The 111,114-nt window shown below is 67.0% G+C and carries 111 protein-coding genes (2 of these 111 cut by a window edge); 56 read left to right on the plus strand and 55 right to left on the minus strand.

From position 1 onward, the window contains the following. Nucleotides 1–240 carry the end of a TetR/AcrR family transcriptional regulator gene (locus tag SGRAN_RS16300; RefSeq protein WP_067185445.1) on the plus strand. 414 nt of this gene lie to the left of the window's left edge, so 240 of the gene's 654 nt are visible here — the last part of the coding sequence; its start codon lies off the left edge, out of view; it ends in the stop codon at nucleotides 238–240. Nucleotides 241–244: 4 nt separating this feature from the next. Here SGRAN_RS16300 and SGRAN_RS16305 read toward each other — a convergent pair whose 3' ends face one another. From SGRAN_RS16305 to SGRAN_RS16340, 8 genes are all read right to left on the minus strand, one after another. Next, nucleotides 245–652 carry a nuclear transport factor 2 family protein gene (locus tag SGRAN_RS16305; protein ID WP_067185447.1) on the minus strand — a complete coding sequence of 136 codons (408 nt, stop codon included), beginning with the start codon at nucleotides 650–652 and terminating at the stop codon, nucleotides 245–247. Continuing rightward, entirely contained in the window at nucleotides 645–1,754 is a 1,110-nt protein-coding gene (gene ribB / locus SGRAN_RS16310; RefSeq protein ID WP_237233544.1) for a 3,4-dihydroxy-2-butanone-4-phosphate synthase, read from the minus strand. The genes SGRAN_RS16305 and ribB overlap by 8 nt, the downstream gene beginning before the upstream one ends. A gap of 4 nt (nucleotides 1,755–1,758) precedes the next feature. Then, on the minus strand, nucleotides 1,759–2,259 hold the full coding sequence (locus tag SGRAN_RS16315; protein ID WP_067185451.1) for a flavin reductase family protein: 501 nt from the start codon (nucleotides 2,257–2,259) through the stop codon (nucleotides 1,759–1,761). A gap of 11 nt (nucleotides 2,260–2,270) precedes the next feature. Continuing rightward, nucleotides 2,271–3,041, minus strand: coding sequence for an enoyl-CoA hydratase/isomerase family protein (locus SGRAN_RS16320; RefSeq protein WP_067185452.1), 771 nt, complete (start codon nucleotides 3,039–3,041; stop codon nucleotides 2,271–2,273). A 1-nt stretch (nucleotide 3,042) separates the two neighbouring features. After that, entirely contained in the window at nucleotides 3,043–3,903 is an 861-nt protein-coding gene (locus SGRAN_RS16325) for an enoyl-CoA hydratase-related protein (RefSeq protein WP_067185454.1), read from the minus strand. Continuing rightward, complete coding sequence (locus SGRAN_RS16330) at nucleotides 3,900–4,361, minus strand: nuclear transport factor 2 family protein (RefSeq protein WP_067185456.1); 462 nt, start codon at nucleotides 4,359–4,361, stop codon at nucleotides 3,900–3,902. The genes SGRAN_RS16325 and SGRAN_RS16330 overlap by 4 nt, the downstream gene beginning before the upstream one ends. 66 nt (nucleotides 4,362–4,427) lie before the next feature. Further along, nucleotides 4,428–6,785 (minus strand): TonB-dependent receptor, encoded by a 2,358-nt coding sequence (locus SGRAN_RS16335; RefSeq protein ID WP_067187134.1) that lies wholly within the window; start codon nucleotides 6,783–6,785, stop codon nucleotides 4,428–4,430. A gap of 122 nt (nucleotides 6,786–6,907) precedes the next feature. Next, nucleotides 6,908–7,420, minus strand: a complete 513-nt coding sequence (locus SGRAN_RS16340; RefSeq protein ID WP_234180784.1) for a nuclear transport factor 2 family protein — start codon at nucleotides 7,418–7,420, stop codon at nucleotides 6,908–6,910. 102 nt (nucleotides 7,421–7,522) lie between these two features. Between SGRAN_RS16340 and SGRAN_RS16345 the strand changes: the two genes are divergently transcribed. Next, entirely contained in the window at nucleotides 7,523–8,170 is a 648-nt protein-coding gene (locus SGRAN_RS16345) for a carboxymuconolactone decarboxylase family protein (RefSeq protein WP_067185460.1), read from the plus strand. Here SGRAN_RS16345 and SGRAN_RS16350 read toward each other — a convergent pair whose 3' ends face one another. The 5 genes from SGRAN_RS16350 to SGRAN_RS16370 are packed head-to-tail and all read right to left on the minus strand — an operon-like array spanning nucleotide 8,171 to nucleotide 13,680. Further along, nucleotides 8,171–8,998: an SDR family NAD(P)-dependent oxidoreductase gene (locus SGRAN_RS16350; RefSeq protein ID WP_237233545.1), complete on the minus strand. Its 828-nt coding sequence runs from the start codon at nucleotides 8,996–8,998 to the stop codon at nucleotides 8,171–8,173. It lies immediately after the preceding gene. Continuing rightward, nucleotides 8,983–10,230: a cytochrome P450 gene (locus tag SGRAN_RS16355; protein ID WP_067185461.1), complete on the minus strand. Its 1,248-nt coding sequence runs from the start codon at nucleotides 10,228–10,230 to the stop codon at nucleotides 8,983–8,985. The genes SGRAN_RS16350 and SGRAN_RS16355 overlap by 16 nt, the downstream gene beginning before the upstream one ends. 15 nt (nucleotides 10,231–10,245) lie before the next feature. Continuing rightward, nucleotides 10,246–11,331: a zinc-binding dehydrogenase gene (locus SGRAN_RS16360; RefSeq protein ID WP_067185463.1), complete on the minus strand. Its 1,086-nt coding sequence runs from the start codon at nucleotides 11,329–11,331 to the stop codon at nucleotides 10,246–10,248. Between the two features lie 53 nt (nucleotides 11,332–11,384). Then, nucleotides 11,385–12,485, minus strand: coding sequence for an LLM class flavin-dependent oxidoreductase (locus tag SGRAN_RS16365; RefSeq protein ID WP_234180780.1), 1,101 nt, complete (start codon nucleotides 12,483–12,485; stop codon nucleotides 11,385–11,387). Between the two features lie 40 nt (nucleotides 12,486–12,525). Further along, entirely contained in the window at nucleotides 12,526–13,680 is a 1,155-nt protein-coding gene (locus tag SGRAN_RS16370) for an LLM class flavin-dependent oxidoreductase (RefSeq protein WP_067185465.1), read from the minus strand. A 170-nt stretch (nucleotides 13,681–13,850) separates the two neighbouring features. Here SGRAN_RS16370 and SGRAN_RS16375 point away from each other — a divergent pair, with 170 nt between their 5' ends. Then, a complete protein-coding gene (locus SGRAN_RS16375; RefSeq protein ID WP_067185467.1) occupies nucleotides 13,851–15,479 on the plus strand; it encodes a class I adenylate-forming enzyme family protein in 1,629 nt (542 codons plus the stop codon). 15 nt (nucleotides 15,480–15,494) lie between these two features. Here SGRAN_RS16375 and SGRAN_RS16380 read toward each other — a convergent pair whose 3' ends face one another. The 12 genes from SGRAN_RS16380 to SGRAN_RS16435 form a co-directional block, all read right to left on the minus strand. Continuing rightward, nucleotides 15,495–16,157, minus strand: a complete 663-nt coding sequence (locus SGRAN_RS16380) for a TetR/AcrR family transcriptional regulator (protein WP_067185469.1) — start codon at nucleotides 16,155–16,157, stop codon at nucleotides 15,495–15,497. Between the two features lie 292 nt (nucleotides 16,158–16,449). Further along, nucleotides 16,450–17,619 carry a CaiB/BaiF CoA transferase family protein gene (locus SGRAN_RS16385; protein ID WP_067185471.1) on the minus strand — a complete coding sequence of 390 codons (1,170 nt, stop codon included), beginning with the start codon at nucleotides 17,617–17,619 and terminating at the stop codon, nucleotides 16,450–16,452. Beyond that, nucleotides 17,616–17,927 (minus strand): metal-sulfur cluster assembly factor, encoded by a 312-nt coding sequence (locus SGRAN_RS16390; protein ID WP_067185473.1) that lies wholly within the window; start codon nucleotides 17,925–17,927, stop codon nucleotides 17,616–17,618. Before SGRAN_RS16390 ends, SGRAN_RS16385 begins: the two co-directional genes overlap by 4 nt. Continuing rightward, nucleotides 17,924–18,985: an amidohydrolase family protein gene (locus SGRAN_RS16395; RefSeq protein WP_067185474.1), complete on the minus strand. Its 1,062-nt coding sequence runs from the start codon at nucleotides 18,983–18,985 to the stop codon at nucleotides 17,924–17,926. The genes SGRAN_RS16390 and SGRAN_RS16395 overlap by 4 nt, the downstream gene beginning before the upstream one ends. A gap of 3 nt (nucleotides 18,986–18,988) precedes the next feature. Beyond that, a complete protein-coding gene (locus tag SGRAN_RS16400) occupies nucleotides 18,989–19,789 on the minus strand; it encodes an enoyl-CoA hydratase/isomerase family protein (RefSeq protein ID WP_067185476.1) in 801 nt (266 codons plus the stop codon). A gap of 11 nt (nucleotides 19,790–19,800) precedes the next feature. Beyond that, the gene (locus SGRAN_RS16405) at nucleotides 19,801–20,970 is read right to left on the minus strand and encodes a thiolase family protein (RefSeq protein WP_067185477.1); all 1,170 of its coding nucleotides are present in this window, start codon (nucleotides 20,968–20,970) and stop codon (nucleotides 19,801–19,803) included. Continuing rightward, complete coding sequence (locus SGRAN_RS16410; protein ID WP_067187137.1) at nucleotides 20,967–22,553, minus strand: class I adenylate-forming enzyme family protein; 1,587 nt, start codon at nucleotides 22,551–22,553, stop codon at nucleotides 20,967–20,969. Before SGRAN_RS16410 ends, SGRAN_RS16405 begins: the two co-directional genes overlap by 4 nt. After that, the gene (locus SGRAN_RS16415; protein ID WP_067185479.1) at nucleotides 22,550–22,954 is read right to left on the minus strand and encodes a Zn-ribbon domain-containing OB-fold protein; all 405 of its coding nucleotides are present in this window, start codon (nucleotides 22,952–22,954) and stop codon (nucleotides 22,550–22,552) included. The genes SGRAN_RS16410 and SGRAN_RS16415 overlap by 4 nt, the downstream gene beginning before the upstream one ends. 2 nt (nucleotides 22,955–22,956) lie before the next feature. Beyond that, nucleotides 22,957–24,183 carry a thiolase family protein gene (locus tag SGRAN_RS16420; protein WP_067185480.1) on the minus strand — a complete coding sequence of 409 codons (1,227 nt, stop codon included), beginning with the start codon at nucleotides 24,181–24,183 and terminating at the stop codon, nucleotides 22,957–22,959. 4 nt (nucleotides 24,184–24,187) lie between these two features. Continuing rightward, nucleotides 24,188–24,661, minus strand: a complete 474-nt coding sequence (locus tag SGRAN_RS16425; protein ID WP_067185482.1) for a MaoC/PaaZ C-terminal domain-containing protein — start codon at nucleotides 24,659–24,661, stop codon at nucleotides 24,188–24,190. A gap of 71 nt (nucleotides 24,662–24,732) precedes the next feature. Beyond that, entirely contained in the window at nucleotides 24,733–25,362 is a 630-nt protein-coding gene (locus SGRAN_RS16430; RefSeq protein ID WP_067185483.1) for a TetR/AcrR family transcriptional regulator, read from the minus strand. Further along, nucleotides 25,362–26,507, minus strand: a complete 1,146-nt coding sequence (locus SGRAN_RS16435) for an acyl-CoA dehydrogenase family protein (RefSeq protein WP_067185485.1) — start codon at nucleotides 26,505–26,507, stop codon at nucleotides 25,362–25,364. The genes SGRAN_RS16430 and SGRAN_RS16435 overlap by 1 nt, the downstream gene beginning before the upstream one ends. 101 nt (nucleotides 26,508–26,608) lie before the next feature. Here SGRAN_RS16435 and SGRAN_RS16440 point away from each other — a divergent pair, with 101 nt between their 5' ends. Beyond that, nucleotides 26,609–28,303 (plus strand): class I adenylate-forming enzyme family protein, encoded by a 1,695-nt coding sequence (locus tag SGRAN_RS16440; protein WP_067185487.1) that lies wholly within the window; start codon nucleotides 26,609–26,611, stop codon nucleotides 28,301–28,303. A 50-nt stretch (nucleotides 28,304–28,353) separates the two neighbouring features. Here the strand turns inward: SGRAN_RS16440 and SGRAN_RS16445 are convergent, their stop codons facing one another. Together SGRAN_RS16445 and SGRAN_RS16450 are read right to left on the minus strand one after the other, a co-directional pair. Beyond that, nucleotides 28,354–29,133, minus strand: a complete 780-nt coding sequence (locus tag SGRAN_RS16445; RefSeq protein WP_067185489.1) for an enoyl-CoA hydratase/isomerase family protein — start codon at nucleotides 29,131–29,133, stop codon at nucleotides 28,354–28,356. Nucleotides 29,134–29,184: 51 nt separating this feature from the next. Beyond that, complete coding sequence (locus SGRAN_RS16450) at nucleotides 29,185–29,931, minus strand: glucose 1-dehydrogenase (protein WP_067185491.1); 747 nt, start codon at nucleotides 29,929–29,931, stop codon at nucleotides 29,185–29,187. Between the two features lie 313 nt (nucleotides 29,932–30,244). On the opposite strand from SGRAN_RS16450, the gene SGRAN_RS16455 reads away from it, so the two are divergent. The 5 genes from SGRAN_RS16455 to SGRAN_RS16475 all read left to right on the plus strand — a co-directional run bounded on the left by SGRAN_RS16455 (nucleotide 30,245) and on the right by SGRAN_RS16475 (nucleotide 37,596). Further along, complete coding sequence (locus SGRAN_RS16455; RefSeq protein ID WP_067185493.1) at nucleotides 30,245–32,716, plus strand: TonB-dependent receptor; 2,472 nt, start codon at nucleotides 30,245–30,247, stop codon at nucleotides 32,714–32,716. 107 nt (nucleotides 32,717–32,823) lie between these two features. Continuing rightward, nucleotides 32,824–34,440 (plus strand): spinster family MFS transporter, encoded by a 1,617-nt coding sequence (locus tag SGRAN_RS16460; protein ID WP_067185494.1) that lies wholly within the window; start codon nucleotides 32,824–32,826, stop codon nucleotides 34,438–34,440. Then, the gene (locus SGRAN_RS16465) at nucleotides 34,437–34,865 is read left to right on the plus strand and encodes an acyl-CoA thioesterase (RefSeq protein WP_067185496.1); all 429 of its coding nucleotides are present in this window, start codon (nucleotides 34,437–34,439) and stop codon (nucleotides 34,863–34,865) included. The genes SGRAN_RS16460 and SGRAN_RS16465 overlap by 4 nt, the downstream gene beginning before the upstream one ends. Then, on the plus strand, nucleotides 34,862–36,532 hold the full coding sequence (locus tag SGRAN_RS16470; protein ID WP_082737315.1) for a class I adenylate-forming enzyme family protein: 1,671 nt from the start codon (nucleotides 34,862–34,864) through the stop codon (nucleotides 36,530–36,532). The genes SGRAN_RS16465 and SGRAN_RS16470 overlap by 4 nt, the downstream gene beginning before the upstream one ends. After that, entirely contained in the window at nucleotides 36,517–37,596 is a 1,080-nt protein-coding gene (locus SGRAN_RS16475; protein ID WP_067185498.1) for a zinc-dependent alcohol dehydrogenase, read from the plus strand. The genes SGRAN_RS16470 and SGRAN_RS16475 overlap by 16 nt, the downstream gene beginning before the upstream one ends. 33 nt (nucleotides 37,597–37,629) lie before the next feature. Here SGRAN_RS16475 and SGRAN_RS16480 read toward each other — a convergent pair whose 3' ends face one another. After that, nucleotides 37,630–38,229 carry a TetR/AcrR family transcriptional regulator gene (locus tag SGRAN_RS16480; protein WP_067185499.1) on the minus strand — a complete coding sequence of 200 codons (600 nt, stop codon included), beginning with the start codon at nucleotides 38,227–38,229 and terminating at the stop codon, nucleotides 37,630–37,632. 252 nt (nucleotides 38,230–38,481) lie between these two features. On the opposite strand from SGRAN_RS16480, the gene SGRAN_RS16485 reads away from it, so the two are divergent. From SGRAN_RS16485 to SGRAN_RS16525, 9 genes are all read left to right on the plus strand, one after another. Next, nucleotides 38,482–39,639 carry an aromatic ring-hydroxylating oxygenase subunit alpha gene (locus SGRAN_RS16485; protein ID WP_234180748.1) on the plus strand — a complete coding sequence of 386 codons (1,158 nt, stop codon included), beginning with the start codon at nucleotides 38,482–38,484 and terminating at the stop codon, nucleotides 39,637–39,639. Between the two features lie 22 nt (nucleotides 39,640–39,661). Continuing rightward, complete coding sequence (locus SGRAN_RS16490; RefSeq protein ID WP_067185502.1) at nucleotides 39,662–40,726, plus strand: Gfo/Idh/MocA family protein; 1,065 nt, start codon at nucleotides 39,662–39,664, stop codon at nucleotides 40,724–40,726. 13 nt (nucleotides 40,727–40,739) lie between these two features. Next, complete coding sequence (locus SGRAN_RS16495) at nucleotides 40,740–41,309, plus strand: nuclear transport factor 2 family protein (RefSeq protein ID WP_067185504.1); 570 nt, start codon at nucleotides 40,740–40,742, stop codon at nucleotides 41,307–41,309. A gap of 121 nt (nucleotides 41,310–41,430) precedes the next feature. Beyond that, nucleotides 41,431–42,510, plus strand: a complete 1,080-nt coding sequence (locus SGRAN_RS16500; RefSeq protein WP_067185506.1) for an LLM class flavin-dependent oxidoreductase — start codon at nucleotides 41,431–41,433, stop codon at nucleotides 42,508–42,510. Between the two features lie 92 nt (nucleotides 42,511–42,602). Next, nucleotides 42,603–43,859: a cytochrome P450 gene (locus SGRAN_RS16505; RefSeq protein WP_067185508.1), complete on the plus strand. Its 1,257-nt coding sequence runs from the start codon at nucleotides 42,603–42,605 to the stop codon at nucleotides 43,857–43,859. Between the two features lie 58 nt (nucleotides 43,860–43,917). Then, a complete protein-coding gene (locus SGRAN_RS16510) occupies nucleotides 43,918–44,904 on the plus strand; it encodes an NADPH:quinone oxidoreductase family protein (RefSeq protein ID WP_067185509.1) in 987 nt (328 codons plus the stop codon). Nucleotides 44,905–44,922: 18 nt separating this feature from the next. After that, nucleotides 44,923–45,444, plus strand: coding sequence for a nuclear transport factor 2 family protein (locus tag SGRAN_RS16515; protein WP_067185511.1), 522 nt, complete (start codon nucleotides 44,923–44,925; stop codon nucleotides 45,442–45,444). A 24-nt stretch (nucleotides 45,445–45,468) separates the two neighbouring features. After that, a complete protein-coding gene (locus SGRAN_RS16520) occupies nucleotides 45,469–45,963 on the plus strand; it encodes a VOC family protein (protein WP_067185513.1) in 495 nt (164 codons plus the stop codon). Nucleotides 45,964–45,975: 12 nt separating this feature from the next. After that, complete coding sequence (locus SGRAN_RS16525; protein ID WP_067185515.1) at nucleotides 45,976–46,731, plus strand: alpha/beta hydrolase; 756 nt, start codon at nucleotides 45,976–45,978, stop codon at nucleotides 46,729–46,731. On the opposite strand, the gene SGRAN_RS16530 is transcribed toward SGRAN_RS16525, so the two are convergent. From SGRAN_RS16530 to SGRAN_RS16535, 3 genes are all read right to left on the minus strand, one after another. Next, a complete protein-coding gene (locus tag SGRAN_RS16530; RefSeq protein ID WP_082737316.1) occupies nucleotides 46,718–47,461 on the minus strand; it encodes an SDR family NAD(P)-dependent oxidoreductase in 744 nt (247 codons plus the stop codon). The genes SGRAN_RS16525 and SGRAN_RS16530 overlap by 14 nt on opposite strands. A 75-nt stretch (nucleotides 47,462–47,536) precedes the next feature. Beyond that, nucleotides 47,537–47,827: a type IV toxin-antitoxin system AbiEi family antitoxin domain-containing protein gene (locus tag SGRAN_RS23070; RefSeq protein ID WP_237233546.1), complete on the minus strand. Its 291-nt coding sequence runs from the start codon at nucleotides 47,825–47,827 to the stop codon at nucleotides 47,537–47,539. A 51-nt stretch (nucleotides 47,828–47,878) separates the two neighbouring features. Further along, nucleotides 47,879–48,166 (minus strand): hypothetical protein, encoded by a 288-nt coding sequence (locus SGRAN_RS16535; RefSeq protein ID WP_237233547.1) that lies wholly within the window; start codon nucleotides 48,164–48,166, stop codon nucleotides 47,879–47,881. Nucleotides 48,167–48,588: 422 nt separating this feature from the next. Between SGRAN_RS16535 and SGRAN_RS16540 the strand changes: the two genes are divergently transcribed. The 4 genes from SGRAN_RS16540 to SGRAN_RS16550 are packed head-to-tail and all read left to right on the plus strand — an operon-like array spanning nucleotide 48,589 to nucleotide 49,454. Continuing rightward, complete coding sequence (locus tag SGRAN_RS16540; protein ID WP_067185518.1) at nucleotides 48,589–48,795, plus strand: cold-shock protein; 207 nt, start codon at nucleotides 48,589–48,591, stop codon at nucleotides 48,793–48,795. Nucleotides 48,796–48,798: 3 nt separating this feature from the next. Continuing rightward, nucleotides 48,799–49,056 carry a translation initiation factor IF-1 gene (gene infA, locus SGRAN_RS16545; protein WP_067105436.1) on the plus strand — a complete coding sequence of 86 codons (258 nt, stop codon included), beginning with the start codon at nucleotides 48,799–48,801 and terminating at the stop codon, nucleotides 49,054–49,056. A 25-nt stretch (nucleotides 49,057–49,081) separates the two neighbouring features. Next, complete coding sequence (locus SGRAN_RS22665; protein WP_156482933.1) at nucleotides 49,082–49,222, plus strand: hypothetical protein; 141 nt, start codon at nucleotides 49,082–49,084, stop codon at nucleotides 49,220–49,222. Between the two features lie 22 nt (nucleotides 49,223–49,244). Then, nucleotides 49,245–49,454, plus strand: a complete 210-nt coding sequence (locus SGRAN_RS16550) for a hypothetical protein (RefSeq protein WP_067105437.1) — start codon at nucleotides 49,245–49,247, stop codon at nucleotides 49,452–49,454. Between the two features lie 46 nt (nucleotides 49,455–49,500). Here the strand turns inward: SGRAN_RS16550 and SGRAN_RS16555 are convergent, their stop codons facing one another. The 8 genes from SGRAN_RS16555 to SGRAN_RS16590 form a co-directional block, all read right to left on the minus strand. Continuing rightward, nucleotides 49,501–50,967 (minus strand): NAD-dependent succinate-semialdehyde dehydrogenase, encoded by a 1,467-nt coding sequence (locus SGRAN_RS16555; RefSeq protein WP_067185520.1) that lies wholly within the window; start codon nucleotides 50,965–50,967, stop codon nucleotides 49,501–49,503. Next, nucleotides 50,964–52,244 (minus strand): 4-aminobutyrate--2-oxoglutarate transaminase, encoded by a 1,281-nt coding sequence (gabT, locus tag SGRAN_RS16560; RefSeq protein ID WP_067185522.1) that lies wholly within the window; start codon nucleotides 52,242–52,244, stop codon nucleotides 50,964–50,966. The genes SGRAN_RS16555 and gabT overlap by 4 nt, the downstream gene beginning before the upstream one ends. A gap of 23 nt (nucleotides 52,245–52,267) precedes the next feature. Next, a complete protein-coding gene (locus tag SGRAN_RS16565; protein WP_067185523.1) occupies nucleotides 52,268–53,443 on the minus strand; it encodes an MFS transporter in 1,176 nt (391 codons plus the stop codon). Continuing rightward, a complete protein-coding gene (locus SGRAN_RS16570; RefSeq protein WP_067185525.1) occupies nucleotides 53,434–55,542 on the minus strand; it encodes a serine hydrolase domain-containing protein in 2,109 nt (702 codons plus the stop codon). Before SGRAN_RS16570 ends, SGRAN_RS16565 begins: the two co-directional genes overlap by 10 nt. Continuing rightward, nucleotides 55,539–56,942 carry a tetratricopeptide repeat-containing sulfotransferase family protein gene (locus tag SGRAN_RS16575; protein ID WP_067185527.1) on the minus strand — a complete coding sequence of 468 codons (1,404 nt, stop codon included), beginning with the start codon at nucleotides 56,940–56,942 and terminating at the stop codon, nucleotides 55,539–55,541. The genes SGRAN_RS16570 and SGRAN_RS16575 overlap by 4 nt, the downstream gene beginning before the upstream one ends. Nucleotides 56,943–56,947: 5 nt before the next feature. Then, nucleotides 56,948–59,308, minus strand: a complete 2,361-nt coding sequence (locus SGRAN_RS16580; protein WP_067185529.1) for a TonB-dependent receptor — start codon at nucleotides 59,306–59,308, stop codon at nucleotides 56,948–56,950. After that, complete coding sequence (locus tag SGRAN_RS16585; RefSeq protein WP_082737318.1) at nucleotides 59,305–60,222, minus strand: carbon-nitrogen hydrolase family protein; 918 nt, start codon at nucleotides 60,220–60,222, stop codon at nucleotides 59,305–59,307. The genes SGRAN_RS16580 and SGRAN_RS16585 overlap by 4 nt, the downstream gene beginning before the upstream one ends. Nucleotides 60,223–60,307: 85 nt before the next feature. Continuing rightward, nucleotides 60,308–62,113 carry an aminotransferase-like domain-containing protein gene (locus SGRAN_RS16590; RefSeq protein ID WP_067185531.1) on the minus strand — a complete coding sequence of 602 codons (1,806 nt, stop codon included), beginning with the start codon at nucleotides 62,111–62,113 and terminating at the stop codon, nucleotides 60,308–60,310. 146 nt (nucleotides 62,114–62,259) lie between these two features. On the opposite strand from SGRAN_RS16590, the gene gntA reads away from it, so the two are divergent. The 3 genes from gntA to SGRAN_RS16605 all read left to right on the plus strand — a co-directional run bounded on the left by gntA (nucleotide 62,260) and on the right by SGRAN_RS16605 (nucleotide 65,208). Then, on the plus strand, nucleotides 62,260–62,952 hold the full coding sequence (gene gntA, locus SGRAN_RS16595; protein ID WP_067187139.1) for a guanitoxin biosynthesis heme-dependent pre-guanitoxin N-hydroxylase GntA: 693 nt from the start codon (nucleotides 62,260–62,262) through the stop codon (nucleotides 62,950–62,952). Then, nucleotides 62,949–63,545, plus strand: coding sequence for a DUF1989 domain-containing protein (locus SGRAN_RS16600; RefSeq protein ID WP_067185533.1), 597 nt, complete (start codon nucleotides 62,949–62,951; stop codon nucleotides 63,543–63,545). The genes gntA and SGRAN_RS16600 overlap by 4 nt, the downstream gene beginning before the upstream one ends. 490 nt (nucleotides 63,546–64,035) lie before the next feature. Further along, a complete protein-coding gene (locus SGRAN_RS16605) occupies nucleotides 64,036–65,208 on the plus strand; it encodes a pyridoxal phosphate-dependent aminotransferase (RefSeq protein WP_067185535.1) in 1,173 nt (390 codons plus the stop codon). Nucleotides 65,209–65,225: 17 nt separating this feature from the next. On the opposite strand, the gene hutU is transcribed toward SGRAN_RS16605, so the two are convergent. Genes hutU through hutI form a run of 4 tightly spaced genes read right to left on the minus strand, consistent with a single transcriptional unit; the run spans nucleotide 65,226 to nucleotide 70,445 of the window. After that, the gene (gene hutU / locus SGRAN_RS16610) at nucleotides 65,226–66,890 is read right to left on the minus strand and encodes a urocanate hydratase (protein ID WP_067185537.1); all 1,665 of its coding nucleotides are present in this window, start codon (nucleotides 66,888–66,890) and stop codon (nucleotides 65,226–65,228) included. Then, nucleotides 66,887–67,699: an N-formylglutamate deformylase gene (hutG, locus tag SGRAN_RS16615; protein ID WP_067185539.1), complete on the minus strand. Its 813-nt coding sequence runs from the start codon at nucleotides 67,697–67,699 to the stop codon at nucleotides 66,887–66,889. The genes hutU and hutG overlap by 4 nt, the downstream gene beginning before the upstream one ends. Continuing rightward, nucleotides 67,696–69,225 carry a histidine ammonia-lyase gene (hutH, locus tag SGRAN_RS16620; protein ID WP_067185540.1) on the minus strand — a complete coding sequence of 510 codons (1,530 nt, stop codon included), beginning with the start codon at nucleotides 69,223–69,225 and terminating at the stop codon, nucleotides 67,696–67,698. The genes hutG and hutH overlap by 4 nt, the downstream gene beginning before the upstream one ends. Further along, nucleotides 69,225–70,445 (minus strand): imidazolonepropionase, encoded by a 1,221-nt coding sequence (gene hutI, locus SGRAN_RS16625; RefSeq protein ID WP_067185542.1) that lies wholly within the window; start codon nucleotides 70,443–70,445, stop codon nucleotides 69,225–69,227. Before hutI ends, hutH begins: the two co-directional genes overlap by 1 nt. 52 nt (nucleotides 70,446–70,497) lie before the next feature. On the opposite strand from hutI, the gene SGRAN_RS16630 reads away from it, so the two are divergent. Together SGRAN_RS16630 and SGRAN_RS16635 are read left to right on the plus strand one after the other, a co-directional pair. Then, nucleotides 70,498–71,844 (plus strand): formimidoylglutamate deiminase, encoded by a 1,347-nt coding sequence (locus SGRAN_RS16630; protein WP_067185544.1) that lies wholly within the window; start codon nucleotides 70,498–70,500, stop codon nucleotides 71,842–71,844. Further along, on the plus strand, nucleotides 71,841–72,536 hold the full coding sequence (locus SGRAN_RS16635; protein WP_067185545.1) for a UTRA domain-containing protein: 696 nt from the start codon (nucleotides 71,841–71,843) through the stop codon (nucleotides 72,534–72,536). The genes SGRAN_RS16630 and SGRAN_RS16635 overlap by 4 nt, the downstream gene beginning before the upstream one ends. Here the strand turns inward: SGRAN_RS16635 and SGRAN_RS16640 are convergent, their stop codons facing one another. After that, a complete protein-coding gene (locus SGRAN_RS16640; protein ID WP_067185547.1) occupies nucleotides 72,537–74,477 on the minus strand; it encodes a S9 family peptidase in 1,941 nt (646 codons plus the stop codon). 331 nt (nucleotides 74,478–74,808) lie between these two features. On the opposite strand from SGRAN_RS16640, the gene SGRAN_RS16645 reads away from it, so the two are divergent. The 13 genes from SGRAN_RS16645 to SGRAN_RS16705 all read left to right on the plus strand — a co-directional run bounded on the left by SGRAN_RS16645 (nucleotide 74,809) and on the right by SGRAN_RS16705 (nucleotide 86,607). Next, a complete protein-coding gene (locus SGRAN_RS16645; protein WP_067105454.1) occupies nucleotides 74,809–75,207 on the plus strand; it encodes a hypothetical protein in 399 nt (132 codons plus the stop codon). Between the two features lie 57 nt (nucleotides 75,208–75,264). Next, a complete protein-coding gene (locus SGRAN_RS16650) occupies nucleotides 75,265–76,608 on the plus strand; it encodes a TldD/PmbA family protein (protein ID WP_067185548.1) in 1,344 nt (447 codons plus the stop codon). A gap of 14 nt (nucleotides 76,609–76,622) precedes the next feature. Further along, nucleotides 76,623–77,408: an inositol monophosphatase family protein gene (locus tag SGRAN_RS16655; RefSeq protein WP_067105456.1), complete on the plus strand. Its 786-nt coding sequence runs from the start codon at nucleotides 76,623–76,625 to the stop codon at nucleotides 77,406–77,408. A gap of 210 nt (nucleotides 77,409–77,618) precedes the next feature. Next, on the plus strand, nucleotides 77,619–77,987 hold the full coding sequence (rpsM, locus tag SGRAN_RS16660; protein WP_067105457.1) for a 30S ribosomal protein S13: 369 nt from the start codon (nucleotides 77,619–77,621) through the stop codon (nucleotides 77,985–77,987). Nucleotides 77,988–78,089: 102 nt separating this feature from the next. After that, nucleotides 78,090–78,479 (plus strand): 30S ribosomal protein S11, encoded by a 390-nt coding sequence (gene rpsK / locus SGRAN_RS16665; protein ID WP_003040416.1) that lies wholly within the window; start codon nucleotides 78,090–78,092, stop codon nucleotides 78,477–78,479. Nucleotides 78,480–78,579: 100 nt separating this feature from the next. Beyond that, nucleotides 78,580–79,638, plus strand: coding sequence for a DNA-directed RNA polymerase subunit alpha (locus SGRAN_RS16670; RefSeq protein WP_067105458.1), 1,059 nt, complete (start codon nucleotides 78,580–78,582; stop codon nucleotides 79,636–79,638). A gap of 275 nt (nucleotides 79,639–79,913) precedes the next feature. Continuing rightward, nucleotides 79,914–80,333, plus strand: a complete 420-nt coding sequence (rplQ, locus tag SGRAN_RS16675) for a 50S ribosomal protein L17 (RefSeq protein ID WP_067185550.1) — start codon at nucleotides 79,914–79,916, stop codon at nucleotides 80,331–80,333. 608 nt (nucleotides 80,334–80,941) lie between these two features. Next, nucleotides 80,942–83,086, plus strand: a complete 2,145-nt coding sequence (locus SGRAN_RS16680; protein WP_067185551.1) for a prolyl oligopeptidase family serine peptidase — start codon at nucleotides 80,942–80,944, stop codon at nucleotides 83,084–83,086. Nucleotides 83,087–83,112: 26 nt separating this feature from the next. Further along, nucleotides 83,113–83,601 (plus strand): GAF domain-containing protein, encoded by a 489-nt coding sequence (locus tag SGRAN_RS16685; RefSeq protein WP_067185553.1) that lies wholly within the window; start codon nucleotides 83,113–83,115, stop codon nucleotides 83,599–83,601. A 114-nt stretch (nucleotides 83,602–83,715) separates the two neighbouring features. Further along, a complete protein-coding gene (locus SGRAN_RS16690) occupies nucleotides 83,716–84,558 on the plus strand; it encodes a glycine zipper 2TM domain-containing protein (RefSeq protein WP_067112472.1) in 843 nt (280 codons plus the stop codon). A 127-nt stretch (nucleotides 84,559–84,685) separates the two neighbouring features. After that, complete coding sequence (locus SGRAN_RS16695; RefSeq protein WP_067185554.1) at nucleotides 84,686–85,231, plus strand: hypothetical protein; 546 nt, start codon at nucleotides 84,686–84,688, stop codon at nucleotides 85,229–85,231. 234 nt (nucleotides 85,232–85,465) lie between these two features. Continuing rightward, a complete protein-coding gene (locus SGRAN_RS16700; RefSeq protein WP_067185556.1) occupies nucleotides 85,466–85,999 on the plus strand; it encodes a hypothetical protein in 534 nt (177 codons plus the stop codon). Nucleotides 86,000–86,175: 176 nt separating this feature from the next. Continuing rightward, a complete protein-coding gene (locus tag SGRAN_RS16705) occupies nucleotides 86,176–86,607 on the plus strand; it encodes a PilZ domain-containing protein (protein WP_067185557.1) in 432 nt (143 codons plus the stop codon). An 815-nt stretch (nucleotides 86,608–87,422) separates the two neighbouring features. On the opposite strand, the gene ctrA is transcribed toward SGRAN_RS16705, so the two are convergent. Both ctrA and SGRAN_RS16715 read right to left on the minus strand, forming a co-directional pair. Beyond that, the gene (gene ctrA, locus SGRAN_RS16710) at nucleotides 87,423–88,130 is read right to left on the minus strand and encodes a response regulator transcription factor CtrA (RefSeq protein ID WP_003040277.1); all 708 of its coding nucleotides are present in this window, start codon (nucleotides 88,128–88,130) and stop codon (nucleotides 87,423–87,425) included. A 139-nt stretch (nucleotides 88,131–88,269) separates the two neighbouring features. Continuing rightward, nucleotides 88,270–89,196, minus strand: coding sequence for a LysR family transcriptional regulator (locus SGRAN_RS16715; RefSeq protein ID WP_067185559.1), 927 nt, complete (start codon nucleotides 89,194–89,196; stop codon nucleotides 88,270–88,272). Nucleotides 89,197–89,338: 142 nt separating this feature from the next. Between SGRAN_RS16715 and SGRAN_RS16720 the strand changes: the two genes are divergently transcribed. The 7 genes from SGRAN_RS16720 to SGRAN_RS16750 all read left to right on the plus strand — a co-directional run bounded on the left by SGRAN_RS16720 (nucleotide 89,339) and on the right by SGRAN_RS16750 (nucleotide 93,701). Then, the gene (locus tag SGRAN_RS16720; RefSeq protein ID WP_067185560.1) at nucleotides 89,339–90,046 is read left to right on the plus strand and encodes a pirin family protein; all 708 of its coding nucleotides are present in this window, start codon (nucleotides 89,339–89,341) and stop codon (nucleotides 90,044–90,046) included. A 111-nt stretch (nucleotides 90,047–90,157) separates the two neighbouring features. Continuing rightward, nucleotides 90,158–90,760 (plus strand): NAD(P)H:quinone oxidoreductase, encoded by a 603-nt coding sequence (wrbA, locus tag SGRAN_RS16725; RefSeq protein ID WP_067112453.1) that lies wholly within the window; start codon nucleotides 90,158–90,160, stop codon nucleotides 90,758–90,760. A gap of 4 nt (nucleotides 90,761–90,764) precedes the next feature. Continuing rightward, nucleotides 90,765–91,580: a DODA-type extradiol aromatic ring-opening family dioxygenase gene (locus SGRAN_RS16730; protein WP_067185562.1), complete on the plus strand. Its 816-nt coding sequence runs from the start codon at nucleotides 90,765–90,767 to the stop codon at nucleotides 91,578–91,580. A 47-nt stretch (nucleotides 91,581–91,627) separates the two neighbouring features. Continuing rightward, nucleotides 91,628–92,311, plus strand: coding sequence for an RluA family pseudouridine synthase (locus tag SGRAN_RS16735; RefSeq protein WP_067112447.1), 684 nt, complete (start codon nucleotides 91,628–91,630; stop codon nucleotides 92,309–92,311). Continuing rightward, entirely contained in the window at nucleotides 92,304–92,705 is a 402-nt protein-coding gene (gene arfB, locus SGRAN_RS16740) for an alternative ribosome rescue aminoacyl-tRNA hydrolase ArfB (RefSeq protein ID WP_067112444.1), read from the plus strand. Before SGRAN_RS16735 ends, arfB begins: the two co-directional genes overlap by 8 nt. Before the next feature lie 9 nt (nucleotides 92,706–92,714). Continuing rightward, on the plus strand, nucleotides 92,715–93,299 hold the full coding sequence (locus tag SGRAN_RS16745) for an SOS response-associated peptidase family protein (protein WP_067185564.1): 585 nt from the start codon (nucleotides 92,715–92,717) through the stop codon (nucleotides 93,297–93,299). A gap of 90 nt (nucleotides 93,300–93,389) precedes the next feature. Next, nucleotides 93,390–93,701: a PilZ domain-containing protein gene (locus SGRAN_RS16750; protein ID WP_067185566.1), complete on the plus strand. Its 312-nt coding sequence runs from the start codon at nucleotides 93,390–93,392 to the stop codon at nucleotides 93,699–93,701. A 15-nt stretch (nucleotides 93,702–93,716) separates the two neighbouring features. Here SGRAN_RS16750 and SGRAN_RS16755 read toward each other — a convergent pair whose 3' ends face one another. Further along, nucleotides 93,717–94,142 (minus strand): EVE domain-containing protein, encoded by a 426-nt coding sequence (locus SGRAN_RS16755; RefSeq protein ID WP_067185568.1) that lies wholly within the window; start codon nucleotides 94,140–94,142, stop codon nucleotides 93,717–93,719. A 140-nt stretch (nucleotides 94,143–94,282) separates the two neighbouring features. Between SGRAN_RS16755 and SGRAN_RS16760 the strand changes: the two genes are divergently transcribed. Next, nucleotides 94,283–95,212, plus strand: a complete 930-nt coding sequence (locus SGRAN_RS16760) for an isopenicillin N synthase family dioxygenase (RefSeq protein WP_067185569.1) — start codon at nucleotides 94,283–94,285, stop codon at nucleotides 95,210–95,212. A gap of 288 nt (nucleotides 95,213–95,500) precedes the next feature. Here the strand turns inward: SGRAN_RS16760 and SGRAN_RS16765 are convergent, their stop codons facing one another. Beyond that, on the minus strand, nucleotides 95,501–95,914 hold the full coding sequence (locus SGRAN_RS16765) for a ribose-phosphate pyrophosphokinase (protein WP_067185571.1): 414 nt from the start codon (nucleotides 95,912–95,914) through the stop codon (nucleotides 95,501–95,503). 147 nt (nucleotides 95,915–96,061) lie between these two features. Between SGRAN_RS16765 and SGRAN_RS16770 the strand changes: the two genes are divergently transcribed. The 4 genes from SGRAN_RS16770 (at nucleotide 96,062) to SGRAN_RS16785 (ending at nucleotide 102,684) form a co-directional block, all read left to right on the plus strand. After that, the gene (locus SGRAN_RS16770; protein WP_067185573.1) at nucleotides 96,062–97,474 is read left to right on the plus strand and encodes a M20/M25/M40 family metallo-hydrolase; all 1,413 of its coding nucleotides are present in this window, start codon (nucleotides 96,062–96,064) and stop codon (nucleotides 97,472–97,474) included. An 85-nt stretch (nucleotides 97,475–97,559) separates the two neighbouring features. Beyond that, nucleotides 97,560–98,561 (plus strand): pyridoxamine 5'-phosphate oxidase family protein, encoded by a 1,002-nt coding sequence (locus SGRAN_RS16775; RefSeq protein WP_067185575.1) that lies wholly within the window; start codon nucleotides 97,560–97,562, stop codon nucleotides 98,559–98,561. A 56-nt stretch (nucleotides 98,562–98,617) separates the two neighbouring features. Further along, the gene (parC, locus tag SGRAN_RS16780; RefSeq protein WP_067185577.1) at nucleotides 98,618–100,918 is read left to right on the plus strand and encodes a DNA topoisomerase IV subunit A; all 2,301 of its coding nucleotides are present in this window, start codon (nucleotides 98,618–98,620) and stop codon (nucleotides 100,916–100,918) included. Between the two features lie 89 nt (nucleotides 100,919–101,007). Further along, complete coding sequence (locus tag SGRAN_RS16785; RefSeq protein WP_237233548.1) at nucleotides 101,008–102,684, plus strand: putative bifunctional diguanylate cyclase/phosphodiesterase; 1,677 nt, start codon at nucleotides 101,008–101,010, stop codon at nucleotides 102,682–102,684. On the opposite strand, the gene SGRAN_RS16790 is transcribed toward SGRAN_RS16785, so the two are convergent. The 4 genes from SGRAN_RS16790 to SGRAN_RS16805 all read right to left on the minus strand — a co-directional run bounded on the left by SGRAN_RS16790 (nucleotide 102,648) and on the right by SGRAN_RS16805 (nucleotide 105,658). Next, complete coding sequence (locus SGRAN_RS16790; RefSeq protein WP_067185580.1) at nucleotides 102,648–103,859, minus strand: CCA tRNA nucleotidyltransferase; 1,212 nt, start codon at nucleotides 103,857–103,859, stop codon at nucleotides 102,648–102,650. The two genes, SGRAN_RS16785 and SGRAN_RS16790, sit on opposite strands and share 37 nt — an antisense overlap. Then, nucleotides 103,856–104,446, minus strand: a complete 591-nt coding sequence (locus tag SGRAN_RS16795; RefSeq protein WP_067185582.1) for a CoA pyrophosphatase — start codon at nucleotides 104,444–104,446, stop codon at nucleotides 103,856–103,858. The genes SGRAN_RS16790 and SGRAN_RS16795 overlap by 4 nt, the downstream gene beginning before the upstream one ends. Continuing rightward, a complete protein-coding gene (locus tag SGRAN_RS16800) occupies nucleotides 104,446–105,057 on the minus strand; it encodes a DUF1285 domain-containing protein (protein ID WP_067185584.1) in 612 nt (203 codons plus the stop codon). The genes SGRAN_RS16795 and SGRAN_RS16800 overlap by 1 nt, the downstream gene beginning before the upstream one ends. A 97-nt stretch (nucleotides 105,058–105,154) precedes the next feature. Beyond that, nucleotides 105,155–105,658 (minus strand): GNAT family N-acetyltransferase, encoded by a 504-nt coding sequence (locus SGRAN_RS16805; protein ID WP_067185585.1) that lies wholly within the window; start codon nucleotides 105,656–105,658, stop codon nucleotides 105,155–105,157. A gap of 89 nt (nucleotides 105,659–105,747) precedes the next feature. On the opposite strand from SGRAN_RS16805, the gene SGRAN_RS16810 reads away from it, so the two are divergent. Both SGRAN_RS16810 and SGRAN_RS16815 read left to right on the plus strand, forming a co-directional pair. Continuing rightward, nucleotides 105,748–106,119 (plus strand): dihydroneopterin aldolase, encoded by a 372-nt coding sequence (locus SGRAN_RS16810; RefSeq protein WP_067187140.1) that lies wholly within the window; start codon nucleotides 105,748–105,750, stop codon nucleotides 106,117–106,119. Next, nucleotides 106,116–106,883, plus strand: a complete 768-nt coding sequence (locus tag SGRAN_RS16815) for an SDR family oxidoreductase (RefSeq protein ID WP_067185587.1) — start codon at nucleotides 106,116–106,118, stop codon at nucleotides 106,881–106,883. The genes SGRAN_RS16810 and SGRAN_RS16815 overlap by 4 nt, the downstream gene beginning before the upstream one ends. Nucleotides 106,884–106,916: 33 nt before the next feature. Here the strand turns inward: SGRAN_RS16815 and SGRAN_RS16820 are convergent, their stop codons facing one another. Then, nucleotides 106,917–108,359 (minus strand): NAD-dependent succinate-semialdehyde dehydrogenase, encoded by a 1,443-nt coding sequence (locus SGRAN_RS16820; protein ID WP_067185589.1) that lies wholly within the window; start codon nucleotides 108,357–108,359, stop codon nucleotides 106,917–106,919. Between the two features lie 160 nt (nucleotides 108,360–108,519). Then, on the minus strand, nucleotides 108,520–109,119 hold the full coding sequence (locus tag SGRAN_RS16825) for a TIGR02466 family protein (RefSeq protein ID WP_067185590.1): 600 nt from the start codon (nucleotides 109,117–109,119) through the stop codon (nucleotides 108,520–108,522). 46 nt (nucleotides 109,120–109,165) lie between these two features. On the opposite strand from SGRAN_RS16825, the gene SGRAN_RS16830 reads away from it, so the two are divergent. Further along, on the plus strand, nucleotides 109,166–110,086 hold the full coding sequence (locus tag SGRAN_RS16830) for an SMP-30/gluconolactonase/LRE family protein (protein ID WP_067185592.1): 921 nt from the start codon (nucleotides 109,166–109,168) through the stop codon (nucleotides 110,084–110,086). A gap of 17 nt (nucleotides 110,087–110,103) precedes the next feature. Beyond that, nucleotides 110,104–110,787 (plus strand): VIT1/CCC1 transporter family protein, encoded by a 684-nt coding sequence (locus tag SGRAN_RS16835; RefSeq protein ID WP_067185594.1) that lies wholly within the window; start codon nucleotides 110,104–110,106, stop codon nucleotides 110,785–110,787. Nucleotides 110,788–110,809: 22 nt separating this feature from the next. Here SGRAN_RS16835 and SGRAN_RS16840 read toward each other — a convergent pair whose 3' ends face one another. After that, nucleotides 110,810–111,114, minus strand: the 3' portion of a protein-coding gene (locus SGRAN_RS16840; RefSeq protein ID WP_067185595.1) for a DUF488 domain-containing protein. The gene runs 79 nt beyond the window's last position; the window shows 305 of its 384 coding nt (coding positions 80–384); the start codon falls outside the window, past its right edge — the gene reads right to left on this strand; the stop codon is at nucleotides 110,810–110,812.

The following is a 111,114-nucleotide window of genomic DNA, read 5'->3' on the forward strand; positions in this document are numbered from 1 at the left end:
GATTTGCCGCCCGCGCTCGCGCGCACGCTGATGCTGCTGCGCGCTCATATGCCCGCGATGCCCGACACCGCGGCGCAGCGCCGCCTGATCACCGCCTGCTTCATGTTCCTCAACATATTGGTGATCCATTCGCGCGGGATGATGGGACAGTCGGAGAAGCTCGAGCTGATGCTCGACGATACGATCGGCCAGATCGAAGCGGCGCTGGCCGCTCCTTATGCCGGCGACCCCGCCGGCTGAGCCGTCAGGCGAAGAAAATCTCCTTCGCATGCTGCGTGTCCATATATTCGCGCACTTCCTGCACGCGCCCGCCGCGCACCTCGACGAGAAAATGATAGTGCGGCGTGTACACCCGGCCATCGAGCAGTTCGGCGCGGCCCTCGGCCTCGACCGCGACATGGTCGCCCTCGGCGATCATTCTTTTGGGCTCGATCCGCAGGCATCCGTCCTTGTAGATTTGCGTCGCGCCGGCGAGCAACGGCCCGAAACTCGCCTTGTCGTAGCGCCCCGACATGCCGTCGAGCCGCCCCGACACCCACCAGCCGCCGTCGTCGGCCATCGCATCGAGGATCGCCGGGACATCGCCGCTCGAGAAAGTCTCGAAGAAGCGGCGCACCACTTCCTTGTTCGCGGCGAGGCCCGCCTCAGCCATCATCGCTCGCCACGATGGGCTGGCGGCCGACGATCTCGAGGCCGAAGCCTTCGAGGGCGGCCATCTTGCGGTTGCTCGAGGTGAGCAGCGTCATGCGTCCGACGCCGACATCGCGCAGGATCTGCGCGCCGAAGCCATAGTCGCGGTCGCTGGCGCGCTCGGCATATTCGCGCCGCCCGCCGCCGACGCGGCGCGAGATCGACTGCGGATCGGGATCCTGGATGAACACCGCGACCGCGGGGCCGTCATGCGCGGCGAGCTGCTTCAAGGCCGCCGGCACATAATCGGGATGGGCGTTGCGATAGCCGAGCAGATCGGCGGTGAGATCGAACTGGTGGACGCGCACGAGCGTGTCGCTGTCGGGCTTGATCGTGCCGCGGGTGAGCGCGACATGCTCGCCGCCGTCGACCTTGTCGCGATAGACATGGATGGTGAAGTCGTCGCCATAGTGGCTGACGAACGGCCCCGAGGCGACGCGCTCGACGAGCATTTCGGACTTACGGCGGAAGGCGATGAGGTCGGCGATCGTGCCGATCTTCATGCCATGTTTTTCGGCAAAGGGGATGAGATCGGCGAGGCGCGCCATCGAGCCGTCGTCGTTCATCACCTCGCAAATGACCGCCGCCGGGATGAGCCCCGCGAGATTGGAAATGTCGACCGCCGCCTCGGTGTGGCCGGCGCGCACAAGCACGCCGCCGTCGCGCGCGACGAGCGGGAAGACATGGCCCGGCGAGACGATGTCGCGCTTCGGATCGCGCGAATTGATCGCCACCGACACGGTGTGGGCGCGGTCATAGGCCGAGATGCCCGTCGTCACCCCTTCGCGCGCCTCGATCGAGACGGTGAAGGCGGTGCCATGGCCCGAGCGGTTGTTCTGCGACATCTGCTCGAGTTCGAGGAAACGCGCCCGCTCGGCGGTGATGGTGAGGCAGATGAGACCGCGGGCGTGCGTCGCCATCTGGTTGATACGGTCGGGCGTCGCGAATTGCGCCGGGATGATGATGTCGCCTTCATTCTCCCGGTCGTCGGCATCGACGAGGATGAAGGGCTTCCCGTTGCGGGCTTCGGCAATGATGTCCGCGATGGGCGATATCGCCGTCACCGGGTCATGCCTGGGTTTCGATACAGGCTGCAAGGTCATGATAGCCTCCGCGGAAAAAGAGCAACGGGGTGCCGGTGTCGCGCATCTCGAGCGCCTGCACGGCGCCGACAACAAGAAGATGGTCGCCGATCTCGGTCACCGACGCAATCGAGCATTCGATCCAGGCGAGCACATCGTCGAGAAGCGGCAGGCCGGCGGGCGTGGTGCCGCAATCGATCCCGGCGAACTTGTCCTCGCCCTTGGCGGCGAAGCGGCTCGAATGATGCTTCTGGTCGGCAGCGAGGATGTTGGCGCAGAAATGCCCGGTCGCTTCGATCTGGGGCCAGCTCGTCGACTTCTTGTCCGGAAAGAAGCCGACGAGCGGCGGATCGAGCGAGATCGAGGTAAAGCTGCCGACCACCATCGCGTGCCGTGCGCCGTCGTGCGTCGCTGTGACGACGCAGACGCCGGTCGGATAGCATCCAAGAACATTGCGAAAGTGGCGGGGATCGATCGGCGTGGTCATGGCTCAGTCCCTCAGCGCCCCGTCCAGACGGGCTTGCGCCGCTCGGCGCCGGCCACCTCGCCCTCGCGCTTGTCGGCCGTCGATGCATATTGCTCGATCGACTCGAAGCGGCTCATCAGCGCGACCTCGAGCGGATGCCCCAACCTCGCATTCGCGGCTTCCTTCGCGGCCTGGTTCGCGAGCGGCGATGCCGCCGTGACCTTTTCGGCCCATTTCTGCGCGGTGTCGGCGAGATCGGCGAAGGCGACGACTTCGTTCACGAGGCCGTAGCGTTCGGCGACGTCGGCCTTGATGCGGTCGCCGGTGAGGATCATCGCCATGCCGATGCGGTAAGGCAGCTGGCGCACGGCGCGGTGGACGACGCCGCACTCGCCGATGATGCCGACCTTTGTTTCGGGAAGTCCGAACTGCGCTGTATCGGCAGCGACAATGATATCGGCGCACATGGCAAGCTCGAAACCGCCGCCGACGCAGAAGCCCTGCACGGCGGCCACGAGCGGCTTCTTCAGCGTCACCATCGGACCGCCGATGCCGGTCAAGCCGCCGGCGAGCGCCATGCGCGACTTGCGTTCGGCACCGCCCGAGACATCCGCCCCGATGCAAAAGCCCTTCTCGCCTTCGGCCGAAAGGATCGCGCACCAGATGTTGGGATCCTCGTTGATCGCGGTCCATGCCTCGAACAGGAGGTCGTCCATTTCGGGGGTGATCGCGTTGAGCCCCTGCGGACGATTGAGCCGTACATGGGCGATATTGCCCGTTACCGAATATTCGACATCAGCCATCTTATTCCCCGTTTTCTTTTCTGATCGGTTTGAGCGGCGTCGTCGGCTCGCGCCGGTATTCCGCAATAAGGTCTTTCATCCCGATCTCGGCTGCGCGCGCCTTCACCGCCTTCACGGCGTCGGCCTGATGGAGCAGCGCATCCATGTCCGCGACATGGGCGGCTGCCTGGCGAAAGCCCTGCGCCTCGGCGGCGCGGTTGATCGAGAGTTTCTTGATGCGCAGCACCTCGGGCGGCGTCAGCGCGATCCGGTCGGCCAGCCCTTCGACCGAGGCGACAAGATCCTCGGCGGGAACCGCATGATTGGCCCAGCCCCATTCGACCGCGGTGCGCCCGTCGATCGAATTGCCCGGAACGAAGGACAATTCCTTCGCCCGCTTCGGGCCGACCAAGGTCGACCAGATGGGCGCGAGATAGCCGCCGCCGATCGGGATTGCGGGCTCGCCGATGCGGGCATCCTCCGCCACCACGGTGATGTCCGCAAAGACGCACATTTGCGTCGCGCCCGCGATACAATAGCCATGGACCGCAGCGATCACCGGCTTGGGATGATCCCAGATGGCGATCCACCGGTCGAGATTGCGCTGGAGCCGGTCGCGATCTGCAATCGGGTCGAGGCTGGTGCCGCCGCCGAGCTTGCCGACCTGATCGAGGTCGAAGCCCGCGCAGAAGCCCTTGCCTTCGGCGCGAATGCCGATCACGGGGCCGCCATTGTCCTTGAGATATTCGAGCGCTTCGGAAAACTCCTCCAACATCGCCGCCGACAGCGCATTGGCGCGGTCAGGGCGATTGAGAACGATCCAGCTGATACTGCCGGCGTGATCGATCCGGATTTCGGTGAATCGATCGGTCGGCGATGTCACGCAACGCGCTCCGTCGGGTTCGCCGTCTTCACATGATAGTCGGTGCCCATCGTCGTCTTGAGGACGCGAACCTTGAACTTCCAGACGCCGTCCTCTTTCACGACCACGTCATGATATTGGCCGTAAAGGATGCCGTCGGGGCGGTCCTTGGCGTAGCGGTGGATGGCGAGCACGACCGCGCGGACGGTGGCTTCGGTATCGCTGACAAAATCGACGCAGATGTTCGAGACATGGTGACTGGTCGCCTTGAAGAAGGTGCCGATTCCATCGAGCGTCTTCTTATAGGCTTCAATCCCCGTCGCGCCAAAATTCGGCGCATAGTCGACGACGCAGTCGTCGGTGAACATCTCGGCCATCTTGTCCGGCATGTTCATGTCGAGATAATAGGCATAGTCGAACAGGATGCGTTCGATCGCCTGCGTCTCGACAAGGCGGCTCAATGTCTGTTCATTATTCACTAGTGGTCTTCCTACAGGTCTAAAAATGCCGGAGGGAACCGCAGCCCCCTCCGAGTTTGCCCAATTTTACCGGTATTTGAACGACAGGGTGGCGCCATAGGTCGCCGGCCGGCCCGCGTAGCGTGCGACGGTGTCGTAGTAGCTCGCGACGTTCGTCCAATAATATTCGTTGCCGACATTCTTGCCCCAGATCGAGAACTGCCAGCGGTCGTCCTGGCTCTTCACGCCTGCGCGAAGGTCGAGCAGTGTATAGTCGCCGATCTCGTAGCCCGGCGCGTTGCCGATGATCGCGGTCGTGCTGCTGCGATGAGTGAGATCGGCGCCGACGAAGGCCGCCATGCTGCTCGAGACCGGGAATTCATAGTTGAAGCCCGCGCCCACCGAATATTTCGGCGAGTAAGGGAAAGGCGCTCCCGAGAAGTCGTCGAACACGCCGGCGCCGCTGAAGCCCTGGAACTCCTTGATCTTCGAGTCGACGTAAACGAGGTTCGCATAGACGTTGAGCCCGTCGGTCGGCTGCGCGTTGAGTTCGACTTCGAAGCCCTTCACGTCCGAGGTCGGGATGTTCACGAGCGCATCGAGGACGCCGAACACGGGATCGAGAAGCTTCGAGCGGAGCTGCTTGTTCTTATAGTCGTAATAGAAGGCCGCAGCGTTCGCCTGGAGGCTGCCGTCGAGCAGGGTCGCCTTGACGCCGAGCTCGTAGGACAGGAGCGATTCCTGCTTCACGCCGGTAAGCTGCGCGGTGGTAGCGGCCGCCGACGACGGGAAGCTGCCCGCCTTGTAGCCCTTGGTGGCGTTGGCGTAGAGCAAGGTGTCGCGGTTGGGTTTCCAGTCGAGACCCGCTTTGAATGAGATATTGTCCTCGTTGAGCGTGCCGGCGAACTCGCCCGGCAGATAGGTCGGCGCCGCGCCGTTGATCCCCGTCACATCGATCGTCAGACACTGATCGGAGTCGAAGGTCATGCCCGACGGCGGCAATCCGTTCTGCGCGCGGAGCAGGTCGCTGATGCCGGTGAAGATCACGCCATGCGGCTGGCCGGCAAGGCTGAAGAAGCAGGACGTCGCGCTGCGCTCGGATTTGGTGTAGCGAATGCCCGCTTTCGCGGTGATCTGACCGAAGTCGATTTCGCCGTTTGCAAAGCCGGCGTAATTCTTGATCGTCTGCTGGCTCTGATAGCCCGAACGGGTAATGCCGAGCGCCGCGGCGACCGTCGAGTCCGGATAGGTCAGGATGTAATAATCGTCGCCCTTGTCGCGCGAATAGTTGCCGCCAATGACCCAGCGGAAGTCCGAGCTGCCCGAGTTGGCGAGACGCAGTTCCTGCGAGAAGGTGCGGACCTTGCCGGTGAACTCGGCGACGTCGAAATCCTGCAGCGTCACGCCGTCGCCGTCATAGGGCATGTCCTGATTATAATGGACATAGGAGGTCAGCGAGGTGAGCGTGACATTGTCGAAAATGTCGAGATCGATGCGGCCGACGGCCTGCCAGAACTTGTTGTTCGAGCTCGGGTTGATCGACTCGGTGAAGTCGGCCGCGCGCGGACGCTCGGGTGCCTTCGGGTAATTTTCGACCGCGGTCGGCACGCCCGGGATGTTCGGACGATAGAGGATATATTGCACGGCCTGCGGATCGCTCTTGTCGACCCAGCCATTGACGTTGAGCTGAACGCGCAGCGTTTCGGTCGGGTTGATGTCGACGAGCAGGCGCGCGGCATAGGTCTCGGTCTTGCCGGTCGTCGCGTCGTTCGTATAACCCTTCTGCCAGTCGCCCGAATGGATCGCCTTACCCGAAAGGCGAACGCCGATCTTGTCGGACAGCGGGCCGCTCACATAGGCTTCACCCTGGATCGTGTCGAAGCGGCCGTAGCTGATGCTGCCGCCGGCCTCGAAGCTGTCGGTCGGCTTGGCGGCGATATAGTTGATCGCACCGCCGGTCGCATTATTGCCGAACAAGGTGCCCTGCGGACCCTTCAGCACTTCGACACGCTCGAGGTCATAGGCCAGATTGTTGGTGAGCACCGGGAAGGCGAGCGGCGCTTCGTCGAGATAGACCGACACCGCGGGATAGGCGGCAAGCGTCGTTTCGTAGAAGCCGACGCCGCGCAGCGTATAGACCGGCGTGTTCGAGCCGCTGTTGGTGTAGGAGAGGCCCGGGACGGCATTGGCGAGATCGGCGAGGCTGTTGATCTGGCGGTCTTCGATCATCGAACCGCTGATCGCCTGCACCGTGACGCCGACGTCGTTGATGTTCTGCTCGCGCTTCTGCGCGGTCACGACGATCGCATTGTCGTCATAGCTCGTTTCTTCGGTGGGCGGGGGCGGCGTCGTCTGGGCGACGGCCGGGCTAGCCGCAGCGATGGCCATCAGCAAGGCTCCGCTGCCAAGCAGCGTGGACCGGAAGCGCATTTTCTCCTGGGTCATCATGTCTCTCCTCCCAATATGCCGGCCGTGCTCTTCGGCGCGTCGGCGGTTCATTCTATATCAACAACTACGTTGACGATTTAGGCGCACGAAAGCGGGTCGTTGGTATTAAGCTCCGAAAATCAGGTCAGTTTACGTGGCAGATCCGATGGAGCGGGCTCGGCGCCCGGCCAACGAACATTGAGCGGCGTCGACAGCGAGCTGCCCGCCTGGTCCCAGGTGCCGACATGGATCGCGCGCATTTCGCGGCTCTCGATCTGCCAGCGATCGTCTATGCGGCGGTAGGCGTCGATATAGCGCACCGCGGCATAGACCGTGTCGTCTCCCATCCCGAGTTCGAGATGCGCGGCGATGAGGCCGGTGGCCCGGTCGTCGCCCTGGAATTCGATCTGGACATAATTGGGGGTGTGAACGGTCTGCTTCATGCCGGCACGGGCGGCGCGCAGAAATTCGATCACCTTGTCGCGGCCCGAACCACCGTCGAACCCCGACGCCACGAAGCGCGCGTCGGGTGCGAAGCAGGCGGCCATGGTGTCGTAGTCATCGTCGTCGGTCGCACGGAAATAGGCAATCACCAGGTCGTGCAATTCCGCACGATCCTCGAGCTTCCTGATCCGTTCTTCCAGCGTCGCCAAGACGACCCCCTCCATCTATTGTTATGGACTCTAGATAGCCGCTTGGAAGCGCCAGTCAACACTAAAGTTGACAGCTTTCGACGAAGCGTTAGGGTGCCTCGCATGACGAACCTCGAAGACCTGGAAGCCTTGGCTGTCGTAGCGTTAAATGGCGCTGCCGACGGCGCGCCGCTCGACGAACTTTCCACCGCGCTGATCCAGCTTGGATGCTGCGTTTCGGTCTGTTCGCTCGACCGCGCCGCGATCGATCAGAGCATCGAAAAGGCCTTCGCCGCCGGTGCCACATTCGAGCAGGTGCAGGAGGTGATCGCGCTCATTTCGGGACTCGGCGTGCACAGCCTGATGGTGAGTTCGGTCCCCGTTCTCGAGGCCGCGCGCCGGCACGGGCGAATCGAGACGACGATGGATGCCGAGCGCGTCGCCCTGTGGGATCGCTACGTCGGCGACGATCCGTTCTGGAAGGGGTTCGAGGCCGAGGTGCCGGGCTTCCTGCAATCGATGCTCATTCTCTCGCCCGACATTTTCGAGGGCTTCTTCACCTATTGCGCGATCCCGTGGAAGAGCGGCAAGGTCCGTGCCGTCACCAAGGAATTGATCGCGATGGCGAGCGACGCGACGCCCTCGCATCGCTTCGTCCCCGGCTTCAAGGTGCATCTGCGCAATGCGATCGCGCTCGGTGCGAGCAAGACGATGGTGCGCGAGACTTTGAGGATCGCTGCCCGGACCCCCAAGCACAGCGGCACGCCCTGATCAGGCAGCCTGTCCGCGCCAGGCGAGCGCGCCGCCGTCGATGAGATAGGCGGCGCCGGTGATGAAGGACGCATCGTCGCTCGCAAGAAACACCGCGAGTTTCGCGACTTCCTCGGGCTCGCCGAGCCGCGGCAGCAGATGCGCGCCGCGCAGGCTCGCCTCGACCGCGGCGCCATCGTCGGCGGCATCGATATAATTCTGGAGCATCGGGGTACGGATCGCGCCCGGGCAATAGCAGTTCACGCGGATGCCATATTTCGCAAGGTCGGTGGCGCTCGCCTTGGTGAGCATCGCGACCCCGCCCTTCGACGCGCAATAGGCGCCCGCCATCGGATAAGAGACGAGCGCGCCGGTCGAGGCGACATTCACGCTCGCGGGTGCTTTCGATCCCTTCAGATAGGGCACCGCAAATTTGGTGCAGAGCCAGACCGCCTTGAGATTGATGTCGTGGACCATGTCCCACACCGCCTCGTCGAGATCCTCGATCGAGGTTTCCGAGGTCAGGTCGGTTTCGTGAACGGCGGCATTGGCGTGGACGACATCGATGCCGCCGAAGGTCGCGGCCGCCTGATCCATCAGCGGCTGGATCGACGCCGAATTGCGCAGGTCCACCGCGATGAATTTCGCGGTGCCGCCCTCGGCCTCGATCATCGCGACGGTCTCGTTGCCGCTATGGGCATTGATGTCGGCGACGACGACCTTCGCGCCCTCGCGCGCCATGGCGATCGCCGAGGCGCGGCCCATGCCCTGCCCGCTGCCGGTGACGACGCAGACGCGGCCCGCGAGCCGCGGCCCCATGCCACCGCCGGCGGTCAACGCACCGGCCATTCGAGCGGCACATTCTCGACCGCAGCGACGATGCCCGAGTGATAGACGGGGTTGGCGCCATCCTTGAGCTTGAAGTCGGGGATGCGCTTGATCCATTCCTGGAGCGTCACCGTCGCCTCGAGGCGCGCAAGATGCAGACCCGCGCAGCGGTGCGGACCGCCGCCGAAGGTCGAATGCTGCGGCGCGCGGCGATCCCAGTCGAGTTCCCAGGGATTGCTGTTGTCGGCCTCGTCGAGCCCGTGCAGCGCGGTGGGCAGCAGGATCATGTCGCCGCGCTTCAGTTCGACGCCGCGATAGACCTGGTCGACCGCGACCATGCGCGCTTCGGACACGACGGGGAAGCGGCGGAACAGTTCCTCGACGCCGCGGCGCAGCTTCAGATCGTCGTCCCTGATCTCGGCGACCTTCTCGGGGTGGCGCGCGAGATAGATCATGAAGAAGCTCAGGAAATTGACCACCGTATCGAGGCCGCCGAGCAGCAACAGCGAGATCAGGCCGAGCGCCTTTTCATGCTCGATCGGTTCGCCGTCGATCGTGCCATTGACCATGATCGAGATGAGGTCGTCGCCGGTCCCGCCGGTGCGGGCGCGGATGATCGGCTCGACATAGGCGAAGAAGCCATTGTTGCCGGCCTCGAGCGTCGCCGCCATCTCCTCGGGGGTGTTGCCGGCGGGGCGGGTCATGTCGACCGCGAACTTCGAGAGCTTGGGCACGTCGGACATCGGCAGGTCGGCGAGCGTCATGAAGACGACGACGGGGAAGATATTGGCATAGTCGCGCGCGAAGTCGCATTCGCCCTTGGCGACGAGCGGCTCGATCAGCTTGATCGCCGCTTCGCGCACCTGCTCCTCGACGTTGCGGATTTTCGCAAGCTTGAGGCCGGAATCGAGGAGCTTGCGGTACGGGGTGTGCTCGGGCGGATCCATCCGCGTCGGCACCATCTGATATTTCTCGCCCGCTTCCTTGGGGAGGAAGATGACCTCGCTCGAAAAGAGCGGCGGATTTTCATAGACTTCCTTGACGATATGACCGCGCGTCGCGATCCAGTGTCCGCCCGTCAGCGGGGTCCAGACGAGCTCGGGCATGTCGGGGGTCTGGAGTGCCTTCCAGGCTTCATGATAGCCCTCTTCGATGCCGTCGAGCGCATACATGTCGATCTCGCGCACGAGTTCGGCGGGGATATGGTCGGGCCGCGGGGCGCGAACGCGGTCGTCCTGGATACTCGAAGCCATTGATACTCTCCTGGTTCAGCTCTTTTCGGGGTCGATGATCGCCTTGATCACCTCCCCGGCCTTGGTCGCCTCGAGCGCCGCCACCGCTCCTTCGATCCCGAAACGGTGGGTCACGAGATCGGCGAGCGGCACATCGTTCTGCAGGCGCGCCGCGAGGTGGAGCGCCTGGTGATAATGTTTGGGCTTGGGGAAGGTCGCCCCGGCGATGGTGAGATTCTTCGTCGTCAGATCGCGCGGGCTGATCGGCTGCTCGCCGATCGCGCCCCAGAGACCGAGAATGATATAGCGACCATGATTGCCCGCGAGCGAAACGCCTTCGGGAAAAGCGGGCAGCACGCCTGCCGCCTCGACGACGACATTCGGCCCGTTCGCACCGCAGAGCTCGTAGATCTGGCGGCGGCGTTCCTCGGGGCTCGATTTCAGCGACACCGTCGCCGTCGCGCCGAGCGACTTCGCGACCGCGAGGCGGCTGTCATGCATGTCGATCGCAATGACCTCGCGCGCGCCCATTTGCGCGGCGACGAGGATCGCGGCGAGCCCGACGGGCCCCGCGCCCTGCACCACGACGGTCTCGCCGAGACGCACCGGGCCGCAGCGATCGAAGCCGCGCAGCGCGGTCGGAAGGGCGCAGCCGAGCGAGATCACCGCCTCGACCGAAGCCCCTTCGGGAAGCTTGAAGAAGGCAAGGCCGTTGGGGAGCCAGGCGTAGTCGGCATAGCTTCCCCAATTGGGCTTTTCGGCATGCTCGAAGAATTGCGAATTCTCGCACGGCGTCTCGTCGAGCACGGTGCAGCTGTGGCAGCGGTGGCAGAGCGCGATCGGCGCCCAATAGACGAGGTCGCCGACCTTCACCGTTTCGCCGGCATAATCGGTCGACACGCCGGGCCCGAGCTTCTCGACGCGCCCGACGCCTTCATGGCCGAGGATGATCGGAAAGGGCATCACCCCTGCCCCGCCGTCGGCGATATGGACATCGCTTCCGCAGACGCCGCCGGCGACGATGCGCACGAGCGCCCCGCCGGCCTCGGGATCGACGATCGGGACCTCCCAGGTCTCGATCCGGTTCGGCTCGACCAATACGCAGGCTTTGCCTGTGCTCATCTTATCTCTCCCGGCGCCGTGGAGCGGAGGGGCGCCTGCCCCCGGAGACGGGCTCAGATCGACATGCGCACTTTCGGGCAAACCTCGGTGGCCAGGCGGCGGATCGACTCTTCCCAGGGCTTGGGATCGTCGAGGCTGTCATGCTGGTTGGCCACGATCTGGCCCCAGCCGCCGCATTTGTCGGCGAGGATTTCAAGCTTCTCGATCACCGTTTCGGGCGAGCCGCAGAGCACGACATGCTCGGCGAGGAAATCCTCGTCGATATTGTCGGGAGTGATGTCGACGCCGCTATCCTCGATGATGCCGTTGAACAGGCCGAACTTGACGTAGATTTCCTTCAGATATTCCTTCCACGTCCGCATCATGCCGCTCTTGAGGAAGAGCCGTTTCGCCTCGGCATCGGTATCGGCGATGAACACGTCGCGGCAGACGCGGAAGCGCTTGCGGTCGGGGGTGAAGCCATTGGCCTCCATCGCGCGGGCCCAGGTGTCCCAATGCGCCTTCATCTGCGGCGTGCCGCCGAAGAAGGAAATCGGGCTGTAGTTGCGCGAGCCTGCGAACTCCATCGACTTGCTGTTCATCGACAGCGCGGTCACCGCGATCTCGAGATTGTCGCGCCCGCCATAGGGATTGTTGTCGGCGATGATCACGTCATATTCGGGCATGGTGTCGGGGCCCGGGAAACCGGCCTGGAACCATTCGCCCTTCTCCTTGAAGGGCTTTTGTTCCCACACGCGCTCCATCAGGCGCAGCGCCTCGAGCTGGCGCGGCGGCAGCGGGCCGATACCGTCGAAGCCGTGGAGAATGGCGTCGGTGTGGTGGCCGCCCGGCGCGACGCCGAGGAAGTAGCGGCCTTCCATCACCTGGCTGAGCCAGCCGATGCGGATCGCGAGGGTCGCCGGGTCGTGATAGGGGAGGAGATGCGCCATCGGCGCGAAGCGGATATTCTTGGTCGTCTGCGCGCAGGCCGCGATCACCGCCTCGGGCATCGGGATATTCTCCCAGCCGAGCGTATAATGTTCGCCGATCATGAAATCGGCATAGCCTGCTTCGTCGGCAATCCGCGCGATATCGAGCGCCCAGTCGAACACCTGGCGCGGCGTCCGGCTCGGCGGATTGTAGGGGGTCATGAAGATCCCGCACTGCATCGACATTCTCTCTCTCCTCAAATTCTGTTTTTTGCTTGTGCGGCGATCAGGTCCAGGTGCCGTCGGCGTCCTTGGTCGAGAAGCGCGGCGCGACCTTGGCGATAAACTGCTCAAGCTCTTCCTGGTTCGCCTCGGGTTCGAGATGGCCCTGGCCGAACATCAGGAACAGTTCGTCGAAGCCGAGCTTGTCATGCGCCTTGCCGATCTTGTCGGCAATCTCGTCGGCGGTGCCGATGAGGACGTTGGGCGGGCGCTGGCCGAGCGGAATGAACCATTCGTCCCAGAACCACATATGCTCGGCCATGAGCTCGGCGGCGCGGTCCTTGCTGTCGGTGAGCATCAGGAAGCCGCCCCATGCCGAGGCCTGGGTGTTGGTGACCTCGCGGCCGACCTTCGCGGCCGAGGCGATGTAGCGGTTGTTCAGCATTTCGCAGAATTCGATATTGTCCGAGAGGACGATCAGCTTGCCGCCTTCCTCGGCCCAGAAGTCGATCGTGCGGCCCGAGGCGGCGAAGCCGCCGTAGATCGGGGGGTGCGGATCCTGGTAGCAGCGCGGCGCGATGCCGATCTGGCGAACGATGCCATTCTCGTCCTGGCCCTTGCCATATTTGGCGTAGGCGGGGTGGCCGCCCGAGCCGCCCTCCGGCGGGAACTGCCAATTTTCGCCCTTGTGGTCGAACACATCGTTCGTCCAGGCCTTCTTCACGACGCGCACGCCCTCCTCGAAGAGCGAACGGTTGCGGGCGTCCTGCTGGTCGCGCGCCTTCACATTGTCGGGGGTGGTGGCGCCGACGCCTTCCTTGATGCCATAGGCATCGACCCAGCGCGCATGATAGCCGCGCGTGAAGCCGCAATAGAGGCGGCCCTGGAGCATATGGTCGAGAGTCGCGATTTCCTCGGCGACGCGGACCGGATTGTGGGTGGTCATGGTGTAACCCATGATCCCCGCCTTCAGGCGCTTCGAGTGCTGGCCGACGAACTGGCTGAACATGCCCGGATGGTTGTTCGCCTCGAAGCCCTCGATCTGCAGGTGATGCTCGGGCTGGCAATAGCCATAATAGCCGAGCTCGTCGGCGAGCTTCACATAGCCGCGCACCTCTTCGAGAAAGCGCTGATACAGCTCGGGACGCTGGCCCGCCATGCCCTGTTCGATCTCCTTGCGACGACCGACCACGCCTGTTTGCATCAGGTGAAACTTCATCTTCCGGCTCCTCCGCCCAATCAATTCTTGTTTATCAACACATGCGTTGATAGATAGGGGGCACCCCCCTTGTCAATGACCATTTGTAGGCGGCAAGGTGGGCGACACAAAAGACCGGGAAACAACGCGCAGGCGCGAAGGCGACCCCCGCGCACAGGAGAGGATGACGAATGACGGCGTTCACGCAATGGACCGAAGTGGCACCGATTGCCGACTTGCTGATTCGCGGCGCGGCCCGCCATCCCGATCGCAAGGTGATCGCCTTCCCCGACGCATCGCTCACCTATGGCGAGCTGCTCGGCCGCGCGGCCGACGTCGCTCGCGGGCTCGCGGGACTCGGGATCACGCCGCGCTCGCATGTCGGTCTCCTTTGCAACAATGGCCCCGAGATGGTCGCGGGCTTCTTCGGCATCCTGCTCGCCAATTGTGTCGCTGTGCCGCTCAATGCGCGCCACAAGGCGCATGAGCTGCAATATATTATCGCCAACGCCGATCTCTGCGCGATCCTGACGGCCGCGGCGGACACCAGCTATCTCGATTTCCGCGAGGTGCTGGCCACCGCCCTCCCCTCGGTCGGCGCGGCGGCCGATGCGCAGGCGCTCCATCTCGAAGAAGCGCCGCTGCTCCGCCACCTCATCCTCCTGTCGGGCGACAAGCAGGCGGGCTTCCTCGGCGCCGCCGATCTCGCGGCCGCCGCTGAGCCGGTGAGCGAGGCCGAGATCGACCATCGCCGCCGCTCGACGCGGATCTGCGACAATGCGGTGATCATCTATACCTCGGGCACCACCGCCAATCCCAAGGGCTGCATGCTCTCGCACGAGTCGATGACCCGGGGTCCGGTGTTCCGTGCCCAGAACCGCTTCCGCTCGGCCGACCATGAAGTGACATGGGGCGGCGGCCCGCTCTTCCACATCGGATCGCTGGCGCCCTTCATCGGCTCGGTCGGCTGCGCCGGCACCTATATCACCGACGTCTTCTTCGATCCCGGCCGCGCGCTGAAGCTGATGGAACGCGAAGGCGTCACCGCGGCCTGGCCGTGGTTCCCGGCGATCCTGCAGCCACTCTTCGACCATCCCGAGTTCGATCCCGCGAAGCTCGACAAATTGCGCTCGGTGCTGCTGATCGGCCCCGAGAGCCTCGTCGAGCGGGCGATGACCTTGCTGCCGCAGACCGAGTTCATGCAGGCGTGCGGGATGACCGAGACCGCTGGCATCTTCGCGCTGATGGATGAAGGCGAGTCGCGTTTCAATCGCGCCAACTGCCAGGGCAAGGCGGTCCCCGGCGTCGAGGTCCGGATCGTCGATCCCGAGACGGGCGAAGATCTCCCGCCCGATTCGGTCGGCGAGATTCTGGTGCGCGGCTATTGCGTGATGTCGGGCTATTATCGCGACCCGGTGAAGACCGCCGAGGCGCTCGACGAGGATGGCTGGCTCCACACCGGCGATCTCTACAAAAGGTGCGGCGAAGGCCGGCTGACGTTCAACGGCCGCGCCAAGGATATGCTCAAAGTGGGCGGCGAGAATGTCGCGGCGATCGAGGTCGAGGCCTATCTCGCAAGCCATCCCGCGGTGCGGATCGCCGAGGTGGTGGGTAAACCCGACCCGCGCCTCGACGAGGTGCCGGTGGCCTTCGTCGAATTGCGCCCCGGCATGACCGCCGGTGCCGACGAGCTGATCGACTTCTGCAAGGGCAAGATCGCGAGCTACAAGGTACCGCGCGCGGTCTATTTCATGACCGCCGAGGAGTGGCCGATGTCGGCGACGAAGGTCAACAAGCGGGCGCTGCGCGAGCGGCTCTGATCAGGACAGGCGGGCTCAGGCCTTTTTCGCGTCGAGCCCGCCGAAGAAAATCTTGCAGAAGCTGTCGGCGATTTCCTCGGCCGAGTGCGGCCCGCCCGGCTGATACCAGCGGTGGGTCCAGTTGAGCATTCCGAAGATCGCGTTCGCCGCGATCGACACGGCGATGTCGTCGCGCAGCTCGCCCTTCTTCATCAGCTCCGAAATGAGACTCAGCACGATCCGCTCATAGGTCCGCGTCTGGGTGATGATCTGCTGCGCCCAGTCGCTCTTCTCGCTCGCGATGCGCTCCATCTCTTCCTGGATGTAGACATACATGTGCGGATAATAACGGTCGTAGGCGAGCATCAGCTGGATGATCACGGCGCGCAGCCGGTCCTTGGCATCGCGGCTGAGGTCCGCAGCGATGCGTTCGCATTCGGCGATATTGGCGTCGACGCTGAGGCGGACGCACTCGCGGAACAACTCCTCCTTGCTGCCGAAATAATAATAGACCGTCGCGCGGTCCATGCCGGCCTTGTGGCCGATCTCGGCGAGGGTGGTGGCGCGAAAGCCATTGGCCTTGAACTGGCGGCCCGCGATCTCGACCAGTTCCTCGCGCTTCGCCATATAGTCGCTATTGCCGTCGACGAGAGCCGACTTGCGGCGACGCGAGATATTACTCGCTGGTGCTTTTGTCATAAGTCTTGCCTAGCTGAACGCCCACAGCCGATCCAAACAGCTTGGGCGGACGTTCGTCAACTGGAACTAGGCTGGTCCGACACCGGTTGCCGTCGCAGCGCGGTGCCGGGCAAGCCGGCGAATATGACAGCGATCGACTTCCTCTCGACCGGGCGCGACAAGTGCGGTAAAGGGTCGCCTCGCGCTGTCCTCACCCGATCATGCGGCGGGGAATATGACTTGTCAACGATAACGTTGACTGGCCCGCGCGGCCGCCCCGCCACCACTCCCAAGCTGCCTCCGCACGGACTGTCTACCCGGCTGCGGGCCAGTCCTTCGCCGCGCCGAGCGCCGCGCGGATCGCATCGCTGTGCGCGCCGAGCGCCGGCGGCGCAGCGCGCACGCCCGCGCCGGCGCGGTCGATCGGGAGCCGGAGCTGGCTGAGCGGCGCCGTACCGGTCTCGCCGGGGAGATCGACGAATAGCCCCCGTTCGCTCACCTCGGGAAGCGCGATCGCCTCGCCGACGCTGTTGACCCGCCCGCACGAGATGCCGGCCTCGCCCAATATGTCGAGCCATTCGGCGACGCTCCGCCCGGCAATGCGCGCCGCGATCAGCGCATCGAGGTCGGTGCGGTTGGCAATGCGGTCGGGGATGGTCGCAAAGCGCGCTTCCTCGCCGAGCGGCGGCAGGCCGAGCGCGGCGCACAGCCGCGGGAACTGCGGCTCGCTCGCCGTCGCGATCATCAGCTCGCCGTCTGAAGCGCGAAAGACGCCATAGGGCGCGGCGCTGGGCGCGCCGGAGCCCAGCTTCTCGGGCTCGTTCCCGGTCGCAAGATAACCGAGCAGCTGGTGGTTCATGAGGTTGAAGGCGGTGTCGATCAGCGCCGGGCGGACATGCTCGCCGCCGCCGCCCGCGGCGCGGCGCGCGAGCGCCGCCATCATGCCCATTGCCGCCCACATGCCGGTCCCGAGGTCGAGCACCGAGGGCGCAATGCGCACCGTCGGATCGCCCGCGCTCCCGGTGAAGCTCATGAGCCCGCTGACCGCCTGGACGAGCGCATCATAGCCGGGCATCCGGCTGCCCACCGGCCCGTCGCCGAAGGCCGATACCGAGCAGAGGATGATGTCGGGATTGCGGCTGCGGAACGCCTCATAGGTGAAGCCGAGCTTCTCGCCGACGCCGGGCGGAAAGCTCTCGACGACGACATCGGCGTTCGCGGCAAGATCGAGCAGCAGCGCCCGGTCGGCGGGATCGCGAAGGTCGAGGAGCAGGCTGCGCTTGTTGCGGTTGACCGCGAGGAAGACCGTCGCGGTGCCGTCATGCGTCGGCGGCAGGCCGCGCGTATCGTCGCCCGCGGGGGACCGCTCGACCTTGATCACGTCGGCGCCCATGTCGCCGAGGATCATCGCCGAGAAGGGCCCGGCGATGTTGGTCGCAAGGTCGAGGACACGAAGCCCCTTGTAGGTCTCGTCGAACCTCATGAGGCGCGCCGCTGCACACGGTCGTCGGTCCAGAGCTTGTCGAGCACCTGGCGAACCTCGACCCCCGTCACCCCGTCGAGCGGGGTCAGCGCATCGGCGATGAAGCGCGTCATCGACATATAATGGACGCAGCCCGTGTCGGTCAGGCAGAGCGCGACCGAGACCTTGCCGTCGGCCGAAATCGTGACATCGTCGATCAGGCCCATTTCGACGATGGTCATCGGGCTCTGCATCGAGATGCTGCACGGCTCGGGTATCTCGCCGAGCCGCGCCATGATGTCGCGCAGGAGATGGCCATGGTCGCTCATTCGCGCAGCAGACTCCAGGGCTGCGGTACGCCTTCGGCGCGGATCGCAGAAAATTCGTCGGCTGCGATGCGCGGCAGCAGCGCGTCGACATCGAAATCGTGCAGCTTCGCCGAATTGAGCCCCATGATATTGTCGCGGTCTTGCTGCGTCAGCTGGCGGATGCCGAACTCGGCGACATGCTCGGGCGCGAATTCGAAGCCGCGAAAGGCCTCGATCAGCGGCAGCGGATGCGCGAGATTGTTGCCGCTCGCGAAGAGCAGGCGCTCGGAGCCGACCTCGGTGATGAGGCGGCCGAGGATCTTGGCGAACACGCGCGGCTTCACGAGGATGTAGGAGAAAACCGTCTCGAGCGTCAGATAGAGATTGGGGTGGCGCTGGAGCAGCGCGATCGTCTCGTCGAGGAAGGCGGCGCCGCCATGCACCATCTCGAAACGGATGTCGGGGAAGCGCGACAGCGGCGAGGCGAAATCGTCGATGCCGAACGCCTCGCGCGGCGCGGGTTCGAGCCACAGCGCCTTGTGGACCGCGACGCGGTTGATCCCCGCCTTTTGGATATATTCGAGAAAGGGCGTCGCCCAATCCTCGCCGTCGAGCCGCCAGCCCTGGCCGATATTGTCGTAGAAGAAGGCGGGATAGAGCTTGACCCCGTCGATGCCATATTCGTCGATCTGGCGCCTGATCTCGTCGATCGCGCTCGCAACGATCGGCGTGCCGACGGTCCCGTACATCTTGACCCGGTCGGGATAGGCATTGCGAAAGGCGACGCATTTCTCGGGCAAGGTGATCGGGCCGAGCCCGAAGCCGAGGTTGGGGAGCGAGTGCAGCACTGCAAAATCGACCGGGCTCTCGGCGAATTCGGCGCGCCCGATCACGTCGAAGCTCAGGTCGCGATAAAATTCGTCGGGCTGCAGGACGAAATGGCTGTTCGCCTCGTCGAACGACAATTTGTGCGACGCATAGACCGCCTCGACCTGCGGCATCGCCGCCGGGTTCTGGTTCTCGGGCGACATGTTCCAGGGATGCACGACGGCATCGATGATAAGCTGGCCGTCAAGCACCGGTCATTTGTCCTGATTGTAGCGCGGCGCGCGCTTCTCGATCGCGGCGGCGACCCCTTCGCGCAGATCGTCGCTGTAGGTCAGCGCCGCGACCCCCCAGAAGCTCGCGTTCATCGATCCCTGCAGATCCATGTGCCAGCTCTGGCGCAGCTGCTGCTTGGTGGCCTCGAGCGCGAGGCGCGGCCGCTCGGCAATCCGCGCGGCGAGCGCGACCGCCTCGGCGACGAGCGCCTCGGGTTCGACCACCCGGTTGACGAGCCCGACCGCGAGCGCCCGCTCGGCGTCGAAGATATCGCCGGTGAGCGCCATCTCGGCCGCCATGCCGCTGCCGACGAGCCTGGGGAGGAAATAGGTGCCGCCATTGCCCGGATTGAGCCCGAGCTTGATATAGGTTTCGCCAAGCTTGGCGTGGGTCGAAGCCAGGCGGATGTCGCAGGCGAGCGCGAGGTCGAGCCCGCCCGCGGTGGCGCCGCCGTTGATCGCTGCGACCACCGGCAGCCGGCTCGACACGAGGCGCTGGGTCACCGGCCAGAGCACGCGGGCATTATAGGGTTCCTGCGCGGCGTGATGCTGTTCGGCGAGATATTTCTGGAACTCGACGAGATCGGCGCCGGCGCAGAACTGCTTGCCCGCCCCCGTCACGACGAGAACGCGTACCGAGAAATCGGCCTCGAGCTCGTCGAGCGCGTGCATGAGGTCGGCCGCCATTTCGGGGACCACCCCATTGCCGCGGTCGGGCCGGTTGAGGGTGATCAGCGCCACCCCGTCGGCGGGCCGCTCGAGCTTGATCGTGTCATAGTCCATGAAGCGTCTTCCTAATCCAGCCGCTCGAGGATGGTGACTATCGCCAGCGCATAGGCGCCGTCCAGCCACCCGCCGCCATTGACCGCCATCGCGATACGCGCATTTTCAACCTGGCGCGCCCCGGCCTCGCCGCGCAGCTGGGTCACGATCTCGTGCAGCTGGGCGCAGCCGGTCGCGCCGAGCGGATGTCCGCGGCTGAGGAGCCCGCCGCTGACATTGACGGGGTGGGCGCCGCCGAGCGCGGTCGCGCCGCTGCGCAGCAGCTCGAAGCCCTGCCCTTCGCCGCACAGCCCGATTTCCTGATATTGGAGCAGTTCGGCGGGCGCCGCGGCATCGTGCAGCTCGATCACATCGCAATCCGCCGCCCCGAAGCCTGCCGCCTCGAACGCGCCTTGCGCCGAGTCGAAAACCGGCCGCCCTTTCGCACCGGACGCGTTGCGGCACGCGCGTACCGCGACGAGCGGGATGCCGCGCCGACGCGCTTCCTCTTCCGAACAGACGATGATCGCCGCGGCGCCGTCGGTGACCGGCGAGCACATGGCGAGGGTGAGCGGCGGCACGATCATGCGGCCGCCGAGCACCTCCTCGACCGTCTGCGGGGTGCGCAGATAAGCGAGCGGGTTGAGCGCGGCATGGTCGCGGTTCTTCACCGCAACGCGCGCGAAGTCGGCGGGCTCGGCGCCATAGGTGTCGAGATAGGAGCGCGCGACCTCGGCATAATAGTCCATGAGGATCGAGTTGGCGCTCATCGAGCCGGGTTCGACCTCGCCGATATCCTCGATATCGGTCGAGCCGCGCAGCGCGTTGAAGGCGCGGCTGCGGTCGGGATGGCTCATCTGCTCGGCGCCGACCGCAAGCGCGCAGTCGATCGAGCCGCTCGCGACCGCCTCGATCGCGAGCAGGAAGGCCGAGCCGCCCGAGGCACAGGCATTTTCCACATTGATGAGCGGCAGAGCGCCGAGCGGATGGTTGCGGAAAGCGACCTGCCCCCGGATCATCACCTGCTGGGTCACCGTGCCGGCGATCGCATTGCCATAATAGACGCGCTCGACGCTGTCGGTGTCCATGCCCGCCGAGCGCAGCGCGAGATCGGCCGCTTCGAGCGACATGTCGCGAACGCCGCGGCCCGTCTGCTTGCCGAACTGGGTCATGCCGACCCCGGCGATGATGACGCGCCTCAACGGCCGCCCGCCTGCGCCGCGGCACCGCCGCCGATCCGGCCGCTATGCCCCTGCCAATATTGGTCGCGCACTTCGCGCCGCAGGATCTTGCCATAACCGCTCACCGGCAGCGCATCGACGAAATCGACCGCCTTCGGCTTCTTGTAGCCCGCCATATGTTCGCCGCAAAAGTCGATGATCTCCTTCGCCGTGATCGTCTCGCCCTCCTTGGGGACGACGACGGCATGGACCGCCTCGCCCCAATAATCGTCGGGGATGCCGAACACGACGCAGTTCGCGACCTTGGGGTGGAGGATGATGACTTCCTCGACCTCGCGCGGATAGACATTGTTGCCGCCCGAGATGACCATGTCCTTCGCGCGGTCGAGCAGGAAGAGATAGCCTTGCTCGTCGAAATAGCCGATGTCGCCGGTGTGGAGCCAGCCGCCGCGCAGCGCCTCGGCGCTCGCCTCGGGATTGGCCCAATAGCCCGGCATCACGACGTCGCCGCGCGCGACCACTTCGCCCGCTTCGCCCGGCGGCAGCGGATTGTCATTCTGGTCGACGCAATGCGCCTCGACGTCGGTCCGCACCTGCCCCGCCGATCCGATGCGCGGATCGTCGGCGGCGAGCAGCCGCGCATGCGCCGCGGCGCTGAGGCCGGTGATGGTGATGGGCGCCTCGCCCTGCCCGTAGAGCTGGACGAAGACCGGCCCGAAGGTCGCCATCGCCTGCTTCAGCTGCTCGACATAGATGGGCGCGCCGCCGTAGCAGATCGCGCTCAGCGAGGAGATATCGTAGCGCCCGGGCACATAATCCTCGAGCAGCTTCACGATCTGGGTCGGCGCCATGAAGGCGATATGCGAGACCTTGAGGCGCTCGACCGTCGCCAGCAAAGCGTCGACGTCGAAGCTCGCGCTGTCGCTGATCGCGTTGACCGCGCCGCGCGCGACCGTCGGCAGCGCGACGATCCCGCTGCCGTGCGACATCGGCGCGCAGTGCAGCACCATCTCGCCGGGCTGGATATTATGGAGGTCGGCGAGATAATTCATGATCACGGTGCGGACCATGCGGTGGTTCCACATCGCGCCCTTGGGCTTGCCGGTCGTGCCCGAGGTATAGAAGAGCCAGCAGAGATCCTCGGGCGCCGCCTCGACCGCCGCGCCGAGCGCATTCGCCTCGTCGAGCAGGATCGAATAGGGTTCCGCGCTGCCGGCCGCATCGGGGCTGATCCGCCGCACGCCCGCGAAGAGCGCGGCATTCGCCGCGATCCCCTCTTCATATTCGCCGCCATGGATCAGGATCCGCGCGCCGCTATTCTCGACGATATAGGCCATCTCGCGCGGGTGGAGCCGCGCGTTCACCGGCACCACGACGAGGCCGGCGGCGAAGCAGCCGAAGATGACCTCCATGATGCGCGGCGAATTGGCGAGGCAGAAGGCGACCCGGTCGCCCGGCTTGCAGCCGAGCGCGACGAGGTTGCCGCCGACCGCGAGCGCACGCTTGTGGAAGTCGCGGTAGCTGATCCGCTCGTCGCCATGGATCAGCGCGAGGCCGTCGCCCTGCTGGCGCGCCGACTTCTCCAGGAAGGCGAAGCTGTTCATGACCCGGCGCGGCGGAAGGTCGCGCAAGGGCGCCGCGCGATGTGCGCCGCATCCTTGGCGACGAACTCGACCCGGTCGTCGCACTGATAGGAGGACCAGTCCTCGGGGGCGTCGGGCTCGAGGCGGACCGCGATCTGGACGCCCTCGTCGAGCTTCACCACGCCGATCGCATAGGGAAGATCTTCCTCATGGCCTTCGGGCGCACCCTGGCGCAGTACGCAGAAGCTGTGGAGCGTGCCGGCGCCGCCGCTCGCCGCCCAGCCGAGATTCTCGGACTGGCAGTGCGGGCAGGCGTAGCGCGGCCACATATTGGGTTTGCCGCAATCGCCGCATTGCTGGATCAGGAGCTCGCCCTTGGCGAGGCCGTCGCGAAATTCGGTTACGATGACAGGAAGGGTCATGATCAGGCTCCGAGGCTGGTGCGTTCGAGCAGGAGAATCTGGGCGTCCATATAGCTGCCGCCCGAGCCGCCGATGATGGCGCGCTGGCAGCCGTCGACCTGGCGCTTGTCGGGGGCGCGGTGGAGGAGCTGGCGGATGCCCTCGACGAGCAGCGCGGTGCCGCCGCCGACCCCGGTGTGGCCCGCCGAAAGCAGGCCGCCGTTGGTGTTCATCGGGAGCTTGCCGCCCGGATCGCCATGGCCGGCAGCGAACCAGCGGGCGCCCTCGCCCTTCTCGCAAATGCCCATACCCTCGATCGCGATCGCGGTGACCGCGGCATAGCTGTCGTAGATCTGCGCGATATCGGCGTCGCCCGGGCCCCAGCCCGATTGCGCCCAGGCGCGTTCGGCGGCGAGCGGCCAGCCGAGGACCGCCTGATCGGGCTCCTGGCTGAGGCAATAATGGCTGACGCAGCCGCCCGAGCCCGCGACGCGGACCGCATGGCCGATGCCGCGCTTCTTCGCATTTTCGGTGCTGGTGACCACGAAGGCGCAGGCGCCATCGGCCATCGGCGGGCATTCATAGCTGTGCAGCGGGTCGGCGACCATGCGCGAGGCGAGGATCTGCTCGACCGTCAGCGGCTTGGTGTAGAACATCGCATTTTCGTTGAGATTGGCCCAATTGCGCAAGGTCACGCAGATCGAGGCCATTTCGGCGGCGGTGCTACCCGAGGCGTGCATGTAGCGCCGCGTGATCATCGCGCCGATCGCGTTGAACTGGATGCCGGTCGGCAGCTCCCATTCGCCGGGGATGCCGTTCTTCGAGAGCATCGTGATCATCTCGTTGAGATCGGCCGAGCCCCAGCGTTCGCACTGGAGGACGAGCACATTCTGCGCATGGCCCGCGGTGATCAGCCCGTGCGCCGCGCGCACCGCATTGTCGCTCGTCGAGCCGCCCGAATGGACCATGTAGCTCGCCTTGCAGCTGCCATGGATGCCGAGCTCCTCGACCATGCGCGAGAAGACGAGATCGGCCTGGTCGGCTGCCGAGTGCAGGTTCGGGATGAGGATGATCGTGTCGATGTCGCGCGGCACCATAGCGGCATCCTTGAGCGCGAGCAGCGCGACCTTGGTCAGCGCCTGGATGAACCCGCGCTCGGGAAATTTCCCGGTCGGGATCTCGCCGACGCCCACGAACACGGGGTCGTTGGCATCGCCCGCCGCCACATGCATTTTCCAGTTTTCCGCCATATCCTCAGCCCTCGCTTGGCCGGCGCTTCGCCAGCATCGTTTGCAAAAATGTCAGCACTTCCTCGCCGTCCTGGTTGCGGACCGAATAGGTCACGCCGAGCGTGCCATATTTGGGTCCGGTCGCCTCGTGACGGCTGACCGTCGCGAGGACGTGAAGCGTGTCGCCCGCGAACACGGGCTTGGTGGCCTTGAGGCCGGTGATCTCGACCAGCGCGGCGATCGCGTCGCCATAGAAGCCGCTCAGCCCGACGAGTCCGACCGCGAGCGAAAAGGTCAGCGGGCCGTGCGCGATGCGCTTGCCGAACCGGCTCGTCGCCATGAAGGCCTCGTCGGTGTGGAGCTGATAATGATCGCCGGTGAGCCCCGCATAATTGGTGATGTCGCCGATATCGACCGTGCGGCCGCGCGTCGTCATCGAGTCGCCGGGCTCGAAGTCTTCGAAGAATTTGGGTTCCGGATCGATAAAATGTCGTGCCATGTTCACTTCCAAACAAGCATTTGTTTTAGCTATGCCAGCGCCTCGCGGCTGTCAATCCCGCGCGGTCGATTTCAGGGGTCGGCGAGGATTCCGCCAAGCAGGGTATCGGCCATCAGCTCGCCGACCTCGGCGGGCGAGAGCCGGCCGTCCGGCGAGAACCACTCGGGAGTCCAGTTGAGCGCGCCGAGCATGGTGAGCACGACGACGCGCCGGTTGAGATCGGCGCGCAAGCGTCCCTCGCGAACCCCCTCCTCGACGACCTTCACGAACATGCGCTCATATTCACGCCGCTGCTCGACCGCGCCCGGCAGATTGTCGGGACCAAGGAAGCGCCACTGGTGGAAGACGACGAGCGAGCGCTCGGGATTGTCGGCGACGACCTCGAGATGTGCGACGATCATGCGGCGCAGCCGCGCGACGGGATCGCCCTCGCCATTGGCGTGCGGCTCGACCGCGGCGAGGAAGCGGCGGATGCCGTCGGCGACGATCGCGACGAGCAACGCATCCTTGCTGTCGATATGCGCATAGAGGCTGCCCGGCAGCACGCCGACGGCGTTGCCGATGTCGCGCATCGAGGTGCCGGTGAAGCCCTGCTTGCCGAAAAGATGCATCGCGGCATTGAGGATCGAGCCGCGCGGCCCCGCGCCGTCGCCGCCGGCCGCTTCCGCGATCGCTGCGCCTGCGGGGCCGTCGCTCGCCATCAGCGGCCGAGCCCCATCGACTTGGCGACGATGCTACGGAGGATCTCGTTGGTGCCGCCGCCGACCATGCCATGCTTCGCCTCGCGGAAGTAGCGCTCCATGTCATATTCGGGGAGCTGCGCATAACCGCCGAGCGCCTGCATGCCGTTGGTCGCGATCTCGAACAGGGTCTGCGACGAGATGAGCTTCGCCTGCGCGACGAGCGCTGAGGATTTTTCGCCGCGCGCCATCGAAGAGGCCGCCGCATAGACGAGATAGAAGGCCGCCGAGAGGCGCGCGCGATCTTCGGCCATGCGATGTTTCAGCACCTGGAATTCGGCGAGCTTCTTGCCGAAGGCCGAGCGTTCGGAGAGATATTTCACCGTGTCGTCGAGTGCGGTCTGGGCATTGCCGATCTGCGAGGCGGCGATCGAGAGGCGTTCGAAATCGAGATGCTCGCCGATATATTGCCAGCCCTTGTTGACCTCGCCGAGCAGCGCGTCCTTGGGCAGGCGCATATTGTCCATGAAGAGCGAGGTGGTGCCGAGCGAGCGGCGCACGAGCGTGTCCATCTTCTGGACTTCAAGCCCCGGCGTGTCGTTCGGCACGAGCAGCACGCTGAAATCATAGCGCCCCTCGCCGGTGCGCAGCATCATCGCGATGCAGCTGTTCGGATGATGCGCGCCCGAGCACCAGACCTTGTTGCCGTTCACGACCCATTCGTCGCCTTCGAGGCGCGCGGTCGAGCGCGCGCCCGCGGCGTCGGAGCCCGACTGCGGCTCGCTGATCGAGATGCAGAATTTGGCCTCGCCGCGCAGGAAGGGCTCGAGATAGCGCTGGCGCTGCGCCTCGGTGCCATGTTTCGAGACATTGGTGGCGGTGAACATCGAGGTCATGATGCAGGCCGCGGTGTCGAGGCTGTCCTTGCCGATCGCCTCGCAGAAGATCGCGAACATGACGGGATCGCGGTCCATCCCGAGTCCACCATGCTCTTCGGGGATCAGGAGCCCGAGCCAGCCCTGCGCCGCCATCTCGCGATAGAGGGCTTCCGGGAACTCGCGATTCTGGTCATGATAGCGCAGTTTTTCGCGCGGAAATTCGCGATCCATGAAGCTGAAGACGACATCGCGCCACATCCGCTGCTCGTCGTTGAATGAATAGTCCATGCCGCCTCTCCTCGAACCAAAATCGCTCGCAACCGCTAAAGCCATTGCCATTAAACAAACGTTTGTTAAGATGATTCGAAGCAACGGTCAATGATAAGAGGATGACGAAGGTGAAACTTGCCGAAGAGCGCCGCACCGCGCTTGCCGCGCGCTTCCCGCGCTGGGAGCCGCTGACGCTGAGTGCACTGGCCGATCGGGTCACGGCCGAATATCCCGACCGCCCGCTGATCGTCACGGGCGACCGCGAGCTGACCTATTCCGACGTCCAGGCACGGAGCCGCCAGCTGGCGTCGGGGCTGATCGCGGCGGGCCTCGCGCCCGGCGAGCATGTGGCGCTGATCATGGCGAACTATCCCGAATATGCGGTGGCGAAGCTCGCGATCGCGCGCGCCGGTGCCGTCTGCATTCCCGTCAACTTCCTGCTGAGGGGCCGCGAGCTCGCTTATGTCCTCGGTCAGTCGGAGGCGGCGATGCTGATCACGATGGATAGCTTTCGCGGACATGATTATCTTGCCGACCTCGCCGCGATGGCAAGCGACCTTCCCCGCCTTCGCGAAACCTTCGCTTTCGAGACCGGGGCGGCCGGCGACGCAGCGGGGCTCGAACAACTCGCCGCGCGCGCAACAGCCGGCAGCGATGCCGAACGCGCGCGGCGCGAAGCCGCGTCCGACGGCCACGCATTGTCGGACATCATCTACACGTCGGGGACGACGGGCCGATCGAAGGGGGTCATGCTGACGCACGACATGATCCTGCGCGCCGCCTATTCGTCGGCACTCACCCGTTCGTTCGAGGACCGCCGGCGGATCCAGTTCGCGATGCCGATGTATCATGTGTTCGGCTATGTCGAATGCTTCGTCGCCGCGATGATCGTCGCGGGCTCCTTTGTTCCGCATGTGCTGTTCGACCCCGACGAGATGCTCGACTGGGCCGAACGCCTGCAGAGCAACGACATCGTCAGCGTGCCGATGATGACCCACCGCCTGCTCGACAGGGCGCGCGTGCGCGGCTTTCACGCACCGGCGCTGCGCGCCTATTTCAACAGCGGCGGGGTCAATGTCCCGACCGTCTGGAACGATATCCATGATGTGTTCGGCGTCCGCGAGATCCATACCGGCTACGGAATGACCGAGACCACCGCCTCCGCGGTCTGCACCCATACCGAAGATGACGAGAGCTGGTTCCTGCGTTCGAACGGCCGCATCAAGCTCGCGGGCGTCGCCGGCGATCCGGTACTCGGAGGCCGCATCGCCGAATATCGGGCGGTCGACCCGCAGACGGGCGAGGCGATGCCGGACGGGGAAAGCGGCGAACTCCAGGTCCGCGGTCCGGTTGTCACGCGCGGATATTTCAACAAGCCCGAAGAGACCGCCGAGGCGTTCACCGCGGACGGCTGGCTGCGCACCGGCGACATCGGCCATCTCACCGAGGGCGGCTGGCTCACGCTCACCGGGCGGATCAAGGAAAGCTACCGCTGCGGCGGCGAAATGGTCATGCCGCGCGAGATCGAGGAGCTGTTCGACAATCATCCGGGGATCGCGCAGGCCCTCGTCGTCGGAGTCCCCGATGCCAAGATGGGCGAAGTCGGCTGCCTTTGCCTCGTGCCCGAAAGCGCCGCACGCCTCGAAACAGAGACGCTGATCCGGTTTTGCGCCGAGCGGCTCGCGCGCTTCAAGGTTCCAAAGCATGTCCTGTGGCTCGCGGCAGAGGAGATCCCGATGACGGTCACCGGGCGCCCGCAGAAATTCCTGCTCGCCAAGATCGCCGCCGACCGCGTGAAGGAGACGGCGGGCTGACCGGGCCGCCGCCTCCCTCCGGCCGGGCCGCGCAAGGCGGACCGCCGCCCTTATGACTTGTCCATGCCGGCGAGCAGATCGATCGCCGCCAGCGCCTCGAGGCCAAGCCCGAGGCTGAGGCCTTCCTGCATCAGCCTCTTGTAGCGCTGGGTGAGCAGCACCCGCGAATAGCGCAGCGCAAGGTCGGTCTTCGCCGCGAACTGGGCAGCAATCGCCAACGCCCGGTCCACCACCTCCCCTTCCGGCAACAGCTCGCCGACAACGCCGGCCGCGAGCGCGTCGGCGGCCGAGAGCTCCTGGCCCATCAGGAGGAAATAGCGTCCGCGATTGGGGCCGAGGACGTGGGTCCAGACGACGTGCGCGCCGTCGCCGGGAACGATGCCGCCCATGAAATGCGGCGCGTCCTGGAACAGCGCCGTCTCTGACGCGATCACGATATCGGCGAGCACGGGGATTTCGGGATGGATGCGCGCGGGCCCGTTGATCGCGCTGATCACCGGGACCTCGATCGCGAGCAGATTGTCGAGCAGCTTGCGCCCGTCGTAGAATGTATGGTCCCACTCGGACGGGTTCGACAGGCTGAAGCTCGCGAAGTCGATCGTCTCGCACCAGACGCCGTCGGTTCCGGTCATCACGATCACGCGGTTTCCGCGATCGGCGCCGACCTCGGCGAAGCAATGGCCGAGCTCCTCATGGCTTTCCTCGGACCAGACGAACGGACCGCCGCCGGTGTGGAAGCGCATCAACAGCACGCCCGCCGCGTCGCGGCTCAAGGCGATATTGTTGTAGCGCTCGCGGTAGCTGTCGAAACGCGGCGAAAGTCGGCTCATGGCAACGTCCCTTCGTTGAGTGGGCCGCGCCGTCCCCGGCGCGGCCGCGGGTCAGAGCGCGGTCATGCCGCCGTCGATGATATGCTCGGCGCCGGTGATGAAGGAGGATTCGTCCGACGCGAGGAAGATCGCGAGGTTCGAAACCTCCTCGACTTCGGCAAGGCGGCCGAGCGGGATCATCTTGGTGGCCTCGCCGCCGCCCTCGTCGGTCGCCGCGGCCATCATCGGCGTCTTGATATAGCCGGGGTGGATCGAGTTGCAGCGAATGTTCTGGCGCCCGAACTCGACCGCGACCTGCTTGGTCATGCCGCGCACCGCGAACTTGCTCGCGACATAGGCGAGATTGGGCGCGCCGTAGATGGCGACGATGCCCGCGATCGACGAGATGTTGACGATCGAGCCGCCGCCCGCCTTCTGCATCGAGGGGATCACCGCCTGCATGCCGAGATAGACGCCGAGCTGGTTGACGTTGCACACCGCCTCGAAATCGCCTTGCGCGAAATCGAGCGTGCCGCCGATCTTGCCGAGCACGCCCGCATTGTTGACGAGGATGGTGACGGTTCCGAACGCGGCCTCGCCGCGCGCGACGACGTCGCGCCAGCCGGCGGCATCGGCGACATCATGATGGATATAAAGGGCGCTGTCGCCGAGGCTGTCCGCCAGCGCCTCGCCCGCGCTGTCGTTGAGGTCGGTCAGGATGACCTTGGCCCCTTCGCGAACGAAGGCCTGGGCGTGCGACGTGCCCATCCCCTGCGAGGCACCCGTGATGATCGCGACCTTGCCGCTCAGCCTGCCCATATCTCTTCTCCCAATGATTATCGAACCGGCCATTTCTGCGGAGTCGCAAAACAACCATTCGTTTTTTCATAGTCAACAACCTTGTTGATAGCAACTCTCGCGGCCGAACGCCAGCACTCATGCGGGTCCGTCGATGCCCGCTTCCTGCGTCATTATTAACGGAAATCAGCGGATTATGGCGATAGGGATGCTGCGAACGACAAGGCCCGAAACCGGTCGCCGGCGCCAAAACCGATCCAGCTTGACCTTCGGCGAGAATCGACTAAACAAACGATTGTTTGTGGACGTAGATCCGCGGTGGGAGAGGATTGTGATGAGAAACTTGCGTCTATGGCTTGCCGCTAGCGTGGCCCTCGGGGCGATCCAGCCCGCCCTCGCCCAGGAAGCCGCACCGGCTCCCGACGCTCCCGCAGCCGCCGAAACCGAAGACAGCGGTTCGGGCGACATCGTCGTCACCGCGCGCCGCAAGGACGAGCGGCTGATGGACGTGCCGGTGGTCGTGTCGGCGCTCAGCGCCGAGACCATCTCGCAATATAATTCCAACTCGCTCACCGCGATCGGCGAACTCACCCCGACCGTCATCGTCGGCGCCTATCGCGCCAATGGCGGCGGCACGATAGCGATCCGCGGCATCAGCTCGCCCGCCAACCAGACGGGTTTCGAGCAGGCCGTGTCGGTCGCGATCGACGGCGTCCAGACGAGCAACGGCCGCATTGCCCAGCTCGGCTTCTTCGACATCGAACAGGTCGAAGTCCTCAAGGGACCGCAGGCGCTCTTCTTCGGCAAGAACAGCCCGGCGGGCGTGATCTCGATCCGCACCGCGGGGCCCGGCAATGATTTCGAAGCGGGTGTGCGCGGTTCCTATGAGTTTGTCGCCGACGAAGCGACGATCGACGCCTTCATCTCGGGTCCGCTCACCGACCGCATCGGCGCGCGCCTTGCCATCCGTTACCGCAACCAGGACGGTTTCCTGCGCAACACCGCCGGACCGCTCACCAACCCCTTCTACAATCCGGCGACGGGCGCGCCGGCTGCGGCCGCCGCCTTCCCCGGCGCGTCGGACCGGCGTCCGGGCGAAGAGGAAATCATCGGCCGCGTCACGCTCGCCTTCGAGCCGACCGACAATTTCAAGGGCACGCTGCGCGTCTTCGGCGCGCATTCGACCGACTCCGGCGCCGGCGTCGCGACCCAGAATATCGGGCCCTGCACCGGCCCCAATCCGCGCGTGTCGGGGATCGCCGATCCTTATGGCGAGTGCGTGATCGACAATCGCACGACGGTCGGCGACCTGCCCTCGGTGGTCGCCGAGACCTTCCGCGGCACCGACTCGAACGGGCCGCAGAAGGGCGAACTCAACGCGATCGTCTCCTCGCTGTCGCTCGAATGGGATTTCGGGTCGATCTCGGTCGCCTCGCTCACCGGCTACAACAAGATGGGCTATGACACCTTCTCGGGCCTCGACCAGACGACCTATTCGCAGCTCGCCCAGGCCGAGAATCTCGACGCCAAGGAGTTCAGCCAGGAACTGCGCCTGTCGAGCCAGTTCGACGGACCGCTCAACTTCGTCGTCGGCGCCTATTACCAGAACACCTCGCTCAGTTCCTATTCGGACACGATGCTGAGCCTCGGCAATTATAACGCCGCCGCGGGCCGCTACACCTCGTTCGAGACGCTCGCCAAGCAGAAGGGCAACACCTATTCGGCGTTCGGCCAGCTGCTCTGGGACATCACCCCCGAACTTGAACTCGCGGGCGGAGCGCGCTGGACGCGCGAGACCAAGAAGTTCGACAAGTTCAATCTCTACGGCATCGGGGCCTTCAACAATGCGGCGACCGTCTATCCGGGATCGGACACGCCGGGTCATCTGAAGGGCGATTTCGAGGACGAGAATGTCTCGCCCGAAGTCACGCTGAACTGGCGCCCGGACTCGAACCACACGATCTTCGCCGCCTATCGGACCGGCTTCAAGTCGGGGGGCTTCGGCCTCACCAACCCGCTGTCGACCGCCACACGGATCGGCGACGTCGACTTCGGCTCGGAAAAGGCGCGCGGCTTCGAACTCGGCGCCCGCCTGATCGGGCTTGACGGCCGGCTCAACATGAGCGCGGCGCTGTTCAACTATAAATTCTCGGATCTTCAGGTGAATACCTATGATCCCGCGCGCATTTCCTACACGATCAACAATGCGGGCGCGGTCAAGCAGCGCGGCTTCGAACTCGACGCCAATTTCCGCGTTACCCCCGAGCTGACCATCCATGGCGCGGTCGCCTATGTGCGCAATCGCTTCAACGACTTCACCGGCCAATGCTATTCCTATACCTTCCCGACCGGCACGACGCGCGCCACCGCGGTGCCGCCGCCGAACTGTTCGTTCGTCAACACCACGGCGCTCACGCTCCAGCAGGTCTATGATGGCCGCGCGCCTGCCCGTTCGCCCGACTGGGCGGGCAATGCGGGCGCCAAACTCGCCCTGCCCGTCTCGAACGATCACGAGATCCGGATCACCGGCGACGCCTATTACAGCGGCAGCTATTTCGCCGCCGATACGCTGGCACCGCCGACCGAGCAGAAGAGCTTCTGGCGCCTCAACGCCAGCATCACCTTCGCCGAGGTCGACGACCGCTGGACGGTGGGACTCATCGGACGCAACCTCACCAACAAATATTATCTGCTCTATGCCGCCGACCGCACCGGCGGCGCCGGGGTCCCGGGTATGATCGGCGAACAGCGCGGCGTCGTCTCGCGCGGCCGCGAAGTGTCGCTGCAGGCAAGCTTCCACTTCTAGCGGGAGCAAGACGGTCCGCCTGGGGGCTGGCGGACCGTCTTCGACAAGCGGGGGACAGATACGCAAGCTGCGGCACGGGCACCGCGGCATCGATGGGATAATAAGATATGGCCACCAGCGCCGCCGTGCTGAAAGATGTTCCCCGCGAAGGCGGCCTTTATCGCTGGTATGTCCTCGGCGTCCTGATGCTCATCTATGCGATGAACTTCATCGACCGCCAGATCGTCACCATCCTCGCGCCCTATCTGAAAGCCGACCTCGATCTCACCGACGCGCAGATCGGTCTCCTCTACGGCACCGCCTTCGCGATGTTCTATGCCCTGTTCGGCATCCCGCTCGCGAAACTCGCCGACGGCTGGAGCCGGGTGAAGACGCTGTCGATCGGGCTCGCCTTCTGGTCGTCGATGACGGCGCTTTCGGGCCTATCGAGCAATTTCGTCCAGCTCGGCGCCGCGCGGCTCGGGGTCGGGATCGGCGAGGCCAGCGGCTCGCCTGCCGCGGTGTCGCTCCTTGCCGACTATTTCCCCAAGCGCATCCGCGCCTCGGTCTTCGCGCTCTACACGACGGGCATGTATCTCGGGCTTGGCCTGTCGCTGATGATCGGCGGCTATGTCGTCGCGACCTGGCCCGGCAGCTTCGGGCTCGCGGGCTGGCAGGCGGCTTTCATCATTGTCGGCCTGCCCGGCATCCTGCTCGGTGCGATCGTCTATCTCACGATCCGCGAGCCGGTCCGCGGCGCGCTCGACGGACTGCCGCAGCCCGGCAGCCCGCATCCGTTCCGCGACGTGTTCGTCGAGGCGGCGACGATGTTCCCGCCATGGAGCGTCGGCTCGCTGAAGAAGCTCGGCGCAAGCCCGGCGCTCGTTCGCGCCAATCTCGGCGCCCTCGCTTTCGTGACCCTCATGATCGCACTTCTGACCCTGGGCTCGGAAGCGATCCTGCCGCCCGACCGCCGCCCGGTCGTCTTTTCGATCGGCGATTTCGACGTCACGAGCAGCCTCATCCAGTGGCTCGCGATCGGGATCGGCGCCTATGCGGCGACAAGCTGGATCCAGGCCATTCGCCTCCGCGATCCGATCGCGTTCGCGCTCACCGTCGGCGCGCCCGCCTATCGCACCATGGCCGCGGCGGGCGGCATTCTCGGTATCTACACCTATGCGATCGGCGCCTTCGTCTTCCTCTATGGCTCGCAATTCCTGGCCATGGGCCCCGAAGCGGGATTCACGCTCGGCGCGATTTCGGCAATCGCCGGTGCGAGCGGGACCGCGATCGGCGGCACGCTCGGCGACATCATCAAGCGCCGTTATCCAGCGGGCCGCATGTATCTCCTGTTCGCGGCGCTGCTCGGGTTCACCGCACTGACCTTCGTCCAATTCAACACCGGCGACCGCCAGACCTTCTTCGTCACCTATTTCTTCGCGCTGTTGCTGCTCACCGTCTGGCCACCGATCATGCTCGCGACCGCGCAGGATCTTGTCATTCCGCGCCTTCGCGGCGTCGGGTTCGCGGTGCAGACGCTCGCGAGCAGCCTCGTCGGGCTTGGTCTCGGTCCCTATATGGTCGGGCTGATCAGCGACGCGACGGGCGATCTTAGGCTCGCGATCCTCTCGCTCTTCGCGCTGATGCCGATCCTGCTCCTGCTCGTCTGGCGCTGCGCGCGCGTTCTCCCCGAGAGCGAGCGGACGGTCGTCGAGCGCGCGCGGGCCGCAGGAGAGGCGCTGTGACCGCGCCCGAAAGGATCGAGGATTATCCAGTCCGGATCAGCGAGAAGGTGCGCTACAGCGATACCGACCGGCAGGGCCATGTGAACAATGTGCTGTTCGCCTTCTTCTTCGAGGCGGGCCGTGTCGATGTCCTCTTCATGCGCGGGAGCTCGCCCCCCGATCACTGCGCCTATGTGCTCGCGCGCTCGACGATCGACTTTCTCGACGAGCTGCACTGGCCGGGCGATGTCGAGATCGGGACGCGGATCGAGAAGCTCGGCGGCAGCTCGATCAGCATCCGGCAGGTCCTGTTCCAGGGCGGGCGCTGCGCCGCGACCTCGGACAGCGTGATGGTGCAGGTCGACCGGCCGAGCCGCAAGGCCTGTCCGCTTTCCGACGAGGCGCGCACGATCCTCGGGCAAATGGCCGCCCCGGCGGCCGCATGAGGCTCGCGGCGCCCGAGATCCGGCGTGCCGCGCTCGAAGCGCGCCATGGCCCCTGGGCCTATCGCAGCCTCGCCGCCCTGTTCGAGGAAGTGGCCGCAGACTATCCCGAGCGGCCGTTCGTGATGACCGCCACCGCGGTCGAGACCTATGGCGCCATGCTCGACCGGTCGCGGCGCACCGCCGCGATGCTCGCCGCCCACGGGATCGGGGCCGGAGACCATGTCGCGATCCTGCTACCCAATGGCATCGCCTTCGTCGCGGTGAAGCTTGCCATCGCGCGCCTCGGCGCGGTCGCGGTGCCGCTCAACTTCAACCTGCAGCGGGACGAACTCGCGTATGTGATCGGCCAGTCGGATGCGCGGGCGCTCGTCGCGATCGACGGATTTCGCGGCCGCGACTATATCGCCGATCTCGAGGCGATCCTTCGCCCCGGCTTCCCGGTCTTCGTCGATTGCGCCGCAGGCGCGCTGCACCGCTGGCACGCGCTGGACGACTGGGAGCGCCACGCGCCGGCGCGCGGAGCGATCGCGGCGCGCCCCGCCGATCTCTCCGATATCATCTACACCTCGGGAACCACGGGCTCGCCCAAAGGCGTGATGCTGACCCACGATATGGTTCTGCGCACCGCTTATGCCAGCGCGCGCGTGCGCGCTTTCGAGGATGGAAGGCGCCTGATCTTCGCCGCGCCCATGTATCATGTGCACGGGCTCGTCGAATGCCTCGTCGCCGCGCTGTTCGCGGGCGGCGCGGTCATCCCGCAGGACCGTTTCGATGCCGCCGAGCTGCTCGCGCTCGCGGTGCGCCACGAGGCGAACGAGATCAGCGGCGTTCCGACGCTGACCGAGAAGCTGCTCGATGCCGCGCGCGGGACGGACTTCGTCTGCCCAAGCCTCGCCTGCGTCTTCAGCACCGGCGGCATGCACCGCGAGACGATCTGGGAGGAGTTTCGATCCATCTTGGGGGCGCGCGAGATCGTCACCGGCTATGGAATGACCGAAACCACCGCCTCGACGACCTGCACGCTCCCCGAAGAACCGATCGCGCGCGTCATGACGGGGAACGGGCGGTTCAAGGATGCAGGCGCGGCCGCCCCTCCGAGCAGTCCCTGGCTCGCCGAATATCGGGTCGTCGACGCCGAGAGCGGCGGCGAGCTGCCACCCGGCACCAATGGCGAACTCCTCGTCCGCGGCCCCGGCGTGACGCATGGCTATTACAAAAAGCCCGAAGAGACCGCCGCGGCCTTCGCGTCCGACGGCTGGCTGCGGGTCGGCGACATCGGACGCGTCGATGCCAAGGGCTATCTCACCCTCGCCGGCCGCTCGAAGGACGTCTATCGCTGCGGCGGCGAGACGGTGATGCCGCGCGAGATCGAGGCGCTGCTCGAAACGCATGGCCAGGTGCGCGAGGCGCATGTCGTCGCGATTGCCGACGACCGCATGGGCGAGGTCGGCTGCGCCTGCGTCGTCGCGACCGAAGTCCCGCCCTCTGCGGCGGCGCTGATCGCGCTCTGCGAAAGCAAGCTCGCGCGCTTCAAGGTGCCGCGCCATATCCTCTTCTTCGAGGCGGGAGAGATCCCGGTCACGCCGACCGGCCGCGCGAAGAAATTCCAGCTCGCCGAAATGGCGCGCGAACGGCTCGGCCTGGAGGCGACATGCGCGCAGTCGTAAGCCACGGCAAAAAAGACTTCCGGATCGAGAGCCGCGCCGATCCGCGCCCCGGCACGGGCGAGGTGCTGGTGCGGCCGCTGTTCAATGGCCTCTGTTTCACCGACAAGCATCTCTTCGACGGCCATGTCGAGCGTGCCGCCGACATCGTCATCGGCCATGAGTTCAGCGCCGAGATCGTGGCGCTCGGCGATAGGGTCGACGACTGGAGGCCGGGCGACCACGTCTCGGTCGACCCGCGCATCCGCTGCGGGACCTGCCTCGCCTGCCGCGCCGGTCTCGAGACGCTCTGTCCCGATGGCGGCTTCCTTGGGGTTCGCGGCGCCGACGGCGGCCTGGCCGATCTCTGCGTCGCACCCGCTTATGGTCTCTACCGACTGCCGGAGGCCGTCTCGCCGCTCCAGGCTGCCTGCGTCGAGGCCGCCTGCTGCGCGACGCGCGCGCTGCGCTCGGGCGCGATCGTGCCGGGTGACAATGTCGTCCTGCTCGGTCTCGACGACTATAATCTCTTCGTGGCGCAGTGGCTGAAAGCCCAGGGCGGGCTCGTGATCGGCGTCGACGGCGCGTCGGTCCGCCGCGAGGCGGCGCGCGGTTTCGGCGCCGCCACCTGCCTCGATCCTTCCAGCGATAATATCGTCCGCGCGGTGCGCGCCGCGATGCCGTTCGGCGCCGATGTCGTCGTCGTGGCGCTCGAGGATTATGCACCCGCGGCCACCGACTATCTGGCGCTGGCGCACCGTCTCGCGCGCATCCAGGGTACCGTGATCCTGATCCGCGCCTATGGCGCCGAGCCCTTCGCGCGCATCCAGCCTTCGACTGCCTGGCTCAAGGAGCTGACGATCCGCCACTTCGGCAATTTCTTCGGCAATGAGCCCGCGCGCGGCGGGCGCGATCGCGGCGACTGGCAGGTGACGCTCGACGCGATCGGCCGCGGCATCCTCGCCGCGCCGCCGCCGCAGACCGAGCTGGTCCCCTTCAGCGCCCTCAAGACCGCCGGCGATATCGGCGCGCTGTTCGACGGGCTTCCCGGATCGGCGGCGAAGATCGTCGTCGATATGGCGGACTAGGCCATGACGATCGCGCGCTTGCCGTTCGCGGTGTCAGCCTTTGAACATCAGGCTGCGCAGCAGCATGTTCGCCATCATGTCGCCGATTTCGGCGGGACTCGCCGTCCCCTTCGGCGAATACCATTCGGGGGTCCAGTTGAGCGCGCCGAGGATCGTCAGCACCGCGATCCTCACATTCAGGCTCTGATCGAACACACCCTCGGCGATGCCGTCCTCGAGGATGCGAATGAAGGCCCGCTCATAGCGCTGACGCTTGGCGATCGCCGCCTCGCGATAATCGTCGCCGAGAAAGCGCCACTGATGGAAGACGACGAGCGAGCGCTCGGGATTCTCGGTGACGACGATGATATGCGCGCGGATCGCATCGCGCAGCCGCATGCCCGCCGATCCCTCGGCCGCGGCGATCGGCTCGACCGCTTCGAGGAAATGATTGATCCCGGTCTCGACGATCTCGACGAGCAGCGTCTCCTTGCTGTCGATATGCGCATAGAGGCTCCCGGGCAGGACGCCGAAGGCCTTGGCGATATCACGCATCGAGGTGCCCGTATAACCCTGGCTGCCGAACAGCCGGACGGCGATGTCGAGGATCGACGACCGCGGCGTCGATGGGGATATTGCTGGAGCCGTGCCCATGGGAAGTATCTGTTGCCTAATCCTGGTCGCGCCCCGATGTCGGAGGCACGCAATTGCCGTACATCCGTTCCGATTACTACCGAAGGCGCCCCAACGGCAAGCCGCGCGCGCAAAGCGATTTCAATCGCACCAGCGCGCGTTGGCGGCCGCCACTTCCGTGCTAGGGTGAACGGATTGCCGAAGGCCTTATTGTGTCCTCGGCCCGATCGCGCTATGCGAATAAAACAACTGTTTGTTTGAGGATCGATGACAATGGCCAGCACGAGCGAAAGCGCGACCGAGGAGCAGCATCTCGCAAGCGAGGCCGCGCGGGCCTTCCCCACCCCGGCCGAGGAGCAATATCCGCTGCCGCCAAGCGTGGTCGATGCCAAAAACTATACCGATCCGGCGCTGTTCGACCGCGAAATGAAGGCGGTCTTCCACAAGAGCTGGTTCCCCGCCTGCCCGTCGGTCGATCTCAAGGAGCCGCGCGACTATGTGGTTTGGGACCGGCTCGGCCAGTCGATCGTCATCTCGCGGCTCGACGACGGCTCGGTCTCGGCGTGGCACAATGTCTGCCAGCATCGCGGCGCGCGGCTGCTCAAGGAGTCGGGCTCGTGCAAGGGCGGCCGCTTCGCCTGCCCCTGGCACGGTTTCCAATATGATCTCAGCGGCAAGGTGAAGATGGTGCCGCTCAAGGGCTCGTTCGAGGCCGAACGGCTCGAGGACCTCCGCGCGCCCGCGGTGCGGGTCAAGGAATGGGGCAGTTTTGTGTGGATCTGCCTCTCCGACGAGGTGCCCGACCTTCTTCCCTATCTGGGGACGATCGGCGAGGAACTGAGCTTCTACGGTCTCGAGAATTTCGAGACGCGCTACCGCTTCACGCTCGAGCTCAACGCGAACTGGAAGATGGTCGTCGATGCCTTCAACGAGACCTGGCACGTCCCCTTCACCCATCCGCGCACCCTCGGCAAGCTCGTCCACTGGCGCGACGCGCATTTGCGCATAGCCAATCCCCATAGCTGGATGACGCTGCCGCTCGAAGGCTTCACCGACCGGATGGGCGATGTCGACCACCGGCTGAAGAACATCTGCCACTATCTCGCTTTCCCGAACACGATCTTCAGCTGCTTCCCGACACATTTGCAGAGCTGGAACATCTGGCCGGTCAGTGTCGACAAGACCTTGTTCACCGCCTGGGGCGTCGTCGGTCCGACCCCCGAGGGTCTGCGCGACGAGGAATGGCAGGCGCAGAATGACCGCGACTGGAAGCATTTCTGCGCGGTCTCGGCCGAAGATGCCGAGGTCCTCAACGACTGGGGCACCGTGTCGCAGTCGCTCGGCGCGAGCCAATATATGTTCAACACCGCCGAGAGCCGGCTGACCGCCTTCCATGCCGAGGTCGCGCGCCGCGTCGCCCTCGAACAGTGATGGCCGCGCGCGAGTATCGGCAATGAGCCGCATCGGCGTCGGCATTATCGGGCTCAGCGCCGGCGCAGGCTGGGCGGCGCGCTCGCATCTCCCCGCGCTGCGCGCGCTCGGCGACCGGTTCGCGATCACCGCGGTCGCGGGCTCGTCGCCCGAGCGCTCGCGCGCCGCTGCGAGCGACTATGCTATCCCCTTTGCGGCGGATTCGGCCGATGCGCTGGCCGCGCACGCCGACGTCGACCTCGTCGTCGTCGCGGTGAAGGTCCCCGAGCACCGCCGGCTCGTCGAAGCGGCGCTTGCCGCGGGCAAGGCGGTGCTGTGCGAATGGCCGCTCGCGGTCGATGCCGCCGAGGCCGATCGTCTCGCCCGCGCCGCGGCAGACGCCCGCATAAAGACCTTCGTCGGGCTCCAGGCGCGCGGCACGGCAGCGGTGCAGCGCCTTGCCCAGCTGATAGCCGACGGCGCGATCGGCGATATCCTCGCCTCGAACATCAGCGCGGCGGTCGGTGTGCCATGGGCCGGCGTCACCGACAGCAGCCGCACCTATCTCAATCGCACCGCCTCGGGTGCGACGATGCTCACCATTCCCTTCGGCCATTGTCTCGATGCCATGACCTTGGTGCTCGGCGATTATGCGCAGTGGAGCGCCGAGCTTGTCACGCGCCGCACCGAGACGCTCGTCAAGGACGAGGGGGTGATAATCCCGACCGACGTCGCCGACCAGATCATGGTCGCGGGCCGCCTCGCGAGCGGCGCCGCCGCCTCGCTCCACTACCGTGGCGGTCTGTCGGCGGCGGGCAATTTCCGCTGGGAGATCAACGGCACCAAGGGGGATATCCTCGTCACCGGCGGCGATGGCCATCTGCAATATGGGCTGGTCGAGATCGCGCTCGCAAAGACCGGCAAGGCTCTCGCGCCGCTCGCCCTTCCCGCCGACCCGCTGCCGCCGCATGCGCGCGCGATCGCCGCGCAATATCGGGCGATCCACGCCGCGCTTGCGGGCGCGCCCTCTACCGTTCCGGACTTCGCCCATGCCGCCGCGCTGCACCACAAGCTCGGCGCGATCGCCGCCAAGGGCACCGCCAGCTGACAGGAGCCGACATATGGACACCGACTTCGAGACGATGGTTCGCACCCTCTGGGACCGGCAGCAGATCCACGATTGCCTCATGACCTATTCGCGCGCGGTCGACCGTCTCGACCGCGAACTCCTGCTTTCGGTCTATCATGACGATGCGATCGACGATCATGGCGTCTTCGTCGGCAGCCCGGTCGAGTTCGCCGACTGGGTGATCGACATGCACAGCCGCGCGCATCTCTCGCATCAGCATTGCCAGTTCAATTCGACGATCGAGCTCGACGGCGACACCGCCCATGCCGAGACCTATTATATGTTCGTCGGCCTCAACCGCGCCGGCACTCCGCTTGCCAGGTCGGGCGGGCGTTATATCGACCGCCTCGAAAAGCGCGACGGCCGCTGGGCCATCGCCGCGCGCCTCTGCTTGCGCGACTGGGCGCCGCTCACCGAGATTCCGGAAACGCTCGACCAATCGACCCTGACCGTCGTCGCGCTCGACGAAGCGACGCGGGCGCGGATGCGCGCCGGACCGCAGCCCGCGCGCGATCGCTCGGACCCCAGCTACGCGCGCCCGCTCCCCATCTCGCTGCCTTGAAATTATCTGTCAGCACCGGTGTTGACGCTCCACCCAAGCCCCGTTATCAACACTCTCGTTGACTACGCGAACACAAGCTCTCGCGAGTCCCGACACGATGCCTGGAGAGAGGATCAGCGGCATGGACTGCGGAATATTTCATACCCCCTATAATTTGCCGAACCGGTCGCCCAAGCAGCTCTTCGAATGGTCGCTCGACATGGCGCGGACCGCCGACGAGGCCGGTTTTCGCGACTTCCTGATCGGCGAGCATTTCACGCTGGCCCGCGAAAATATCCCCTGCCCCGATTCGGTGATCGCGGCGGCGGCGACGATGACCGAAACGCTGCGCTTCGCGCCGATGGCGCATCTCCTGCCCTATCACGATCCCGCCACCCTCGCGGTGCGCGTCGCCTGGCTGAGCCGTGTTCTCGAGGATCGCTATTATCTCGGCGTCGCGCCGGGGGGCCACCACACCGACGCCATCCTCCACGGCTATGACGGCATCGCACCGTTGCCGCCGCGCCAGCTCGAAGCGCTCCACCTGATGGAACGCGTCTGGAAGAACGAGCCGTTCCAGGAGATCGGCGAATATTTTCAGGCGGGTTTCCCGGGACCCGACAATATGCCCGGCTATCATGTCGAGATCGCGGATTCGACGCCCTGGCCGGGCATGGAGATTGCGGTGACCGGTCTCTCGGCCAATTCGAACTCGATGAAGTTCGCGGGAGAGCGCAACTATACGCCGATCTCCTTCTTCGGCGGCACCGAGCAGATGCGCCTCCATTATGAAACCTGGGCCGCGGCGATGGAATCGAAGGGCCACACGCCCGAGCGCAAGCGTTTCTCGATCTGCCGCGAGGTCTTCGTCGCCGATACCGACGCCGAGGCAAAACGCCTCGCGCTCAAGAGCGGCATGGCCGAGAGCTGGGAGCATTATCTCTTCCCCATCTACAAGAAGTTCAATCTCTTCCCCGGCATCATCGCGGACTCGGGCAAGGATCTCTCGCCCGACGACCTCGACATGGATTTCCTTGCCGATCATGTCTGGCTCTGCGGCTCGCCCGAAACGGTGGCCGAGAAGATTGCTTGGGTGGTCGAGAAGGCCGGCAGCTTTGGCCAGCTATGCGTCAATTCGCACGACAGCATCGACGATCCCGAGCCGACCCGCGAGTCGCTCCGCCGGTTGTCGCAGGAGGTGATGCCGCTGCTCGACAAATAAGGGGGGACCCGGCGGGGCCGCGAGGTCCCGCCGCGGTTTTTGGCCCGCAAGACGGCTTGCTGCGGCAGGCCAGGTAATTGGGAGACGCCGAGATGGCAACCGAAGCACCCGCAACCGACGACCGTGCACGCACCGAACGGCCGCCGCACGTCCCGGCCGACCGGGTCTATGAGATCGACATGTACAAGCCCGACGGCATCGAGACCGAGGGCTATCTCAAATCGTGGAAGACGCTGCAGGACAAGGATTTGCCGGGCCTCGTCTGGTCGCCGTTCAACGGCGGCCACTGGGTCGCGACGCGCGGCGCGCTGATCAGCGAAATCTACAAGGATCCCGAGCGCTTTTCGAGCCAGGTTCTCTTCATCCCGAAAGCCGCTGGCGAGGCCTATTCGATGGTCCCCTCGAAGATGGATCCGCCCGAGCATCGCTCGTACCGCGAAGTCGTCGACCGCGGCCTCAACCTTCGTTCGATCCGCGAACGCGAGCCGCAGGTCCGTGCGATCGCGGTCGAGCTGCTCGATTCCTTCGCGAAGCGCGGCCATTGCGATTTCGGGAAGGACTTTTCGGACGAGTTCCCGATCCGCGTCTTCATGGCGATCGCCGACCTGCCAATGGCCGACGCCCCGAAGCTCCGCGCCTTCGCCTCGGGCATGACGCGTCCCGGCGGCAACACGCCCGAGGAAATGGCCGCCAATCTCGACCGCGCGAACAAGAGCTTCTTCGACTATGTCGAAGTGCTGATCCAGGAGCGCCGCGGCAAGGGCGGCACCGACATCATCAGCCTGTGCATCCACAGCGAAATCGACGGCAAGCCGATGCCGCACCAGAAATTGCTCGGCATGATCTCGCTGCTCCTGCTCGCAGGTCTCGATTCGGTCACCAACTTCATGAACATGATGATGGATTTCCTCGCGCGGCACCCCGGCACCGTCCGCCAGCTCGCCGACAATCCGGCCGACATCAAGCGTGCGGTGGAGGAGATGTTCCGCCGCTTCCCGCTCGTGGCCGCGGCGCGGATGATCGCGCGCGACATCGAACTCGACGGTGTCGAACTCAAGGCGGGCGAAATGGTGCTCCTGCCGACCGCGCTCTCGGGCCTCGACGAGCGGCAGAATCCCGATCCCTGGAAGCTCGACGTCAAGCGCGGCCGCCCTGCCCATTCGACCTTCGGCGAAGGACCGCACCGCTGCGCAGGCCTGCATCTCGCGCGGCTCGAGACGACGATCCTTCTCGAGGAATGGATCCAGCGCATTCCCGAATTCCGTGCGAAGGCCGGATCCGAGCCGCATTATGAATCGGGCGTCGTCGCCTCGGTCGAGAATATTCATCTCGAATGGGATGTCGCTTGACGGGCCTTCCTCCCCAGCCCGCGAACGACGATCGCTCACCCCAGCCGCGCGGCCTGCCATGAAGGCGGTGATCTGCGAGGCCTATGGCCCGCCGAGCGAGCTCAAGGTCGCCGAAATGACGCCCGCACCGCTTGCCCCCGACTGCGTGCGGGTGCGGGTCGCCGCCGCGGGCATCAATTTCCCCGACACGCTGATCATCAAGGGCGGCTACCAGCTTCGCCCCGACTTCCCCTTCGCGCCGGGGTTCGAAGTGGCGGGGAGCATCGTCGAATGCGGCGCCGACGTTCGTGACCTGGCGCCCGGCGATTATGTCGTCGGGCTTACCGCCGCAGGTTATGGCGGCTTCGCCGAATATGCCGACGTCCGCGCCGCCGAGGCGGTTCGCGTCCCCGACAGCATCGACGAGATAACTGCCGCCGCCATCTATACCGCCTATGGCACCGCCTATCACGCCCTCGTCCAACGCGGCGGCGTGAAAGCGGGCGACTGGGTGGTGGTGCTGGGCGCGACGGGCGGCGTTGGTCTCGCCGCAGTCGATATCGCCTCGGCGCTCGGCGCCAAGGTCGTCGCGGTCGGCTCTTCGGAAGAGAAGCTAGCGCTCGCCAGCAAGGCGGGGGCGTCGGCGACGCTCGTCTACCGCGAGGGACAGCTGTCTGCCGATGTCCGCGCAGCGACCGGCGGCGCCGCCGACATCTGCATCGACCTCGTCGGCGGATCGGCCTTCACCGAAATGACGCGCGCGATGGCTTGGGAGGGCCGGCTCCTCGTCATTGGCTTCACCAGCGGCGAAATCCCGTCGCTCGCGGTCAACCTGCTTCTGCTCAAGGGCTTTTCGGCGGTCGGCGTCTATTGGGGCCGGTTCGCCGAACGCGATCCCGAGGGCAACGCACGCAACTTCGCGCATCTCTGGGAGCTGCTCGCGTCCCGGCAAATCGCGCCGCACATCCATCGCGTGTTGCCGATGGAGCGGGCGGCCGAAGCGCTCGACGAGCTTCTGGCCCGCAAGGTCGCCGGCAAACTCGTCCTCGCGCCGTTTGGCACCTGACAGGTTGAAAGGCGAACTATGGCCGATCTCGACGAACTTCTCGCCAAGCAGGATATCATCGAAGTCCTGCATATGTACTGCCGCGGAGTCGATCGCCTCGACGAGGAACTCGTACGCGGTATCTACCATGAGGATGCGTATGACGATCACGGCTACTGGAAGGGCCGCGGCTGGGATTTCGCGCCCTTCGTGGTTGGCCGGCTGCGCGAGGCGAACGACTGGACGACACATTCGATCACCAATGCCCTGATCGAACTGCGCGGCGACAAGGCGCTGTGCGAGTCCCAGGTGATGGTGCATCTGAAGCGACGCGGCGCGGGTCCTGTGCTCGTGGACGTGATGGGGGCGCGCTATGTCGACCGTTTCTCGCGCCGCGACGGGGTTTGGAAGATCGACGAGCGCACCGTGGTGCTCGATTGGCACAAGGTCGAGAGCTGGGGCGCCGAGAGCGCGCCGATCCCGCTCGATGATTTCACCACGGGTCAGCGCGACCGCGGCGACGCAATTTATATCATGCAGGAAAAGTTGACGCGGCGCTGAGCAGCGGCCCACGAGGAGAGAAAGATGATCATCGGCGTCCATCACACCGCGATCTCGACACATGATATCGAGGCACTCTCGGCCTGGTATATCGAGATGTTCGGGCTCGAGAAGCTGTGCGACGACGGCTGGTCCGACGCTCCGGAACTCGACAAGATTGTCGGCCTCGACAATTCCGCGGCACGCTTCATGCTTCTGAGCGGCGGCAATCATTGCATCGAGCTGTTCGAGTTCAGTTCGCCCGAGCGCGGCGAGCACACGCCGAGCCGCCCCGTCTGCAAGCCGGGCTTCACGCACATCTGCTTCGCGGTCGACGACATCGTCGCGGAGCATGCGCGGCTCAGCGCCGCAGGCATGGAATTTTTCTCGGCTCCGACGGTAGCCGGCGGGCGTCCGCTCGTTGCGACCTACGGCCGCGACCCCGACGGAAATGTTGTCGAGCTGCTGCAAGTGATCGACGATGGTCCATTCGCGTTCCCGACGACGCAGCCGCAGTGGAAGGTCGGGCGGAAGGACTGAGAGGAAAGAGCCATGACCGCAATCCGGCCCGAAAAAGACGTCGACATCATCTTGGTGCACGGGCTGTTTATCGGCCCATGGGCATGGGACCGGGTACGCGAACATCTGCCCGACGAGTTCACCGTCCATACGCCCGAACTGCCGTTTCAATCGCTTGCCTCCGACGCCGCGCTGGTACGCGGCCAGGTCGCATCATCGGTTGCTGCCGGTCGCGCCGTCCTGCTCATCGGCCATAGCTATGGCGGGATGGTGATTTCCGAGGCCGGCCATGACGCGACCCATCTTGCGTATCTCGCCGCGCTCGCTCCTGAGCCCGGGCAGACCACCGCCGACGTCGCGGCTGGCTGCGTAACCGATCTGTGCAATGCCGCTATGATCCCGTCCGACGACGGCCAGACGATCAGCATCGACCCGGAGCAAGCGCCGGCAGCCTGGTACCATCTCAGCAGTTCCGAGGACGCGGCGGCGAGCATTGCCCGTCACCGTTCGGCGCAGGCCTCGATTTTCGGCGAGGCGGTCGCGCGCCCAGCCTGGCTCGAGCGCCCGTCGACCTATATTCAGTGCACAGAGGATCGCGCAGTCGATCCAGGATATCAGAGCAGCATGAGCCGAAGGATGGTCACCTCGGCCAGCGTGAGCGGTGACCACTCCGCTTTTATCTCTGTGCCTTCCAAGGTCGCCGCTGTCATCGAGATGCTCGCAAGGTCCTGCGGTGCGAGTAGCATCGGCCGCTCGCCGGGCCAGGAGAAGCGTCTCACTCCGCCATAAGCCCGGCATCGATCAGATGATCGCTGGCGGTGATGTAGGACGCAGCGTCTGACGCCAGGAAAAGGACGAGCTCCGATACCTCGCCCGGCTCACCGATCCGCCTGAGCATCGTCATCTGCTCGCGAAGCCCCCGCTGTGACCCCACCGCGGTAGCCATCGGCGTTTCGATAAAGCCCGGAAGCACTGCGTTGGCGCGGATCCCATGTTTCCCATATTGCCCCGCGACGAGCTTCGTCATGCCGCGCACGGCAAACTTGCTTGCGACATATGCCAGGTTGGGCGCGCCGCGCGGGACGCCCGTACCCGCAACCGAAGAGATGTTGACGATCGATCCTATGCCGGCGCGCAGCATCGAGGGTATGACGCTGCGCATACCGTAGAAGACACCCGTCTGGTTTATTGCGATGATGCGGTCCCAATCCTCGTCGGACAGGTCCGCGGTCATCGCGGAAGGACCGAGAACCCCGGCGTTGTTCACCGCTATCGTTATCGGACCGAAGCGGGCCTCGCTTTCGCCCACAACTCGGGTCCAGTCATCCCTGCTGGCGACATCATGTTTGAGAAACAAGGCGTCGCTTCCGAGCTCAGCCGCTAAAGCCTCCCCCTCGTCTTCGAGCATGTCGGTTAGGACCACCCGTGACCCCTCGGACACGAACAGGCGGGCATGCGCTGCACCCATCCCACGCGCTCCACCCGTTATGAGCGACACCTTGCCTGCCAAGCGATCCATCGAGAATACTCCTGAAACGAACATTTGTTTGTTTAAAGATGCACGTCATCGAGCCCTTACGCAAGGTCGCTCGTCTCAATTTCCTCGTGCCTTCGCGAGGCGGTACGTGCCGAACCCGACGCGCTCCAGAATGCCCTCCTCGCACATCATCGTCATGTACTGGCGGGGCACGCCGATGGCCTCAAAATCCTTCGTCCGAACTGTTAATCGGGAGGCCGCGAGTTCTGCCGCCCGGTCCCGAAGAGAGATTTGGGCCACTTTTTTTGTAACAGTTTTGGGGTCAGAAAGGAGTGATTTTTTAGACGTAACCTCTTGAAGTTCCGGGGCTTCTATATCATCTACCCAGTGGTGCCCTCTGCTATCCACCTTGGGGAGCCATCTTCTTTCCACGATGGCAGCGACAGGCTTCGGCGCTTTTCAGTCGTCCGAAATGGTTTCGTCCTCAATGGCCGCGGTGATCATCCGATCCCATATGGCGGCGTCGCCGACGGCAACCATGCGCCCGCTCGGTTCGCGAAGCGTGCGGAGCACCGCAAGCGCGGCGTCGGTATATTCGGGCCAGCTTTCGTCGACCGCCGCTCCGGCCGACGACATGTTCCCTTCGGCATTGCGGCTGAGCGCATGGCCGGCGAGCACGCGCGCGACCCGTTCGACAGGGACGGTTTCGGCTGCATCGAGCAGCGCTTCGCGGCGGTCGGTCATCATATCCATCTCCTGTCACGGACCAGGCTCCGCTGGCGAGCCTGTCCCTGACGAACGCACGGCGAAGACGGCAGTTGCCGCGTCCGGGTTTGCCGATCCTTCGCACGCCGGCAGAGCGATACGGGGCGGAAACCGGATGTCGGCCTGAATCGATGAAATCGCGATTCTCAAACGCATCGTCATATGAAAAAATCCGGACGAATCCGGCGATCGGACATTAGAAAAGAAAGCGAATTCCGAGTGCCGATCCTGCGGGGATTTTTCGCGAAACTTGACTTTTTTCCCTCATCTACCCATATTGTCCGCGCTAACGTCGCCTGCGACGGAAAATTTACGCCCCAGGCGCTGAACTTCCCTTCTCACGCTACCAGCTCCGCCGGTGCTTTTGCCGGTGGGTATCTTGTTTTCGTGAAAGGAAAACACCCATGCCAATCGGCACCGTCAAATTCTTCAACACCGACAAGGGTTACGGCTTCATTTCGAATGAAGACGGCTCGGGCGACAGCTTCGTCCACATCACCGCCGTCGAGCGCGCCGGAATGGCGACCCTCAACAAGGAGCAGCGCCTCTCCTACGAACTGGAAACCGGCCGCAACGGCAAAGTATCGGCCGTCAACCTTCAGCAGGCCTGATCCTTGGCGAAAGAAGAGCTTCTGACCTTCGAAGGCGTGATCGACGAAATCCTGCCCGACGGCCGTTTCGGCGTCGTGCTCGAAAATGATCACCGCCTCATCGCCTACACCGCTGGCCGGATGCGACGCTTTCGCATCCGGTCGGTGGTCGGCGACTCGGTCCGCGTCGAAATGACGCCCTACGACCTGACCAAGGGCCGCATCGTCTATCGCGAGCGCGGCCCCGGCGGTCCCGGCGGCGGCGCGCGCAAGCGCCGCTGACCTACAGAATAAACAAGAGTAAAGAATGATTTATAACAATATTTTCCCGCGCCTTGCGGGCCTGTCCCTCGCCGGCAAGGCGATCGCACCGCGTCCGGCTCCGCGCCGTTCGCCGACGCTGTCGCGCCGCGAGTTGCGGCGACTGATCGCCGACATGGTTGATTGACACACGAACAAGGGAGCAGACGATGTCCGCCACGATCGATTTCTACCTGACACAGGCCGAGAAATGCGATGTCGATGCGGCCGGCACCAAGCTGGTGCAGGTTCGCGACCGCAGCCTGCGCGCAGCCGCCGCCTGGCGCGCGATGGCGGACAAGCTGATCCGCGCCGAAACGGCGCGTGCGGAAAAGGAACGGCAGATCGAAGCCGCGCGCAACGCCGCCAAGGTCGACTGAGCGCGAGCCGCCGTTCCGTTTATCGGAACCGATTGTCCCTCAGGGGTCAGACCGGATTCAGGCCCATGCAGACATATTTGATCTCGAGATAATCGTCGATTCCATAGCGTGACCCCTCGCGCCCGACGCCCGATTCCTTGATCCCGCCGAACGGCGCGACCTCGGTGGAGATCAGACCGGTGTTGACCCCGACGATCCCATATTCGAGCGCCTCCGCGACGCGCCAGACGCGCGCGAGGTCGCGCGCATAGAAATAGGCGGCGAGGCCGAAGCGCGTGTCGTTTGCCTGCGCGATGACGTCAGCCTCGTCCTCGAAACGGAAAACCGGCGCCAGCGGGCCGAAGGTTTCCTCCTGCGCGACCGCCATCGCCGCCGTGACCCCGACAAGCAGCGTTGGTTCGAAAAAGGTGCCGCCGAGCGCCGAGCGCGCGCCGCCGCAGACAACCCGCGCGCCCTTTGCAGTCGCGTCGGCGATATGCCGTTCGACCTTTTCGACCGCCGCTTCCTCGATCAGCGGGCCGACCTCGATCCCCGGCGCCGCGCCATCGCCGACCTTCAGCGCCCGCACAGCGTCGGCGAGGCGCGCGACGAACGCGTCATGGATGCCCGCCTGCACATAGAGACGGTTGGCGCAGACGCAGGTCTGCCCGGCGTTGCGGTATTTGGATGCGATCGCGCCCTTCACCGCTTCGTCCACATCGGCGTCGTCGAAGACGATGAAAGGCGCGTTGCCGCCGAGTTCGAGGCCGAGCTTCTTCACCGTGTCGGCCGACTGGCGATAGAGCAGCTTGCCGATCTCGGTCGAGCCGGTGAAGGAGAGCTTGCGGACCAGCGGGTTGCCCGTCATCTCTTCGCCGACGCCGCGCGCATCGCTGGTCGGGACGATCGACAGCAGGCCGGCGGGCAGCCCGGCTTCCTCCGCCAGCACTGCGAGCGCGAGCGCCGACAGCGGAGTCTGCGCCGCCGGCTTGACGACGATGCCGCAGCCCGCGGCGAGCGCCGGACCAACCTTGCGGGTGATCATCGCGGCGGGGAAGTTCCACGGCGTGATCGCCGCGACGACACCGACCGGTTGCTTGAGCACGAGGATGCGCTGCCCACCGTGCGGCGCCGGTATCACGTCACCGTAGACGCGCTTTGCTTCCTCCGCGAACCATTCGATGAAGGAGGCCGCATAGGCGATCTCGCCCCGGCTTTCGGCGAGCGGCTTGCCCTGTTCGGCGGTCATCAGCCGCGCGAGATCCTCCTGATTCGCCATGATCAGATCGAACCAGCGGCGCAGAATCGCGGCGCGCGCCTTGGCCGGGGTCGCCGCCCAGGCGGGCATCGCCGCCGCCGCCGCATCAATCGCGGTGCGCGTGTCGGCGGCGGTCGTATCGGCAACCTCGGCGATCAGCGCCCCGGTCGCGGGGTTGGTGACGGCCAGACGGCGTTCGCCCGCCACCCAGCGGCCGCCGACGAAAGCCTCGGTCCGCAGCAGGTCGCCGCGCGTCAATGTCCATGCGTTGCTCATAATGCGCTCAATGCCTCTTCCAGTATCGCCATGCCCTCGTCGACCACCGCGTCGGACGCGGTGAGCGGCATCAGCAGGCGGATGGTTTCGCCGTGGATACCGCAGCTCAGCAGCACAAGCCCCCGCTCCAGGGCGCGCGCCGTCACGCGCTTCGCCGCCGCGCCGTCGGGCTCGTCGCCGCCGCGCGCCGCGAGCAGGTCGAACGCGACCATCGCGCCGGGGCCGCGGACATGACCGATGGGCAGAAGGTCATTGCGCGCCGCGAAGGCTTCCAGCGTGGTCCGCAATCGATCGCCGATGGCGTTCGCCCGCGCGATCAGCCCCTCCTCCTCGATCACGTCGAGCACCGCGAGCGCCGCCGCGCAGGCGACGGGCGACCCCGCATAGGTGCCGCCGAGTCCGCCGGGCTGCGCCGCGTCCATGATGTCGGCGCGGCCGATCACCCCCGACAGCGGGAAGCCGCCGGCGAGCGACTTGGCGACGGTCATCAGGTCGGGCTCGATCCCGCCATGCTCGATCCCGAACATCCGCCCGGTGCGCGCGAAGCCGGTCTGCACCTCGTCGGCGATCAGCAGGATGCCATGCTCGTCGCAGATACGGCGCAGCGCCTGGAGCAATTCGGGCGGCGCCATGTGGAAGCCGCCCTCGCCCTGCACTGGCTCGACGATGATCGCGGCGACGCGCGACGGCTCGATGTCGGCGGCGAACAGCAGCGACAGGGCACGCAGGCTGTCCTCGACGCCGACGCCATAGTGGGCGATCGGGAACGGCAGGTGGAATACCTCGCCCGGCAACGGACCAAAGCTGCGCTTGTAGGGCAGCACCTTGCCCGTCATCGCCATGGTGAGCAGCGTGCGGCCGTGAAAGCCCCCGCCGAAGGCGATCACGCCCGGCCGCCCGGTCGCGGCGCGCGCGATCTTCACCGCATTCTCGACCGCTTCGGCCCCGGTCGTGAACAGGACCGTCTTGGCGGGCCCCGCGATGGGCGCGAGCGCGTTCAGCCGCTCGCACAGCGCGACATAGGGTTCATAGGCGACGACCTGAAACGCCGTGTGAGTGTAGCGGTCGAGTTGGTCGCGCACCGCCGCGATCACCCGCGGATGGCAATGCCCGACGTTGAGCACCGCGATGCCGCCGGCAAAGTCGATGTAGCGCGTGCCGTCGGCATCCCACAGCTCGGCATTTTCGGCGCGCTCCGCGAACAGCGGCGTCGCGGTGGCGACCCCCTGCGGAACGGCGGCGGCACGGCGCGACAAAAGAAGGGCATTCTGGCTCATCGTTGGACCTCGTTGGTTTGGGATCAGTCTTGGGAAGGGGCGGCGCGGTCGAGCAGCCGGGCGGGCCAGGCCGCCGCAAGCCCGCTGAGCAGCAACAGCAGCACCGCAGCCCCGATCGTCAGCGGATAGCCGCCGCGATCGAGCAGCAGGCCGGTCAGCAGCGGCCCGCTCGCCAGGCCGAGCTTCGAACAGAAGCCGCCGAGCGCAGCAGTCCGCCCGACCTTGTCGAAGGCGGCGGCAAGGCCGAGCAGATAGGGGATGGTGAAGGCCCACACGATCGCCGAGCCGATGTTGGCGGCGACATAGACGACGGCGAGATCGGAGCGCCAGAAGGCGGCGGTGAACAGCAAGGTCACCGCGATCGAGCCGAGGATCGGCTTCGCCCGCCCGAAGCGCGCGCCCATCGCGACGACGAGGATCGACCCCAGCGCGCCGAGCCAGTTGGCGGCGGCAAGCGTCGGCCCGATGAAATCCTGCGACAGGCCCGCATTGCGCCCCAGCCCGATGATGAAGGCGGCGAGACCCATATTGCCCGCCTGGAACAGGAAGATGGCGGCGAGCGTCGCGGCGAGCGGGCGCCGTGCGATCGGCGCGGGCGCGGCGGTCACGCCGCTCTCCGTCGCAACCGGATAAGCAGGCAGGAAGGGCAGCATAGCCAGCGTCGCGAGGCTGAAGGCGGCGAGTGCGAGGAACAGGATCGCGGTGCCGTAATGCGGAACCAGCGGCGGCAGCGCCCACAGGCCAATGCCGCCGATCCCGAACTGCACGACGAGCAGCATCCCGAACACACGATCGGGCGAACGGGTGCGCGCGATCACCGCGAAGGCCACCCCGACGAGCAGTCCGCCGACGATCCCATGACAGGCGCGCAAGGCCGTGAGCCATGGCACCGACACGACGCGGGTCGAGACGAGGTCGATGGCGATCAGGCCGAGCAGCGCCGCCGTTGCGGCAACACGCCACGGGATACGCCGGATCAGGAACACCGCGGCCAGCGCCCCGACCGCAGCCCCATAGACATTGGCCGATGCGATCAGCCCCGCGCTCGCGGGCTTGATCCCCAGCCCGTCCGACAGGCCGGTGACGAGCGCCGCCATGATGTTGACGTAGAAAAGCCCGGCGGTGGCGAGGAAGGACAGCAGCACAGCGGCGGGCAGGCCATCGGGCGCGACCCTGGGCAGCTTGTCGGTCAGCCGCATGGCGTATCCTCTCCGGTCAGCGCCACGGCGGCGGGACCCCAGTCCCAATGATCGCTGTCGCCGAAGCTGTAGAAGAGCGCGTCACGGCTAGGCAGCATCGCAACCGAAATGCCGCCGAACCCCGACATGGCGGGACCCCAGAGCGGCGCAGCGCAACCTTGCTTCGCGCCCATCTCGCGCGCCCAGAAGCCGGCGCGGTAGCGAAAGCCGGGAAAACCCGCCGGAAGCCCGCCGCCCTTCGGCGCGCGCTGCATCGCCGCGTCGAGCAGGCGCCGATCGAGCAGCCCGCCCGCGCCTTGCATCAGCCAGCGCGACAGCCGCGCGATGTCGTCGGGCTGATAGGTCAGTCCCCAGCCGACGAAGGGCTGCGCCGCCGCATCCTCGGTCCGCCGCGTCGTCGACAGCGTCGGGCTGAGCTCGAGGTCATCCCACAAGGGTCGGACGAGATCGTCGTAGAGATCGGCGTCCGCGCCGCGCTTCTCGCGCAGGATCGCGGCCATCGCGGTGCCGAGCAGATAGGTGTCCGAGGTATGATAGACCCATTTGCCGCCCGGCGGCGCCTTGCGCGGATAATAGGTGCAGGCGAAGGCGATCTTCGCCGCATGGTCGGCGGGCTCGAAGAAACCGGCGATCGACGGGTCGTCTTCGTCGGCCATATAGACGGCCGAGCGATAACGGCCGGTCGTCATGTCGAGCGTCTGCTCGAGCGTCACACCCGCCCAGCCGCGCGCGCAGGCGGGGACATAGGCGGCGATACTCGCCCCGGCGCTGCCCGGATAGAGTTTTTCGAGCCGCATCAGCGCCACCCCGCCGAACAGCGACTTGGCGGTCGAATAGGAAGGCAGGTCGATGACCTCGCACGCCGGATAGTCGCCATGACGCGTGACGCAGGCGCTGCGATAATGGATGCCGTCCACCACCGCGCCATAGACGGTCGGCTCCGGTCCCGCGGCGGTGGCGAGCGCCAGCGCATCGGGCAGCGCCTCGACCGGACGCACCGGAAGCCGCGCCGCGACGACCGCTTCGTGCCGCCGGACGATCGCCTCGGCATCGGCGACCGCGCCCGGCGCAGCGCGCGCGGCGACGAAGCCCCAGGCGTCGAACTTGCGGTAGCGGCAGGTCTCGCCCGCGATCTCAAAGGCGGCCTTGCTCACCGTTCCGTCCGCGCCGAACAGGAAGGTCAGCATCCCGTTGTGCGTGCAATTGGCATTGCGCTCCTGCAATGCAAAGGGCAGCGCGGCGCGGGCCAGCCCGCCGTCACCGGGCTCGGACCAGACGCGGCCGGGCTCGATGATCCAGTTCCAGTCGGGATGGGTCGAGGCGATCAGTCCGCGCTGCGCGGGGATCAGCGCATCGCCGTGCTGGACGAGAGCGAGGTCGAGGTCGGGCAGCGAGCGGATCGTATCGCCGCGTTCATAGCCCTTCTCCTCGGCGATCAGGCGAAAGCCCGCCATCGCCGCGCCCGCCAGATGCAGTCGACCGGTAAAATTCGCCTGCGGCGGCGCGGCATCGGCGGTGGGCGCGAAGGCCGACAGATCGACCGGACGGTCGAACCCCGTGCCTGCGAACAACGCGTCGCGGCCCAGCGCCTGCCGCGCGTCCGAGGTTTCGGCTCGGGCAACGCCAGTCACCACCACATCGTCGAACCAGCAGGTCGCGCGCTTCCCCTGCGCCGACAGGCGAAGCAGCAGGCCGCCCCCAAGCCCTTCCCCGCCGTCGGCGAGCGCCTGTCCGCCCGGCCACAGCGTCACCGCATCGGCACGCGCCTTGCCGACCGAAAGGATCGGCGTCCATGTCGCGCCATCATCGCGCGAGGCTTCGGCCATGCAGGCGGCGGTGTCGTCGAGAGCGTCGGCGGCGATCTTCGCATTCACATACAGGCGGCGTTTGCCCTCGACCGGCACCGCGACCTGCGCGCTCGCGCCGGCGGTGAGGCGCATCGAAACATTGCCCTCGAAACTCGTCAGCCGCACGTCGCCCGCGCCCGCCGCGCGCCACGGGTCGGCGCTGCCCTGCTGGAAGTCGCTGCGCAGCAGTTCCTCGGCAGCCGCGCTGCCGGGCGCCGCGAGCGCGACGAGGATCAGCGGCCAATATCTCATCGTCCGTAATCCAGCGGAATACCGGCGCCGCGCAATGCGTCGGCGAGGGGCGCGAGCCCGGCCTCATAGCGCCGCCAGAGCCCGACCGAACGGTCGTGGATCGGCGCGCGGACCTGCACCGCGCTCGCGGTCGCGACGGGTGCGGGATTGCGGTGAAAATCGAGGCAGCCATCCTCCCAATCGAGCCCGCACGCCGCGACGAGACGCCGGCTTTCGCCCTCCTGGTCGGCGATCAGCGCCTCATAGTCGATCTCGATCATCCGGCCGGGCAGCGCGGCCCGCCAATGGCCCATCAGCCGTTCGTGGGCGATGCGATAGGCGGCGAGGTCGCCGAGGTCGTAGCTGAACGGATAGCCCATGCGGAACAGGGTCTTGTACATCGCATAGCAGCCGTCCATCGCTCCGCGCCGGACATGGACGATGCGCGCGTCGGGCAGCGCGAGCGCAATCAGCCCGATATAAAGGCAATTGAGCGGCGTCTTGTCGATCGCGAACGGCGCGCCCGGATCGCGCTCGGCGATGCGCGCGCGATAGGCGCGGCCGAGCGCGGCATGGTCCATCGCGGCGCTGCGACGGATAAGGTCGGCCTTGCCCTGCGCCGTTCCCGCCCCCTCGACCAGCGCGAGCGCGAAATCCTGAATTTCGCCAAGGCTCGCGACGCGGCTGTGCGACGAGAGGATGCGGTCGACCAGCGTCGTCCCGCTGCGCGGCAGGCCGAGAATGAAGATCGGCCCCGGCTCGGCGGCCGGTGGCGGTGCGCCGCGCAGGCGTTCGGCCGAAAAGGCGTCGGCGATTCCCGCCATCGTCGCGACATCGTCTGCAACGCGATAGGACAGGCGCGCGCGCCGCGCATCGGCGGCCGCCTTCAGAACCGCGAACGCCCGGTCATGGTCGCCAAGGTCCTCGAGTTCCTTCGCCAGCGCATGACCGAGCGCGATGCGCGCTTCCGCGTCGCGCCCCGCCGCCGCCATTGCGCGATCCAGCGCCGCGACATGGTTGCGCTCCGCCGTCGCGCGGCGCAGCGTCGAGCGGTTGGCCCATGCGTCCCAGTCGCGCGGATCGGCCGCGATCACCCGGTCGAAATGTGCCTCCGCCGCATCGATCCGGCCGATCGCGATCGACGCGGCGGCAAGATCATAATGCGCCCGCGCATCGTCCGGCGCCAGTTCGACCGCACGGGCGCAACAGCGCTCGGCCTCGACCGGCCGGTTCATATGACCGTGATATTCGGCAAGACGGCGCAGGTCGCGGGGATTGTCCCACGCGCGTTCCTCGATGGCGGCGAGGATCGTGCGCGCCTCGCGGTAGCGGCCGCCCAGCGCCGCCTCCCTCGCCCGCGCCAGCCCGGCGTCGAAATCGCCGGGACGAGCGCGGGAAGGAGGAGCGGCGGGCGGCGCCATGACCGTCAGAAACGCACGTCCGCCGACAGGCCGACGGTCCGCGGCAGCGTGATCATATCCTTCGATCCGTTGCCGTAATAGCCCTGCCCCGGCGACGTCCCCATATAGGCTTCGGTGAAGATGCCGGTGACGCCGTCCGCGTTGAACAGATTCTTGACGAACAGCGTCAGCCCATAGGGGCCCTTGCGCAGCGTCGCCGAGGCGTTCCAGATCGAGAAGCCCGGCAGACGCACGTTGAACTTGGGCGAGGTGCTGATCGCGTTGCGCGTCGACGACTGATAGAAGCCGTCGCCGCGCAGCGTCAGGCTGGTGTCGTCGCCCAGGTCGAAGCTGTAATCGGCGCTGCCGGTCAGGATGTGGCGCGCCGAACCGGGCAACCGGTCGCCGTCGCGCCCGATCAATGTGCGGCTGGGGTCGGGGGAGAAGAAGTCGCGCGTCAGCTTTGCGTCGACATAGGTGTAGCCGAGCGCATAGTGGAAGCCGCCCGACCGGCCCTCGACCTGCGCCTCGATGCCCTGCGAGCGCGCCTTGCCGCCGTTCTGGACGACATAGAAACCCCAGACCGGCGTCGCGGTGTTGAGCTGGATGTCCTTCCAGTCGATATAGAAGGCGTCGAGGTTGTAGGTCAGCCCGCCGACGCCGCCCTTCACGCCGACCTCATAGTTGATCAGCGTGTCCGACTTGTACTGCTGCCACGACGGGTCCTCGGCATAGCGGCCGATCGTCGGCACGGCGTTCGACCCGCCTCGGCGATAGCCCTGCGACACCGTGGCATAGAGCAGACCGCGGTCGGCGAATTTCCACGACAGATTGCCCTTGAACAGCGCCTTGTCCTCGCTGGTGCGGAAGGTCGCGTCGGTCGGCTGCGACAGCGAGGGGAAGATCGGGATGTCGATCGAGGTGTCGTTGCGCGCCTTGTTCCAGAAATAGCGCACCCCGCCGGTCAGATCGACCGTATCGGTGACGTGCCAGGTCAGCTCGCCGAACAGCGCGCGATCCTTGAAATTCTCGTGCCGGCGATAGAAGAAATCCTGATCGCCCGCGACCGCGGCAGGCAGGCCCGTCGCCGCGTCCCACCAGCGCTTGAAACCGCGCAGATAGCTGTCCTGCGACGAAAAGAGCTTCTGGTCCTGGTAATAGGCGCCGACCACATAATCGAGCGGCCCGCCGCCCTTCGACACCAGCCGCAGTTCCTGCACGAAGCTCTTGTCGCGATAGCCGCGCACCGCCGACGCCATCGGGCGCGGATAGTTGTAATAGAAAGCGAGGAAACCCGCCTTGGCATAGAAGCCGGTATTCTCGCTGACACTGTCGCCCTCATGCTCGTACCATGAGGAACTGGAGGTCAGCGTCGCGAAGCCCAGGTCGACATTCGCCTCCAGCGCGACCGAATCGACGTTGCGGTTCGACGGTTCGAGCTGGACCGAACCGTTCTGATACCCCCGATACGCCTCGCCATAACCGTCGAGGCCGCGCGTGATCTGGCGGCGGCCGCCGACCTTGTCTTCCTGATGGTTATAGGTCAGCGTCACGTCGACGGCGTCGCTCGGCTGCCACAGCGCGGCGATGCGGCCGTACCAGACATGGACGAAGTCGGCATCCTTGACGCGGCGATATTCGGCGTCGGGCGCCAGCACGCCCGCCGGCGCGGTCGGGATGCCATCGCCATCGAGCTTGTAGACGTTCACATAGTCGGTGAGCCCCGGATAATGCTGGCGGCTGCCGACCGCACGGATCGCGAAGGTCTCGCCCAGCGGCACGTTGAGCACGACGTCGGCCTCGTAGCCGATGCCGTCCGATCCCTTGACGCTGCTGACGCCGCCGGTGACGCGCCCTTCGAAGCGGCCGAGCACCGGCTTCTTCAGGATGTAGCGCACCGTGCCGCCGAGCGCACCCGACCCATAGAGCGTGCCCTGCGGTCCGCGCAGCACCTCGACCCGGTCGAGGTCCTTGAGCAGATAGGCGGCAAACAGCGGCGTGTCGTTGACATAGGTCGACACCGGCGAGATGCCCGAGACGGCATAATCGCCGAGCGCGGCGCTGTCGACGTTGACGCCGCGGATCGTCACCGTGTTGATAACGCCGGCGTTGCGCCGGCCGCGATCGACGACCGCGACGCCGGGGATCGAGCGGAGGAGTTCGGCCTGGTCGCGCGTCTGGTTCGCGTCGATCCTCTCGCCGCCGACCGCCGAGATATTGTACGGAATGTCGATCGTCCGCGCCTCGCGGCGCGTCGCGGTGACGACGATGTCGGTGTCGTCGCTCGCGGCTCCCGCCTCCTGAGCGAAGACCGGCGCCGGCAGCACCGCCAGCAGTCCCGTGCAGGCGAGCGATGTCGTCGCCAATAGTCGTGTGTGAATCATCATGGCTTTCCCCCCTTTTGTGTCATTGCGGGCGTGCCCGCACCATCCCGCGCGGCCGGGCCGTCGCGCGAGGATGCGGGCTGGATCAGTGGGCCGAGTGCCCGCAGCGCGGGCGAAGCCGCGGGGCCGCGGTCATAGGCCTCGAAATGCTGCGGGCCGTCGCGAAGGCTCTTGAGCGGCTGGCCGAGACCGTGCCAGCCGCGCTCGCGGCAGCGGCGGACGTGATCGAGGTCGAGGTCGACGGCGATGACCTCGCGCCCCTGCCCCGCCTCGTGGATCATCTCGCCACCCGGCCCCGCGACGCACGAGCGCCCATAGCCGAGGTCGCCCGCGACATTGACCGACACGACATAGGCCTGGTTGGTCGCGGCGGCGGCGCGGACGATCGACAGTTCGACGTCGCGGTCGATCGTGTTGGTCATCACCGGGTTGAGGATCACCTCCGCCCCGCGCCAGATCAGCGAGCGCACGACCTCGGGAAACCAGATGTCGTAGCAGATGGCGAGCCCGAAGCGCCCGACGCCGGGGACGTCGAACACGGTCGGCTCGCTGCCGCCCGTCACCCCTTCTTCATAGGGATAGAAGGGATAGATCTTGCGGTGCCGCGCGGCGATGCTGCCGTCAGGGGCGAAGACACTGGTCGTGTTGTAGATCGCATCGCCGTCGCGCTCGAACAGCGATCCGTTGACCAGCCACAGCCCATGCTCGCGCGCCATCGCGGCGAAGGCGTCCTCGGCCGGACCGGGCAGCGGCTGCGCGTGCGCGGTGGCCGGGCCGAAGCAGGACAATTCGCCCAGCACCACCATGTCGACCCAGCCGAAACGGCGGCGGACGAGGCGGATTTCCTCGGCAATGCGGTCCAGATTGTCGCCGCGCGGCAGGGCCAGTTGCAGTCCGGCGATCGCGAAATGAGTCATGATCCTCCCCGGCGCGCCGATCGGGGGCGCGTCCGGTTATCATGGTGCCTCCCAGGCACGCCTTGCGATAGGTCCAGTTTGGAAATCAGGATGGTGCCAGATTGCCGATGCGTCCGATCACCGCCCAGTCGACGACGCGGTGGCCGGGGTCCAGCCACTGGATGACGTCGCCCTCGACCGCGACGTGGAAGGCCGCCGCCTCGCCATAGGACCAGCTCTGCCATTGGCGATGCCAGCGGTCGCCCTCGATCCACCAGCGCCCCGTGTCGACGTCTTCGTCAGCATGGCCGGCGCACCCGGTCATCGTGCCGTCGGGCAGCAGCAATATGGTGCAGGGATCGCCATAGATGGTCCGGCAATCGAGCCGCGCGCCGCTCATCTTGCGGCGCAGCGCCCGGCCGGTCAGGATCGGCAGCGGATCGGCCTTCTTCTCCAGCACGTCGTTGAGCGCCGCGGTCAGCGCCGCGACGCCGGGCCGGATGCGGTCGGCCGGCAGGCTGGTGACGCCGAGCCGGAACAGCGCCGGCGGCAGACTGCCGGCATAATAGGGATCGACCCGCTCGAACAGCACCCCGCGGCGTTCGGCCGCCGCGGCCAGCTCGGCGACGTCGAGGCCGTCGGGACCGCGCACCCACATCGTCGTCCCGCCACGCACCGGCTGGATCGCGATCGAGCGCGGCAGATAGTGGTTGAGCGCATCGCGCAGCGCCATCTGGCGCACCCGGAACTCGCGCCCGATGCGCCGCATCATCGAATCATAATGACCGAGCGACAGGAACTGCGCGGCGGCGCGCTGATTGTTCGGCGGCGGCTGCTTGACCGACAGCCGACGCAGTTCGCGCAGATGCGCGACGACCTCGCGATCGGCGACCATGAAGCCGAGCCGCAGGCCGGGATCGAGCACCTTGGCGAGCCCCGCGATATAGACGACGCGGCTGCCGCCGGCCATGCTGCGCAACGCTGGAAAATCCTGGTCGAGATAGTTGGTCTCGCATTCGAAATCATCCTCGACGACGATCAGGTCGTGCGCTTCCGCGGCGGCGAGCAACTCGCGGCGCCGGTCGAGCGACAGCGTAGCGCCGGTCGGCAACTGATGGCTGGGCGTTACCACCGCCAGGTCGCAGCTTGCGAGGCGCGCATCGGTGACGATGCCGTCGGCATCGACCGGCTGGAGCACCACCTCGCCGCGCCGCGCCTCGATCAGCGCGCGCAGCTCGAACGGACCGGGGTCCTCGACCGCGACGCGGCTTCCCTCGGCGCAGAAGAGTTCGAGCGCCAGCAGGCGCGCATGCTGCGTTCCCAGCGTGAGCAATATCTCGTCGGGCCGGGCATAGATGCCGCGTCGCGGCAGAATCTTGGTGCGGATTTCCTCGACCAGCGCGGCATCGTCGTCGGCGATTCCCGACCAGGAGGCGATCTGCCGCCGCTTCAGCGACAGGCTGGCCGCCTCGCGCCACTCGTCGGCGGGGAACAGGCTGTCGTCGAAACAGCCGTCGAGGAAGGGATAGCGATATTGCTGCCAGTTGGCGGGGCGCGGCCTGGGCAGCGCCGGCAGGCGCGGCAGGCGCTCGGACCAGGGCAATCCGTTCGGGGTCGCGCGCTCGGCGATGCCCGCGATCTCGCCGAAGCCGCTGCGCCCGGCGGTCAGGTCGCCCGAAACGAACAGGCCGCTCCGCTCGCGCGCCACGACATGCCCGTCGGCGACCAGCTGCTGATAGGCGATCGTCACCGTGTTGCGCGCGACGCCGAGCAGCCGGGCCATGGTACGCGAGGACGGCAGGCGATGCCCCGCCGGCCACGCCTGCGACCGCATCAGTTCGATCACGCCCTTGCGGATCTGGTCCTGCAGCGTGACGTCGCCGTCGCGGTCGAGGATGAAGGATGGGCGCATAGCCGATGGTGTCCCAATCGCGGGGCGCAGATCAAGTTCAAACCACGGCCGCCGGCGCGATGCGGCAAACGGCCGGACGACAATCCAGATCAAGATTCGCCGATCGGCCGATGCAGCTTATTCTTTTCTGCCGCGTTTTCCGCACCATGGAAACCAGTATCATTGCGGCGCCCCCCGAAACCGATCTTTCCCGCCGATTCCGGACTTTCGTCGGCGCCCCAGATTTTCCCTGCGTCGGCGCGAAATCCGCGCTGGCGAACGACATGCTGCGGATCGTCGAGGCGCACGACCTCACCAGCGGCTGGAACGACCTTCAGATTCACCGCGAACTGCTCGAATGGGCGCGCGCCTACAAGGACGACCCGGCGGGTTTTCGCAGCCTCGCGGTGATCTTCCACGGCCCCGACGATCTCGACGAGCCGGCGTTCGAGACGGCGCTGTGGGAGCGCATCCAGTCGCTCGCCGACAAGGACGCCTGGAAAGGCCTGCCTTACGACCCGCGCGTCCATGCCGACCCGGATCATCCGCATTTCTCGCTGAGCTTCGGCGGCGAGGCTTTTTTCGTCATCGGCCTTCATCCGCGCGCTTCGCGCCCCGCGCGCCGCTTTCACCGGCCGGTGCTCGTCTTCAACCTCCACGACCAGTTCGAACGGCTGCGCGCCGAAGGGCGCTATGAACGGATGCGCGAGCGGATTCTCGCGCGCGACGAGCGGCTTGCGGGCAGCATCAACCCGATGCTCGCCCGCCACGGCGAGGCGAGCGAAGCGGCGCAATACAGCGGCCGCGCCGTCGAGGACGACTGGGCCTGCCCCTTCCACGACCCGAGGGCCGGCGCATGATAACCGAAATCCCGCCGCGCAGCGGCACCGCCTTCCGGCTCGCCCGCGGCGACAGCCTTCGGGTCATCGACCCGGATGGCGGGCAGGTCAGCGACATGCTCGCCTTCATGGCCGACGATCCGCGCGAGGCGCTGTCGAATGGCCGGACGTTCGATTATGAGGAGACGATCCGGCTGACCACCGGCCATCGCCTGTGGTCGAACCGGTCGCGGCCGATGCTGGAGATCGTCGAGGACAGCGTCGGCACGCACGACTTCCTTTTAACGCCGTGCAGCGAGGCGACCTTCCGCCATTTCTATCCGGACAAGCCGGTGCATCGCGGCTGTTTCGGCAATCTCGCCGAGGCGCTCGCACCCTTTGCCGTCGCGGCCGACGCGATTCCGACCGCCTTCAATATCTTCATGAACGTGCCGGTCGCCCCCGACGGCAAGATCCGGGTCGAGGCGCCGACCACCCGGCCGGGCGACTTCATCCGCCTGCGGGCGCTCGCGGACCTGATCGTCGGGCTCACCGCCTGCTCGGCCTACGACAGTTGCGGCGGCAGCTTCAAGCCGATCCACTATGCGATCGAGCCCGCCGGCGGGGATGGCTGAATAGGACGCGGATCAGAGCACCATGCGTTAAATCTGAATCACCCTTGTTCTGCTCGTGCCGAGCTTGTCGACGCACCCATGGTCTGTGGGGATACGGTTTCGGCACGGTTTGTCCCTTTCGTCACCCTGAACTTGTTTCAGGGTCCATGGTCTGCCCTCACCTGAAAGACGGCGCAAAAGGAGAGGTCCGGCCATGGATGCTGAAACGAGTTCAGCATGACGATGGATGAAGCGGTGCGCCGAACTCCGAATCCCCACAGGGAATCCCCACAGGCCATAATCCGCATCCGCCTTCCTGAGGCGTTTGGCGTTCCCCTTTTTCCAGAAAGGAACCGCTCCCCGGCGAACGCCGGGGTCCACACTGGGTAGCGCTACGCCATCTGGACCCCGGCGTTCGCCGGGGACCATGCATTTCCCTGCCATCCACCCCTGCTCGTCCACGCCACAAGGGGCTGGCCATTCGCCCGGCAAGGCGGCACAAGCCTTCGCCATGACCCAGCCGCGCACCGCCGACGCCATCGAACCGTTCCACGCCATCGAACTGAGCCAGCTCGCGCAGAAGATGCGCGCCGCCGGCGCCCCGGTGATCCATATGGAATTCGGCCAGCCGTCGGAGGGCGCGCCGGCGGGTGCGGTCGCCGCCGCGCAGCAGGTGCTGAGCAGCGGCGACATGCTCGGCTATTGGGAAAGCGCGGCGCTGCGCGAACGCATTTCGCGCCATTATCGCGCCGCCTATGGCGTCGATGTCGCGCCGCGGCGCATTGTCCTGACCTGCGGCGCGTCGCCCGCGCTGGTCCTCGCGCTGCTCACCGGCTTTCGCGCAGGGAGCCGGGTGATGACCGCGCGGCCCGGCTATGTCGCCTATCGCAATTCGCTGCGCGCGCTGGAGATGACGCCGATCGAGATCGCCTGCGGCGCCAACGACCGCTTTCAGATCGCGGCGCGCCACATCCGCGAGGCGGCGCCCGCGCCAGACGGGCTGATCGTCGCCAGCCCCGCCAATCCGACCGGCACGATCATCCCGCCGCACGAACTGGCGGAGATCGCGGCGGCGTGCCGCGAGCGCGGCGTCCGCATCATCTCCGACGAAATCTATCATCGCCTGAGCTACGGGATCGAGACCCAGTCGATCCTGAACCATGACGACGACGCCTTCGTCATCAACAGCTTCTCCAAATATTACGGCATGCCGGGGTGGCGGCTCGGCTGGGTGATCTGTCCCGAGGCGCTGGTCGACGCCGCGCGGGCGCGCGCCGGCAACCTCTTCCTGTCGCCCCCGGCGCTCAGCCAGCACGCCGCGCTCGCGGCGTTCGACTGCGAGCCCGAACTCGACGCGCGCGTCGACGTCTATCGCCGCAATCGCGAGCGGCTGCTCGCCACCCTCGCCGATCTCGGCATCACCGATATCGCGCCGTCGGACGGCGCCTTCTATGTCTATGCATCGATCGCGCATCTGACCGACGACAGCATGGCCTTCTGCAAGCGGCTGCTCGCCGACACCGCGCTCGCCACCGCGCCGGGGATCGATTTCGACCCCGTGAACGGCCATCGCTTCATCCGCTTCAGCTACGCGCTGAGCGCCGAACTGGTCGAAGAGGCGTGCCGCCGGTTGACCGACTGGTTCCGCAGCGGTGCCGCCGGGGATGCGCGCGCGCCGGCCTGAGCGGGTTGGAGGCCGCCTCAGGCCAGCGACGGCAGGTCGAGGCCCTTTTCGCGCGCGCAGTCGATCGCGATTTCGTATCCCGCGTCGGCGTGGCGCATCACGCCGGTCGCGGGATCGTTCCACAGCACGCGTTCGAGCCGCTTCGCCGCCGCCTCGCTGCCGTCGGCGACGATCACCATGCCCGCGTGCTGCGAATAGCCCATGCCGACGCCGCCGCCATGGTGCAGCGACACCCAGGTCGCCCCGCTCGCGGTGTTGAGCAGCGCGTTGAGCAGCGGCCAGTCGGACACCGCGTCGGTGCCGTCCTTCATCGCCTCGGTCTCGCGGTTGGGACTCGCCACCGACCCCGAATCGAGATGGTCGCGGCCGATCACCACCGGCGCCTTGAGCTCGCCCTTCGCGACCATCTCGTTGAACGCGAGGCCGAGCCGGTGGCGGTCGCCGAGCCCGACCCAGCAGATGCGCGCCGGCAGACCCTGAAACTGAATCCGCTCGCGCGCCATGTCGAGCCAGGTGTGAAGATGCGTGTCGTCCGGCAGCAGTTCCTTCACCCTGGCGTCGGTGCGATAGATGTCCTCGGGATCGCCGGACAGCGCCGCCCAGCGGAACGGGCCGACGCCGCGGCAGAAGAGCGGGCGGATATAGGCGGGGACGAAGCCCGGGAAATCGAAGGCGTTGTCGACGCCCTCGTCCTTCGCCATCTGCCGGATATTGTTGCCATAGTCGGTGGTCGGCACCCCCGCGGCGTGGAAATCGAGCATCGCTCGGACGTGCGTCGCCATCGATGCCTTGGCCGCCCGCGCCACCGCCTGCGGGTCGCTCTCGCGCTTCTCGACCCACTCGGCGACGCTCCAGCCGGCGGGGCAATAGCCGTTCACCGGATCGTGCGCCGAGGTCTGGTCGGTGAGCAGGTCGGGGCGCACCCCGCGCGCGAACAGGTCGGGCAGGATTTCGGCGGCATTGCCGAGCAGGCCGACCGAGACCGGCTTCCGGTCCGCGCAGCTTGCTTCGATGATCGCCAGCGCCTCTTCGATCGTGTCGGCGCGGTGGTCGAGATAGCCGGTGCGCAACCGCATCTCGATCCGGCTCGGCTGGCATTCGATCGCGAGGCACGAGGCGCCCGCCATCACCGCGGCGAGCGGCTGCGCGCCGCCCATGCCGCCGAGCCCGGCGGTGAGCAGCCAGCGGCCCGACAGGTCGCCGCCATAATGCTGGCGCCCCATCTCGACGAACGTCTCGTAGGTGCCCTGCACGATGCCCTGGCTGCCGATATAGATCCACGACCCGGCGGTCATCTGTCCGTACATGGCGAGCCCGCGCCGGTCGAGTTCGTTGAAATGCTCCCACGTCGCCCAGTGCGGGACGAGGTTGCTGTTCGCGATCAGCACGCGCGGTGCGTCGGCGTGGGTGCGGAAGATGCCGACCGGCTTGCCCGACTGGACGAGCAAGGTCTGGTCGTCCTCGAGCCGGCACAGCGCCGCGACGATGCGGTCGTAGCTTTCCCAGTCGCGCACCGCGCGGCCGATGCCGCCATAGACGACCAGCTCCTCTGGCCGCTCGGCGACGTCGGGGTGCAGATTGTTCATCAGCATCCGTAGCGGCGCTTCGGTCAGCCAGCTTTTGGCGGACAGATCGGTGCCGGTGGCGGGGCGGATGATGCGACTGTTGTCGAGGCGGGTCATGGGCATCCTTTCGCGAAATCGAGCACGGCGGCGATCCCCTGCCGCAGCGTCGGCAGGATCGCGGGATCGGCGTCGAGCGGGCTAGGCCAATTGCTCTCGTCGGGCGAGGCGGGCTCGGTCATGTAGCCGCGGCAGGCGAGTTCCATCTGGATCGCGTGCACGCCCGCTTCGGGGCGGCCGTAATGCCGCGTCGTCCAGCCGCCCTTGAAGCGGCCGTCGCGGACATGACCGAAGCCGCTCGCCGCGCATACCGCCTCGACCGCGTCGGCGAGCGCGGGCGCACAGCTTCGCCCGCTGTTGGTGCCGATGTTGAACTGCGGCAGCTCGCCGTCGAACAGCCGCGGCACATGGCTGCGGATCGAATGGCAGTCATAGACGACGACCGCCGGATGGACGGCGCGCAGCCGCGCGATCTCCGCCTCGATCGCTGCGTGATAGGGCGCGAACCATGTCGCCGTGCGCCGTTCGATCTCGTCCGCGCCGGGCGGATCACCGCGATAGAGCGGTTCGCCGTCGAAGCTCGTCGTCGGGCACAGCTCGGTCGTCGCTTGCCCCGGGTAGAGCGAAACGCCGCTGGGGTCGCGGTTCATGTCGATGACGCTGCGCGAGATATCAGTCGCGATCGTCGTCGCACCGAGTTCCGCGCCGAAACCGTAGAGCGCCTCGATCCACCAGTCGGCGTCCTTGCGCGCGAGCCACGGCGACATGAACCGCGCCGCCAGCGCTTCGGGGATCGCTGTGCCGCCGTGCGGAAAGCACAGGATCAGCGGCGCCTCCCCGCGCGCGATGCGAAGCCAGTCGCCGCTCATCGTATCACGCCCGGCAGGGCGACACCCGCCGCCTCCGCCAGCGCATCGCTCCTGACCAGCGCCGTAGCGGCCGCCATGTCGCTGGCGAAATAGCGATCCTCGCCCAGCCCCGGCACGTCGCGGCGCAGCCGCGCGCGCACCCGTTCGAGTGCTTCCGACGAGCACAGCCCGGCGTGGAAGTCGCAGCCCTGCGCCGCGGCGAGCAGTTCGATGCCGATGACATTCTGCGCATTGGCCGCCATCGCGAGCAGCCGCCGCGCGCCGTGCGCCGCCATCGACACATGATCCTCCTGGTTCGCCGAGGTCGGGATCGAATCGACGCTCGCAGGATAGGCGCGCTGCTTGTTCTCGGAGACGAGCGCCGCCGCCGTGACCTGCGGGATCATGAAGCCCGAGTTGAGCCCCGGATGCGCGGTCAGGAAGGCGGGGAGCCCCGACAGCGCCGGATCGACGAGCATCGCGACGCGGCGTTCGGCGATCGAGCCGATCTCGCAGATCGCGAGCGCGATCATGTCGGCGGCGAAAGCGACGGGCTCGGCGTGGAAATTGCCGCCCGACAGCGCCTCGTCGGTGTCGGGGAAGATCAGCGGATTGTCGGAGACGCCGTTCGCCTCGTCCTCCAGCGTCGCCGCCGCCTGCCGCAGCACGTCGAGCGCGGCGCCCATCACCTGCGGCTGACAACGCAGGCAATAGGGGTCCTGAACGCGCGGATCGTCGTCGCGGTGCGAAGCGCGAATCCCCGAATCGGTCATCAGCGCGCGCAGCGCCGCCGCGACCTCGATCTGCCCGCGATGGCGGCGCAGGGCGTGGATGCGCGGGTCGAAGGGCGCATCGGTGCCCTTCGCCGCTTCGGTCGACAGCGCGCCGGTGAGCAGCGCGGCACGGAACAGCCGGTCAGCCTCGAACAACCCGGCGAGCGCATAGGCGCATGAGAACTGCGTCCCGTTGAGCAACGCCAGCCCTTCCTTCGGCCCCGGCGCCAGGATCGGCAGGTCGGCGGCGCGCAGAGCGTCGGCGGCGGGCATCCGACGCCCCTGCCAGACGATCTCGCCCACCCCCATCATCGCCGCCGCCATGTGCGACAGCGGCGCGAGGTCGCCGCTCGCGCCGACCGACCCCTGGCACGGCACCACGGGCAGGCAGTCGCGCGCGAGCATCGCGTCCAGCATCTGCACCGTCTCGCGCCGCACGCCCGAGGCGCCCTGCGCAAGACTGGCGAGCTTGAGCGCCAGCATCAGCCGCACGACGGGCGCGGGGGTGGGGTCGCCCACCCCGGCCGAATGGCTGAGAATGATGTTGCGCTGGAGCGCGCTCAGTTCGTCGTCGGCGATGCGCACGCTCGCCAGCTTTCCGAAACCGGTGTTGATGCCATAGACCGGCCGCTGGCGCGCGAGGATGCGCGCGACCGCCGCCGCCCCGGCATCGACGCGCGCCATGCACGACGGGTCGAGCGGCGGCGCGTCGCCGCGATAGATGGCGTGCCACTGCGAAAGCGTCACCGCGCCCGGCGTCAGCATCGTCGTCATCACCCGTTCCCCTGAAACATATTCCCCTGAAGCATATCCCCCTGAAAGACGCGGGCGTGCAGCGGGCTCATCCCCATGTGATAGGGAACCTCGGCCAGCGTCTCGACCGACCAGATCGCGAGGTCGCAGTCCTTGCCGACCTCCAGCGTCCCCACGCGCCCGTTCAGTCCCAGCGCCCGCGCCGCGTGGCGCGTTACGCCCAGCCAGCATTGCTCGACCGTCAGTCCGAACAAAGTCGCCGCCATGTTCATCGCCAAACGCAGCGAGGTGAGCGGCGACGTGCCGGGATTGCAGTCGGTCGCGACCGCCAGCGGCACTCCCGCGGCCACGAGCGCCGCGACCGGCGGCTTCGTTTCGTCGCGCAGAAAATAATAGGCGCCGGGCAGCAGCACCGCGACGCTGCCAGCCGCCGCCATCGCGGCGATCCCGTCGGCGCCCAGATGTTCGAGATGGTCGGCGGACAGCGCCCCGTACCGCGCCGCGAGCGCCGCGCCATGCTGGTCCGAAAGCTGTTCCGCGTGAATCTTGACCGGCAGCCCGGCCGCCTTCGCCGCGACCAGCACGCGCTCGGTCTGCGCGGGGGTGAAGCCGACCGTGTCGCAATAGACGTCGACCGCGTCGGCAAGCCCCGCCACCGCCGGGATCATCGTGTCGCAGACGAGCGCGATATACTCGTCGGCGCGCCCCTTATATTCCGGCGGAACGCTGTGCGCGCCGAGGAAGGTCGCCGCGACGCGCACCGGCCGCGCCGCAGCCAGCGCCTTCGCCGCGCGCAGCATCCGCAGTTCGTCGTCGAGCGACAGGCCATAGCCCGACTTGATCTCGACCGTCGTCACCCCGTCGGCGAGCATCGCGTCGAGCCGCGGCAGCGACGCCGCGACCAGATCGGCCTCGCTCGCCGCGCGCACCGCCTGCACGGTCGAGACGATGCCGCCGCCCGCCGCCGCAATCTCCTCGTAACGCGCGCCCGCCAGCCGCATCCGCCATTCGGCGGCGCGCGTCCCGGCGTAGACAAGGTGGGTGTGGCAATCGATCAGGCCGGGGGTGATCCAGCGCCCCCCGCAGTCGATCGTCTCGCGCGCGCCTGTTGGCGCGTCCGCCTGCGGCCCGACGAAGCATATCCGCCCGCCCTCGGCCGCGACGGCGCCGCGCTCGATGATGCCGAGGCCATCGTCGCCCATCGTCGCGACCCGCGCATTGATCCACAGTCGATCGGCCATTGCCCTCCGCCTGATCCGTTATTATGTCTAGTCATAACAAGGGAGGATCGGAATGCAACAGCTTTGGTTCCGGCAGGCGCTGCTGCCCGACGGATGGCGGAACGCCGTCCTGATCGCCCACGAAGCGGGCCGGATCACCCGGGTCGAGCCCGATAGCGCGGCGGGGTCGGCCGAGGTCCACGCCGTCGCCCTCCCCGGCCTCTGCAACGTCCACAGCCACGCCTTCCAGCGCGGCATGGCGGGCCTGTCGGAGCGCGGCGCCGGGCGCGACGACGATTTCTGGAGCTGGCGCGAGGTCATGTACCGCTTTCTCGCGCGGATGACCCCCGACGACGTCGCCGCCGTCGCCGCGCAGGCCTATGCCGAGATGCTGGAGTCGGGCTTCACCCGCGTCGGCGAATTCCACTACCTTCACCACGATCCCGACGGGCGGCCCTATGCCGATGCCGCCGCGATGGCGGGCGCGATCGTGGCGGCGTGCGACGAAACCGGCATCGGCCTGACGCTGCTGCCCGTCTTCTACGCGCACGGCAATTTCGGCGGGGCGGAGCCCAGTCCGGGCCAGAAGCGCTTCCTGTCGTCGCGCGACGGCTTCGCACGGCTGGTCGAGGCGAGCCGTGCGCTGCTGCCTGCCGACGCAAAGCTGGGGGTCGCGCCGCACTCGCTGCGCGCGGTGACGCCCGCCGAACTGGCCGAGGTGACCGCGCTCGCCACCGACGGTCCGATCCATATCCACGCCGCCGAACAGCAGCGCGAGGTCGACGACTGCCTCGCGTGGAGCGGCAGGCGCCCCGTCGAATGGCTGCTCGACGAAGCGGGGATCGACGCGCGCTGGTGCCTGATCCACGCCACCCATCTGACCGACGCCGAATGCGACGCGCTCGCGGCGCGCGGCGCCGTCGCGGGCTTGTGTCCGGTGACGGAGGCTAACCTCGGCGACGGCATCTTTCCCGCGACACGCTATTTGCGGGCGGGCGGGCGCTTCGGGGTCGGCACCGATTCGAACATCGCGATCGACCTCGCCTCCGAATTGCGCGCGCTCGAATATTCGCAGCGGCTGCGCGACCGGCGGCGCGTGCTGCTCGCCGGAAACGGCCAGGATTCGGTCGGACGCACGCTGTTCGACGCGGCACTCGCGGGCGGCGCGCAGGCGCTCGGCGTCACGGGGGGCTTGTCGGCCGGCGCGCCCGCCGACATGGTCAGCCTCGACATGACGCACCCGACGCTCGCCGGCGCCGATCCGGCCACCCTGCTCGACCGCTGGATCTTCGCGGGCCGCACCGCCCCGATCGACCGCGTGTGGCGCGGGGGCCGGCTGTGCGTCGAAGGCGGCCGCCACGTCGCCGCCCCGGCGATCGCGGCGCGCTACACCGCGACGCTGGAACGCCTGCTCGCATGACCGCGACGCTCGACCAGCGGATTCGTGGCGACATCAGCGCGCGGATTCAGTCGGGCGAATGGCCGCCGGGGACCCGCATTCCCTATGAGACCGAGCTTGCCGCGCATTACGGCTGCGCGCGCGCGACGGTGAGCAAGGCGATGGAGACGCTGGCGCGCGCCGGCCTGATCGAACGGCGACGCAAGGCGGGAAGCTTCGTCGCCCGCCCGCACAGCCAGTCGGCCGTGCTCGAAGTCCCCGACCTCGCCAGCGTCGCCGCCGCCAAGGGCGAGACTTATCGCTGGCAGCGGACCCGACGCGCGGCGCTCGCCGCGGGCGAAGCGCCGGATATCGCCGGGATCGCCGGCGCGGCGCTGGCGGTCGAAGGGGTGCATTTCGCCGACGACCTGCCGTTCGCGATCGAGGAGCGCTGGATTTCGCTCGCCGCCGTGCCCGGATGCGCGGACGAGGATTTCGCCGACACGGCACCCGGCACCTGGCTGCTCGGCCATGTCCCCTGGACCCACGCGCGCCACCGCATCCGCGCGGTTGCCGCGTCGGCGGCCGAAGCGCGGCGGCTGGCGATTCGGCCGGGAACCGCCTGCCTGAGCCTCGAACGCTGGACGTGGCGCGCGCGCGACTATGTCACCTATGTCCGCCAGCTCTTTCCCGGCGACCGCCACGACCTGATCGCCGATTTCGACCCGAGCTGATCAGTTCAGCAGATAATGCTGCCAGAAGAGCAGCGAGGTCCAGAAGGTGTAATCGACATTTTCCTTCTTGCCCCACTGGTGCCCCTCGTTGGTCGCCACCAGGCTCCAGGCCGTACCGCCGTTGCCGCGCACCGCGGCGACGATCTGGTCCGCCTCCGACGCCGGCACGCGCGGATCGTTGGCGCCGGTGACGACGAACAGCGGTTTGCGGATGTCGGAAACGCGCGTCAGCGGAGAGATTTCCATCAGCTTCTGGCGCTGCGCCGGATCGCGCTCGTCGCCATATTCGACACGGCGCAGGTCGCGCCGATATTCCTGCGTGTTCTCGAGGAAGGTCACAAAGTTCGAGATCGCGACGACGCACAGGTTCGCGCGCAGCTTGTCGGCGAAATGGGTCGCGGCGGCGTAGCACATATAGCCGCCGTAACTGCGTCCGGTCAGGCCGAAGCGCGCCGCGTCGAGCCCCTTGTCCTTCGCCAGCGCGTCGAGGAAGACGCCCATGTCGCGAACGCTGTCCTCGCGCTTGAACGGCCCGTTGTCGAGCCCGACGAAGCGCTTGCCATAGCCGGTCGAACCGCGGACGTTGGGATAGAAATAGGCGACGCCCAGTTCGTTGATCAGATAATTGGTGCTGCCCAGGAATTCGGGGCGCCACTGGCTTTCGGGCCCACCGTGGACGTGCATGATCAGCGGTCGCTTGCCCGGGAATTTCGCGGGGTCGGGACGATAGAGGAAGCCCGACATCTCCAGCCCGTCGAAGCTCTTCACCTTGACCAGTTCGGGTTCGATGTTGCGCGCCGCGTCGAGCCCGCCGGTCTCGCTTTTGGTCCAGCGCGTCACCGCGAGCGTTTCGGGATCGACGCTATAGGCGTCGGCGGCGCTGCGCGCCGAGGTGAAGCCGATGCCGATCGCACCCCACGGTGCGACCTCGACATGGCCGATCACGCCTGCGGGCAGGCCGTCGACCGTGCGCGCCCGGCCGCTCGCGACGTCGAGCACGCGCAGGCGGCTCGCCCCCGCCTCGTTGATCGCATAGGCGACGAAGCGCCCGTCATCCGACAGGTCGAACGCCTCGACGTCCCACGATTCCGCCGGCCCGCGCGGCGTGAAGACGCCGGTCGCGGGGTCGAGCGTGCCGAGACGCTGAAAGTCGCTGCCCTCGTCGCTCGTCACCCAGATGGTTCCGTCGGGCGCGAAAGCCGCCTCGCCATAGGCCACCGTCTTGCCGTGGTCGCCGATCGGCGTCATCGCGCCGCTGCCCAGGTCGAGGCGGAACAGGTCGGTCTTTTCGACCGAGGCATATCTGGCGACGAGCGCCCAGCTCTTGTCGGGCGCGAAGCCGGCGACCGCCCAGCCGTTGCTGTCGACCTGCGCGACGAGGCGCGCCGACGCGGGGTCGCGCGGGTTCATGACATAGATGTCGCTGTCGCGGCCGTTCCGCCGCGTCGAGGTGAAGGCGATGAGGCTGCCGTCCTTGCTCCAGGCATTGAGCGCGTTGCGGCTCTTGCCGTCGGTCAGCAGCGTCAGGCGCCCGTCCGTCATCGTGTAGATCTGATAGAATTCGTTGCCGCCGATGTCCTTCTGGACCAGCATCAGGTCGCCGGTCGCTGGCGCCCACACGCCCTGACCGACAGGCTCCGCCTCGAACGTCAGTTGCTCGCGCGCGCCCATCGGCGCCGCGACGCGGTGAAGCTGGGTCGTGTTGCCGAAGCGCGTCGCGATCAGCATCGTCTTGTCGCCGGGGTTCCAGCCGACGAAGGACGCGCCGCGATATTCCATATAGGGCCGCGTCGCCGCCGCAAGCGCCGCGGGGACGTCGGGCATGCCGTCGGCGACCAGCGCCGAGGGCTTCGGCTGCACGTCGGCGGGCGCCTCCTGCCCGGCAGCCGGAACGGACGCCAGCGGCAGGGCCAGCGCGGCCAGAAAAGACAGATGACGCATGATGATTTCCCCATGTTGCGCGATGGATGGCGGTCGCCCGATGAAGGCATCGCGCCCTAAATCTGGCCCATCTCGCCGTTCGTGTCGAGCGGAAGAGAGGGCCGCGTTTCGGGCCCGATGCCCGACGCGCGCTTTCGCCGGTGCCGGGTTTCGACCAACGGCCTCTGCGGCTCGATGGTCGCCATGGAGCAACGGCGCACCGCGAAATCGTTCGGAATCTGCGATGAAATGACGAAAAAATTAACGAATCGCTGGCATCGTGGCTTGACTTGGGGATTAACGGCTGAAAACCTGGGGTTTCTGGGAATCGCCAGCCGGGGAGGCTGAAAACATGGCATCAGCATTCGGACCGCGCCTGTGGAAGCGCTTGCCGCCGAGCGTGCCCGCGGCACGCAGCCTCGGTCGCCGGATGACCCTGCACGCGGCCGCCGCGCTGCTCGTTTTCGCCGCCCTCCAGATCTGGCTGGTGTCGAGCGCGATCGCCGCCGGCGCGCCGTCCGCCTTCATCATCGTTGCGCTCGTCATGCTGGTCGCGCTCGCCCTTCCCGCCGCGCGGCTGACCGAGCGGCGCTGGTATCATCTGAGCCGCCAGGCGCTCGCGAGCTGGGGACTGCACGCGCGCTTCCGCCGCGACGTCCGCCGCCTGTGGGCCGCCGCGCTCGCCCTGCCCTTTCTGTGGGTCAGCGGCGCGATGGCGGCAACGCAGGGTTTCGCCGCCATCACCCTCTAGGACGGCGCCGCCGACTTTGATTTTGACGACCGGTCCCGCGCCGTATAGGGCGCGGCCATGCTGAGTGTTTCCGAAGCCCTCGACCGCGCGCAGATGCTCTGCGACGCCGCGACCAAGGCAGGCGCCGACGCCGCCGACGCCCTTTATTACTGCAACGCCGCGACCGGAGTGTCGATGCGGCTCGGCCAGCTCGAGGATGTCGAGCGGTCCGAGGGGCAGGATATCTCGCTGCGCGTCTTCGTCGGACGGCGCAGCGCGAGCGTTTCGACCGCCGACATGGACGCGGGCGAACTGGCGAAGCTGGTCGAGCGCTGTGTCGCAATGGCGCGCGAGGCGCCCGAGGACCCCTATGCGGGCCTCGCGCCGGAAGAACTGCTCTACAAGGGCCCGGTGCCCGACCTCGATCTCGACGACGGCAGCGAGGCCGACCCGCAAGCGCTGCGCGCCGCGGCGCTGGCGGTCGAGGAAGCCGCGCGCGCCGTCGCGGGCGTGACCAACAGCGAGGGCGGCACCGCGAGCCACAGCCGCACCCGCTTCGCCCTCGCCACCAGCCACGGCTTCGCCGGCGGCTACGGATCGAGCGGGCACAGCCTGTCGGCGAGCGTGATCGCCGGCGAAGGCGCCGCGATGCAGCGCGATTACGGCTGGCACAGCGCGCACCATCTGTCGGACCTCGAAAGCGCGGCGGAGATCGGCGCGCGCGCGGGCACCCGCGCCGTCGCGCGGCTGAATCCGGGCAAGGCGCCGGTCGGCAAGGTCCCGGTGGTGCTCGATCCGCGCGTCGGCGGCAGCATCCTCGGCCATCTGCTCGGCGCGATGGCCGGTCCCGCCGTCGCGCGCGGCACCAGCTTCCTGCTCGGCAAGGAGGATCGGGCACTGTTCGACAGCGGCATCGTCGTCCGCGACGAACCGCACCGGCCGCGCGGCCTGCGTAGCCGCGCCTTCGACGGCGAAGGCCTGCCGACCGGCGCGCGCGACATCGTGGCGGACGGGCGGATCACCGGCTGGCTGCTCGACACCGCATCGGCGCGCCAGCTCGGCCTGGCGCCCACCGGTCATGCCAGTCGCGGCGGCGGCGCGGCGGGCGTGACCGCCAGCAACCTGCACCTCGCCCCCGGCGCCCTGTCCCCCGAAGCGCTGATCGCCGATATCGGCGAAGGCGTCTATGTGACCGAGCTGATCGGCCAGGGTGTCAACGCCGTGACCGGCGACTACAGTCGCGGCGCGTCGGGCTTCGCGATCCGCGACGGGGCGATCGCGGGGCCGATCGCCGAATTCACCATCGCCGGGAACCTGATCGACATGTTCGCGGCGCTGGTTCCCGCCAGCGACCTCGTCTTCCGTCATGCGACCAATGTGCCGACGCTGCGCATCGACGGCATGACGGTGGCCAGCAGCTAAGGCCTCGCTATCCGATGCCCGCCCGCAACCTCGAAGCCGTGATCGCCGCCACGCGCGAGGTCGGCGACATGGCGATGGCGCGCTGGCGCGGCGAGGGAAAGGCGATCGACGTCTGGCACAAGTCGCACGACAATCCGGTCAGCGACGTCGATCTCGCGGTCGATGCGCGGCTCAAGGCGGTGCTCGGCGCGATGGTTCCCGAGGCCGGCTGGCTGTCGGAAGAGACCGCCGACAATGCCGACCGGCTGTCGCGGCGCGCGCTGTGGTGCGTCGATCCGATCGACGGCACGCGCGATTTCATCCGCGGCCGCCCCGGCTGGGCGGTCTCGGTCGCGCTCGTCATCGACGGCGCCCCGCAGGTCGGGGTTCTCTATGCCCCGGCACTCGACGAACTGTGGGTCGCGCGCAAGGGGCAGGGCGCGACGCTGAACGGTGAAACGCTGCGCGCCAGCCGCCGCGTCGCCTTCGATGGCGCGCGCGTCCCCGCCGACAGCCTGCCGAAGGTCGACCGCGATCTGGTGATGGTGACCAAGCCGAACAGCATCGCACTGCGCATGGCGCTGGTCGCCGACGACCGCGCCGACCTGGTCGCGACGCTGCGCTGGGGGTTCGAATGGGACGTCGCCGCGGCGGCGCTGATCGCGGCGGAGGCGGGCGCGACCGTGACCGACGCCTTCGGCCAGCCGCTCGCCTTCAACACGCCGAGCGCGCAGGCCTTCGGCGTCATCGCCTGCGCCCCGGGCATCCACGCGGCGGTCGTCGACCGGCTGCACGACCGGGCGGTGGCGGCAACGTCCTAGACGGCAGCGAAACGCGGATCGGCGAGCCGCCGGACCGGCGCTTTGCTTGACAATCGGGGCGACTCGCCCTAGTTGCGGCCTATTCCAACATACCGACCGGACGGCGAAACGCGGGACGCGGCTTCGTGGTCCGCTTTTTGCGTTGGAAATCAGACGCTTTGAGATAGGGCCCGTTTGCCAGCGTGCCCTGTGGAGCAGGAGAAAGATTACATGGCACGTATCGCGGGCGTCAACCTGCCCACCAACAAGCGCGTGATCATCGCGCTCACCTATATCCACGGCATCGGCCGCAAGACCGCCGTCGGCATCGCCGACAAGCTGGGGATCGACCACAGCCGCCGCATCCAGGACCTCAGCGACGCCGAGGTTCTTCAGATCCGCGAAGCGATCGACGCCGACCTGACGGTCGAGGGCGACCTGCGCCGCGAGACGGCGATGAACATCAAGCGACTGATGGACCTCGCCTGCTACCGTGGTCTGCGCCACCGCAAGGGCCTGCCGGTCCGCGGCCAGCGCACGCACACCAATGCGCGCACCCGCAAGGGCAAGGCGAAGCCGATCGCCGGCAAGAAGAAGTAAGGTCGCGGCGCGTCCACCGGGCGCGCTTCCCTGCTTCGCGGCCGCGACCGGGACCACCCGTCCCTCGCCGGCCAGCTTCAGGATCTAGGACAGGATTTCATCATGGCTCGTGAACCGCAGCGCCTTCGTCGGCGCGAACGCAAGAATATCTCTTCGGGGGTCGCCCACGTCAACGCGACCTTCAACAACACGATGATCACCATCACCGACGCGCAGGGCAACGCCATTGCCTGGTCGAGCGCCGGCATGATGGGTTTCAAGGGCAGCCGCAAGTCGACCCCCTATGCCGCGCAGGTCTGCGCCGAGGATGCCGGCAAGAAGGCCGCCGAGCACGGCGTGCGTACGCTGGAAGTCGAAGTGAAGGGCCCCGGCGCCGGTCGCGAATCGGCGCTGCGCGCGTTGCAGGCGGTCGGTTTCCACATCACGTCGATCCGCGACGTGACGCCGATCCCGCACAACGGCGTGCGCCCGGCCAAGCGCCGCCGCGTCTGACGCTTCCGGATCGGCGGCACCCCCGCCGCCGCGCCGTCACACCATTCACGCGAGGGCAGGCCGCGACCCCGACCCGTCCCGCAAAAGCAAAGGGAAGTCCATGACTGTCAATATCCGGAACTGGCAGGAATTGAAGAAGCCCAGCAACCTGGAAATCAAGGCCGGCAGCGACGGCAAGAGCAAGGCGACCTTCGTCGCCGAGCCGCTCGAGCGCGGCTTCGGCCTGACGCTGGGCAACGCGCTGCGCCGCGTGCTGCTGTCGTCGCTCCAGGGCGCGGCGATCACGTCGATCAAGATCGAGAACGTCCTGCACGAATTCTCGAGCCTTGCCGGCGTGCGCGAGGACGTCACCGACATCGTCCTCAACGTGAAGCAGATCGCGCTCAGGATGGAAGGCGAAGGCCCGAAGCGGCTTCAGCTTTCGGCGACCGGTCCCGCCGTCGTTAAGGCGGGCGACATCATGGTGTCTGGCGACATCAAGGTGATGAACCCCGACCATGTCGTCTGCCATCTCGACGACGGCGCGACGCTGAACATGGAACTCGTCGCCGACACCGGCAAGGGCTATGTCCCCGCGACCGCCAACCGTCCGGCCGACGCGCCGATCGGCCTGATCCCGGTCGACTCGCTCTACTCGCCGGTGCGCCAGGTCGCCTACAAGGTCGAGAACGCCCGCATCGGGCAGGAACTCGACTATGACAAGCTCAACCTGACCGTCGAGACCGACGGCACGGTGACGCCCGAGGACGCGGTCGCCTATGCGGCGCGCATCCTGCAGGATCAGCTCCAGGTCTTCGTCCACTTCGAAGAGGCGATGAACGACAGCGGCCTGATCGGCATGGCGGCGCCGTCGCAGGCGAGCGAGGAGTCGGACGTCAACCAGCTCAACCGCTTCCTGCTCAAGAAGGTCGACGAACTCGAACTGTCGGTCCGCAGCGCCAACTGCCTCAAGAACGACAACATCATCTACATCGGCGACCTGGTCCAGAAGACCGAGGCCGAGATGCTCCGCACGCCGAACTTCGGCCGCAAGTCGCTCAACGAGATCAAGGAAGTGCTCTCGTCGATGGGCCTGCGCCTCGGCATGGACATCCCCGGCTGGCCGCCGGAGAATATCGAGGAAATGGCCAAGAAGCTCGAACAGGAGCTGTTGGGCTGAGCAACGAACCTTCTCCCTTGAGGGGAGAAGGATACATAGCCTTATCGCGAAGCGATCAGGCGAAGTTGGATGAGGGTGAGCGGCGCGAAGCGCCGCGCGGTTGCAAAGCAATCGCATACCCCTCACCCAGCTGCAACCAGGCGACAAGCCGCCAAGTTTTCGCAACCCTCTCCCCCAAGGGGAGAGGGAAGCAACCAATGGGGAATGGGTCGGCCCGTTAATCGACCTGGTCTGGGCTACCTCATACGGGCCCTTAACGAACGAAGGACAAGAACATGCGTCATAAATCGGGTGGCCGGAAACTTCAGCGCACCAGCGCGCATCGCATCGCGATGTTCCGCAACATGTCGGCCTCGCTCATCAAGCACGAGCAGATCACAACGACCGTCGCCAAGGCGAAGGAACTGCGCCCCTATATCGAGAAGCTGGTCACGCTCGCGAAGCGCGGCGGGCTCGCCAATCGGCGCCTCGCGCAGAGCCGGCTGATGGACGACACGCAGCTCGTCAAGCTGTTCGACGTGCTCGCCGAACGCTACAAGGAGCGCAATGGCGGCTACACCCGCATCATCAAGGCGGGCATCCGCGCCTCGGACGCGGCGCCGATCGCGATCATCGAATTCGTCGACCGCGACGTCGATGCCAAGGGCCAGGATTCGGGTCCGGTGATGACCGACGAGGAACTGGAAGACGCGTAAGCCGCACCTTTCCGGTGACACAAGATCAAGGGCGGCGTCCATGGGACGGCCGCCCTTTTTCTTTATCCATAGCCGCCTGGATTAAGGTCTGTGAGGATTCGAGTTTCAGCGCGCTACCTCCTCCGTTCGTCATGCTGAACTCGTTTCAGCATCCATGGCCGGACCTTCCCTTCTGTGCCGCCTTTCATTCGAGGGCAGATCGTGGACCCCCGGATCGGGTCCGGGGCAGGCTCTGAAACAAGTTGGCAATTATCCCTTTTCGACAAGTCACTGTTCCCCGGCGAAAGCCGGGGTCCAGATGGCACAGCGCTGCCAAGCATGGACCCCGGCTTTCGCCGGGGGACGGCTCCCTACTTGCCTGATGGATATATATCCCAAACAAGTTCAGGGTGACGAAAGGGAGAAACCGCGCCGAACCCCGAATCCCCACGGACCTTGGCTGGAAAACCGGGCGTTGAAGCGGCATCATCACAAATTCGTGTCAAGCGGAAGGATGACGCGGATACAGGGGCTCGGCGCCCCTCTACCCGATTCCCCTTGCCCGTCATGGGGCGATGGTTTCATAGGGACGCAAGATTGTTTCCCGATACGATGAGGATCGCCTTGCCATGCACCGCAAAAGCCTGTCCGCGCCGCTGGCGCTGGTTGCCCTGCTCATGACGCCGGGAGCGGCCGGGGCGACCGACGCGGCGGCGCCTGCAAGCGGGCTCGCCTATCCGGCGACCGAGCGCGACGGCACCGCCGACACGCAGTTCGGCGTGACCGTCGCCGATCCCTATCGCTGGCTGGAAGAGGACGTCCGCGTCGCGCCGAAGGTCGCCGACTGGGTCGCGGCGCAGAACAAGGTCACCGACGCCTATCTCGACACGCTGCCCGGCCGCGACATTTTCGCGAAGTGGATGACCGAGCTCTACAATTACGAGCGCTTCGGCCTGCCGCGCAAGGCGGGTGCCCGCTATTTCTATACGCGCAACGACGGGCTCCAGCCGCAGGCGGTGCTCCATGTCCGCGACGGACTGGCGGGCGAAGGCCGCGTCCTGATCGACCCCAACGGCTGGGCGAAGGACGGCGCGACCGCGCTGGCCGAATGGGAACCGTCGGAGGACGGCCGGTATCTGCTCTATGCGGTGCAGGACGGCGGCACCGACTGGCGCATCGTGCGCGTCATGGACGTCGCGACCGGCGCCGACACCCCCGACGAGATCCGCTGGGTCAAATTCTCGTCGCTCGACTGGGCGAAGGACGGCAGCGGATTCTATTATTCGCGCTTCCCCGAACCGCAGGCGGGCGAGGCGTTCCAGTCGCTCAACGAAAATCACGCCGTCTATTTCCACAAGCTCGGCACGCCGCAAAGCGCCGATGTGCTGATCCACGCGAGCCCCGATCAGCCGAAGCTGAACCACAGCACGCGCGTCACCGACGACGGCAAATATGTGCTCGTCGTCTCGTCGGAGGGGACCGACGAACGCTATGCGCTGACGCTCCACCCGGTGAAGGGCGGCAAGGGAATCGCGCTGGTCGACGATTTCGCGAACAATTGGGAATATGTGACCAACCAGGGCCCGCGGTTCACTTTCGTCACCAACAGGGACGCGCCGCGCCAGCGCATCGTCTCGCTCGACATCCGCAAGCCCGGCGTCCTGACCGAGATCGTCCCGCAGCAGGAGGCGACGCTGGTCGGCGCCTCGCGCGTCGGCGATCGCCTGATCCTCTCCTACCTCGGCGACGCGAAGTCCGAGGCGCGGATGGTCGCGCTCGACGGCAAGCCGGTCGCGACCATCAATCTGGCCGCGATCGGATCGGCGGCGGGCTTCGGCGGCAAGCCGGGCGACCCAGAGACCTTCTACGCCTTTTCCAGCTTCGCCCAGCCGACGACCATCTACCGGCTCGACACGGTGAGCGGAAAGACCGACGTCTTCGCGGCGCCGAAGCTCACCTTCGACCCGAAGCAGTTCGCGGTCGAACAGCGCTTCTACAAGTCGAAGGACGGCACCGAGGTGCCGATGTTCGTCATCCAGAAGAAGGGCGTCGACCGGTCGCAGGGTTCGCCGACCCTGCTGTACGGCTATGGCGGCTTCAACGTGTCGCTGACCCCTGCCTTTTCGCCGACGCGGCTCGCCTGGGTCGACAAGGGCGGCGTGCTCGCGATCGCCAACCTGCGCGGCGGCGGCGAATATGGCAAGGCGTGGCACGACGCCGGCCGCCTCGCCAACAAGCAGAATGTCTTCGACGATTTCATCGCCGCGGGCGAATATCTGATCGCCGAGGGGATCGCCGGCCAGGGCAAGCTGGCGATCGAGGGCGGGTCGAACGGCGGCCTGCTCGTCGGCGCCGTCACCAACCAGCGCCCCGATCTGTTCGCCGCCGCGCTGCCCGCGGTCGGCGTGATGGACATGCTGCGCTTCGACCGCTTCACCGCCGGGCGCTATTGGGTCGACGACTATGGCTATCCGTCCCGGGAAAGCGATTTCCGGAATCTGCTCGGCTATTCGCCCTATCACAATATCCGGGGCGGCACCGCCTATCCGGCGATCCTCGTCACCACCGCCGACACCGACGACCGCGTCGTGCCGGGGCACAGTTTCAAATATACCGCCCAGTTGCAGCACGCCGATATCGGGCCGAAGCCGCACCTGATCCGCATCGAAACGCGCGCCGGCCACGGATCGGGCAAGCCGACCGACAAGATCATCGCAGAGGCGGCCGACAAATATGCCTTCGCCGCCAAATGGACCGGGCTGGCCGTCGAATAACGCTGCCTCACTCCGAAAGAACGCACATGTCGCACGCCTTTTCCTTTTCCGCGACCGATCCCGCGATGCTGTGGGCCGAGGTGGCCGACGCCGCCGCGGCGCTGGTGGCGGGCGAAACCGACGGCATCGCCAACATGGCGAATGTCGCGGCGCTGATCTGGCAGGCGATCCCCGACCTCAACTGGGCGGGCTTCTATCGCTTTGACGGCCGCGAGCTGGTGCTGGGGCCGTTCCAGGGCAAGGCCGCGTGCATCCGCATCCCGCTCGACAAGGGGGTGTGCGGTGCCGCCGCGCGGCTGCGCGCGACACAGCGCGTCGCCGACGTGCAGGCCTTTGCCGGCCACATCGCCTGCGACGCGGCGAGCCGCAGCGAACTAGTCGTGCCGATCGTCGTCGCGGACCGGCTGATCGGCGTCCTCGATCTCGACAGCCCCCATCCGGGCCGCTTCACGCCCGAGGATCAGGCGGGTGCCGAGGCGCTAATCGCCCGCGTCGCGCCGGCGCTCGCGGGCTGACATTGGCCCAAAATGGGACGTGCGGATCAGGGTAAACGGATTCGCGAACAAGCCTCGATTTTGCTAACATCCTGTTAACCAATGGCGGATTGCCGCCGGAAAAGGGGATTTGGCATGCGCACCATCTTGTTGCTCGGGGTCGCCGCGGGGTCGCTGCTGCTTGCAGGGCGCGCCAACAGCACGGAGGCGCCCGCTCCGGCGCCATCGCTCGAATATGGCGTGCCCACCGCGACCGACACGCGCGTCTACACCGGCTATCCCGATCGCGTTCCGAGCGAGGTCGAGTATCGCGGCGGCGATTATCCGCCGCCGCCGCCCGGCGCGGTCTTTCGCGGCAGCTATGACGCCGAAGGTCGCTGGACCGGCACCTGGGACGGCACCTATGAAGCGCCCGACGGGCGCCGCTATCACGGCAGCTACGAAGGCTCGGTCGAAGGCCGGCCCGGCGCGGGCGTCGATTATCCGCCTCCGCCGCCCGGCTATGCGCCCTATTATGGCGGATACGACCATGCCTATGAGGAAGAGATGCAACGGCGCTGCGGCCAGGGGGGCACAGTGGGCGGTGCGGTTGTCGGCGGCGTCGTGGGTGGCATCGCGGGCAATCGCATCGCCGGCCGCGGCAATCGCACCGCGGGAACGCTGATCGGCGGCGGGCTCGGCGCGATCGCGGGCGCCGCGATCGGCGATGCCGCGGATCGCCAGCGGTGCGAGGCATGGCGGGCGAGCCGCGGGGGCTATTACCAGGGCGGCGCCTATCAGCACGGTTACGGCTATGGCTATGGATACGGCTATTACACGCCGGGCGTGGTGGTGACGACGATCATCAACGGCCCGCCGGTCGTGACCGAACGCGTCGAAACGAGCACGCGCACTTATTATGAAACGGTCCCGGTGAAAAAGCGCGTCGTCGCCAAGAAGCGCTGGAAACCGAAACCCAAGCCGCGCTGCGTCTGCTGAGAAGAGCGTTCTCACGCGCAATCGGGTCGCCGCGTGCCGAGGGCAGTTCAGCGACGCGAAAGCATCGGCCGCCTAAGGCGGGCCGTGATTGCGGGCCTCATCCCCTGCCCGCCAAGGAGCGTAGCCGATGCGTAAGCTGACCAGCCTTGCGACCGCCACCGCCATCGTCCTGACCTCGGTCGGCCTGTCCGCCACGCCCGCCGAGGCGCGCAGCCGCCATGGCGGCTGGGGCGGCGGAGGCTGGGGCTATCGCCACCACGACCGGATCGACGCCGGCGACGTGATCGGCGGCCTGTTCGTCATCGGCGCGATCGCCGCCATCGCCAGCGCCGCGAGCCGGGACAGCCGCGATCGACGGCCCCGCGACGATCGCTACGAGCCGCCCTATCGCGACGATCCGCGCGACATGCCGCGCTATGAATCGCGCCGCGACGACGCGCCGCGCGCCTATGGCAGCGGCGAAGCCGAAGCGCGCGCCGCCGATGCCTGCAGCTGGGCGGTCGAGGGCGAGATGGGCGACGACGCCCGCGTCGACAGCATCACCGACACCCGGCCGGCCAACGGCGGCGACGGCTGGTATGTCACGGGCACCGCGTCGCGCCTGGGCGGCGAGGTGCGCAGTTTCGGCTGCAGCTACCGGAACGGCCGCGTCATCGACGTCAGCTTCGGCTGAGCCGATATCGGCGCCCTTTTGCGTCGGGCTTTCGGCGCATATCTCCTTCACGCGAACAAAGGCCCGTTCCCCGGCGCGCCGCTTTTCGAACGGCACCGCAGCTCGCGGCGGGCGCCGGGCACGGGCCCAAGACTGAACCCCAGATAAGCGGGAAGTTCAGGGCCGCGTCACCGCAGCCGTCATAGAAGGGCTCCAACAGGCAGCGACCGCTGCCTCGTGTGAAGGAGACCGAATATGACCCGGACGCCCCTCCCCCGGACCGTCCCGGCCTGGACCAAGGCCGTGATCGGGACAGTCGCCGCAGGCGCCATGCTGAGCGCCACGCCCGTGCTCGCGCGCGACCGCCACGATGACGGCATCGGCGCGGGCGAAATCATCGCCGGTGCGGTGGTGCTCGGCGGGCTGGCCGCGATCCTCGCATCCAGCAACGACCGCTACGATCGATACGACAGCCGGTATCGCGGCCGCTACGACGACCCTCGCTATGGGTACGGCTATGACTATCGCCGCTATGGCGACAGCCGCAGTGCGGTGAACCAGTGCGTCAATGCCGTGCAGCGCCGCACGAGCCGCTATGGCCGCGCCGACGTGACCGAGGTGACGCGGATCGATCGCAAGCGCGACGGCTACAAGATCAAGGGCCGGCTGGTGGTGCGCGACGGCTATGGCCGTTGGGGCCGCGGCGGATCCTATGACAAGGGCAAGTTCAGTTGCGACGTGCGCTATGGCCGCGTCCATGACCTCGACGTCTCGGGCCTGCGCCGCTGACGTTTCATTCGGCCCACCGGCGCTTGCCGCGCGCGGTGGGCCGTTGTCGCCGTGCGGCGGCCCGGCCGCCGACGCCCGCGTCGCTATATGAAAATTTACCTTCTTCCTTTAGAGCCTGAAACGGGACCATAATTACCGCCAGACGTGGGGGTCGGGCGGCAGTATCGGGTCGCACCATGCCGCATCCAGAGGCCCCCGCCTCGACGGCTCCAGCCGAAAAGCGCCGACCGCGCCAGTCGCGGCTGGTGAAGGCTGCGCTCGGGTGCCAGCGGCTCGGCCGTTTCGACGTCACGATCCGCAACGTGTCCGAACATGGTATCGGGGGGCAAGGTCCCTATCCGCTCGAAATCGGCGAACGCATGACGATCTTCATGCCGGGGCACGATCCGATGCTCGGCACCGTGCGCTGGGTCGCGGACCGGAAATTCGGCATCCAGACCGACCAGCCGATCGAAACCGTCCGGCTGCGCGCGGCGCACGGCGATCAGCTCGTCACCGCGGACGCCAAGGCCGATTTCCAGATCGTCCCCGCGCCGCGGTTGTCGACATGGCGGCCCGGCCTGGGGCTGACGACCAAGCTTCCCGGCCACTACGGGCGCGGCCGCTAATATGGTGGGATCAAAGTTTTTGTCATCATCGTCACCCCGGGCTTGACCCGGGGTTCCGCTTTTCCTCCATCCGTGCGCGAAAGGAAGCGGGATCCCGGGTCAAGCCCGGGATGACGGAATCGATGGGGCGAACTTCAGATTCAGGTAACTAGCATCGGGCGCTGGAACATCGCGCGTTAAATCTGCACCACTCTTTCTGCCGCTCGTGCTGACCCCGGATCAAGTCCGGGGGAAGCACCGTCCTTCTTCTTGCGGCGCCCAAATGAAAGAACGGCCCCCGTCGACTGCCTTGCAAGCGCTCAGGACAGGCTTCGACAAGCTCAGAGCCTGCCCCCGCGAAAGCGGGGGGCAAACGGTTCAGATTTAACGCACGATGCTTCACGGTCTGTGGGGATTCGGGTTTCGGCACAATTTCTCTTTTCCGTCCCCCTGAACTTGTTTGGCACATATGTCCTTCAGGCAAGTAGGGAGCCGTTCCCCGGCGAAAGCCGGGGTCCATGCTTGGCAGCGCTGTGCCATCTGGACCCCGGCTTTCGCCGGGGAACAGTGACTTGTCGAAAAGGGATAATCGCCAACTTGTTTCAGAGCCTGCCCCGGACCCGATCCGGGGGTCCATGGACTGCCCTCCACTGAAAGGCGGCACCAAAGGAAATGTCCGGCCATGGATGCTGAAACAAGTTCAGCATGACGAACGGATGAGGCAGCGCGCCCGAAACCCGAATCCCACAGACCGTAAATCAGCCCTTGGGAGGGCACAAAAAACCGGCGCGGATCGCTCCGCGCCGGGTCCCCCTTTGCCCTGTAGCGATGCGGCGTCAGGCGACGCGGCGCACCTCGTTGCCTTCCTCGTCGATGTCGCGCAGCACATAGCCGCGGCCCCAGACGGTCTCGATATAGTTTTCGCCGCCGCAGGCGAGCGCCAGCTTCTTGCGCAGCTTGCAGATGAAGACGTCGATGATCTTGAGTTCGGGCTCGTCCATGCCGCCGTAGAGATGGTTCAGGAACATCTCCTTGGTCAGCGTCGTACCCTTGCGGAGCGAAAGCAGCTCCAACATCTGATATTCCTTGCCGGTCAGATGGACGCGGACGCCGTCGACCTCGACCGTCTTGGTGTCGAGGTTGACCGCGAGCTTGCCGGTCTTGATGACGCTCTGGCTGTGCCCCTTCGAACGGCGGACGACCGCATGGATGCGGGCGACCAGTTCGTCGCGGTGGAAGGGCTTGGTGACATAATCGTCGGCGCCGAAGCCGAACGAGCGCACCTTCGAATCCATTTCCGAAATGCCCGAAAGGATCAGCACCGGTGTCTGCACCTTCGCGGTGCGCAATTTCTTGAGCACGTCATAGCCGTGCATGTCGGGCAGGTTCAGGTCGAGCAGGATGATGTCGTAATCATAGAGCTTGCCCAGATCGAGGCCTTCCTCGCCCAGATCGGTCGTGTAGACGTTGAAGCCCTCGGTCGTCAGCATCGTATCGATCGCCTTGGCGGTCGTCGGCTCGTCCTCGATCAGCAGTACGCGCATTGGGCACCCCTTAACCTGTTTCCCACGATCATCCCGCGACCTGTCCGCCGGCTATCGTGACGCCCCCGGCCGACCCCTGTTTGCAGGACTGCCGGAACATTAACCATGAAAGCAATGAAGGGAAAAGGTTAATTTTGATTTAATCGCCGGATTCCCGCGAGTCGCGCCCCGCGCACGACAGCTTCAGCGCCTCGACGAGATAGTCCGACAACGCCCGCACGCGCGCGGGGCGGAGGCGTGAGGGCGGCGAAAGCAGGTGAAGATAGGCTTGCGGAAGCGACCAGTCGGTAAGAATCTTCACCAGCGCGCCCGACGCCAGCGCCTCCTCCACGATGAAGTCGGGCAGGACCGCGATGCCGCCGCCCGCGACGAGCAGCGGGACCATGACATCGCCGTTGTTCGCGAACAGCGGCCCCGTCGGCATGACCGTCGCTTCTTCGCGCGCCCGGTGGAACCGAAGCGGCGCGGCGCGCTCGCGATGGCCGTAGCCGATCAGCCGGTGCGCGCCGAGATCGAGCGGATGCCGCGGCGTGCCGTGGCTCGCGAGATAGGCGGGGCTTGCCAGCACCGACGCCGCGACCGGCGCGATCGTGCGCACGAGCAGACTGGAATCGGCGAGCGGCGCGATCCGCAGCGCAAGATCGATGCCTTCGGCGATGAGGTCCTGCCGCGCGTCGCTCAGCGCCACCTCGATCTCGACCGCGGGATGGCGTTCGAGGAAAGCGGCGAGCGGCGGGCCGAGCACCTTGATGCCGAAGCTCATCGGCGCCGCGAGCCGGACCGGCCCCGCAAGGTCGAGCCGGTCGCCGCGCGCCGCCTCGGTCGCCGCCGTCGCCGCCGCGACCATCGCGCGCGCTTCGCCGAGCAGCCCCTCCCCCGCCGTCGACACCGTCACAGAGCGCGAGCTGCGGTGCAGCAGGGTGATGCCGAGCGACGCCTCGAGCCGGCTCACCGCCTTCGACACGCTCGCCTTCGACAGACCGAGCGCCCCCGCCGCGGCGGTAAAGCTGCCGCTGTCGGCCACCGCGGCGAAGCAGGCCCAGCCTTCATAATCGGGAAGCGCCATCAATACCCCAAATTCGGAAACGATCGTTTTCCATCTACGCTATTCCAGAAACGATCGCCATCGCTATCTTGGCTGCAACACGAAAGGCCGCCGGGGCATATGGCCCGTGGCGGCGATGAAAGGACGATGAAAGGACCAGGCCATGATCGATATCCGCAAGTTCGATACGCTGGGCCACGCCGACCACGGCTGGCTCGATGCCCGCCATCACTTCTCCTTCGCCAACTATCATGACGAGGATCGGATGGGCTGGGGCGCGCTGCGTGTCTGGAACGACGACGCCATCGCGGCGCAGTCGGGCTTCCCCCCGCACCCGCACCGCGACATGGAGATCATCACCTATGTCCGCACCGGCGCGATCAGCCACCGCGACAGCATGGGCAACAGCGGCCGCACCGCGGCGGGCGACGTCCAGGTGATGAGCGCAGGCACCGGGGTCACGCACAGCGAGTTCAACCTCGAGGACGAGGAAACGACGCTGTTCCAGATCTGGATCATCCCCGATCGTCCGGGCGGCGCGCCCGGCTGGGGCCAGCGCGAATTCCCCAGCGCCGACCGTTCGGGCCGGTTCGTGACCGTGGCGAGCGGGATCGAAGGCGACGGCGAAAGTTTCGGGGCCCTGCCGATCCGTGCCGACGCCCGCGTCGCGGCGGCGACGGTGAGCGCGGGCGACCGCGTCGCCTATGACCTCGGCGCCGGACGCCACGCCTATCTGGTCGCCGCCAAGGGCCGCATCCGCGTCAACGGCAAGGACGCCGATCCGCGCGACGGCATCGCGATCCGCGACGTCGCCCGGATCGAGGTCGAGGCGATCGACGACGCTGAACTGGTGCTGGTCGACAGTCTCTAGGCTCTCCCCGCTCCCCTCCCGCGCGGGAGGGGAGCTTCGGGCCGCCGCCAATCCCCTCCCCCCGGCGGCGGCCCACCCCTTTTTTCAAGACCAAGTGAAAGGACAAGGAAGATGGCAAAGGTTCTGGTGCTTTATTATTCGAGCTATGGGCATATCGAGACGATGGCCGACGCGGTGGCCGAAGGCGCGCGCGCCGCGGGCGCCGAGGTCGATATCCGCCGTGTCGCGGAAACCGCACCCGAAGCGGTCGTCCAGGCCGCCGGCTTCAAGACCGACACCGCGCACCCGCTGCTCAGCGACCCCAAGGAACTGGCGAACTATGACGCGATCGTCGTCGGCACGCCGACGCGCTTCGGCCGCATGTCGAGCCAGATGGCGAGTTTCTGGGACACCGCCGGCGGCGTCTGGGCGCAGGGCCTGCTGACCGGCAAGGTCGGCGCCGCCTTCACCTCGTCGGCGACGCAGCATGGCGGACAGGAAACGACGCTGTTCAACATCATCACCAACCTGCTGCACTTCGGCCTGACGATCGTCGGGCTCGATTATGGCTATGCGGGCCAGATGGGCGTCGAAGAGGTCAAGGGCGGCGCGCCCTATGGCGCGACGACGATCGCCAATGGCGACGGATCGCGCCAGCCGAGCGAAGCCGACCTCGGCGGCGCGCGCTATCTGGGCGAACGCGTGGCACGCACCGCGGCGAAGCTGGCGGCCTGACCCGATGCGCCGTCTGCCGAGCCTGTTCCTTTCGCACGGCTCGCCGATGATGGCGCTCGAACCCAGTCCGGCGCGGGATTTCCTCGCCGGACTGGGCACCCGTCTGCCGCGCCCCCGCGCGATCCTCGTCGTGTCGGCGCATCACGACGCCGCACAGGAAGGCGGCCGCGCGACCGTCACCGCATCGCCCCGGCCGCCGACAATTCACGACTTCGGCGGCTTTCCCGATGCGCTTTTCGCAATGCGCTATCCCGCGCCGGGCGATCCCGCGCTGGCACGGCGCATCGCCGAGCGCCTCACCGCTCACGGCCTCGCCGTCACGGTCGATGCGGAGCGCGGGCTCGATCATGGCGCCTGGGTGCCGCTTTCGCTGCTCTACCCCGATGCCGACATTCCCGTCGTCCAGCTTTCGATCGCCTCCCACGCGCCGCCCGAATGGCATTATGCGCTGGGGCAGGCGCTCGCTCCGCTGCGCGACGACGGGGTGCTGATCGTCGGATCGGGCAGCATCACGCACAATCTCCGCGCCTATTTTTCCGCACGTCCGCCGATCGACGCCCCGGCGGCGCCCTGGGTGACGGCGTTCACCGACTGGATCGCCGACCGCATGGCCGCCAACGCCGTCGACGACCTGCTGCACGCGGTCGAACGCGCGCCGCACGGCCGCGACAATCACCCGACGCCCGATCATATCCTGCCGCTGTTCGTCGCGATGGGCGCGGGCGCGCAAGCCGACGGCCTCCACGCCAGGCGATTGCACGACAGCGTCACCTATGCGGTGCTCGCGATGGACGCCTATGCTTTCGGCGCGGAGCAATAGATTTCAGCGACCTTGGCGCGCCCGGACGCTTCGCCTATAGCGCGGCGATGCTGCTGTCCGACCATGTCCTGTTCCTCGACGGCGAGGCCCTCGTCATCGACAAACCCGAAGGCCTGCCGGTCGACCCGCCGCGCGACGGCAGCCTCAGCCTCGAGAATCATCTCGACAGCCTGCGTTTCGGCTTCCGGCGCTGGCCGCTGCCCGTCCACCGGCTCGACCGCGACACCTCGGGCTGCCTGCTGCTCGCGCGCAATCCCAAAGCGCACGGCCGCTTCACCCGGGCTTTCGAGGCGCGCGCGGTCGAGAAACGCTATCTGGCGATCCTCGACGGCGTGCCCGCTGGCGACAGCGGAACGATCGACCTGCCGCTCGCCAAGACATCGAGCGCGGAGACGGGCTGGCGGATGATCGGCGACCCGAAAGGCAAGCCGTCGGTGTCGCACTGGGAAAAGCTCGCCGTCGCGGACGGCCGCGCGCTGCTGCGCTTTCGCCCCGAAACGGGCCGCACCCACCAGCTTCGCGTTCATGCGCTCGAAGGGCTCGGCTTCGCGATCCTGGGCGATCCCGTCTATGGCCGCGGCCGGAAAAGCGATCGCACCCTGCTCCACGCCGAGCGGCTGGTCGTCGACCGTGACGTCAAGCCGCCCATCGTCGCCGAGGCGCCCTTCCCCGACCGCTTCGCCGCGCTGGGCTTCGCGGCGCCCGAAGGCGCGGCGCCGACCCGTGGCTGACATCCCCGAAAGCGCGATCTCCGAACGCTTTCTCGCCGGCTCCGGCCCCGGCGGACAGAATGTCAACAAGGTCGCCACCGCGTGCCAGCTTCGCGTCGACGTCTTCGCGCTCGGCCTGCCCCCCGATGCGTACCGCCGGCTCAGGACGCTCGCCGGGAGCCGGCTGACCGCCGACGGCGAACTGGTCATCCTCGCGCGCCGCTTCCGCACCCAGGAGGCGAACCGCGCCGACGCGCGCGAACGCCTCGGCGAACTGATCGACGCCGCGCTGGTCCGTCCCGAACGGCGGATCAAGACAAAGCCCAGCAAGGCCGCCAGGGCGCGGCGCGTCGACAGCAAGAAGGCGCGCAGCGCGGTGAAGGCGGGCCGCGGCCGCGTGCGCGGCACCGACTAGGACCCCCTCATGCACCTCTACCGCCTCGACGCCCCGGCGAGCCGCATTGCCGCGGCCTTCGGGGCGGAAGCCGGCGACGATCCGTGGGCCGGCGACTATGTCGCGCCCGGTCGCCCGGCCCCGGTGATCGTCGGCGACGGGCGCGGCGGGACGCGGTGGCGGCTGCGCCCGCGATTGTGGGGCGTTCCGCCGCCCGCGTCGGGCACGCGCCCCGTCACCAGCGTCCGCAATCTGTCGAGCCCGTTCTGGATCGGCACGCTGCGGCATCCCGAGCTTCGCTGCCTCGTCCCCGCAACCAGCTTCGCGCTGTGGTCAGAACCCGCCGGGGCGCGGCGCCAGCACTGGATATCGCTCCGCGCCCGGCCGCTCTTCGCCTTCGCCGGCATAGTGCGCGACGCGGCGGACTGGCCCTGCTTCGCGGTGCTCGCCACCGACCCCAACAGCTTCGTCGAGCGCCTCGGCGGGCAGGCGATGCCGGTGATCCTCGATCCGGAGGATCACGCCCGCTGGCTGACCGCCGACTGGCGCGATGCGGCCGGACTGGTCGCCGCCTGTCCGGGACATTGGATGGAAATGGGACCAACGCCGCCTTAACCAGCCTGTTTCACCACGCCCGTTGACCTTGCGATAACCATCGGGTCGCTAGACCGGAGACGTTCGAATCATTCGAAAGGTCGATCCGCCGTGCCGAGCCGCAACGCCGTTCCCACCGACACACGCCGCGCCGAGCGCGCCTCGATCGACGGACGCGTGCGTTTTCGCGAGGCAGGCCAGAATCCGTTCGACGCCGAACTGTTCGACCTGTCGTCGACCGGATTCCGCATGTTCACCTTTTCGCGGCAGACGGTCGGCAAGCGCATCTGGGTCAGCCTGCCGGGGCTCGAACCGCGCGAGGCGGTGGTGCGCCGCGCCGCCGGCGACAATTACGGCTGCGAGTTCGTCGAGCCGCTGCACCCGTCGGTCGCGAGCCACCTCCAGACCAAGCTCGGCCGGTAGGCGCCGACGTCGGGATCAGCCCTCAGGCTGCTCCGACTTCCTGAGGATATGCGCCCATTCATCGGGCGTGACGCGCCCGACCGACAGGCGCGACAGGCGGACAAGGTCCATGTCGGCGAGCTTCGGATCGGCCTTGATCGCCGCAAGCGTCACCGGATGCGCCAACGCGCGCACCGGCTCGACGCGCACCACGACCCAGGGCGAGCCCTCCTCCGCGGTCGGATCGGGGAAACTCTCTTCGGTGATCCGCATGATCCCGACGCACGCCTTGCCGATGTTGCTGTGATAGAAGAGCGCCTCGTCGCCGACCTTCATCGCCTTCATGTTCAGCTTGGCGCTGTGATTGCGCACGCCGTCCCAGATTCCCGTCCCGTCCTTGACGAGATCGTCCCAGCCATAGACGTCGGGTTCGGATTTCATCAGCCAATATTGCTTGCCCATGGCCGGGGCTTAGCCGAGCGGCGCGCGCGGTGGAACCGCCTTTTTCCCTTTCCCGGCGCCGGCCGAAAGCCTAGATCGCAAGGGGACGCGAACGCGCCGACCGGCATCGCGTCAACGCATCGAACAATGGATACAACAGCATGACCGCCGCCGTCCCCGTCATCTCCCTTTCGCTGCCCGCGGACCGCTTCGCGCAGGATTTCGGCGCTTCGTTCGAGCGGTTCGGTTTCGCGATGATCACCGACCACGGCATCGACCCCGCGCTGATCGACGCTGCCTGGACAAAGGCCAGGGCGTTCTTCGCGCTGCCCGAAGAGGCGAAGCGCGCCTATCATGTCGCCGGGCTGGGCGGCGCGCGCGGCTATACGCCGTTCGGGGTCGAAATCGCCAAGGGCGCGAAGGAGGTCGACCTCAAGGAATTCTGGCACGTCGGCCGCGACCTGCCCGAAGGCCATCCGCTTGCCGCGCAGCAGCCGAACAATGTGTGGCCGGACGAGGTCCCGAGCTTTCGCACCACCTTCGAAACGCTGTTCGCCGAATTCGATCGCGTCGGCGGCCGGCTGCTCTCCGGCATCGCGCGCTATCTGGGCCTCGCGCCCGATTTCTTCGACGCGACGGTGCAGGACGGCAACAGCGTGATGCGCCTGCTCCACTATCCACCGGTCGAAGGGCCCGCGAAGGGCATCCGCGCCGAGGCGCACGAGGATATCAACACGATCACGCTGCTGCTCGGTGCCGAGGAGGCGGGGCTCGAAATCCTCGACAAGGACGGAAGCTGGCTGCCCGTCGCGCCGCCGCCGGGCGCGATGGCGGTCAATGTCGGCGACATGCTGCAGCGACTGACCAACAATCGCCTGCCCTCGACCACGCACCGCGTCCGCAACCCCGACGCCGGCCGCGCCGGCATCGCGCGCTATTCGATGCCCTTCTTCCTGCATTTCCGTTCGGACTATCCGATCGTGACGCTGGAGAATTGCGTCGATGCCGCGCACCCGAACCTGTACCCGGCGCCAATCACCGCCGACGCCTATCTGCAGGAGCGGCTGCGCGAGATCGGGTTGAAGAAATAGGGCGCAGATCCCTTCCGTCACCCGGGTCAAGCCCGGGGTGACGCGATGGATAAAGTGCAGGTACGAAGGAATCAGCAGAGGCCTATGTCGGAGTGCGGCCCTCTGATCTTCGTCAAAGGAATGTCGCGCTTCGGCTGAGACCTGGTATTTTACGAAATTCGCGCAGAGACGCAAAGATCGCAGAGATGAAGCGCGCGCCTCTGCGATCTTTGCGTCTCTGCGCGAATCCAATGCAAGGCCGTCGCCTGCGCGCGGGCAACGGTTCTTATCGGTCGAAGCTGGCCGCCCTCACCGTCCCTCCCAATAATCGAACACGTCCTGCTGCTGCTCCTTGATGAAGCGCGCCGCCGCGGCGCCCTCCCACGGACCGTCATAGCCCAGAAGCAGTGCGGTGCCGCCGACCCACCAGCCCTGCCCCGGCAGGCCGTCGCTTTCGCGCACCACCAGCACCGCGAGGTCGGGCTCGCCGTCGAGCGCGCACAGCCGGTCGACCTCGGCCAATGTCCGGCACACCGCACGCATCTTGGGCCGGGTAAAGCGGAAGCCGAGTTCGCCGAGCAGCTCCGAATAGCTCACGGGGCGCCCCTCGCGCGCCGCGGCGGTCAGGATCGCGCGGATGCGCGGCGCATCGCCGAGCGCGCTCGCATCCGCCGGGACGACCGCATCGCCCAATCCCTCGTCGCGCTTGCTCCCGGCGGCCATGCCGTGCCTTCTCCCTTTCGCATCGCGGTTTCCCGCGCCCCCTGCCGCTGCGAAATGGGCGAAAGGGGAACGACGCGCAAGTCAAAGCAAAGCGGCTTGCGGTGGTCCGGCCTTTCTGCTCCCTTTCCGACAACAGGGAGATACGCCATGAAATATCCGACCGCACTGCTGACCTTGCCGTTGCTGTTCGCCGCGCCCGCGATGGCGGCGGACGCGCAACCGCGCCCCGACCAGCTCGCCTTTCGCGACATCTACAAGGAACTTGTCGAAACCGACACGACGCTGTCGGCGGGAAGCTGTACCCTCGCGGCCGAGCGCATGGCGGCGCGGCTGACGGCGGCGGGTTTCGCCGACAGCCAGCTCACCCTCTTCGCGGACCCCGCGCATCCGAAGGAGGGCGGCCTCGTCGCCGTCTATCCGGGGACATCGAAGACGGCGAAACCGATCCTGCTGATCGCGCATATTGACGTGGTCGAGGCGAAGCGCGCCGACTGGGAGCGCGACCCGTTCCGGATGGTCGAGGAGGACGGCTATTTCTATGGCCGCGGCACCGCCGACGACAAGGCGCAGGCGGCGGTATGGGTCGACACGCTGATCCGGTTCCAAAAGGAAAACTACAAGCCGAAGCGCACGGTGAAAGTGGCGCTGACCTGCGGCGAGGAGACCAACGGCGCATTCAACGGCGCCGAATGGCTCGCCGCGAACCGGCGCGACCTGATCGACGCCGAATTCGCGCTTAACGAAGGCGGCGGCGGCGACAGCGACGGCAAGGGAAAGGTGCTCGGCCAGTCGGTGCAGGTCGGCGAAAAGACCTTCGCCAATTTCCGCCTCGAAACCCGCAACCCCGGCGGCCACAGCTCGGCACCAGTGCCCGACAATGCGATCTATCAGCTCGCCGCGGCGCTGACGAAGATCGGGCAATATGAATTTCCGCTCGAGATGACCGACACGACGCGCCGCTTCTTTGCGGAGGCGGGTGCGGCGCGCGGAGACGAGACGGGCCGGGCGATGGCCGCGCTGGCGAATGATCCCACGGACAAGGCGGCGGAGGCGATCGTCAACGCGGATCGCTTCCTCCATTCGAACCTGCGCACGACCTGCGTCGCGACATTGCTCGACGGCGGCCACGCTCCCAACGCGCTGCCGCAACGCGCGGGCGCGAACGTCAACTGCCGCATCTTCCCCGGCCACCCAATCGAGGAGATCAAGGCCGAACTCGAACGCGTGATCGGCGACCCCGGCGTTACCGTGACGCAGCTGCCGCCCAAGCGCCCCGCGCCGCCCGCGCCGCCGCTCGACCCCAGGGTGATCGGCCCGATGCAGACGCTGGTCGATAAATACTGGCCGGGGCTGAAGGTCATTCCGGCGATGGCGAACGGCTATACCGACGCGACCTTCCTCGGCGCCGTCGGCATCCCGACCTATGGCATCCCCGGCATGTGGGGCGACCCCGACGGCAATGGCGCGCACGGGCTCGACGAGCGCATGGAGGTGCGGTCGGTCTACGTCGGACGCGACTATATGTTCGACCTCGTCAAGGCCTATGCCGACAAACCCTGACGACAGGGGCGCGATGGCGGCCTGACAATCACATATTGCGAGTCATTCGCAAGTATGACATGCTCCTCGCCGGAAGAGGACAGGCATGGCCAGGATCGACAGCATCGCGGCGATCGAGGCGGCGGTGGGCAAGGCATCGTCCGCCATCGACCTCAAGGTCATCGACCATGTCGATGCCACCGCGCAGCGCTGGCTCGCGGCTTCGCCGCTGATGTTCGCCGGCATCGGCGACGGCGGCGGCGTGACGCTCACGCTGGGCGGCGGGGCGGCCGGATTCGCGCGAAGCGACGGCGCCACGCTGGCGGTGCCGCTCGACCGGATCGACGACCCCGCAGCCATCAGGGCCGGCGCCGGTTTCGGCTCGCTGTTCCTGCTTCCCGGCATCGGCGAAACGCTGCGCATCAACGGCCACGTCGTCGCGGTGGCGGACGGCGAGGCGCGGATCGCGGTCGAGGAATGCTATGTCCATTGCGCCAAGGCGCTGATCCGTTCGGCCTTCTGGCACCCCGATCCGCCCGGACAGGCGATCGACGACGCGGGCGCTTTCGCCGCCGCGAGCCGCTTCATGGCGCTGGCGACGGTCGATCCCGACGGACATGCGGACCTCAGCCCCAAGGGCGATCCGGCGGGGGCGCTCGCGCACCTCGACGGGGACGCGCTGTGGTTCGCGGACCGGCCGGGGAACCGGCGGACCGACAGCTTTCGCAACATCATCGCGCAGCCGCGCATCGCCGCGGCGCTGCTGATCCCCGGTTCGCACCGGATCGTGCGGATCGTCGGCACCGCCACGCTGACCACCGACGAGGCCGCGCGCGAACGCTTCGCGGTGCAGGACAAGGTGCCGCGGCTCGCGGTGCGGATCGACGACCTGCGCGTCGCGCTGGGCGAAAGCGCCGCCCTCGCCCGCGCCCCGCTGTGGCCGGGCGCGCCGCCGCCCGCCGACATCCGTCCCGCGAAGATGTTCGTCGAGCATATCCGGCTCAACCGCGCCAAGGGACTGGGCGCGCGGATCGCGAGCGCCGTCACCTCGATCCCCGGCCTGATGCAGAAGGGGCTCGACAAGGATTATCACGACAACCTCTATTGATCGTCCCGCGATAGCCCTTTGCCATGTGCCGTGCGGCTTGCTATCGGCCGCGGGTAATGGCGACAACCGACGACGACCTTCCTCCCTCGGCCCCCGGCGACAGCATTGATACCCCGTTCGACAGCGCGCTGTCCGAACGCTATCTCGTCTATGCGCTGTCGACGATCACCGCGCGCTCGCTGCCCGATCTGCGCGACGGGCTGAAGCCCGTCCACCGCCGCCTGCTGTGGGCGATGCGCGCGATGCGCCTCGACCCGTCGCAAGGTTACAAGAAATCGGCGCGCGTCGTCGGCGACGTCATCGGCAAGTTCCACCCGCACGGCGACACCGCCGTCTATGACGCGATGGTCCGCCTCGCGCAGGATTTCTCGCTGCGCTATCCGCTCGTCGACGGCCAGGGCAATTTCGGCAACATCGACGGCGATAATGCCGCCGCCTACCGCTATACCGAGGCGCGGCTGACGCGCGTCGCGATCGACCTGATGCAGGGGCTCGACGAAGGCACCGTCGATTTCCGCCCGACCTACAACGGCGAGGACGAAGAGCCGGAGATCATGCCGGGCCTCTTCCCCAACCTGCTCGCCAACGGCGCGAGCGGGATCGCGGTCGGCATGGCGACGAACATCCCGCCGCACAACGCCGCCGAGGTGATCGACGCCGCGCTGCTGCTGATCGACAATCCGGGGGCCGGACTCGCCGAGTTGCTCGCCCATGTGAAGGGCCCCGACTTCCCGACCGGCGGCATCATCGTCGACAGCGCGGAAACCATCGCACACGCCTACCAGACCGGCCGCGGCGGTTTCCGCGTCCGCGCGCGCTTCTCGACCGGCAAGGATGCCGATGGGCGCTGGGAGGAAAGCGGGATCGAGAAGCAGGCGGGCGGCACGTGGCAGCTCGTCATCAGCGAGATTCCCTATGGCGTCGCCAAGGGCAAGCTGATCGAGCAGATCGCGCAGCTGATCGCCGACAAGAAGCTGCCGATCCTCGAAGACGTACGCGACGAGAGCGCTGAGGACATCCGCATCGTGCTGGTGCCCAAGAGCCGCAACGTCGACCCGGAGATATTGAAGGAAAGCCTGTTCCGGCTGACCGAGCTCGAAAGCCGCTTCGCGCTCAACCTCAACGTCCTCGACGCGACGCGGACGCCCAAGGTCATGGGGCTGCACCAGCTTCTGACCGAATGGCTGCAGCATCAGATCGTCGTCCTCGTCCGCCGCGCCAAGCATCGCATCGGCAAGATCGACGACCGGCTCGAACTGGTCGGCGGCTATCTGATCGCCTTCCTCAACCTCGACCGGATCATCGAGATCATCCGCACCGAGGACGAACCCAAGCCGGTGATGATGGCCGAATTCCTGCTGACCGACCGGCAGGCCGAAGCGATCCTCAACATGCGGCTGCGCAGCTTGCGCAAGCTGGAGGAGATGGAACTCAAGCGCGAGCAGGCCGACCTGACCGCCGAACGCGAGGAACTGGTGAAGCTGGTCGAAAGCCCGGCGCGCCAACGCACGCGGCTGAAACGCGACCTCGCGGCGCTGCGCGCCGTCTATGGTCCCGACACCGCGCTCGGCGCGCGCCGCACGACGCTGTCCGAAGCGGCGCCGGCGCGCGACATTCCGCTCGACGCGATGATCGAAAAGGAACCGGTCACCGTCATCCTCTCGAAGCGGGGATGGATCCGCGCCCAGCGCGGCCATGTCGCGGAAGGCCAGTGGGGCGACTTCAAGTTCAAGGAAGGCGACGAGCTCGCCTTCGCGGCGCACGCACAGACAACCGACAAGCTGCTCGTCGCGGCGAGCAACGGGCGTTTCTATACCATCGGCGCCGACAAGCTGCCCGGCGGGCGCGGCTTCGGCGAGCCTTTGCGGCTGATCGTCGACATCGACCCCGACGCGCATATCGTTGCACTGATTCCGGCACAGGCCGACGGACGCCTGCTGCTCGCCTCGACGAGCGGCCATGGCTTCGTCGTCCAGATGGGCGACGTGATCGCCGAGACGCGCAAGGGGCGCAACGTCGTCAACCTCAAGCCCAGGGCGCAGCTTGCCGTCGTCCGTCCGATCGGCGCCGGGGACGACAGCATCGCTGTGGTCGGCGAGAACCGCAAGCTCGTCGTCTTCCCGATCGCCGAGGTGCCGGTGATGGGCCGCGGCCAGGGCGTGATGCTGCAACGCTATCGTGACGGCGGGCTGTCCGACGCGACGACCTTCGTCTTCGCAGAAGGGCTGAGCTGGACGATGGGCGGCGACAGCGGCCGCACCCGCACCGAAACCGACGTCGCACCGTGGCGCGTCGCGCGCGGCGCGGCCGGCCGGATGCCCCCCACGGGCTTCCCACGTAACAATCGTTTCGCCTGATTGTAATTTCCTGTTGCCGTAAATAGCTTCTTTACTCCCCATCCGATAGGCTTCGGACAATGGGGAAAGGTCGCATCAAACCCTTTATCATGCCTATTGATCGAACCGGCGACGACCGGCCCTCTTTGTTTGTCGGCTGGATCGACGCGCTGCCGGTTCCGGCAGCGCTGATCCGTCCGCTCGACCGCGGCAATTTCCGCCTGCACGCCAGCAACGCGGCATTCGACCGGCTCGACCTGTCGCCCACCGGCGCGAGCACGCCGGTCGAGTTGCGCCGTGCCGTCGAGCAGGCGGCCGAAGGATATGGCGCCCAGGAATTTTCCTGTCGGCTGGGCGAAGGCGTGGCGGCGCGCGACCTGCGTGGCTCGATCGGCCCGCTGACCGACGAGACCGGCGATACGTCGCTCTACCTGCTGACGCTGATCGACCGGACGCAGGAGATGATGACCGAGCGCAACCTGCGCCGCGAACTCGTTTCCGACAGTCTGACCGGCCTGCCCAACCGCGCCGGGTTCGAGGAACTGGTCGAGCAGCGCATGACCAGCGACGGCAGGGCCCATCATGTCATCCTGCTGCTCGACCTCGCGCGGTTCAGCCGGATCAACGAGCATATCGGGCCGCTTGCCGGCGACGAGTTGATCATCACCGTCGCGCGGCGGCTGAAATCGAGCCTGCGCAGCGGCGACATATTGGCGCGTAGCGGCGGCGACGAGTTCGCGATCTCCTCGCGCCTGACGGGCGGCCGGACCGACGTGCGCGAAATGGCGCGGCGCATCCGCGGCTGCTTCGACCATCCGTTCCGCATCGGCGACCTCAAGGTCAGCGTCGATTGCGCGCTGGGCTGCGCGATCCAGGCGGCGACCGACACCGATGTCGCCGACCAGATCCGCCAGGCCCAGATCGCCCTGAAGCGCGCCAAGCAAACCGACCGCATCGAAATCTACGAACCCGAAGCGGCGATGCTGTCCGACAATCGCTTCGGGCTCGAGACCGAGTTGCGCAAGGCGATCGAGGAGGATCGGCTGCGCCTCGACTTCCAGCCGCTGGTCGAGCTGGCGACGGGCAAGGTCGCGGGCTTCGAGGCGCTCGCACGCTGGAGCAACAGCGAGGGCGCGATCGTCCCGCCGGCGGAGTTCATTCCGATCGCCGAGGATTCGGGCCTGATCGTCCCGCTCGGCCAATGGGCGATCGGCAAGGCCTCCGCGGTGCTCGCCGAATGGGACGAGCGCAACGGCGGCCGGCCGGTCGATTGCTATTTTTCGGTCAACGTCTCGGCCATCCAGCTCGTCCGCGACGATGTCGCCGCGGTGGTGCGGGGCGCTCTCGCCCAGAACGGCATCGGCGGCGAGCGCCTGATGATCGAACTCACCGAAAGCGCGATCATCGGCGACCCCGACCTTGCGCTGTCGGTGCTGCGCGAGCTCAAGGCGCTGCACGCACGCGTCGCGATGGACGATTTCGGCACCGGCTATTCGAACCTCGCCTATCTGCAGCGGTTGCCGCTCGACGTGCTCAAGATCGACCGCAGCTTCGTCGAGCATATGGTCGACGACCGCGACAAGGTGGCGATCGTCCGCACGATCCAGAGCCTTGCCGAGGCCCTGCACATGAAAACCACCGCCGAGGGGGTGGAAACCCCGGACCAGGCGCGGCTGCTGTCGGCGCTGGGCTGCGATTTCGGCCAGGGCTTCCTGTTCGCGCGGCCGATGGAGGAAGATGCCGCCTTCGCCTATTGGCGCCGCTCGCTCGACCGTCCGATTTTCTGATCGACCAGCTCGGCGACGCGCGCCGGGCCGGGAAAATCCTCCGCGATCCAGTCGCCCTCGACCGCCTTCAGAATGCGCGCGACCTCCGGCCCCGCTGCGATGCCGCGCGCGACGATGTCGCCGCCCTTCACCGGCAGCACCGGGTTCGTCCAGCCGGCGAGGCTGCGCACTGCCGCCGCCGCCTGCGCCCGGTCGCCCGCGAGCAGGTGCACGTCGCGCGCCGCCTCGATCCCGATGCGATAGGCGAGTTGCCGCACCGGCTGGAGCGGCCCGCCGCGATGCGCGGCAAGCGCGGCCAGATGCTTGCGCTGCCGCGTCGACAGCCGCAGCCGGCTCGCCACCTGTTCGGCCACCGCGGGATCGGTGGGCAGCAGGGCCGCAAACCGGCGCATCGCATCGGGCGCGGCGCCCACGGCGCCTTCGTTCGCCAGCAGGTGGTCGAGCGCCGACCCGGCATCGGCATCGGCCTCGGGCAGCAGCACCGCGAAAATACCGTCCGCCGCCATCTGCCGCACGATCGGCCGGGGATCGGGCAGCGCCAATATCCGGGTCAGCTCGTCCGCGATCCGCTCGCGCGACAGGCTCTTCAGCGACTGGCGCGCCGCGACGACCGCGGCATGGCTCGCCGGATCGAGGTCGCCATGCCCGAAACGCGCCGCGAAGCGATAGAAGCGCAGGATGCGCAGATGATCCTCGGCGATCCGCATCGCGGCGTCGCCGATGAAGCGCACTCGCCCGGCCGCAAGGTCGGCGAGCCCGCCGAACCAGTCTTCGACCTTCCCCGTCACCGGATCGGCATAGAGCGCGTTGATCGTGAAATCGCGTCGCGCCGCATCCTCGCGCCAATCGTCGGCGAAGGCGATCGTCGCGCGTCGCCCGTCGGTCTCCACGTCGCGGCGCAGCGTGGTGATTTCGTGCCGGTCGCCGCTCGCGATCGCCGTCACCGTGCCGTGCGCGATGCCGGTCGGGATCACCTTGATGTCGGCCGCCTCCAGCCGCCGTGTCACCTCCTGCGGCAACAGGGGGGTCGCGAGGTCGATGTCGGTGACGGGATGGCCGAGCAACGTGTCGCGCACCGCGCCGCCGACGATTTTCACCGCGTCGGCGCCCAGCGCCGCGACGATGCGCGCCAGCCCCTCGCGGTCGCGCCACTCAGCATCGGGAAGCACCGTCATCGGTGCCAGCCCGGCGGCAGGCGCCGCGCGAGGTTGACGATGATGTCGGCAGTCACGCCCCAGATCCGCCGCCCCTGCCAGTGCATGTCGTAATAACGGCGAAGCTGCCCCTGCCAATGCGCCTGCTGCCGTTCGTAATTGGCGGGGTCGAAGAGGACATCGAGCGGCACCTCGAACCACGCCTCGACCTCGTCGGGATTGGGGTCGAGCGGCAGGTCGGGCGGGATCACGCCGAGCACGGGCGTGATATGATAGCCGCTGCCCGACCGATAGGCGTCGGTGGTTCCCGCCACCATCACGTCGCGACGATGCAGCCCGATCTCCTCCTCGGCCTCGCGCAGCGCGGCGTCGACGACGTCGCGGTCGCCGGGATCGACCTTGCCGCCCGGAAAGGCGACCTGCCCGGCATGGGCGCGCAGCCATTGTGGCCGCTGGGTCAGGATCACGCCGGGATCGGGCCGGTCGGTGAAGGCGACCAGCACCGCCGCATCGCGCAGCGGGTCGCCGCGCTGGAGCAGATAGCCCTCGTCCTCGCCGGTATCGGGCAGCAGATTGTCGAGCGCATCGCGCAGCTTGTCGGAGAGCATCAGGGAGCCCCGCCCCCGTCCCCAGCCCTGCCGTCCATCAGCGGAAAACGGACACCGTCGGACCAGATCGCGGGGTCGCCTTCCGCCTCGGCCAGCGCCATCCCGACGATCTCGTAATAGAGGGCGCGGTCGATCCGCGCTTCGAGCCCGTTGCCGATCGTTCCGCGCACGTGCAGGCGGGGATCGGGATGGTCGGGATCGCGGCCAAAGGTCAGCGGATGCTGCGGCCCCGCCATGACGAGGTCGTCGGTGTCGAGCCGAAAGACGAGCCTGCGCCCCTCCCCCGTGCCTTCGCTCTTCATCTCGACCGCGCGGAAGGGCGTATCCTCGACCGCGATGGCCAGCTTTTCGGCGGGGGTGACGAGGACGTGGCTTCCGTCGGGTTCGCGCCGCAGGATGGTGGAGAAAAGCTTCACCATCGCCGGCCGCCCGATACGGCCGCCCTCGTGATACCAGCTCCCATCGGCGCGAATCTCCATCGCGCTGTCGCCGCTGCGTTCGGGATGCCACTGTTCGACCGGCGGCAGCCTGCGCGCCGCGAGCAGGTCCGCCGTCTCGGCAAGCGAGAGCTGCGAGAAGGCCTTGGGAAGCGAAGGCGCGGGGCTGACCATCCATCCGACATAGGAAGGTGGCCGCTCAAGTAAAGAGACGATGCCGACGCGGGCGGCCGCGGCGAAGCCGAAAACCGCGGCGAAGAAATGCGCGCGATCAGCGCGGCCCGATCATCCCGGCGCCGCGCGGCAGGCGGTGCCCGTTCACCGCACGCGCGAGCAGGCGGCGTTTTTCGAACGGACCCGGCAGGTCCCATTCACCCGTCGCCTCCGCCGTGAAATCGAAGAAGCGGCCGTAATATTCGGGATCGCCGATCATCATCAGCGCGCTGTCGGCCTGGCTTTCGGCCGCCTCCAGCATGCGCGCCATCAACGCTCGGCCATGCCCCCCGCGCTGGATGTCGGGGCGCACCGCGACGGGTCCGACCATCACCAGCGGCGTCGCCGTGCCGTCGGGCGCGCGGTGCGCGACCGGCCAGCACTGGATCGTGCCGACCAGTCCCTTGCCGTCGACCAGCGCGAAGCTGAGCGCGGGGACCGCGGCCATGCCCTCGCGGATGCGATAGGCGGTTCGTCCAAAGCGGTCCGCTCCGAAAGCGGCGTCGAGCAGATGCTCGACCGCCTGCGGTTCGATATCGGACAATGGAAGAAACTCGACCAACGCGCACCCTTTCGCTAATGCGGCGGCGCTTTAGGGTCCGGGGTCGGCATTGCAAAGCCGAATATCGGTCCGACGAACAGGAATTTCTTGTGATCGATCAATTGTGGCTCGAGGTGGACGGACTGACCGTCGATGTTCTGACCGGCATCTATTCGGCGGAGACGCATCTGCCGCAGCCGCTGCGCATCTCGGTGCGCGCGCGGCTGGCGATGGCGGACCATTATGATCCCACGACCCCGCTGAGCGGATCGAAGGATTATATGCACCTCAAATTCGCGGCGACCGACGGCATTCCCAAGGATGTGCATTTCGTGCTGATCGAAAGCGTCGCCGACCATATCATCGACACGCTGTTCCTGCAGGACGAGCGGATCGAGGCGGTCGAGGTCAAGATCGTCAAGCTGGCGATCGCCGAGGACGGCGAACAGATCGGCATCACCATGCGGCGGGCGCGACCGTGACGGACGCGCCGCTCGCCCTCGTCACCGGTGGGCTGCACCGGATCGGCGCGGCGATCGCGGCGCGGCTCGCACGCGAAGGCTATGCGCTCGCGATCCACAAGCGCAGCCCGGGACCGGCCGATCCGACGCTGGCCGCGGCGATCGCCGAGACCGGCGCCGAATGCCGGCGCTTCCAGGCCGATCTCGCCGATCCGGGCGCGACCGAATCGCTGGTGCCGGCGGTGATCGAAGCCTTCGGCCGGGCGCCGTCGCTGCTCGTCAACAACGCCTCGCTGTTCGCCGAGGGCGAGTGGGAGACGCTGACCGGCGCCGCGCTCGCAGAGGCAATGCAGGTCAATCACCACGCGCCCGTGATGCTGGCACGCGCCGTGGTGGCGGCTCACGCGGGCCGCGCGCGTCCCGCGATCGTCAATATCCTCGACCAGCGCATCGTCCATCCGGTGCCCGACCAGCTGGCCTACAGCCTGTCGAAGCAGGCGCTGTGGCAGGCGACGGCGACGCTGGCGGTCGCCTTCGGCGGCAAGGCGCGGGTCAATGCGGTCGCCCCCGGCCTGACCCTGCCGACCGAGGATTACAGCGATGCGCAGATGGAGCGCCTCGCCGGGCGGATGCCGCTGGGCGCGCTTCCGACGCCGGAAGAGATCGCCGACGCGGTGGCCTGGCTGGCGCGCGCCGAGTCGGTGACGGGACAGACGATCTTCGTCGACGGCGGCGCGCACCTCGCGCCGTTCGGGCGCGATTTCGTCAGGCTGGAGCGCGATTGAGACGCCTGACGACCTTGGATCGGCCCGCGTCCGTCAACAGATATGCACCGCCTTGGTGACGAGATAGCCGTCGAGCCCCTCGGGCCCGCTCTCGCTGCCGAATCCCGATTGCTTGACGCCGCCGAACGGCAGATCGTGCGCGGAGATCACGAAGCTGTTGATCCCGACCATGCCGCTTTCGATGCCGTCGGCGACGCGATTGATGCGCCGGCCGTTCTCGGTGAAGGCGAAGGCGGCGAGGCCGTAGGGCAGGCGGTTCGCCTGCTCGATCGCTTCCTCTTCGGTGTCGAACGGGCGCATCAGCGCCATCGGGCCGAAGGGCTCGTTCACCATCGCCTCTGCCTCGATCGGGACATCGGCGAGCGCGGTCGGCTGGAAGAAATAGCCCTTCCCCATCGCTTCGCCGCCGGCGATCACGCGCGCGCCCCTGGCGGTCGCATCGGCGATCATCGCCTGAAGCGCCGGGGCGCGGCGCGCATTGGCGAGCGGCCCCATCTGCGTGTCGGGATCGAGCCCATGGCCGACCCGGACCCGCTTCGTCCGCTCGGCAAAACCGCGCACGAAGGCGTCGTAGATGCCCGCCTGCACATAGAAGCGCGTCGGCGAGACGCAGACCTGCCCCGCGTTGCGGAACTTCTGCGCCACCACCCGGTCGAGCGTCGCCTCCAGATCGCAATCGTCGAAGATCAGCACCGGCGCGTGGCCGCCCAGTTCCATCGTGATCCGCTGCACATGATCGGCGGCGAGCTTCATCAGATGCTTGCCGACCGCGGTCGACCCGGTGAAGCTGACCTTGCGGATCACCGGGCTGCCCAGCAGGTGGCGGCTGATCATGTCGGGATTGCCGTAGACGAGCTGCGCGGCATCGCCGGGGATGCCCGCATCGGCGATGCAGCGCATCAGCGCGCCGGTGCAGCCCGGCGTCTCTTCGGGCGCCTTGGCGATCACGACGCAGCCCGCCGCGAGCGCCGGCGCGATCTTCTTCGCCATCAGGTTGACCGGGAAATTCCATGGGGAGAAAGCGGCGACCGGGCCAACCGGCTGTTTCAGCACCATCGCGCGTTCGCCCGCCGGACGCTGGACGACGCGTCCCTCGATGCGCTTTCCCTGCTCGGCGAAATAGTCGAACAGCCCCGCCGCCGACAGCACCTCGCCGCGCGCCTGCGCGATCGGCTTGCCCTGTTCGAGCGTCAGCAGCGTCGCGATATGATCGACGCGCTCGCGAATCAGCCCCGCGACCTTGTGCATCAGCGCGCCGCGCTCGTCGGGGGTCTTCGCCCGCCACGCCGGCCAGCCGCGCGCCGCGGCGGCGAGCGCTTCGTCAAGGTCGGCGGCGGTCGCCACCGGCAGCTCGGCGATCGTGCCCGCGGTCGCCGGGTCGACGACCGGCCGCGCATCGCGCCCCTCGCCGCCCCGCCATTCGCCCGCGATGAAGAGCTGGAGGTCGGCGGTGTAGTCGGCGCTGGTCGCGGTCATGGAAGGCAGTCCTTTCTTGCGAAATCTTCCGTTCCCGTTCGCCTTAGACCGAAATCGCGGTGCTCTTGGCGCGGCATTGGGTCGAGAGGCCTCTCGACTTCGCTCGACGCGAACGGGATGGGGAAGATGGTTCAGTAGGCGCCGCCCATATAGGAACGGATCAGCGATAGTTGAAGCTGATACTAATCCGTTCGCTTTTCGCGGCGTTCGTCACCACTTCGTGCCGCAGCCAGCTTTCCCACAGGAAAATGCGCCCCGGCGCCGGTTCGGCATAGATGAAGGGATGAAGATGTTCGGGCGCATCGTCGGTCCGCCCCGGTGCCGCCATCAGCATCGGCAGCCGCGGGTCCTCCAGTTTGAGCGCGCCCGACCCCGCCGGAACGGTGACGTAGAAGGTGCCCGAGACGACGCTGTGCGGATGGATATGTCCGCTGTGCGTGCCGCCGGGCTTCAGCACGTTGACCCACAGGCTGTCGAGGCGCAGCGGCTTCGCGAGGTCGAAGTGGCAGGCGCGGGCGAACGCCTTCACCTCGCGGTCGAGCAGGCGCTTGAGATCGGCGAAGGCGGGGTCGCGCTGCGGCAGATCGTCGAGGCTCGCATAGCTGGTATAGCCGCGGTAGCCGTGCGCGCGGCTCCAGCCGCGCCCCGCGCCATCCTCTTCGGCGAGCAGCCGGCAGCTTTGCTCCAGTTCCTCGAGCAGGTCGGGCGTCCCGATGTCGGCTTCATAGAAATGTGTGGCGAAGAGCGTGCGGACAGGCATTATGGGCGCAAAGCACAGCAGGACCACGAGAGCAAGGGAGAGAGGGATGGCCGAGTTCGAACTGATCGCCGACGGATTGCGCTTTCCGGAGGCGCCGGTGGTGATGGACGACGGCAGCGTGATCGTCACCGAGATCGAGGCGCGGCGGATCACCCGTTGCTGGCCCGGCGGCCGCAAGGAGGTGATCGCGGTCCCCGGCGGCGGCCCGAACGGCCTGGCGATCGGTCCCGACGGCAAGCTCTATTGCTGCAACAACGGCGGCTTCAACTATGTCGAAATGGACGGCTATCTGACCCCGCACGGCATCGCCGACGATTATTCGGGCGGCCGGATCGAACGCATCGACATCGAAACCGGCGCGGTCGAGCTGCTGTACCGGACCGGCGATCACGGCGTCACGCTGCGCGGTCCCAACGACATCATGTTCGACGCGCACGGCGGCTTCTGGTTCACCGACCATGGCAAGGTCGATTATGCAAAGCGCTGCCACGACATCGTCGGCATCTTCTACGCCAGGGCCGACGGCAGCTTCATCGAAGAGGTGATCTTTCCGTCGAACAATCCCAACGGCGTCGGCCTCTCGCCAGACGGGACGAAGCTCTATGCCGCCGAAACCTATACCTGCCGCCTGACCCGGTTCAACATCGTCGCCCCCGGCAAGGTCGACGGCACCGCGGGACCGGGCGGCCCCGGCATCCCGCTCTATCGCCCCGCCGGCTATAAATTCTTCGACAGCCTGGCGATGGAGGCGAACGGCAACATCTGCGTCGCGACGATCGGCGAGTGCGGGATCAGCGTCGTGTCGCCCGAAGGCGAACTGGTCGAATTCGTCGCCACCGACGACGTGTTCACCACCAACATCGCCTTTGGCGGCGCCGACATGCAGGACGCCTATCTGACCCTGTCGGGAACCGGGCGGCTGGTGAAGACGCGGTGGGCGCGGCCGGGGCTGAAGCTGCCCTATTGAACCGAAGGACGCCATCCATGCACCACGAGACGCATGCCGTCGGCCGCATCGGCTGGCTGCGCGCCGCGATTCTGGGCGCGAACGACGGCATCGTATCGACCGCCAGCCTGATCGCCGGGGTCGCGGCGGCGGGCACGACGCCGGCGACGATCCTGACCACCGGCGTCGCCGGGCTGGTGGCGGGCGCGATGTCGATGGCGGCGGGCGAATATGTCTCGGTCAGTTCGCAGCGCGACGCGGAACGGGCCGATATCGCGATCGAGACGCGCGAACTCGCGGCCAATCCCGACCATGAACTGGAGGAACTGACGCAAATCTATCAGCACCGCGGTCTCGACCGCGCGCTGGCCGAAGCGGTCGCGGAGCAGTTGACCGCGCACAACGCGCTCGACAGCCATCTGCGCGACGAACTGGGACTGACCGAAGCGGCACAGGCGCGGCCGATCGAGGCGGCCGCCGCATCGGCCGCCAGCTTCGCGATCGGCGCCGCGCTGCCGCTGCTCGTCGTACTGCTCGATTCGGGGTCGTCGCTGCCGTGGACCGTGTCGGGCGCGTCGCTGGCATCCCTTGCGCTGCTCGGCGCGCTCGGGGCGCGGATCGGGCGAGCGCCGATGCAGCGGGCGGTGACGCGCGTGACCTTCTGGGGCGCCTGCGCAATGGCGCTGACCATCGCGATCGGATCGCTGTTCGGCGCGGGCTGATCTAGGTCTGTGGCCTAAGGCCCTATCGCCGTTCCAGCCATTCGCGCAGCGCGACCGCGTTGTTGTGCGCTTCGTCCTTCGCCGCGAAGAGCAGGGTGACGGGGCCCTTTTTCGCCGCCGCGTCGATCTCCGCAAGCGCGGCCGCTACCTCGTCCCCGCCGGCATCGAGCGCGGCGAAATAGGCATCGCGGAACGCAGGCCACGCGGCATCCGATTGCGCGGCGGCGTGATGGAACTGGTCGCGCAGCGCGTCGCTCGGCGCCAGCGCCTTGAGCCACGCGGTCAGATCCGCCTTTTCCTTCGACACGCCGCGCGGCCAGAGCCGAT

The organism is Sphingopyxis granuli (genome assembly GCF_001559015.1).
Taxonomy (GTDB): domain Bacteria; phylum Pseudomonadota; class Alphaproteobacteria; order Sphingomonadales; family Sphingomonadaceae; genus Sphingopyxis; species Sphingopyxis granuli.

Bases quoted from the DNA above. Each gene is read 5' to 3' on its own strand.
- rplQ (WP_067185550.1), top strand. From the start codon at position 79,914: ATGCGTCATAAATCGGGTGGCCGGAAACTTCAGCGCACCAGCGCGCAT.
- SGRAN_RS16650 (WP_067185548.1), top strand. From the start codon at position 75,265: ATGCTGAGTGTTTCCGAAGCCCTCGACCGCGCGCAGATGCTCTGCGAC.
- SGRAN_RS16355 (WP_067185461.1), bottom strand. From the start codon at position 10,230: ATGGCTTCGAGTATCCAGGACGACCGCGTTCGCGCCCCGCGGCCCGAC.
- SGRAN_RS16425 (WP_067185482.1), bottom strand. From the start codon at position 24,661: ATGGCACGACATTTTATCGATCCGGAACCCAAATTCTTCGAAGACTTC.
- SGRAN_RS16500 (WP_067185506.1), top strand. From the start codon at position 41,431: ATGGACTGCGGAATATTTCATACCCCCTATAATTTGCCGAACCGGTCG.
- SGRAN_RS16400 (WP_067185476.1), bottom strand. From the start codon at position 19,789: ATGGACTATGACACGATCAAGCTCGAGCGGCCCGCCGACGGGGTGGCG.
- SGRAN_RS16630 (WP_067185544.1), top strand. From the start codon at position 70,498: ATGCAACAGCTTTGGTTCCGGCAGGCGCTGCTGCCCGACGGATGGCGG.
- SGRAN_RS16550 (WP_067105437.1), top strand. From the start codon at position 49,245: ATGTCCGCCACGATCGATTTCTACCTGACACAGGCCGAGAAATGCGAT.
- SGRAN_RS16790 (WP_067185580.1), bottom strand. From the start codon at position 103,859: ATGACGGTGCTTCCCGATGCTGAGTGGCGCGACCGCGAGGGGCTGGCG.
- SGRAN_RS16775 (WP_067185575.1), top strand. From the start codon at position 97,560: ATGGCCAGGATCGACAGCATCGCGGCGATCGAGGCGGCGGTGGGCAAG.
- SGRAN_RS16320 (WP_067185452.1), bottom strand. From the start codon at position 3,041: ATGGCTGATGTCGAATATTCGGTAACGGGCAATATCGCCCATGTACGG.
- SGRAN_RS16655 (WP_067105456.1), top strand. From the start codon at position 76,623: ATGCCCGCCCGCAACCTCGAAGCCGTGATCGCCGCCACGCGCGAGGTC.
- SGRAN_RS16755 (WP_067185568.1), bottom strand. From the start codon at position 94,142: ATGGGCAAGCAATATTGGCTGATGAAATCCGAACCCGACGTCTATGGC.
- SGRAN_RS16510 (WP_067185509.1), top strand. From the start codon at position 43,918: ATGAAGGCGGTGATCTGCGAGGCCTATGGCCCGCCGAGCGAGCTCAAG.
- SGRAN_RS16530 (WP_082737316.1), bottom strand. From the start codon at position 47,461: ATGGATCGCTTGGCAGGCAAGGTGTCGCTCATAACGGGTGGAGCGCGT.
- ctrA (WP_003040277.1), bottom strand. From the start codon at position 88,130: ATGCGCGTACTGCTGATCGAGGACGAGCCGACGACCGCCAAGGCGATC.
- rpsM (WP_067105457.1), top strand. From the start codon at position 77,619: ATGGCACGTATCGCGGGCGTCAACCTGCCCACCAACAAGCGCGTGATC.
- hutU (WP_067185537.1), bottom strand. From the start codon at position 66,890: ATGACCCGCCTCGACAACAGTCGCATCATCCGCCCCGCCACCGGCACC.
- SGRAN_RS16575 (WP_067185527.1), bottom strand. From the start codon at position 56,942: ATGGCGCCGCCCGCCGCTCCTCCTTCCCGCGCTCGTCCCGGCGATTTC.
- SGRAN_RS16565 (WP_067185523.1), bottom strand. From the start codon at position 53,443: ATGCGGCTGACCGACAAGCTGCCCAGGGTCGCGCCCGATGGCCTGCCC.
- SGRAN_RS16335 (WP_067187134.1), bottom strand. From the start codon at position 6,785: ATGACCCAGGAGAAAATGCGCTTCCGGTCCACGCTGCTTGGCAGCGGA.
- SGRAN_RS16375 (WP_067185467.1), top strand. From the start codon at position 13,851: ATGACGGCGTTCACGCAATGGACCGAAGTGGCACCGATTGCCGACTTG.
- SGRAN_RS16640 (WP_067185547.1), bottom strand. From the start codon at position 74,477: ATGCGTCATCTGTCTTTTCTGGCCGCGCTGGCCCTGCCGCTGGCGTCC.
- SGRAN_RS16485 (WP_234180748.1), top strand. From the start codon at position 38,482: ATGGCCAGCACGAGCGAAAGCGCGACCGAGGAGCAGCATCTCGCAAGC.
- SGRAN_RS16410 (WP_067187137.1), bottom strand. From the start codon at position 22,553: ATGAACAGCTTCGCCTTCCTGGAGAAGTCGGCGCGCCAGCAGGGCGAC.
- SGRAN_RS16820 (WP_067185589.1), bottom strand. From the start codon at position 108,359: ATGACCGCGACCAGCGCCGACTACACCGCCGACCTCCAGCTCTTCATC.
- SGRAN_RS16680 (WP_067185551.1), top strand. From the start codon at position 80,942: ATGCACCGCAAAAGCCTGTCCGCGCCGCTGGCGCTGGTTGCCCTGCTC.
- SGRAN_RS16475 (WP_067185498.1), top strand. From the start codon at position 36,517: ATGCGCGCAGTCGTAAGCCACGGCAAAAAAGACTTCCGGATCGAGAGC.
- SGRAN_RS16360 (WP_067185463.1), bottom strand. From the start codon at position 11,331: ATGAGCACAGGCAAAGCCTGCGTATTGGTCGAGCCGAACCGGATCGAG.
- SGRAN_RS16445 (WP_067185489.1), bottom strand. From the start codon at position 29,133: ATGAGCCGACTTTCGCCGCGTTTCGACAGCTACCGCGAGCGCTACAAC.
- SGRAN_RS16720 (WP_067185560.1), top strand. From the start codon at position 89,339: ATGATCGATATCCGCAAGTTCGATACGCTGGGCCACGCCGACCACGGC.
- SGRAN_RS16420 (WP_067185480.1), bottom strand. From the start codon at position 24,183: ATGGCGGAAAACTGGAAAATGCATGTGGCGGCGGGCGATGCCAACGAC.
- SGRAN_RS16730 (WP_067185562.1), top strand. From the start codon at position 90,765: ATGCGCCGTCTGCCGAGCCTGTTCCTTTCGCACGGCTCGCCGATGATG.
- SGRAN_RS16770 (WP_067185573.1), top strand. From the start codon at position 96,062: ATGAAATATCCGACCGCACTGCTGACCTTGCCGTTGCTGTTCGCCGCG.
- SGRAN_RS16365 (WP_234180780.1), bottom strand. From the start codon at position 12,485: ATGTCGATGCAGTGCGGGATCTTCATGACCCCCTACAATCCGCCGAGC.
- SGRAN_RS16390 (WP_067185473.1), bottom strand. From the start codon at position 17,927: ATGAGCGACCATGGCCATCTCCTGCGCGACATCATGGCGCGGCTCGGC.
- SGRAN_RS16555 (WP_067185520.1), bottom strand. From the start codon at position 50,967: ATGAGCAACGCATGGACATTGACGCGCGGCGACCTGCTGCGGACCGAG.
- SGRAN_RS16480 (WP_067185499.1), bottom strand. From the start codon at position 38,229: ATGGGCACGGCTCCAGCAATATCCCCATCGACGCCGCGGTCGTCGATC.
- SGRAN_RS22665 (WP_156482933.1), top strand. From the start codon at position 49,082: ATGATTTATAACAATATTTTCCCGCGCCTTGCGGGCCTGTCCCTCGCC.
- SGRAN_RS16505 (WP_067185508.1), top strand. From the start codon at position 42,603: ATGGCAACCGAAGCACCCGCAACCGACGACCGTGCACGCACCGAACGG.
- SGRAN_RS16785 (WP_237233548.1), top strand. From the start codon at position 101,008: ATGCCTATTGATCGAACCGGCGACGACCGGCCCTCTTTGTTTGTCGGC.
- SGRAN_RS16315 (WP_067185451.1), bottom strand. From the start codon at position 2,259: ATGACCACGCCGATCGATCCCCGCCACTTTCGCAATGTTCTTGGATGC.
- SGRAN_RS16305 (WP_067185447.1), bottom strand. From the start codon at position 652: ATGGCTGAGGCGGGCCTCGCCGCGAACAAGGAAGTGGTGCGCCGCTTC.
- SGRAN_RS16415 (WP_067185479.1), bottom strand. From the start codon at position 22,954: ATGACCCTTCCTGTCATCGTAACCGAATTTCGCGACGGCCTCGCCAAG.
- SGRAN_RS16525 (WP_067185515.1), top strand. From the start codon at position 45,976: ATGACCGCAATCCGGCCCGAAAAAGACGTCGACATCATCTTGGTGCAC.
- hutI (WP_067185542.1), bottom strand. From the start codon at position 70,445: ATGGCCGATCGACTGTGGATCAATGCGCGGGTCGCGACGATGGGCGAC.
- SGRAN_RS16685 (WP_067185553.1), top strand. From the start codon at position 83,113: ATGTCGCACGCCTTTTCCTTTTCCGCGACCGATCCCGCGATGCTGTGG.
- SGRAN_RS16735 (WP_067112447.1), top strand. From the start codon at position 91,628: ATGCTGCTGTCCGACCATGTCCTGTTCCTCGACGGCGAGGCCCTCGTC.
- SGRAN_RS16830 (WP_067185592.1), top strand. From the start codon at position 109,166: ATGGCCGAGTTCGAACTGATCGCCGACGGATTGCGCTTTCCGGAGGCG.
- hutH (WP_067185540.1), bottom strand. From the start codon at position 69,225: ATGACGACGATGCTGACGCCGGGCGCGGTGACGCTTTCGCAGTGGCAC.
- rpsK (WP_003040416.1), top strand. From the start codon at position 78,090: ATGGCTCGTGAACCGCAGCGCCTTCGTCGGCGCGAACGCAAGAATATC.
- SGRAN_RS16590 (WP_067185531.1), bottom strand. From the start codon at position 62,113: ATGCGCCCATCCTTCATCCTCGACCGCGACGGCGACGTCACGCTGCAG.
- SGRAN_RS16380 (WP_067185469.1), bottom strand. From the start codon at position 16,157: ATGACAAAAGCACCAGCGAGTAATATCTCGCGTCGCCGCAAGTCGGCT.
- SGRAN_RS16765 (WP_067185571.1), bottom strand. From the start codon at position 95,914: ATGGCCGCCGGGAGCAAGCGCGACGAGGGATTGGGCGATGCGGTCGTC.
- SGRAN_RS16695 (WP_067185554.1), top strand. From the start codon at position 84,686: ATGCGTAAGCTGACCAGCCTTGCGACCGCCACCGCCATCGTCCTGACC.
- hutG (WP_067185539.1), bottom strand. From the start codon at position 67,699: ATGAGCGGCGACTGGCTTCGCATCGCGCGCGGGGAGGCGCCGCTGATC.
- SGRAN_RS16635 (WP_067185545.1), top strand. From the start codon at position 71,841: ATGACCGCGACGCTCGACCAGCGGATTCGTGGCGACATCAGCGCGCGG.
- SGRAN_RS16835 (WP_067185594.1), top strand. From the start codon at position 110,104: ATGCACCACGAGACGCATGCCGTCGGCCGCATCGGCTGGCTGCGCGCC.
- SGRAN_RS16440 (WP_067185487.1), top strand. From the start codon at position 26,609: ATGACGAAGGTGAAACTTGCCGAAGAGCGCCGCACCGCGCTTGCCGCG.
- SGRAN_RS16435 (WP_067185485.1), bottom strand. From the start codon at position 26,507: ATGGACTATTCATTCAACGACGAGCAGCGGATGTGGCGCGATGTCGTC.
- SGRAN_RS16350 (WP_237233545.1), bottom strand. From the start codon at position 8,998: ATGGCCGGTGCGTTGACCGCCGGCGGTGGCATGGGGCCGCGGCTCGCG.
- SGRAN_RS16600 (WP_067185533.1), top strand. From the start codon at position 62,949: ATGATAACCGAAATCCCGCCGCGCAGCGGCACCGCCTTCCGGCTCGCC.
- SGRAN_RS16520 (WP_067185513.1), top strand. From the start codon at position 45,469: ATGATCATCGGCGTCCATCACACCGCGATCTCGACACATGATATCGAG.
- SGRAN_RS16580 (WP_067185529.1), bottom strand. From the start codon at position 59,308: ATGATGATTCACACACGACTATTGGCGACGACATCGCTCGCCTGCACG.
- SGRAN_RS16690 (WP_067112472.1), top strand. From the start codon at position 83,716: ATGCGCACCATCTTGTTGCTCGGGGTCGCCGCGGGGTCGCTGCTGCTT.
- SGRAN_RS16370 (WP_067185465.1), bottom strand. From the start codon at position 13,680: ATGAAGTTTCACCTGATGCAAACAGGCGTGGTCGGTCGTCGCAAGGAG.
- SGRAN_RS16515 (WP_067185511.1), top strand. From the start codon at position 44,923: ATGGCCGATCTCGACGAACTTCTCGCCAAGCAGGATATCATCGAAGTC.
- SGRAN_RS16540 (WP_067185518.1), top strand. From the start codon at position 48,589: ATGCCAATCGGCACCGTCAAATTCTTCAACACCGACAAGGGTTACGGC.
- SGRAN_RS16715 (WP_067185559.1), bottom strand. From the start codon at position 89,196: ATGGCGCTTCCCGATTATGAAGGCTGGGCCTGCTTCGCCGCGGTGGCC.
- SGRAN_RS16825 (WP_067185590.1), bottom strand. From the start codon at position 109,119: ATGCCTGTCCGCACGCTCTTCGCCACACATTTCTATGAAGCCGACATC.
- SGRAN_RS16800 (WP_067185584.1), bottom strand. From the start codon at position 105,057: ATGGTCAGCCCCGCGCCTTCGCTTCCCAAGGCCTTCTCGCAGCTCTCG.
- SGRAN_RS16450 (WP_067185491.1), bottom strand. From the start codon at position 29,931: ATGGGCAGGCTGAGCGGCAAGGTCGCGATCATCACGGGTGCCTCGCAG.
- SGRAN_RS16670 (WP_067105458.1), top strand. From the start codon at position 78,580: ATGACTGTCAATATCCGGAACTGGCAGGAATTGAAGAAGCCCAGCAAC.
- wrbA (WP_067112453.1), top strand. From the start codon at position 90,158: ATGGCAAAGGTTCTGGTGCTTTATTATTCGAGCTATGGGCATATCGAG.
- SGRAN_RS16385 (WP_067185471.1), bottom strand. From the start codon at position 17,619: ATGAGGTTCGACGAGACCTACAAGGGGCTTCGTGTCCTCGACCTTGCG.
- SGRAN_RS16470 (WP_082737315.1), top strand. From the start codon at position 34,862: ATGAGGCTCGCGGCGCCCGAGATCCGGCGTGCCGCGCTCGAAGCGCGC.
- SGRAN_RS16585 (WP_082737318.1), bottom strand. From the start codon at position 60,222: ATGACTCATTTCGCGATCGCCGGACTGCAACTGGCCCTGCCGCGCGGC.
- SGRAN_RS16745 (WP_067185564.1), top strand. From the start codon at position 92,715: ATGCACCTCTACCGCCTCGACGCCCCGGCGAGCCGCATTGCCGCGGCC.
- SGRAN_RS16570 (WP_067185525.1), bottom strand. From the start codon at position 55,542: ATGAGATATTGGCCGCTGATCCTCGTCGCGCTCGCGGCGCCCGGCAGC.
- SGRAN_RS16495 (WP_067185504.1), top strand. From the start codon at position 40,740: ATGGACACCGACTTCGAGACGATGGTTCGCACCCTCTGGGACCGGCAG.
- SGRAN_RS16795 (WP_067185582.1), bottom strand. From the start codon at position 104,446: ATGCTCTCCGACAAGCTGCGCGATGCGCTCGACAATCTGCTGCCCGAT.
- SGRAN_RS16345 (WP_067185460.1), top strand. From the start codon at position 7,523: ATGACGAACCTCGAAGACCTGGAAGCCTTGGCTGTCGTAGCGTTAAAT.
- SGRAN_RS16490 (WP_067185502.1), top strand. From the start codon at position 39,662: ATGAGCCGCATCGGCGTCGGCATTATCGGGCTCAGCGCCGGCGCAGGC.
- gabT (WP_067185522.1), bottom strand. From the start codon at position 52,244: ATGAGCCAGAATGCCCTTCTTTTGTCGCGCCGTGCCGCCGCCGTTCCG.
- SGRAN_RS16455 (WP_067185493.1), top strand. From the start codon at position 30,245: ATGAGAAACTTGCGTCTATGGCTTGCCGCTAGCGTGGCCCTCGGGGCG.
- SGRAN_RS16535 (WP_237233547.1), bottom strand. From the start codon at position 48,166: ATGATGACCGACCGCCGCGAAGCGCTGCTCGATGCAGCCGAAACCGTC.
- SGRAN_RS16705 (WP_067185557.1), top strand. From the start codon at position 86,176: ATGCCGCATCCAGAGGCCCCCGCCTCGACGGCTCCAGCCGAAAAGCGC.
- SGRAN_RS16645 (WP_067105454.1), top strand. From the start codon at position 74,809: ATGGCATCAGCATTCGGACCGCGCCTGTGGAAGCGCTTGCCGCCGAGC.
- SGRAN_RS16430 (WP_067185483.1), bottom strand. From the start codon at position 25,362: ATGGCGAGCGACGGCCCCGCAGGCGCAGCGATCGCGGAAGCGGCCGGC.
- parC (WP_067185577.1), top strand. From the start codon at position 98,618: ATGGCGACAACCGACGACGACCTTCCTCCCTCGGCCCCCGGCGACAGC.
- SGRAN_RS16460 (WP_067185494.1), top strand. From the start codon at position 32,824: ATGGCCACCAGCGCCGCCGTGCTGAAAGATGTTCCCCGCGAAGGCGGC.
- gntA (WP_067187139.1), top strand. From the start codon at position 62,260: ATGGAAACCAGTATCATTGCGGCGCCCCCCGAAACCGATCTTTCCCGC.
- SGRAN_RS16605 (WP_067185535.1), top strand. From the start codon at position 64,036: ATGACCCAGCCGCGCACCGCCGACGCCATCGAACCGTTCCACGCCATC.
- SGRAN_RS16760 (WP_067185569.1), top strand. From the start codon at position 94,283: ATGACCGCCGCCGTCCCCGTCATCTCCCTTTCGCTGCCCGCGGACCGC.
- SGRAN_RS16700 (WP_067185556.1), top strand. From the start codon at position 85,466: ATGACCCGGACGCCCCTCCCCCGGACCGTCCCGGCCTGGACCAAGGCC.